Consider the following 111,552-nt stretch of genomic DNA (forward strand, 5'->3'; position numbering starts at 1 on the left):
ACGACCCGTTGTGGCCGGCCCAACTGGCCGCCTGGTCCGCGCAGCTGCCGCGCCCGAAGGCGGTGCTGATCATCTCCGCACACTGGGAGGCGGCTCCGATCGCCCTCGGCGCCACCGAGACCGTGCCGCTCGTCCACGACTTCTGGGGATTCCCGCGCCACTACTACGAGGTCCGGTACCCCGCGCCCGGTGCGCCACAGCTGGCCGAGCGCATACGGAAGACGCTGCGGACCGCAGGCACCCCGGTGGTGGACATCCCCGACCGGGGGCTCGACCACGGCGCGTACGTCCCGCTCGTCGAGATGTACCCGGACGCCGATGTTCCGGTCCTCCAGGTCTCGATGCCCACGCTCGATCCGCGCCTCCTGTACGAGACCGGCCGCCGGCTCGCCCCACTACGCGACGAGGGCGTACTGATCGTGGGCAGCGGGTTCTTCACCCACAACCTGGCGGCGCTGCGGCAGTCCCACGACGGCACGCCCGCCTGGTCGGCGGAGTTCGACGACTGGGGGCGGCAGGCCCTGGAGGCCCAGGACCTCGATGCCCTCTTCGACTTCGTCCACAAGGCGCCGGCCGGGCGGCTGGCGCATCCGCGCACCGAGCACTTCGCGCCGCTGTTCGTGACCCTGGGGGCCGCGGACGCCCAGGGGCAGCTGGACAGCGGGCGGAGTGTGATCGACGGGTTCTGGATGGGGCTGGCGAAGCGGTCGCTGCAGTACGGCTGACGACCGGGCGGACCGGCTCAGGGCTCGTCCGGTCAGTCGTCCACGTCGATCAGCGCCACGGCGTTCAGGGCCGCCGACAGGGCGCGGGTGTCGCCGTCCTCGGAGGCCGCGGCCACGTCCAGCGCGGTGTCGGCGAACTTGATCGCGTGCTCGTTCCCGTTGGCGATCGCCCGCGCGAAGACCTCCTCCGGGGTGAGGGAGCCGGCGTCCGGGGCCCGGCGCGGGGTGTCCGCGGCGTAGATGGCGGTGATCGCCGAGGTGGCCGCCCAGGCCACCGTGAAGGAGGGCGCCCAGAGGTCCTGGGGGAGCGCGGGCAGGATGCGCAGGACCGCGTTCGGCGCGGTGGCGGCGTGGACCAGCATGATGCCGTTCCCGTGGCCGTAATCGCCGTAGTTGAGGGTGGCGGCCCGGACGAGCGCGGTCAGGCCCTCCCGTACGGCCTCCGGGTCCTCGGGGACGTGCAGCGACTCGGTCGTCGCCAACCACCCCTTGGTGTCGGGGAGTTGAGCGTACCCCTGGACCGGCGCCACACGCTGGTCGGCAATACGGGGAACGGCTGCGAGGGCCTCGGCCGGGGTGGCGCGGCCCGTGGGGTGCACGGCGGTGGGGAGCAGCAGGTGCCGGGCGGCCCAGTACCCCAGGGCGTGCGCGAACTCCGCCAATCGCGGGGCATTTTCACCCGGGGCGTTCTCACCCTCCGCCAGGAGGCTGCGGACGGCGTGGCCCAGGCGGATGACCGGGTGGGTGGCGGCGCCCGCGATACCGGGGAGCAGCCGCGGCCACCACTCGGCGAGGACGTCCCGCCAGGGCCGTTCGGCGACCCGCTCGGTGAAGTACGCGGTCCAGTCGGTGACCCGGTCGGTCTCCCCGAGTGCCCGCTGCCAGTTGGCGTCGGTGACGGGCGCTTTGGCGACCGGTACGTCCTCCAGCTTGTGCTCGTAGGCGTCGAGCCAGCGATGGACGGTGCGGGCCTGGCCGTTGCGGACCATCGCTTCGATGGCCATCGGGCCGTGGTTGCTCAGGAATCCCTTGAATTCGGGCCCGGATGCGTGCAGGCGCTGTAACGCCTCGTCGAGTGTGCCGCTCGTCGTTTCCATGGAGCGAGGCTAGGTCGGCCGCGGGCGGGAACGTAACGGGCTTTCGGCTTACGGCGCTGGTCGTAAGGCCATGGGGGCGGGGGGATGGGGGACGGATGCGGGGGACGGATGCACGGGCGCGGGGGTGAGCGACCGCGGTCGGGGGCGATTGTCAGTGGCGGGTGGCACGCTGAGGTCAGTGGCGGATCGGCTGCCAGGAGCGCCGGTCCATCCGGCACGGAAATCCCGACAGGAGGTGTCGGGTATCGGGGGGAGAGTGACGTCATGAGCGACGGCATCAGCGGTATGAGTGGCGGCATGGCGAGGCGAAGTGGCGCGGGGGGCGCCGGGGTCGCCGGGGTCGCCTGGGCAGTGGTCGAGGAGGCGGCGCCCGAGCTGGCCGGGCGGGTGCGAACGCGTTTCGCGGCGTACCGGCACCACGTGCTGGCCACGCTCCGGCGGGATGGCGCTCCGCGACTCAGTGGCCTGGAGGCGGACTTCCGGGACGGGGAGCTGTGGCTGGGGATGATGAACGGCTCGCGCAAGGTCCTGGACCTGCGGCGCGATCCCCGGTTCTCGCTCCATGCCAATCCGGGAGAGCACGCCGAGGTGCCGGAGCCGGGGGACGTACGGGTGTCCGGGCGGGCGGTCGAGGTGACCGACCCCGAGCTGATCGCGCGCTATGCCGCGGAGGTGCATCCGCCCGAGCCGTTCCAGCTGTTCCGGGCGGAGGTGACCGAGGTGGTGCGCACGTATATCGAGAGCCCGTACGTGGTGGTCGAGACCTGGTCGCCGGGGCGGCCGCTGCGCACGATACGGCGGACGTCGGAGGACGCGACGCTGACGTTCGGCTGACGTCGGAGGACGCGCCGCTGACGGCGCGGGTGCGGGTGCGCGTGCGCGTGCGGCCAAGCGTCGGTGCGGTCACGCGCCGGTGCAGGTGGCGGGGTCAGTGCGTGGCGGCGGGCAGGCGGCGGCGCTGGGTGTCCTGCGCCTGGCGCGTGCGGTGCCGGCCGTGTGGTTCGCGGGCGCTGTGGGCGCGGAAGAGGTAGAGAGCGGAGATGAACATGATCCCGCCCATGACGAACCCGAAGATGCACGACTTCAGCAGCGACTCGCCGCCCAGGCTGTACACCCAGCCCATCGACACCCCGAAGAGTCCGCCGTAGGCGAGCGCCCGGGTCTCGGTGAGCATGGACGACTGGTAGTGCGCCACCAGCAGCCCGAGGACGCCGCTGACCACGGCCGCGGCCACTCCGTACAGCAGGGCCGGTCCGCCCTTGATGCCGGCGGTGTGGGTGCGGAAGATCGTGAACAGGCCGAAGGCGAGCGCCGCGATGATCGGCCAGGTGACGGTGGCCGGGACGCGCTCGGCCATGGCCGCCAGGCGTGAGGTCCCCGAGCTGTCGGAGGCCCGTTCCGCGGAGCCGGGGCGGGGGCCGGCGGTGGCTCCGTGTTCGCCCTCGACCGTGCCGTGTGAGCGGGCGGCCCTCGCGCCGTGCCGGCGTGCGTGCTGGTCCATGGCGGGCTCCTCTCGATCGCCCCGCTGGTCCTGGGCCCGCGTTCCCCGGACCCACTCCCGTATGCCTGCGCGCCCAGGCGTCTTCCTGGCTACCGGGCACGCCTTCTGTCCAGGCGACACCCGGGGGGCCGCCGCGTCAACCGGAGCGGCGAAAGGGCCTTACGGCCGGAGCGGCGCAATGGCCTTACGAGGTGTCCTCACGAGGTCCTCGGCCGAGATTTCACCCGAGGTCCTTCTGGTACCAGGCCACGTCCCAGTAGCGGTCGAATTTCCGGCCCACTTCCGTGTACGTGCCGATGTGCCGGAAGCCGAAGCGGGTGTGCAGGCGGGCGGACGCCTCGTTCGGCTGGGTGATTCCCGCGTAGGCGCGGTGCACGTCCTCCTTGGCCAGCGCCTCGAACAGGGCCTCGTAGAGGAGCGTGCCGACGCCGCGGCCCGCGGCCTCCGGCGCGCAGTAGATGGTGACCTCGACGGACGGGGCGTAGGCCGCCTTGGGGCGGAAGGCGCTGCTGGTCGCGTAGCCGAGGAGCGGAGCCACCGGGGGCTCACCTGGCCCGTTGTGGGTGTTTTTTGCCCGTTCTGCGGGTAGCTGCGCAACCAGAAGGCGGTGGGGGCCGTCTTGAGGGTGGGAGAGCAGCCAGGGGCGGCGCTCCTCGGGAGTGAAGGGCTCCAGGTCAAAGGTGACCGGAGTCTCACGGATGTAGTGGTTGTAAAGATCCGTAAGGGCCGGAAGGTCCGCCTCGACGCCCGCTCTGACCTGCACTCCCCCTTGCTCTAACGGCATATGGCCTCCCTCGCTGCGGGCGCAGGGTACTGCATGATCAGAAAAATAGCCGCGCCGTGTGGGAATTCTGTCCGGATTCCAGCCGTTGTTTCCTTCGGACGGGCCACTCGGCAAGCATCGCAGTCGATGCCCTACCGGTATCGGCGCACGTCAGCCGGTGCGACGCGCCATGTCGCCCCGCACACGTCGCAGCACGTCGGTGCACCAACCGGCCCGCCCCACCGTCCCGCGACCGACTCATCGCAAAGGGAGCACACGCATGGCAACCCGTGCCGTCGCCCGTCGTCAGGAAAGCACCAGCGCTTCTGACGGGGCCAACAGTGTTCGCGCTGTAGGCGGGGAGATCGCCGACCGCGACCTGGTCGGCATGTACCTCGACGAGATCGCGCGTACACCCCTGCTCGACGCCGCCAAGGAGGTCGAGCTGTCCCAGACCATCGAGGCGGGTGTCTACGCCCAGCAGATCCTGGACGGCGAGGTCACCGACGGCAATGCCGCAGGTGCCAGCCGTGAGGAGCTGGAGGCGCTGGCCGCGGAGGCCGCCAAGGCCAAGGACGTCTTCATCCGCTCCAACCTGCGGCTGGTCGTCGCGGTGGCGCGCCGCTACCCGCGCGCCGGGCTCCCCCTGCTCGACCTGATCCAGGAGGGCAACGCCGGCCTGGTGCGGGCCGTGGAGAAGTTCGACTACGCCAAGGGCTTCAAGTTCTCGACGTACGCCACGTGGTGGATCCGTCAGGCGATCACCCGCTCCATCGCCGACCAGTCGCGCACCATCCGGCTGCCCGTGCACCTCGTCGAGGAGCTGGGCCGGATTCGCCGGGTGCAGCGCGAGTTCAACCGCGAGAACGGCCGCGACCCGGAGCCCGAGGAGGTCGCCGGCGAGCTGGGCAGCACGCCCGCCCGCGTCACCGACGTACTGGACTGGGCCCGCGACCCGGTCAGCCTCAACATGTCGGTGGACGACGACGGCGACACCCAGTTCGGCGACCTGCTGGAGGACACCTCCGCGGCCTCGCCCGAGCAGTCGGTCCTCACGCTGCTGCGCAGCGAGGAGCTGGAGGACCTCATCGACCGCCTCGACCACCGCACCGCATCGATCATCAAGGCGCGCTACGGCATCGAGGACGGCCGCGAGCGCACGCTGACCGAGGTCGGCAAGCAGCACGGCCTCACCCGCGAGCGGATCCGGCAGATCGAGAAGCACGCACTGCTGGAGCTGAAGCGGATGGCGCACGACACGGGGTTCGACGCGGCCGCGTAACCCCGGTGACCCGGTAACCCCTCCCCGGCAAGCAGGACGAGCCCCGGTGCCCTTCGCGGCGTCGGGGCTCGTCCTTTTGTTGCGGCGCCCGGGCGCGGCCCCTGCCTCCTGCCTCCCGCCCCTGCCCGCCGCCCCCGCCCCTGTCTGCTGAGATACCCCTACCGATGTCTGTTTGAGTCCGACTGACGCCCGAGTCTGTTTACATCGCCCCACATGTGGGCGTAACCTCGGAGTGAAACCACAGGTTCGGGCAGGGAAACGGACACAAACGCGATGTACGCACCGGAACGGCAGCAGGAGATCCTGCGACTGGCACGTGAGAGCGGGCGGGTCGATGTGCTCTCGCTCGCCGAGGAGTTCCAGGTCACCGCCGAGACCGTTCGGCGCGACCTCAAGGCGCTGGACCGGGCCGGCCTGGTGCGCAGGGTGCACGGTGGTGCCATCCCGGCCGGCCGGCTGGACTTCGAGCCGGACCTCGCCGAGCGGGACGCCGTCGCCGCCGACGAGAAGGTGCGCATCGCCCGCGCCGCCCTCGCCGAGCTCCCGGGCAGCGAGAACGGCGAGCACGGCGGCGGGTCCCCCCGCGGCCGCGGTTTCGGCAGCGTGATCCTGGACGCCGGTACCACGGCCGCCCGGCTCGCCGCCGAGATCCCGCTGGAGGCCGAGCTGACCGTCGTCACCCACGGCCTGCCGGTGGCCGCGCGGCTGGCCGACCACCCCGGGCTGACCCTGCACCTCGTAGGCGGCCGGATCCGGCACCGTACCCGGGCCGCGGTCGACGACTGGGCGCTGCGCGCCTACCGCGAGATCAACGCCGACGTGCTGTTCCTGGCGACCAACGGCTTCTCCCTCGACGGCGGGCTGACCACCCCCGACCTGGCGGAGGCCGCGGTCAAGCGGGCGCTGATCCGCGCCGCCCGCCGGGTCGTCCTGCTCGCCGACTCCGGCAAGTTCGAGCAGCGGCACTTCGCCCGCTTCGGCGACCTCTCGGACGTGGACCTGCTCATCACCGACACCGGGTTGAGCCCCGACGACGCCCTCGCCATCGAGCGCGCGGGCACGGAAGTGGTACGCGCATGACCTCCTCCGATACGCCCGCGACGCCCTCCGAGGCGCCCATGGCCGCCTCCGATACGCCTACGCCCCCCTCCGAGACGCCCATGATCCTCACCGTCACGCCCAACCCCAGCCTGGACCGTACGTACGAGATCCCGGCGCTGGACCGCGGGGCCGTGCTCCGGGCCACCGCGGACCGGATCGACCCCGGCGGCAAGGGCGTCAACGTCTCCCGGGCGCTCACCGCCGCCGGACACCGCACCCTCGCCGTACTGCCCCTGGGCGGCCCCGCGGGCGCGGCGCTGGCCGCGCTGCTGAACGGGGAGGGGATCGAGGTGGTGGGCGTACCGGTGGCCGGCCAGACCCGTTCCAACATCTCGGTCGCCGAGCCCGACGGCACCCTCACCAAGATCAACGCGACCGGTCCCGAGCTGTCCGCCGACGAGTCGGAGGCGCTGCTCGCGACGGTCGGCGAACGGTCGGCGGGCGCCGGCTGGATCGCCTGCTGCGGCAGCCTGCCGCGCGGCCTGGCGCCCGAGTGGTACGCGGAGCTGGTCGCCCGGGCGCACGGTGCCGGGGCCCGGATCGCCCTGGACACGTCCGGCCCGTCGCTGACCGCAGCCCTGTGCGAACAGCCGGACGTCGTCAAGCCCAACGCCGAGGAGCTGGCACAGGCCGTCGGCCGCCCGCTCGCGACCGTGGGCGAGGCGGTCAAGGCCGCGGAGGAGCTGCGGGCGCGCGGTGCGCGGGCCGTACTCGCTTCCCTGGGCGCGGACGGCCAACTGCTGGTCGACGAGGGCGGCACCCACTTCGGCAGCGCGCCGGTCGCCGCCGTCCGCAGCAACGTGGGGGCCGGCGATGCGTCACTGGCCGGATTCCTCGCGGCCGGCGGTACGGGGACGGCCGCGCTGGCCGCCGCGGTGGCGCACGGCGCGGCCGCCGTCCAACTGCCCGGCAGCCAGATGCCGACACCGCGGGATCTCGTTCCCTCGGCGGTCATGACCACCGATGACGTGCCGTACGACCGGCCGCTGACGGAGCCGGTGTCATGAACGGGCGGGCGGGTGTCGTGCACGGGCGGGCCGGTGTCATGCCCGGGCGGGCGGGTGTCATCAAGAGCCGGGGGAGTGGGGGCAGGGCGGTGGCAGCCGCGGAGTGTGGGTGCGTGCTGCCGTCCGCCGACGAGTTGTTCGCGAGGGTCGGTCGCCCGGCAGGCGCTCGGACCGGTATGGAAGGGAGCCCGCGATGAGCGAGCTGATCACCGCGGACCTGGTCGATCTCGACCTGTCCGCAGACACCAAGGACGCCGCCGCGCGGTCGCTGGCCGAGCGGATGGTCGCGTCCGGTCGCGTCACCGACCTGGAGGGTTTCCTCGCGGACGTGGCCGCACGTGAGGCCCAGATGCCGACCGGGCTGGACGGCGGCATCGGGATCCCGCACTGCCGCAGCGCGCACGTCACCGAGCCGACGCTGGCCTTCGGGCGGAGTGCGGCCGGAATCGACTTCGGGGCGCCGGACGGCCCGGCCGACCTGATCTTCCTGATCGCGGCCCCGGCGGGCGGCGACGCGGACCACCTGTCGATCCTCTCCACCCTCGCCCGCCACCTCATGGACGAGTCCTTCACCGGCGCCCTGCGCTCCGCCACCGAGCCGGGCCGCACGGCAGCGCTGATACGGGGCGAGACACCGGAGGAGCCGGAGGAGGCCACCGCGGCGGAGGAGCCGGGGCAGGAGACTGGGACGGAGGAGCCGGGGAAGGCCACTGCGGCGGAGGAGCCGACGGCCGCCCCGGAGCCGGTGGCCGCTCCGGAGCCGGTGGCCGCTCCGGAGCCGGAGGCCGCTCCGGAGCCGGAGGCCACCTCAGCCCCCACTCCCCCTCCCACCCCCACCCCCTTCCGCATCATCGCCATCACCTCCTGCCCCACCGGCATCGCGCACACCTACATGGCCGCCGAGTCGCTGGAGAAGGCCGGACGGGCCGCCGGTGTCGAGGTGTTCGTCGAGACGCAGGGCTCGGCCGGGTTCAAGCGGCTCGATCCGCAGCTCGTGGCCGACGCGGACGGCGTGATCTTCGCCCATGACGTCGAGGTACGGGACAGGGAGCGGTTCGCCGGCAAGCCGATCGTCGACGTCGGGGTGAAGGCGGGCATCAACCGCCCCGCCGAACTCATCGCGGAGGTACGGGAGAAGGCCGCCCGGGGCGAGACCGGTGAGATCGGCGGGACCGCCACCGCCGCGCGGCCCGCCGTGCCCATGGACCGAGGTGCCGACGCCGCCGACGGCTACGCCACCCGCCTGCGCAAGTGGCTGATGACCGGCGTCAGTTACATGGTTCCGTTCGTCGCCGCGGGCGGTCTGCTGATCGCGCTCGCCTTCGCGATCGGCGGCTACACGATCAACAAGGCGCCGTCCGTCGCCGACCACTTCCTCTGGACCGAGTCCGCCAGCTGGGCGGCCCTGCTGTTCCAGATAGGCAGCGTCGCCTTCGGCTTCCTCGTCCCCGTGCTGGCCGGCTTCATCGCGTACGGCATGGCCGACCGGCCCGGGCTCGTCCCCGGGTTCGTCGGCGGAGCCATCGCGCTCACCATCAACGCGGGCTTCCTCGGCGGTCTGATCGCCGGTCTCCTCGCGGGCGGGGTGGTGATGACGATCCAGCGCCTGAACGTCCCGGCACCGCTGCGCGGCATCATGCCGGTCGTCGTGATCCCGCTGGTTTCCTCCGCACTCGTCGGCTTCCTGATGTTCCTGGTGGTCGGCAAGCCGATCGCCGCACTGCAGAAGGGATTGACCGACTGGCTCTCCGGGCTGTCCGGAGCCAACGCGATCATCCTCGGCGCGCTGCTCGGCCTCATGATGTGCTTCGACCTCGGCGGGCCGCTGAACAAGGTCGCCTACGCCTTCGCGGTCGGTGGTCTGGCCAATCCCAACGAGGGCAGCCTGAAGGTGATGGCCGCGGTGATGGCCGCCGGTATGGTCCCGCCGCTGGCGATGGCACTGGCGACGACCGTCCGCGGGCGGCTCTTCACCAAGACCGAGCGGGAGAACGGCAAGGCGGCCTGGGTGCTGGGGGCGTCCTTCATCACCGAGGGCGCGATCCCCTTCGCGGCCGCGGATCCGCTGCGCGTCATCCCCTCCGCGATGGTGGGCGGCGCGGTCACCGGCGCCCTGTCGATGGCCTTCGGCTGCACCCTGCGGGCCCCGCACGGCGGCGTCTTCGTCGTCCCGCTGATCGGCCAGCCGCTGCTCTACCTGCTCGCCATCGCCGCCGGTACGTGCGTCAGCACCGCCCTGGTCCTCCTCCTCAAGACCCTCCGCAAGCCCACCCCCACCACCCCGGCCGAGACCCCGTCCCCCGACCACCCCGTCATCCCGACCACCCCGGCCGCCGCCTGACCCTCCGCCCCACCGGGCCCCGGGACCGCCACCACAGGCGTCCCGGGGCCCGGCCTGCTTGCTGCGGACTCTCAGCGCCGGGGACTGTGCCGCGGGGGAGTCGAACTCGCCCGTTGGGAGGCCTCCCGCTCCGTCACGATTTCCTGACGCTGTTCCTCCAGGTAGCCCCTGGCCTCGCGTTCGGCCGCCAGGCGGTCGCTTTCCGACATGGAATCCCAGCGCTGCTGAAAGGTCTCGAACCTTACGAGGAGGGACTCGTCCTGGGGAGCTTCCCGAATGGCCTCCCGGATCCCCTTGCGCCCCGACATCACGTCCCTGGCCATCTCCGTGAGCGGATCGCCCTCGTTGCCCCGTGAAAGATTCCGCATGATCTTCCTGAGCATCCTCGCCTTGGCCTCGTCGCGGGCCAGGCTCATGAACTCCTCGTCACCGACCTCGCGATGCTCATTGCCGTGCTGCACTGCGCTCTCCGCTCTTCACTGACACCCGTCTGCTACGCCACCGGGCTGTCGTACGCCCGCCCCGGCACGGGGAAGTTGATGGTCTTGTTCTCGATCGACGCGCTGATGCCGCTCACGAGGCCCACCGAGCCGTTGATCGACGTCTGCAGGGCGCTGATGGTGGTGGTCAGTTTGGACCACATATTGATCATCGCGATGATTTCTCCGGCCACTGCACCTGCCGCGACGACCGGTCCGAACAGCGTAAAACTGGTCGAGGCCCCGGCCAGCGCCGTCAGCCCGACCAGGGCCGCAGTGTCGAGAATTCCACTGAGCAAATCGCCACACGCCTCGGCGGCATTCCAAACCTCTTCGTACGTTTTCTCGTAGTTCTCCTTCAGGGCGACGAAAGATTCTTTCATCTGGTCGAGGTCTTTGGCCAGGGTCTCGAAATAGATGTACGCGGCGTCTGCGGCGTTTCCGTTCCAGGATGAGTCCATGGCTTTATTTCCGGCCGCGATGTTCTTCGAGAGGTCCTCGCAAAAGTCCCCCATGGCCTTCCACGCCTTGGCGCACTGGGCATATTCGACCCAGTCGCCGGCAATCAATTTCTTGGCCTCGTCGACAGGGTTGAAGTCGAAGGCGAGCTCCAATCCTTTGCTGATCAACCAGGACGGGCTCAATACGTCGCCGAACGACAGCAGATCCTTGACGACCCCGCCCTCCGGCTCCTCCTTGTCCGCGTCGACATGCGGTGCCACCAGGCGACTCGTCGGCTCGGCTACGTCTGCAAATCCCATGCGTGTCCCCTCGTCCGCTGCTTGCTCACCGCTTGGACGCCGGGTATGTGGCGTCCATCTTCCGGGATTGCTCCCGGTCGGTAGTGTCGTAATGCCTCGCAGATTTCAGCAGTTCTTCGGAGGAGTTGGCCAGGATTTTGTGCAGTGCCTTCATGGTGTTCTGGACGCGCCCTACGACGTCTTCGTGACCGCCGCCCCACAGTTGCGCCACCGTTGAAATCGGACCTACGTCCGAAGCGAGCATTTCGCAAGAACGTTTGATGTAGTCCCGCGCCTCGTCCACGTCATCGGCTGCTCGCCGTACTTGTTTGCCGAATGCGTTCAAATCGTCCGGTTCGACCGAAAATTCCACGCGTGCCCTTTTGGTTTACTCTTGACTCGAACATTGCCCGCTGTTAGTTTGCAGCGATGGTAAGGAATTTCGGTGGCAGCGGCAATGACCTACCGCCTTTGGAGCCCGCCAACCCGGCCGACGAATATCTGCAGCGACAAGTGCGTGGTTGGTCGTACCTTCCCCTGGCCTTCGGGGTGCTCATCCCCTGGATGTGGCTGTATTTCGCGTTCGCCTATGAGCTGCGCAAGGACCTTCCCGTGCTCGCGGCAGTGGTGATGCATGCGGGGCTGGGGCTCATCTGGTACGGGCGGCGGACCTCGCGACGGGCACTGGTACTGGTCGGGGCAGGTTGTTATCCGCTCGCCGTGGGGTTGTGTCTGCTGTTGCAGGACGTGCTCTGACGGGGTGAAGGGGCGGGCGCCGGCGCTGGATTTCCTGCCTCACTCACCTGGGAGTAAGTCAGCCACCTTCAGGTAAGTACGCACTGAAAAGTGGGTACTTGTTCCTGCTTTTGCCTGGGCCAAGACTGAGCGGGAGATCGAAAGATCGAGAGCGCGAGAGATCGCGGGTACCCAGGTGGAGGGGGAGTTCTGTCGTGTCGGTGGAGAAGACCGGTGTTGCGGTGCTGGGGCTGGGGAGCATGGGGAGTGCGCTGGCCGGGGCGTTGGTGGCGGGAGGGCATGCGGTGCGGGTGTGGAACCGTACGCCGGGGAGGGCCGGGGAGCTCGTTGCGCGGGGGGCGCGGGAAGCCGGGTCGGTGGCCGAGGCGGTGGACGGCTGTGACGTCGTGATCGTCTGCATCCTGGATTACGGCGATGTCGGGCCGCTGCTGGAACAGGCCGGTGGGCCGGCGGGGTTGCAGGGGCGGGTGGTGGTCAATGTGACCAACGGGTCGCCCGCGGAGGCCCGGGAGATGGCGGAGCGGGTGACCGCGCTCGGGGGCGAGTACCTCGACGGCGGCATCATGGCCGTGCCGGAGATACTGGCGACGCCGCAGGCGTTCGTGCTGTACAGCGGGTCCCGGACGGCCTTCGACACGCACCGGGGGCTGTTGGACTCCTTCGCGCGGAGCGTCTACCTGGGGGAGGAGCCCGGGCTCGCACCGCTCAACGATCTTGCGCTGCTGAGCGGGATGTACGGGATGTTCGGCGGCTTCGCGCACGCCGCGGCGTTGATCCGCTCGGCGGGCGGGTCGGTTGCCGGGTTCACGAGCACGCTGCTGGTGCCCTGGCTCCAGGCGATGGCCGGCGGCTTGCCCGCCATGGCGGAGCAGATCGATTCCGGCGACTACTCGGTCACCGGGTCGCCCCTGGCCATGCAGGTCTCGCACGACGCCCTCGGGGACGTCTCGAGGGCGCAGGGCGTGAGCCCGGAGCTGTGGGCGCCGGTGCTGGCGCTGATGGAGCGGCGGGTGGCGGACGGCCACGGGAGCGAGGGGTTCGCGGGGGTGGTGGAGCTGTTGCTGTAGCCGGGCCTCCGGGGCCTGGTGTGTGGACTGCTGACGCTTTACGCTCCGCTGCGCTCCGCCTTCGCTCTTTATCGAGCCCTCGGAAGCGAAGCCCACACACCCGGCCCCTCCGGCCCGTCCCCTCCCGTTGGGGAGACCTCCCCGTGTGCGGGTGGGTGGGGGCGGGCCTACGCCCTCATGGGGGGACAGACGAAGCGGTGGCCGGCCCCTTTGGGGCCGGCCACCGCTTTGCTTGGCTGGGGTGCGGGTCAGGTCGCGCTGCCCGCCTTCCAGTCGGACCAGGAGAGGTTCCAGCCGTTGAGGCCGTTGTCCGGCTGGACCGTCCTGTCGTGGGAGTTCTTCACGACGACGACGTCACCGACCAGCGACTCGTTGAAGAACCACTTGCCGGGGGTGTCGCCCCCGCCGCCCTTGCTGTCGCGCAGGCCGACGCAGCCGTGGCTGGTGCCGGAGTTGCCGAAGACGGACGGGGAGCCCCAGTAGTTGCCGTGGATGAAGGTGCCGGACGACGACAGCCGCATGGCGTGCGGGACGTCCTTGATGTCGTACTCACCGCCGAAGCCGACCGTCGAGCCGTCCATCCGGGTCTGCTCGAACTTCTCCGAGATCACCATCTTGCCGTTGTAGGTGGGGTGCTCGGGGCTGCCGCCGGAGATCGGGACCCTCTTGAGGACCTTGCCGTCCCGCTTGACCGTCATGGTCTGGGTGTTCATGTCGACCGTGGAGACCTGCGAGCGGCCGATCGTGAAGGACACCGTCTTGGACTGCACGCCGGTGATGCCGTTGCCGCCCTTCACCCCGTCCAGGTCGATCTTCATGGTGACCTTGGAGCCGGCCTTCCAGTAGTCCTCCGGCCGGAAGTCCAGGCGCTGGGCGCCGAACCAGTGGCCGACGACCTCCTGGCCGCTGCTGGAGGTCACCTTGATGTGGGACTGGACGTCCTTCTTGTTGGTGATCACCTTGTCGAAGTTGAAGGACACCGGCATGCCGACGCCGACGGTCTTGCCGTTGTCGGGGGTGTAGGTGCCGATGAAGCTGTTGGCCGACGAGACGGTCGAGAAGGTGGCGTTCTCGGTGGCCGAACGGCCCTTGGCGTCCTTCGCGTTCGCCGTGATCTTGTACTTGGTGCCGCGCTCCAGCTGGACGCCGGGCTTCCAGGACGTGCCGTCGGCCGATATGGCGCCCGCCACGGTGGCGCCCGAGTCGGCGACGGTGAGCTTGACGTCGGTCAACTTGCCGCCGGTGACCTTCACACCGGTGTCGTTGATGCTGGCGTCGGTGGCGCCGTCCTTCGAGGAGACGGTGATCTTGGCGTCCGAGGCGTCCTTCTTGGCCGCGGCGTCCGCGCCCGCCTGGCCGTTCTTCCCGTCGTCGTTGCCCCCGGCCTCGGCGTCGCCGCCACAGGCCGACAGGGCCAGCGCACCCGCTGCGAGCAGGGCGGTCACCGCGAGCGTGCGACGCATCCGGCGGGTGCGGCGCGGGGCGCCGGTCACCTGCTGCTCGGCTGACGGGAACAGCTGGTGCGGGGTGCGGGACCGATCGGGCGCGGGGGTGTCCGGCGATGTCACGAGCTGCTCCATACAGGGGTGTTGTGTATTTCCGTGCTGGTAAACAGCACCTACGGGCAGATTTGGTTGCGGGTCAGGCCATGTTGTGACGAAGGTCACATTCTTGGAGGGAGGGGGTGGTCGGCCGGTCCCGACAGCCAGGTTCGCAGTGCGGTGCCGTGTTCGTCCAGGCGGGGTGGGGCCGTCGGTGGTGTCACCGGCGTGTCCGAGAGCCGGAGCGGGCTGGTGACTTGGGGGATCCGGCCCTCGCCGACGGGGGTGACCGGGTCGAGTCCGAACCGTCCGGCCAACTCCAGGGCCTGCGAGAGGGTGTTGACCGGGCCGCAGGGGACGGAGGCGGCGAGCAGGCGGTCGGTCCAGTTCTCCGGGGTGTCGGAGGCCAGCCGGTCCTCCAGTGCTTTGATGAGGTCTGTACGGTTTTGTACCCGGTCCTGGTTGCGGGCGAAGCGGGGGTCGTCGGCCAGCTCCGGGGCGCCCAGCGCCGTGGCCAGGGCCCGGAATTGGCGGTCGTTGCCCGCCGCGACCGCCAGCGGCCGCCCGTCCCGGCAGGCCAGCGTCTCGTACGGGGCGATGCTCGGATGGCGGTTGCCCATCGGGCCCGGGTCGCGGCCGGTGGCCAGGTGGCCGGACGCCTGGTTGACCAGCGAACCCAACAGGGACGACAGCAGATTGACCTCCACCAGCTGACCCCGGCCGGTGCGGTCGCGGTGGCGCAGCGCGGCGAGGATGCCGGTCGTGGCGTCCTTGGCGGTCAGCACGTCCACCAGCGCGACCCCCGCCTTCAGGGGTGGACCGCCGGGCTCGCCGGTGATGCTCATCAGCCCGCCGACGGCCTGCACGACGAAGTCGTAACCGGGCAGCGAGGCCCCCGCGCCGGAGCCGAAACCGGTGATGCTGCAGTGCACCAGGCCCGGGTTGGCGGCGCGGGTGGCGGTGTGGTCCAGGCCGTATTTGGCGAGGGAGCCGGGCCGGAAGTTCTCGATCAGTACGTCGGCCCGCCGCGCCAGCTCGCGGGCCGCGGCGGCGTCGGCCGGGTCGCCGAGGTCCAGGGCGAGCCCCCGCTTGGAGCGGTTGGCGGCGTCGAAGTACGCGGCCGTGCGGCTCCGCTGCGCTCCGCCCTTGCTCCCTTCCGGCTCCTCGAGGGCGGAGTCCGGGCCGAACGGCGGGCCCCAGGCGCGGGTGTCGTCACCGGTGCCCGGCCGCTCCACCTTGATCACCTCGGCGCCGAGGTCGGCGAGCGTCGCGGCGGCCAGCGGGCCGGCCAGCACCCGGCTGAAGTCCGCGACGAGGATGCCGTCGAGGGCACGGCTGGGCGGGGACGCGGGCGGGCGGGGCGGCTGCGGCACGGCGGTGCTCCTCACGTCGCGGGCGATGTGCCGCCATCGTGGGCGGCGGCCGCGCCGCGGGGAAGCGTCCGGGGTGTCCAAGGACACGGCCCCGACCCTGACGGGTCGGCCTCTTCGGTACGTATATGCAGTCGTACGGACCCGGAGGCGCACCAGAAATGTAGCGAAATGTCATAGGAGATGCGTCACTTCGGGACTTAAGTCCCAAGATCCTCTGTTGTAACCGTGGATGCGTGGTGTCTACTGGCTCTAGCCCAGCGCCTCATACGTCCTGGAGGACCGCATGCTCCCCTCCGTTTCGATTCTGCAGCAGATCGGCCTCGGCGTGCTCCTCGCGGTGGCCGTGCTCTGGGTCGTCGGCATCGTCAGACTGCTGCGGAACGGCCGGTACGAGGCGGCCATGCGGCGCGACCGGCGCGAGATGCGGATGCGGTACGCGACGCCCGGCCCGGAGCGGCTCCCCGAACCGCCGGAGCTGCTCGGCTCGGTGCCCCGGCAGACCGGGCCGGCCGGGCCCCCGGCGGAGTGCGTGGAGCTCAGCGCCGCGGAGCGGGAGGCGTTCGAGGAGCTCGTCCGGCAGCTGACCAGCCGCAGCTGACCGGTGCCGCGGGGGCCGGACCCGGACCGGCCGGCCCCCGAGACGGACGAGGAAGCGCCGGCCCGCTTCAGCGGACCGGGCCCAGCCTGAGCAGGGCCAGTGCGGCCAGCATCTGCACCGTCACCGACAGCGCGGACTTCCCGGTCGGCAGGTGGTGCTGGCCGCGTATCAGCAGCACCGCGAGGACGTAGCCGAAGCCCCAGGTCGTCCAGGTCGCGGCCTGGACGAAGGTGGCGTCGGTCGGCAGCCAGGCGACGATCGCCAGCCGCGGCAGGTCCGTCACCCAGAAGAGCACGATGAACAGGCTCGCGGTCGGCGCGAACCGGCCGCTGCCCCCGAGCGTGCGGGCTATCGCATGGGTCACCGCGCCCAGTGCCAGGCTCGCCACCAGCACCCCGGCCTCGGCCAGCCCGACGAGCTGCAGCGCGGCCGAGCGGTCGGCCGCCCACTGGCCGCGGAACGCGTCCACCGACAGCACCCCGATGCCGCCGCTGATCAACGACAGCAGCACCGCCGCGCTCCACGCGCTGCGGTCCCGCGCCTCGTCCAGGACCTCCACCGGCCGGTACCAGAGCCCGAATATCAGCCGGTGCCACCACAGTCGGCGGCGTGGCGCGGGCGCTGCGGGCGCCTGGGCAGCCGGCTGGACGAGTGTGGGCGGCGGGTGTTGAGGCGGGCGGGAGGGGGGTGGTGCGGACATACGGCCGTTCTACCACCGGCCGAACCGGGGTGCGGCGGGGGCGTCGGGCGGGGCACAAGGGATACGGATGAGAACCTCAGGAGGTGACCTTGCAGACTCCGGAGCACGACGAGGCGCACGGCGGCGGCCTCGGCAGCCGGCTCAACTGGCTTCGGGCGGCGGTGCTCGGCGCCAACGACGGCATCGTGTCCACCGCCGGGCTGGTCGTCGGGGTGGCCGGCGCGACCCAGGACCGCGCGACACTGCTGACGGCCGGTCTGGCCGGGCTGCTGGCCGGCTCGATGTCGATGGCGGCCGGCGAATACGTCTCGGTGTCCACCCAGCGCGACTCGGAGAAGGCGGCGCTGGCCCTGGAGCGGCGGGAGCTGGCGACCGCACCGCAGGCCGAACTGGTCGAGCTGACCGACCTGTTGGAGGGCAAGGGGCTGGAGCGGCAGCTCGCCCGCGAGGTCGCCGAGCAGCTCACCGAACACGACGCGCTGCGCGCACACGCCGAGGTCGAGCTGGGCATCGACCCCGACGAACTCACCAACCCCTGGCACGCGGCCGCGGCCAGCTTCCTCGCCTTCACCGCCGGGGCACTGCTGCCGCTGCTCGCGATCGTGCTGCCGCCCGCCGCGCACCGGCTGTGGATCACGGTGGTGGCGGTGCTGGTCGCGCTGGCGGTCTGCGGCTGGTCCAGCGCCCGGCTGGGTGCCGCACCGCCCGGGCGCGCAGTCCTGCGGAACGCCGGCGGCGGCGCCCTGGCCATGGCGGTCACCTACGCGGCCGGAACCCTGCTGAGCGCCGCCGGCGCCTGACGCGGCCACCCGGAAGGCGCCCTCCTCCGGGGCTGGGGATCCCGTAGGGGAGGGTCGAACAGATCCCGTAGGGGATGCGAGGGCCCCCTGCGGAGCCTCAACTCGACGGGCCGGGCGGGGTATTCCCGGCACAGTCGCCTTCGTAGCCGTACAGGTCCCGGTACGAGGGGAAGCAGCCGCCGGGGCCGTCCACCGTCCGGGCGGTGAGCGCGGCCCGCACCACCGCGCGGGTCAGTACGTCCGCACCGGCGGCCAGGATGTCGTTCAGGGCACCGGCCTCCACATGGACGCCGAAGGCGGGGTCGGTGGCGGCGGTGGCGTCCGGGACCAGCGGGCGGGCCGCGGTGGAGAGCGCGAAGACGGTGTCGCCGTCGGAGAGCAGGTGCACCGGGCGGAGCGCGCGGGCCAGCCCGTCGTGCGCGGTGCCGGCGAGCTTCTGGGCCTGGGCGCGGGTGAGCACGGCGTCGGTGGCGACCACGGCGAGGGTGGTGTTCAGCGGAGGACGGACCGAAGCGGCGAAGCGGGCCGCGGAGGTCTTTCGGGCCTCGGCCAGGCGGCGGAGGGCGGCGGTGTGCACCTCCGGGTCGGGCGGGGCCGCGTCCGGCAGGCCGTAGAGGGCGCCGGTGCGGGGATCGGCGAACGAGCCCGCGGCGTTGACGGCGGCCAGCGCGGCGACCGTCACGCCCGAGGGGAGGACCGCGCTCGCGGTGCCGGTGCCGCCCTTGAAGCCCCCGGCGACGGCGCCGGTGCCGGCGCCCGTGTTGCCCTCGGCGACCGGTGCGCCGGGGCCGGTGGCCGCCGCGGCCTCGGCGGCCGCGCGGCCCAGGGCGGCGTCCGGGCGGGCCCGCCAGTCGCCGCCGCGGCCCAGGTCGAACAGCGCGGCGGCCGGGACGACCGGTACGACCTGGGCGGGGTCGGGACCGACGCGGAAGCCGCGGCCGTGGTCCTCCAGCCAGCCGACGACGCCGGACGCGGCGTCAAGGCCGTAGGCGCTGCCCCCGGTCAGGACGACCGCCTCGATGCGCGGCACGAGATTGCGCGGGTCCAGCGCGTCGGTCTCCCGGGTGCCCGGGCCGCCGCCGCGCACGTCGACGGCCGCGACCATGCCGCCCTCCGGCGCGAGGACGACGGTGGTGCCGGTCAGCGCGCCCCCGCCGGTCCGCCGGGCGTGCCCGACCCGCAGGCCGAGGACGTCGGTCAGCGCGTCCCGCGGCCCGGCGGGGAGCCCGGCGTCCACGGCCCGCTCAGTAATGGGCCGGTCCCATCACGATGACCGGGTGCAGATCGGGGTCGAGGGTGCGCAGCAGCTCCCGCATCACCTTGGGCTTGAGGCTCACACAGCCCTGGGTCGGGCCGTCGTGGTCGACGTGCAGCCAGACGCCGCCGCCCTTGGAGTCGCCCCAGGGACGGTGCGGGTCCAGCGGGGAGGTGCCGGGCTCGCGGTTGTAGTTGATGGCGATGACGTAGTCGAAGGCGCCGGCCAGCGGCTCGCCCTCCACGCCGGTGCCGTCGGCGACGAAGCTGTCGTTGTGGTCGTAGGGGAGCTTGGTGCCGTCCGGGGCGGGCAGCCGGCCGCCGGCGTCGGTGAGCGCGTAGACGCCGATGGGGGAGCGCAGATCGCCGTAGCGGTGGTCGTCGGTCCAGCCGTGGGCGGCGTTGTGCGCGGACCAGGTGGGGCCCGGCTCCCAGGTGTCGGAGTCCTCCGCGCGGGTGTAGAGGACGACCTGGGAGTCGTAGGAGTCCATGCCCTTGCCGGTGACGACGAGCACCTGCCGGGAGTCGGCCGGTATCGCCTTGCGGGCCGCGTCGCTGAGGCCGGGGATCGGCCGGCCGGCCGGGACGCCGGGTGCGGCGTTCGGGGCGGATTTCGCCGCGGCGGCGGGGGTGCGTGGCGTGTCCGGGCCGGAAGCCGTCGTGGACATGGTGCTCTTGGCGTCGGTCCGGGTTTCGTGGTCGTCACCCGATGCCGGCCACGCCCACAGGGCGGTGCCGACGAGCGTGGCGAGGGCGAGACCGCTCACGGCCTTGCTGCGCCGGGACAGTCTCGTCCGCGCGCGGGTCTGGGCGTGGCGGGCCATGTCTGGCGTCTCCTCAGGTACGGACGGTGGGCGGGCCCTCAAGGAGCTTCCCGTAAGGGACTCCCCCTGTCATAAAAAGGGCAATCTGCACCCTACCGCGTCTGTGTCGGGGCGCCTCCGCTGGCCGGGGGGCAGCCGGGGGAACAACAGCGCGAGCTCCTGGGAAGTGGGATCCATCGGAGGGTAATTGACGGGCAATGGGCTGGCGGCGGCGCGGTCCGCGGTGCTGACCCCGGGCCGGGGCACGGCCCGAAGATGGCCGGATCTGATGCGGAATCAGGGTGATGCCCGGACAGGTACGGCCGTTCGGCACGCGTGTGGGGGACGCCCTGCCGGGGGCCCGTAGGGGTGGTCCGGGGCCTATTCCGCCAGAGCGGTGCCCTGACGGGCCGTAAGGGTGACGCCCACCGCGACCGTGGCCGACGCCACCAGCCCGGCCGCGAGCACCGCCCAGCGGCCCGCGAAGGTGCACACCAGCACCAGCACGGACGACAACGGCAGCACCAGCTGCTGCGCCGGCCCGCGCTTCTGGTGACGGGAATGGATCAGCCAGACGGTGAACATGAACAGCGCGGCCGGCACCGTGACGCACCCGGCGGCCGCCGCCGTCGACAGCCGCGTCCTCCCGAACGCCTGCGCCACCGCGATCTCGATGCCCGCCCCGACCGCGGCCGCCGACGCGAACACCAGGTAGTGGCCGTAGCCCCACACGAACGCCTGGCGGTTCGAACGCAGATGGAGGTGGATGGGCACCGCGAAGTAGATCCAGTACGCGCAGAAGACCACCAGCAGCCCGCCGGCCGCGATCGGCAGCAGGCGGCCCAGCTCCTCGTGCTCGTCCAGCGCCGCCTGCACCGCGAGGGTGGCCGCGGCGACCGTCTCGCCCAGCACGATGATGGTGAACAGGCCGTAGCGCTCGGCGATGTGGTGCGGATGCCAGGGCGTCTGCCGCGCCCGCTCCGCCAGCACCGGAACGGCCAGCTCCAGCAGGGCCACGACGAGGAACACCCACGGCACGTCCGCCCGGGGCAGGACCAGCAGGCCCAGCCAGCCGACCTGGCACACCGTCACCCCCAGGGCGTAGCACAGCGCGGTCCGCCGTGCGGCGCCCGCGCTGCCCAGGGCGGCCCGCAGCCACTGGGCGACCATCGCCAGCCGCATCACCAGGAAGCCGAACCAGACGACGCTGAAGTCGCTGCGGACGAACGCCCGCGGCACGCCCGCCGCCAGGATCAGCACGCCCGCCATCTGGACCAGCGTCACCACCCGGTACAGCGGGTCGTCGGTGTCGTACGCCGACGAGAACCAGCTGAAGTTCATCCACGCCCACCAGACGGCGAAGAAGAGCATCAGATAGCCCGACACGCCGTGCCCCCAGTGGCCCTCCGCCAGTGCGTGCGCCAACTGGCGGCCGGCCTGGGCGACCGCCACGACGAAACACAGGTCGAAGAAGAGCTCCAGCGGGGTGGCGGCGCGGTGCGCCTCGTCGCGGTGGCGGGCGCGCATGCGGACCGGCACATCGGCTCCTCTCGTCGGCCGGGCCGGCCGGCCGGGAGGGCAGGTCGGCCGGGGCGGACGTGACCAGTAGAGCGCGGGCGGCGGATGCCGCCCCACAGGGGCGCATCGGCGTGTCGCGCGGCATCCGTGGGCGCGGCGGTCACTCGGCGACGGCCTCCACGATCGACGGGAACGCCGTGGTCGGCAGCACCCGTGTCAGCCGGAAACCGCCCGCCGACAGCAGTGTCGCGAACTCCTCCGCGGTCCGCTCCTGCCCGTCGAGGACCGTCATCATCGCCACGTCGAGGGTCTTGCCGAAGTGCGGGGCGTTGCCCGGCGGCAGCACGCAGTCGACGACCAGCAGCCGGCTGCCGGGCGCCATCGCCGCACGGCAGGCCCCAAGGATCCGCCGGCAGTGCTCGTCCGGCCAGTCGTGCAGCACGTGCTTGAGGACGTACACGTCCCCGCCCTCGGGCACGGCCGCGAAGAAATCGCCCTCCTGGGTGCGCCAGCGCCCCTTCAAGTCGTCGCCGTCCAGCAGGTGGTGGGCCAGCGGCGGTGCCTGGTCGAAGAGCACCCCGGTCAGGTGCGGACGACGGCGCAGCACGGCGCGCAGCAGCCCGCCGCGGCCGCCGCCGACGTCCACGACCGTGCCGGTCTCGGGGAAAGGGTAGGCGCCGGCCACCGCCTCGTCGACCGGCGCGGACAGCGACGCCATCCCGTCGTCGAACAGCTGCCGGGTGTCCGGGTGCGTCCCCAGGTGGTCGAAGAACGGCGCGCCGAAGAGCCGCTCGAAGGACGCGCCGCCGTGCCGTACCGCCTCCGGCATCCCGGCCGAGGTCCGCAGGAACAGCTGGTCGGTGGCCATCAGGACGGCGGTGCGCAGGGAATCGGGAACGTCGGTGCGCAGCGGCCGGGCGGCCGGGGTCAGCCGGTAGGCGCCGGTCGCGTCCTCGTGGAAGATGCCCCGCGCGGCGAGGTAGCGCAGCACCCGGCGCAGGTGCGGGGCGTGGGTGCCGGTGGCGGCGGCGAGCTGCTCGACGGTCCGCGGCCCGGCGGCGAGGTGGTCGGCGAGGCGGTGCTGGGCCGCGGTGCGTAACGCCGCGGAGAAGAGGTGGCCCATGGCGTGGTCCATCAGGTGGGCCGCGAGGTCCTGGGGCGCGCCGGTCGGTCGCTGGGATGAGGTGGCCAACGTCAGCCTCCGGTCGTCGGCTCGGCCTGCGGATCGACGGTCGCAGGCGGGTGATTCACGGTTGCAGCAGCGGGCGGTGGTGTCACGGAGCCGGTGTTGACCAACCGCCAAGTCCGGCCAGCGCAGCGGGCGCACGGCGGGTGGGCCGGTGCTCGATGGCGGGCGGCGGTTCATGGTCGAATGCGCGTATGAGCGACAGCGACAGCGACACGACCGGAAAGACCGATACGGCAGATCGGACCGGCAGCGCGGAAGCGGCCGCGCCCACCGCCGTCCTCGCCGGCCTCGACGACCGCCTCCCGGACCTCGAAGCGCTCTACAAAGACCTCCACCGCCACCCCGAACTCGGCTTCCAGGAGACCCGCACCGCCGCCGAGGTCGCCCGCCGGCTGACCGGCCACGGCTTCGACGTCACCACCGGCATCGCCAGGACCGGCGTTGCCGGCGTGCTGCGCAACGGCCCCGGCCCGGTCGTGCTGCTGCGCGCCGACATGGACGCGCTGCCGGTCACCGAGGACTCCGGCCTGGACTACGCCTCCACCGTCCCCGGCCGGATGCACGCCTGCGGCCACGACATGCACGTCACCTGCCTGCTGGGCGCCGCCGACCTGCTCGCCGCGGGCCGCGCGCACTGGTCCGGCACCCTCGTCGTCCTCTTCCAGCCCGCCGAGGAGGTCGGCAGCGGAGCCCGGGCGATGATCGAGGCCGGCCTCTACAGCGAGGGCCTGGTCCCCACCCCCGACGTGGTGCTGGCCCAGCACGTCGCCCCGCTCGGCGCCGGGCTCATCGCGTACTGCCCCGGCGTCTGCATGGCCGCCGCCGACAGCCTGGAGATCACCTTCCACGGCACCGGCGGCCACGGCTCCCGACCCGAGACCACCGTCGACCCGATCCTGATGGCGGCCTCCTTCGTCCAGCGCGTCCAGACCGTGGTGGCCCGCGAGGTCGCGCCCAAGGACCGGGCCGTGGTCACCGTCGGCTCCTTCCACGCCGGCGACACCGCCAACGTCATCCCCGACCGCGCCGTCGTACGGCTGAGCGTCCGCACCTTCGACGAGGCGGTACGCACCGCCGTCCTGGCCGCCGTCGAACGCATCGCCCGCGCCGAGGCCGCCGCCTCCGGCGCCGACCGCGACCCGCAGATCACGACCCTCGACACCTTCCCGGTCACCGTCAACGACAGCGACGTCCTGACGCAGGTCAACCGGGACTTCACCCAACTCTTCGGCGAGCAGCGGGTGTTCCCCTACGACCCTGCGACCGGCAGCGAGGACGCCGGGCTGCTGGCGACCGCGGCCGGTGCGCCCCTCTACTACTGGTGGCTGGGCGGCTGGGACCCCGACGCCTTCCGGACCGCGCTGGCCGCCGGCCGGCTGGCCCAGGACATCCCCTCCAACCACTCGCCGCACTTCGCCCCGGTCGTCCGGCCCACCCTCACCATGGGCGTCGAGGCACTGACGGCGGCGGCGCTCAACCAGCTGGGAGGCGGGGCGCGGGCGGGCGGTTGACCTTGCCCTTGGGGGAAGCCCCAGCATCGGTGGCGCCGGGCGAGGGGCCCGGCACGAGGAGACGGCGTGGAGAGGGGAGGTGCGGCGTGGAACTGCTGACCATCGGCGCGTTCGCCCGCGCCTCCCGGCTCTCGCCGAAGGCCCTGCGCCTCTACGACGAGCTCGGGCTGCTGCGCCCGGCCCGGGTCGACCCGCACAGCGGCTACCGGCACTACGCGCCGGCCCAGCTGGAACGGGCCCGGCTCGTCGCCTGGCTGCGCCGGCTCGGCATGCCGCTGGCCCGCATCCGTGAGGTGTGCGAGCTGGCACCGGCCGCGGCGGCCGAGGCGGTCGCCGCGTACTGGGCGCAGGTCGAGGCCGACACGGCAGCCCGCCGCGACCTGGCCGCCTTCCTCGTGGACCAGCTCTCCCGGAAGGACCCCACCACCATGACCGCATCGCCCATGCCGCTGACCCTGCGCTCCGCCGCCCGTACCGACCGCGGCCTGGTCCGCCCGGCCAACCAGGACGCCGCCCACGCGGGCCACCGGCTGCTGGCGGTCGCCGACGGCTACGGCCCCGACGGCGCCGCGGCCGCCGCCGCGGCCGTCGACGCCCTCCGGCACCTCGACGCCGACGACCGGCCCGACCTGCCGCCGACGGACCTCCTGGCCGCGCTGGAGGAGGCGGCCGGACGCGCCCACCAGGCCCTCCGGGACGCACCGTCGGCGGCCGGCCCCACGGGCGCCGGCAGTACGCCCGGCACCACCGGTACGACGCTCACCGCCCTCCTCCACCACGGCGGCCGGCTCGGACTGCTGCACATCGGCGACTCCCGCGCCTACGTCCTGCGGGACACCGGCCTGATCCGCCTCACCCAGGACCACAGCTTCGTCCAGTCCCTGATCGACGAGGGCCGCCTCACCCCCGAGGAGGCCCCGGCCCACCCCCAGCGCGCCCTGCTCCTGCGCTCCCTCGACGCGACCACCGACGTCACCCCCGACGTGACGCTCCTGGACGTCCGCCCCGGTGAGCGGTACCTGCTCTGCACCGACGGCCTGACCGGCGTGGTCCCGCCGGAGACCCTCCAGCAGGTGCTCGCCACGGCCGCCGGTCCCGACGAGGCCGTGACGGAACTGATCGCCCTGGCCCGCGAGGCGGGCGCGCCCGACAACGTGGGGTGCGTGGTGGCGGACGTGCGGGCGGAGCGCACGGCGGAGGTGGCGGCGGCCTGACGCACGTCGACGCCGCGGCTACGCAAGGCCCTTGAGCATGCCCTTGAAGTAGAGCTGCGGCAGGCCGTACCGCTTGAGGAACCACATGTCGGTCCGCTCCCGGGTCGTGTCGAGGAAGGGGAACGAGGGGGCGGGCCGCAGGTCGTAGTCGAATTCGGCGAGCAGCATCTTGTGCCGTGCGGTGACCAGCGGGCAGGAGGTGTAGCCGTCGTAGCGTGCCGTGGCCGGGCGGCCGCACAGGCCCGCGAGGAGGTTGGCGACCACGACCGGGGCCTGTTTGCGGACGGCCGCGCCCGTCTTGGAGGTGGGCAGCGCCGCCACGTCCCCCAGAGCGAAAACGGTGGGGAAGTCCGGGTGCTGGAGCGTTTCGCGGTCGGCCTTGACGTACCCCTGGGGCGAATCGGGGTCGGCCAGCGGGCCGTCCGCCAGCCACTCGGGGGCCCGCTGCGGCGGCACCGCGTGCAGCAGGTCGTAGCGGACCGTCTCCGTGGCGCCGGTGGTGTGATCGGTGATCACCGCCTCGCGTGCCGCACCGTCCAGGCGGGTCATCTCGGAACTCAGCCGCACCTCGATGCCGTAACGCCGGGCCGTCTCCGTCAGCGCCCGCGAGAAGACCGGGACCTTGAACATCGCCGGTTCGGGCAGCACCAGGATCGTGCGGATGTTGCCGAGCACGCCGCGCTTGCGCCAGTAATCGGCCGCCAGGTACGCGATCTTCTGCGGTGCGCCGCCGCACTTCACCGGCCCCGACGGCATGGTGAACAGTGCGGTGCCCCGCCGCATCCGGCGGATCAGGTCCCAGGTGAACGGGGCGAGGTCGGGCCGGTAGTTGCTGCTCACCCCGCCGTGGCCCAGGGCGGCGGCCAGCCCCGGCACGCCGTCCCAGTCGAGCTGCAGACCGGGCGCGAGGACCAGCCGCCCGTAGGAGAGCACCCGGCCGGAGGCGGTGGTGACGGTACGGGCCACCGGGTCCACGCCGGTGGCACGCTCCCGCAGCCAGCGCACACCGGGCGGGATCAGCTCCGCCTCGGTACGCAGCGAGGCGCGCAACGGCGCCTGCCCGCCGCCGACGAGGGTCCACAGCGGCTGGTACCAGTGCGTCTCGGACGGCTCCAGCAGGGCGATGTCGGTGACCCCGGCCCGGCGTAACCGGGCGGCGACGGTGATGCCTGCGGTGCCGCCGCCGACGATGAGGACCTGGTGGCGGGCGGGGGCGGTGGACATCTGATTCCTCCTACGGGGGTGGGAAGTTGTTCTTGCTGAGGTTCTTACTGAGGTTCTTGCTGGTGTTGTTGCTGACGGCCCCGGTGCGGGTGTCCGCGTGGGTGTCCGCGGCTACGGGGGCCACAGGCGGGGGACGGCGGCCGCTGCCGTGGTGAGGGCGAGCAGCGTGACGAGGGTGGCGAAGGCGGTGGTCAGGACCTGGGCGGGGAGCCGGGTGGTCAGACGGTTGCCCAGGTGGCTGCCGACCGCCGCACAGGCCGCGAAGCCGGCCAGCAGCGGCCAGTCCAGGGCGCCGGTGCCGGCCCGGGTCGCCAGCGCCGTAAGGGAGTTGAGGAGGATGACGAGCAGCGACGTGCCGATGGCGACTGGCATCTCCAGCCCCAGCACGAGGGTGAGGGCCGGGACGACGACGAAGCCGCCACCGACCCCGAAGAACCCGGTGAGCAGGCCGACGGCGGAGGCGGTCACGACGACCCGACCGGAGCGGAGGACGGGGAGAGCGCGGAGAGCCCGGAGGGCCCGGACGACGCGGTGGGCGCGGAGAGCGGGGCGGGCGGGGTGAGGGGGGTGGGAGCGGTCCTGGGGGCGGGGGTGGTCCGGGTGATTGGGGTGGGTGGGGTGGTTCGGGGAGGTTGGGTGGCCCGGGTGGCCCGGGTGGCCCGGGTGGTTCGGGGAGTCCGGGTGGTTCGGGTGGGGCGTGCGTAATCGGGGGCGGGCCGAGCGGGCCGCGGACCGGTGGGGGAGCGAGGCAGATCGTGCCGCGCGCCGTTCGCTCCGGCTCCGTAACAGCAGCAGCGCCGCGACGACGAGCATCAGCCCGGCGAACGCCGCCATCAGGACGGCGGGCGGCACCGCCGCGCTCCAACGGGAGCCGAGATAGCTGCCGGCCGTACCGAGGGCGCCGAAGGTGACGCCGGCCGCCCATCGGACCCGGCCCGCGCGGGCATGGCAGAGCAGCCCGGTCACCGCGCCGACCGTGACGACGACCAGCGCACCCGCGGTCGCCTCGTGCGGCGACTGCCCCACCACGTACACCAGCACCGGCACGGCGAGCACCGAACCGCCGCCGCCGAGCGCCCCCAGCAACAGCCCGATCAGCAGCCCGCACGGCAGCGCCGCGGCGGCTATGAGGACGGACACGCTAGGCGGACGGACACGAGGAGGGATGCGCGGACGGCTCCGAGGGCGCATGCGCGGACGGCTCCGGGGAGGGGCTCGGGGGCGCCGACGAGGTGCGCGGGGTGGAGGGGCTCGCGGCGTGTCGATGCGGGGCGGCGAGGTCCGAGGCGTGCGGATGTGGGGTGGCGGGAGCCGAGGCGTGCGGATGTGGGGTGGCGGACGGGTTCGCCGCGCGCGGGGCCAGTGCGACGGCTGGGCTGCGGTCCGACCACTCCGCCACGAACGTGAACCGGTCACCGCGGACCACCGTTTCGCGCCACTCCACCGGCCGTTCCCCGGACCGGCCCAGCCGCTCGATCGCGAACGCCGGCTCCCGGTCGGCCAGTCCCAGCAGCCACGCCTGCCGGATGTCCGGCAGGAACGGCTGGATCCGCTCCCGGCCGCCGGTGACCTTCACCGCACAGCGCCGGGACAGCTCGCCGTAGAGGGAGGTGTGCCCGAAGTCCGCGTCCAGCAGGGGCTCGGCGATCTCGGCGGGCAGATACGCGGTGTCGTGGGCGAGCGGTTCACCGTCCGCGAGCCGCAGCCGCTCCAGTACGACCAGCGGTGCGTCCGGCACCAGCCCCAGATGCCCGGCGATCGTGCCGTCCGCGGTCCGTTCGAGACGCAGCACCTCACTGCGCTGCTCCACACCCTGCCCCTCCAGCTCCCGGAAGAGGCTGTAGAGCGAGCCGAGCGGCTGCTGTATGCGGCGGGTGTCCAGGCGGCTGGCGCGCCCGCGTTCGGCGATCACCAGGCCGTCGGCGCGCAGCTTGCGCAGCGCCTCACGGACGGTGTGCCGGCTGACCTCGTACTCGGCGGTGAGCCGGTGCTCGGCGGGGAACTCCTCGGTGAACGCGCCGGCGTCCATCCGGCGGCGCAGATCGGCGAGGAGCTGCGCCCAGAGGGGGAGCGGCGAGCGCCGGTCCAGGGGGCGCGGAGCGTGCGCGCCCGGGGCGGCGTGCGCCTCGTGAGCGCTGTGCGCACCGTGCACTCGGTCCGTACCGCGCTCATGGTTCATGTCGCGCTCATGGTTCGGGTCGTGCTCACGGTTCGTGCCGTGCCCACCGTGCGGGGGGTCTGTCGGCTCGGTCGACATATGCGGGATACCCCTCCGCGGCTTGGGGGACAGATCTGCTGATGTCAGGTCAGTTCGGCGCGCTCGCAACGGAACCCGGCTTGTCGCCCGCCAACCCGGCTCCCTAATGTACGTACATCCGTGCATCCGCACAACGCATCGTCCCGCCCGCCCGAGCGGACCTCAGCCGCCGCCCGGGGCGCACACCCCTGGAGGCCGACCGTGCACTTCGCGCAGTACTACCTCGACTGCCTCTCCCAGGCGTCGTACCTGATCGGTGACGAGACCACCGGACGCGCCGTCCTGGTCGATCCGCGTCGTGACATCGACGACTACCTCCAGGACGCGGCGGCCGCCGGCCTGCGCATCGAGCTCGTCATCGAGACGCATGTGCACGCCGACTTCCTCTCCGGACACCTCGAACTCGCCCGCGCCACCGGCGCCACCATCGCCTTTGGGGAAGCCGCCCGAACCGGCTTCCCCATACGGCGGTTACGGGACGGCGAACGCATCTTCCTCGGGGAGGCGGGCGACGGGGGGAGCGCAGGGGGCCGGGGGAATGGGGGCGGACGCGGGGGCGTCACCCTCACCGTGCTCGCCACCCCTGGCCACACCCTGGAGTCCCTCTGCCTGGTCGTCCACGAAAACCCGGACGACCCCGTGCCGTTCGGCGTGCTCACCGGCGACACCCTCTTCGTCGGCGACGTCGGCCGCCCCGACCTGCTCTCCGCCGCCGGCCACTCCCCGCACGACATGGCCGTACGCCTGCACCACTCCCTGCACACCAAACTCCTGACGCTCCCGGACGCGACCCGGGTCTTTCCCGCACACGGCGCCGGATCGGCCTGCGGCCGGAGCCTGTCCACCGAGACCAGCTCCACCATCGGGGACCAGCGACGCCTCAACTACGCGCTGCAGCCCATGCCGGTGGCCGAATTCGTACGGCTGGTCACCGCGGGACAACCCGCCACCCCCGGTTACTTCGCCCACGACGCCGCCCTCAACCGGGACGGACACCCGCTCCTCGATGCAGACGAACCGCCCGCCCTCACCCTGGAGGAGGCCCTCGCGGCCCGCGACCAGCAGGGTGCGGTGCTGCTGGACTGCCGGCCGCTGGCCGCCTACACCCGGGCGCATCTGAAGGGGTCGCTGCACACGAGCCTGGACACGCGGTTCGCGGAGTACGCGGGCAGCGTGGTCGCCCCGGGCACCCCGATCGTGCTGCTCGCCGACCCGGGTAAGGAACGGGAGGCCCGTCTGCGACTCGCCCGCATCGGCTATGACCACGTCCTCGGCCATCTCCCCGACCCGACCGCCGTATTGGACCGGGAACCTGCGCTGGTCCGCCGCAGCCACCGCGTCGGACCCGATGAACTACCCCAAGTATGCGCAGAGTTGACCGTCGACGCCCCGGGCGCGGATCTGCCTACGGGTTCGGATACGGCTACCGGTACAGCTATGGGTACGGGCCCGGGTACGGGTACGGGCAGGGGCACGGCTATGGGTACGGCCACGGACACGGATACGGGTTGGGGCACGGCTACGGATACGGATACGGCCACCGGTCCCAACACCGGCGGCCGAGTTCCGCGGGCCCAGTTGGTCGATGTCCGCAATCCCGCCGAGTACGCGGCGGGCGCGCTCCCGGGCGCCCGCAGCATCCCGTTGGCGACCCTGCCGGACCGCATCACCGAACTGGACCCGGCCCGCCCGGTCGTCCTCTACTGCCGCAGCGGAAACCGCTCGGTGATCGCGGCGGCCCTCCTGGAGGCGCGGGGGTTCGGGGACGTATGCGATGTGGAAGGGGGCTATGAGGCGATGGCCGGGACCTGAGACAGGACCCGAAGCGGGACCGAGACCGCACCTGAGGCGGGACCCGAGGCCGCACCTGAGGCTGGGCCTGGGGCGGGACCTGAGGCCGGACTTTGAAGCGGGAGGGGCGGGCGCGGGGCCGCGGCCTGGTAGGGATGGGTGCGGGAGGCCGCAGCACGGGACGGGGGCCCACCGTGGGGTGCGGGCCCCTTTCCCCGGCCCGTCGACCGGTCAGTGCCGCCGCCCCGGGCGCCGTACGTGGACGAGTACCAGCGCCCCGCCCGCGACGAGGCAGGCCGCGGCCGGGAGCGCCAAGGACGGGCCTGCACCGCCGCCGGCCGTGAGCCCGAGGCCCGCCGTGGCCGTCATCGCCGCCTTGGTCACGCCGGACGCCTCACCGGCGCACTCGCGGCGTACCACCGCCGGCAAGCGCCGCGCGCATGCCGTACGCGACATCCGGCCGCGCGCCATGCCGTACGCGACGCGCTTCGTGGGACGGCTCCGTGCGACGTGCGACAGGCAATGGCAGATGGCAGACGGCGGATTGCGGACGGCGGGCGGCAGACGGAAAACGGCAGCAGGAAAACGGAAAACGGAAGCGAAGAGGAGGGATGAAGTGCACCGGAAGGGGGCAGGACTTCAGGGCGCGAGCCAGCTGCCTGGGTGCGAGAAGGGGCGGGCGCGAGGCCCCGTACAGCGGACGTTCAGCGATCGTTGATCGGTGATCTCCATGCTGAACCGCATGTTGCGCCGTGTGATCACCAAGCATGCAGACCCCGCCGGGGAAATACAAGAGCCCGATTCCTCGCGGATCGCCCTCACCTGGAGCGGGGAACCGGGCCGCCTGGAAGAGCTCACCCACGGCATGCTCCTGGACCAGGCCGAACGGGCCGCCGACGTGCTCACGCGGCTCGGGGTCGGGGCCGGTGACCGGGTCGCGGTGCACCTGCCGCTGGTGCCGGAATCCGTGATCGCCACGCTCGCCTGCGGTCGGCTGGAGGCGATCCGGACGACCCTGCCGGTCTCCCTGACGGTGCCCGAACTCGTAGCGCGTACAAGGGAGTCGTCGGCGCGGGTGGTGATCACGGCGGACGCGGCGTTCTGGGACGGGGCGGTACGGCCGGTGAAGCCGTTGCTCGACCACGCTCTCGCGCGCGCCGCCGCGTCGGGGGAGACGCCCGTACGGACGGTCCTGGTGGTGAACCGCTGCTCCCGGCCGGTGTCCTGGAAGCCGGGCCGCGACCTGTGGTGGAACGAGGCCCTGGAGGGACGGACGCCCGCCTGCCGGTAGGGGTAGGGGACGCTCTCGAACTCTCCCGCATACGTCACCCACTGAGGCCACAAAAACGGGCGAACCGCCCCGTACCTTCCTAGCGTGGGCCTTGTGCCCCAGCACCCGGACGCCGCCCCACCCGCCCCTGCCGCCACCCCGGCCGGGCCCGAGGCGGACAACGCAACCGGTACACCTGCGGCAACCGACAGAGCGGCAACCGGTAGAGCCAAGCCGACCGACGCCACCGTAACGACCGACGACATCGGGCCGACCTACGGAGTCGGGCCGACCTACGGAGTCGGGCCGACCTACGGAATCGGGGCGACCGGCGGTAGCGAGACGACCGGCGGTAGCGGGGCGACCGGCGGTAGCGAAGCGACCAAAGGTAGCCGGGTGACCGGCCGTAGCGAGGTGACCGGCCGTCCTCAGGCACCCACGCCCACGGGCCCGCCGCGGACCAGATCAACAGCGACCGTCCGCGCCCCCTTCATGCCCTCCGCCGTCGCACTGCTCCTCGCCCTCACCCTCGCCCTAGTTCTCACCCTCGTTCTCGCCATCGCCCTCGCGCTGGGCCGCCGCCTGCTCCGGGACTTCGACTCGACGCTGCTCCTGTACGCCGTGGCCACCGTCTTCCTCGCCATCCGCGTCGCCTACCGCCACACCGTCTGGGTCAGCTGGGTCAGCTGGGTCAGGGAACCACCCGTCGGCCGACTGCTCCGGCAGGGCCGGCACACCCTCTTCTCCCGCGAGAATTTCGATCAAGCGCCCACGGCCCTGCCCCAACTGGCCGCCACCTACCTGGGCTTCCTGAAACTCCTCGGCACCCGTTCCACCACCCGCTGGGGCGCCCACCAACTCGCCTTCCTGGGCTGCCTGATCGCCGCGCTGATCACCTTCCCTCTCGCCTGGGGATGGTTCCCTCTCACCGCGTCGACCGGCGCTGGCCCCGGCCCCGGCCCCGACTACGAAGTGCGGCGCTGGGCCCGAAGACCCGCCGCTTCCCTTCCTCCGACGCCGTCGGCCGGCGATGTTCCACGGCCTCCACCTCGCCGTCGGCCTCGTCATCGCGGGCGTCGGCCATTTCCGGGGCGCCACCTACGCGACCGAACAGCCGGCACGGCCAGCGATTTGCCTACGACCTCGTCCCTCTGCTGCCCCTGCTCGTCAGCTCCGGCTCCGGGCCCCTGCCGACGTTCTCCGCGCTCTTCCCGTTTCCTGGGCGGCGGCGCTTACCCATTCCTCGCCCGGCGGTCCATGGTCTTCACCTACGCCGCCCGCAAGGACGACGAGTTCTTCGCCTGCCGCCACTGCGGCGCCCTCATCGACACCTCCCCCCTACGTCGAGAAGCTCCGCGGCACCATGCGCGACCTCCGCCTCGACTCCGACGCCTGCACCGCATACGGCCCCCGTTGCAAACCCGTACTGGCTGCGCGGCAACGCCCACCTCTCCCAGGCCAACGGGGGTCAAGTGACGTACCTGTTCCAGGCCCATCTGAAAGGTGACCGACCCATGTCCTCCCCTCGTTCATCATCCGCACCCACTCGTCACTCCCTCCCCGGCAGCACAGACCGGACGCGCCCCCACAAACGCAGCCACGCCTCACAGAGCCCGCCGACCCGGCCCAACGGCGGCCAGCGCCCGCGTCCCATACCCACCCACGACAAGGGTCACTAGATCTCGGCGCCGCCCGGGGGGCGCGGGGAAGCGGGGGAGCCGGGGGGGAGTCCTGGAGGCATCCCCAGCCGTTCCGCCATGGAATCGGTCTGCACGCACGCATACTCGGCGGGAGGGTGGGTGGTGGCTGAGCGGAGGGGCCTGCGTCTGTCGGGGCGGCGTACCGCAGAAGGGCGTAAGGAGTGCCGGGGGTCGTTGCCGCTCGGTGGCTTCCTTGGGCTCGCCCGTACTCTGGAGAGGTGAGTACCACCCCTGATTTCGAGCGGGACGCTGAGCCCCAGGCCGGTCCTGCTGCCCCGGACTCCGCCGTCGAGGGAGACGGTGACCGTGGGCAGGCGGATGCTTCCGAGACCGCGTCTGAGCCCGCGACCGTGGCCCCTCGGCGGGCGGCCCCCAAGTCTGCCGCGGCGCTGATCTTCGACGACCCGCTGAACCAGCAGTCCTCGGACGACACCGACAGGGGCTGGGGCGAACGGCCGGCCGGTGGAGACAGCGCCTCCGACCTCGCCCGCTTTCTCGCCGAGAAGCCGCCCCATCACCTCTGAGGGCCCTGAAATCTCGGAGCGCCCTGAAATTCCGGAGACCTGGGAGACCCCGGAGATCCCTGAAGCTCTGGAGGTCTCGAAGACCTTGGAGGTCCGGGAGACTCGGGAGACGACCTCGGAGATCTCGAAGCTCTCGGGGACCCCTGGGGCGGCCGCCCGGCGTGGCCGCTTCTGACCTGCTAGCTCTGCGTCCTCTGGGCGCCGATCGTGCCGGAGGTGGAGGAGGGCACGGGAGCAGCAGAGGTGGCGCGCTGTGCGATGAGAGCGTCGCGGATCTCGGTGAGCAGTTCGACCTCGGTCGGGGCCAGCGGGGTGTTGTCGATCGGCTTCCTGGCCGCCTGGCGCTCCTTCCACTTGGTCATCGGAAGGATCATGAGGAAGTAGACGACCCCGGCGGTGATCAGGAAGGTCAGTGCGGAACTGAGCACCGACCCCCAGAGGACGTAGATCCCGTCGGTGAACGCGCCCGTCTTCTTGTCCGTGTGGCAGGTGGTGAGGCACGCCTTGTAGTTGTCGAGGTTCTGCGAACCCAGAGCGCCGACGATCGGGTTGATCACGCCCTTGACCACGGCGTTGACGATGTTGGTGAACGCCGCACCGACAACGACCGCGACCGCGAGTTCTATGACGTTGCCCCGCATCAGGAATTCCTTGAACCCCTGCAGGACGCCCTTGCTCTCGCTCACCTGACAGCCTCTTTCCACGTTCACGACGCTCACCACGGACGGTGCACGAACAATCAGCACCGCAACTTACGGCAGGGCACGGCAGCGCTGTCCAGTCGGGCAACACGACCCGGCGATTGAACCGGCGGGTGAACCAGTGACCGGCCAGGGCGTTGGTGCTGGTCCGGCGAGTGGGTTTCGTGCGGTGGACCGGCCCGACGGTTCCGGTGCGGGCGGCGCGCCACCGTTGGCGCGACCGGCCCCGGTCCCCCGCGGCAGGTGCCCTGCCACTCGCAGCAGTTTCGCGGGCGGTGTGCGCAGAAGCCACTCGATCTTGCGGCATGGCTAGCGCCCTCCCAGGGCCGCCGTCGACGGGCAGCCCGTCGCGGGTAAGGCTCGTACGGTCCCGTACGAGGCCGCGCCGGCCAGAGCTGCGGCGGCCATCGCGAGCCCGGCGATCAGCATGCGGCGCGGCCCTGCCCTGCCCCATCCACCCCTGCCACCGCCGGCTCGTACCGGTGGAAAGTGGGGCACTTCACACCGCGGGGGAGTGGGGAGAGGCGGCGATGAGAGGTCGGACGAGAGAGCAGACGAGAGATCGGACGAGAGATCGGAGGAAGGGGCGGGATTGCGCGAGGCGAATGGGGCGAGGGAGGTGAGCGGAGGGTACGGCGTCGTGGGCATGGTGGTACCGCCTTGGGTGGTGAGGGGCTCGTCGGCGACTCGTAGGTCGGAGATCCGAGATCGGAGACCGGAGACCGCGAATCGGACGAGCCTCGGTGGAATCGGCGAGCACCACCGTGCCGTATTGCGCCTGTGCCTGCTGTGGCCTGTGGAGAAGCTTCGGGATGTGGATAACTTCGCCACTCGGGTGGGGGACGAGCGGGGCAGGAAAAAGGTGGCGGGCCCGAGCCTGGCCCCCGGCCCAGCTCCGGCCCCCGGCCCAGCCCCGGTCCCCGGCCCGCCAGGCGCCTTACGGCAGTTCGATGCCCAGGTCCCAGCCCGCGTGGGCGTCGGCGCAGGGGCAGGTGCGGTCGGTGGACCGGGGCAGCGCGGCGACCGCGTCGAAGAGGACCTCGCGGAGCCGGCCGACATTCTGGGCGAAGACCTGGAGGACTTCCTCGTGGGAGACGCCGTCGCCGGTCTCGGTGCCCGCGTCCAAGTCGGTGACCAGGGTCAACGAGGTGTAGCAGAGGGTCAGTTCGCGGGCCAGGACCGCCTCGGGGTGACCGGTCATCCCGACCACGGACCAGCCCTGGGCGGCGTGCCAGCGGGATTCGGCGCGGGTCGAGAAGCGCGGGCCCTCGATGACGACGAGCGTGCCGCCGTCGACCGGTTCCCACTCGCGGCCGCGGGCGGCGGCGAGGGCGGCCTGGCGGCCGGCGGGGCAGTAAGGGTCGGCGAACGTCAGGTGGACGACGTTGGGGACGCTCCCGTCGGGCAGCGGCTCGCCGTCGAAGTAGGTCTGGACGCGGGCCTTGGTGCGGTCCACGAGCTGGTCGGGGACCAGCAGCGTGCCGGGGCCGTATTCGGGGCGCAGCCCGCCGACCGCGCACGGGCCGAGGACCTGGCGTACGCCGAGCGAGCGCAGCGCCCACAGGTTGGCGCGGTAGTTGATGCGGTGCGGCGGGAGGCGGTGGTCGCGGCCGTGCCGGGGGAGGAAGGCGACCTGGCGGCCGGCGATCTCGCCGAGGAACACCGAGTCGCTGGGGCGACCGTACGGGGTATCGACCGTGATCTCGGTCACGTCGTCGAGGAAGGAGTAGAAGCCCGAACCGCCTATTACGCCTATTTCCGCGTCAGCCATGGCGGTCACCTTAGCGGGGGCGGCCACCACGAGATCCGCCACCCCGGGGGCGTGCATGCAGCCGATCGAGGCGGCAGCGGACCGGAGACGACAGCGGAACGGAGACAACAGCGGACCGAGGCGGCAGCGAGCCGGAGGCGGCAGCGGACCGGAATGGAGCGGACCCGCATGGAGCGAACCGGAACCCAGCGACCGGAATGCAGCGGACCGGCATGCAGCAGGCCCCGCCGTCCGATGACGGCGGGGCCCGAAGGTGTCTGTGCTGCCGGACTACCGGTCTGCCGGCCCTGCCGGACTGCCGGCGCTGCCGGTCAGGCTCAGGCGGCGGAGCTGGTGCTCGACGCGCTTCCGGAGGACGACGTGGCGGGCGCGGACGGCTTGCTGTCGGAGCCGGAGCTGCTCGACGAGGAGCCGGCGGAGTCCGAGGACGACGTCGTGCTCGACGAGGAGGAGCTCTTCGCGGGGCTGCTGCTGGACGACGAGCCGCGGCTGTCGTTGCGGTAGAAGCCGGAACCCTTGAAGACGATGCCGACCGCGGAGAACACCTTCTTCAGGCGTCCGTTGCAGCTGGGGCACTCCGTCAGCGCGTCGTCGGTGAACTTCTGCACCGCCTCAAGGCCCTCGCCGCACGCGGTGCACTGGTACTGGTAGGTCGGCACTTGACTTCCTCCTGGCACTCTCACTCGATGAGTGCTAACGACGCTCCATATTGCAGTATTCCGGCGCGTCAGTCCACTGCGACCGGGCAGACGGTGACCGACCCCACGTCCGGGGCCGGTCCGTGACGGACGGCGGCGGGCGCTCGCCGGAACCCGGCCAGCCGCCCGCCGGCCCCCACCGGCACCCGTCGCCGCACCCGTCCGCACCCGTCCGCGCTCGCCCCCTCAGGCGTTCGCCAGCTCCCGCCCGCGGTCCTCGGCCGCCGTGCCCGTTCCGGCGCCGGAGTCGGCCCCGGACGCCGTGTCCCGCCGGTCCGCGTCGGCCGCGTCGGACGAGGAGCGCGGCAGCAGGTGGGCGCGCAGGGCCAGCAGCACCACCAGGGCCAGGGCCGTTCCGGCCAGGGGGACCAGGAAGCCGGTGCTGGGGCTGAAGCGGTCGGTGAGCTGGCCGGCGGAGGTGGCGGCGACGGCCTGGCCCAGGGCGACCGCGCCGGTCAGCCAGGTGAACGCCTCCGTGCGTGCCGCGGCCGGGACCAGGGACTCCACCAGGGTGTAGCCGGTGATCAGGGCGGGGGCGATGCAGAGACCGACGACCAGGCCGACGGCGCCCAGCAGCGGTACCGCGGTCACCGCCCACAGCGGGGTGGTGGCCAGCGCCAGCAGCCCGTAGGCGACCAGCAGCCGGCGGCGCGGGCCGACCTTCCAGGCGATGGCGCCGCAGGCGATCCCGGCGAGCATGTTGCCGCCGGCGAAGATTCCGTAGAGCAGGCCGTTGATGCCGGGCTGGCCGATGGCCTGGGTGAACGCGGTCAGCGAGACCTGCATGCCGCCGAAGACGGCGCCGATGCCGAGGAACGCCACGATCAGCACGCGGACGCCGGGGACCGACAGGGCCGAGACGCGCGGCCGGTCGTCGGTCTGCGCCCGGTGGACGGGCGGCTGGGTGCGGCGCTGGGAGGCGAAGAGCAGGCCGCCGGCCAGGGTCAGTACGGCCTCGGCGATCAGGCCGGCGGCCGGGTGGATGCCGGTGCACAGCGCGGTCGCCAGGACCGGGCCGACCACGAAGGTGAACTCGTCGGTCACCGACTCGAAGGCGGCCGCCGTCGGCATCAGCGGGCTGCCGCCGAGCCGGGACGCCCAGCGGGCCCGCACCATCGGGCCGACCTGCGGAGTCGAGGCGCCCGTGGGGACGGCCACGGCGAGCAGCGCCCACAGGGGGGCGTGCGCCAGGGCCAGGACGATCAGCGCCGCGACACCGGCGGTGTGCACGAGGATGCCGGGGATCAGCACCGCGCGCTGACCGAAACGGTCGGCGAGCTTGCCGCTCTGCGGGGCGAACAGTGCCATCGAGACACCGGTGGCGGCCGAGACCGCGCCGGCGGTGCCGTAGGAGCCGGTGGTGGACTGGACGAGCAGCACGATGCCGATGGTCAGCATCGCGAACGGCTGCCGGGCCAGGAAGCCGGGCAGGAGGAAGGTCCACGCACCAGGGGTGCGGAGCAGTTGTCCGTAACCGGGACGGGAGTGCTTGACCGCGGATGCCACGGCCGGGCCTTTCTGCCGCCTGGTAGCGCGTCGCCGCGAGGTCGTCACGGGTACGCGCCGAGAGCTGTCCTCTCGCGCTGGACCGAGTGATACCGCGTGGTCCGCACCCCGAGAGGGTGGCTGCAGGTGGCAGGGGACCGCGGCCGCCGAGCGGTCGCGCCAGCTCTGCATCAGGCAGAGGTGGTTCGTCTGTTGTTCCTTCTTCATTGTACAGGCCCGAGCGGGTGAAGCCCTGGGATTGACCAGTGCTTCACCCGCTTTTCCTTGGGTTGCTTGGAGATGTTGGCCACATTGCGGGGCGGCCCGCCGCCGTGGCCCTGCGGACGTCAGTGGTGGCCGTGACCGCGCCGTCGTGTGGTGGCGCCGGTGCCCAGCCAGCCGGCCAGCTTGCCGCCCCGGGAGACTGCCTGCAGCCGCCGCTCGGCCGCGTCGCGCACCGGGTCCGTGGCGACGACCAGCAGTTCGTCGCCGCGCCGCAGCACGGTCGACGGCGACGGCACGAAACTGGAGCCGTCCCGGACGACGAGGGTGACCGCGGCGCCCGCCGGCATCCGCAGCTCGCCGACCTCGACGCCGTGCATCCGGGAGGCCGGCCCGATGGACGTCGACAGCAGATGGCCGCGCAGCCGCTCCAGCGGGGCGGACTCGATGCCCAGGTCGGCGGGCTCCTCGCCGTCGCCCAGCCGGAGGTGCCGGGCGAGCCAGGGCAGCGTCGGCCCCTGGATCAGGGTGTAGACCACGACCAGGACGAAGACGATGTTGAAGACGCCCTCACTGCCGGGGACGGCGCCCACCATCGGGATGGTGGCCAGCACGATGGGGACCGCGCCGCGCAGGCCGGCCCACGACAGCAGGGTCTTCTCCTGCCAGGACATGTGGAACGGCAGCAGCGAGACGAACACCGAGGTCGGGCGGGCGACGAGGGTGAGGATCATGCCGATGACCAGGGCCGGCACCACGTCGTCGAGGAGGTTGTGCGGGGTGACCAGCAGGCCCAGCAGGACGAACATGCCGATCTGGCCGATCCAGCCGAGCCCCTCGGCGAAGCCGCGGGTGGCCGGGGCGTGCGGCAGCTTGGCGTTGCCGAGGACCATCGCGGCCAGATAGACGGCGAGGAAGCCCGAGCCGTGCGCCAGTGCGCCGGCGGCGTAGGCGGAGACCGCGATGGCCATGACGGCGATGGGGTAGAGACCGGAGGCCGGCAGCGCCACGTGTCGCATGCAGTAGGCGCCGAGCCAGCCGATCGCGAGGCCGAGGGCGGCGCCGATCGCCAGCTCCAGGGCGATCTCACCGAGGAGGACGTACCAATGGTCGACCTCTCGCGGGGTGGAGAAGGCGACGACCAGGATGACCACCGGGGCGTCGTTGAAGCCGGATTCCGCTTCGAGGACACCCGAGAGCCGGGCCGGCAGCGGCACGCTGCGCAGGACGGAGAAGACCGCCGCGGCGTCCGTGGACGAGACCACGGCGCCGATCAGCAGCGCCTGCCGCCAGCCGAGTCCGGCCAGATAGTGTGCTCCGGCCGCGGTGACCCCCACGCTCACCGCGACGCCGACCGTCGACAGCACCGCCGCCTGGGGCAGTGCCGGCCTGATCTCTTTCCACTTGGTGCCCAGACCGCCCTCGGCGAGGATCACGACCAGCGCGGCATAGCCCAGGAGTTGGGTCAGCTGGGCGTCGTCGAAGACGACCCCGCCGAGGCCGTCCTGGCCCATGGCGATGCCTATCCCCAGGTAGATGAGCAGGCTGGGGAGCCCGCTGCGCGAGGAGAGCCGTACCGCGGCGACCGCGATGAGCAGTACGAGCGAGCAGAGCAGCAGGAGTTCGTTGAGGTGGTCGACAGTCAGGAGCTGGTCCTTCCTCGCACGGGTTCCGAAAAGCGACGGTCCGGGGGTGGTCTTCGGGCGCTCTTTCCTTACCGTATCTAGTTACTGAGACTAACAATTTACCATTGCTTGAAGGTTGGGGGTGCTGGCGGTGACTCCGCGTAGGGGTCGCCGAACCCGTGCGCCTATGGTTGCTCCAGCACTCCCACCCTGCCCCTCGAAGGACAGAGATGCCCGCCAACAAGTCCGGCCCAGTCCCCAGGAAGAAGAAGGGGCGGCGCGGCCGCCTCGTCGCCATCACGGTCGTGCTGCTGCTCGTGGCGGGCATCGGCTTCGGCGCGTTCTGGGGAGTCAGCACCGTACGGGCCTCGTTCCCGCAGACCACCGGCTCGCTCAAACTCCCGGGCCTGGCCGACCCGGTGGACGTCGTCCGCGACGCCAACGGCATCCCACAGATCTACGCCGACACCGACGAGGACCTCTTCCGCGCCCAGGGCTACGTCCAGGCCCAGGACCGCTTCTGGGAGATGGACGTCCGGCGCCACATGACCGCCGGCCGGCTGTCCGAGATGTTCGGCAAGAGCCAGGTCAAGACCGATGAGTTCCTGCGCACGCTGGGCTGGCACCGGGTCGCGCAGCAGGAGTACGACACCAAGCTCTCGCCCAGCACCAAGAAGTACCTCCAGGCGTACTCCGCCGGCGTCAACGCCTACCTCAAGGACCACGAGGGCTCGGCGCTCTCCCTGGAGTACGCGGCGCTGGACTTCGAGAACGACTACAAGCCCGAGAAGTGGACGCCGGCCGACTCGGTGGCCTGGCTCAAGGCGATGGCCTGGGACCTGCGCGGCAACATGCAGGAGGAGATCGACCGGTCCCTGATGACCAGCCGCTTCAACCAGCAGCAGATCAACGAGCTCTACCCGGCATACCCGTACAAGCGGAACAAGCCGATCGTGGACGGCGGCGCGGTCGACCCGGCCACCAAGAAGTTCACGCCCAAGGGCTCGGCCAACGCCACCCCGGCCGGCGGCGCCGTCAACGGACTCCGGTCCCAGCTGTCCTCGCTGTCCAAGACGGTGAACGAGGTCCCGGCGCTGCTCGGCCCCAACGGCAACGGCATCGGCTCCAACTCCTGGGTCGTCTCCGGCGCGCACACCACCACCGGCAAGCCGCTGCTCGCCAACGACCCGCACCTGGCACCGCAGATGCCCTCGCTCTGGTACCAGATGGGCCTGCACTGCCGTAACACCGGCCCCAAGTGCGGCTACGACGTCTCCGGCTTCACCTTCGCCGGGATGCCCGGCGTCGTCATCGGCCACAACCAGGACATCTCCTGGGGCATGACCAACCTCGGCGCCGACGTCACCGACCTCTATCTGGAGAAGGTCAACGCCGACGGCTACCTCTACGACGACAAGCAGCGGCCGTTCCGCACGCGCAAGGAGACCATCAAGGTCGCCGGCGGCGAGAGCCACCAGATCACCGTCCGCGCCACCAACAACGGCCCGATCGTCTCCGACCGCGACGACGAACTCGGCAACGTCGGCAAGGACGCCCCCGTCGGCAACGCCGCCCCGGACCGCGGCGACGGCTACGCCGTCTCGCTCCGCTGGACCGCGCTCGACCCCGGCCGCTCCATGGACGCCGTCTTCGAGCTCAACCGCGCCCAGGACTGGACCGGCTTCCGCAAGGCCGCCGCGCACTTCGAGGTGCCCTCGCAGAACCTGGTCTACGCCGACACCAAGGGCAACATCGGCTACCAGGCACCCGGCCGGATCCCGGTCCGCGGCAAGGGCGACGGCCACTTCGACGGCACCTACCCGGCGCCCGGCTGGGACGCGCGCTACCAGTGGAAGAACTACATCCCGCAGGCCGCCCTGCCGTACGAGTACAACCCCGGGCGCGGCTACATCGTCACCGCCAACCAGGCCGTCACCGACGAGAAGTACCCGTACCTGATCACCAAGGACTGGGGCTACGGTTCGCGCAGCCAGCGGATCAACGACCTGATCGAGTCGAAGATCAAGGACGGCGGCAAGGTCTCCACCGACGACATGCAGGCCTTCCAGAAGGACAACAGCAGTGAGATCGCCCGGCTGCTGACGCCCTACCTGACGAAGATCGACATCAAGGACAAGTACGTCCGCGACGCCCAGCAGCTGCTGGAGGGCTGGGACTTCACCCAGGAGCCCGACTCCGCCGCGGCCGCCTACTTCAACGCCGTCTGGCGCAACACCCTCAAGCTCGCCTTCGGCAACAAGATGCCCAAGGAACTGCGTCCCGAGGGCCAGTGCCTCACCGTCCGCCCGGCCGACGAGACCGGCCCCGCCGACGAGAACGACACCTACGTCCGCGAATGCGGCGAGCGGGCCGGCGACACCGCCCAGCCCGACGGCGGCGACCGCTGGTACGAGGTCGTCCGCAACCTCCTCGACGACCCCGGCAACGCCTGGTGGAAGACCGAGGACCGGCCCGGCCGCCCCGGCGACAAGAACCGCGACCAGCTCCTCGCGCACGCCATGAAGGACGCCCGCTACGAGCTGACCTCCAAACTGGGCAAGAACATCGACAACTGGACCTGGGGCCGGCTGCACCAGATGTTCCTGAAGAACCAGACCCTGGGCACCGACGGTCCCGGGATGCTGCAGGGCCTGTTCAACCGCGGCCCGTGGAACCTCGGCGGCGGTGAGGCCGCGGTCGACGCCACCGGCTGGAACGCGGCCGGCGGCTACAAGGTCACCTGGGTCCCGTCCATGCGGATGGTCGTCAACCTCGCCGACCTCGACAAGTCCCGCTGGATCAACCTCACCGGCGCCTCCGGCCACGCCTACGAGGCCCACTATTACGACCAGACCGACAAGTGGGCCAAGGGCGAGCTGCTGCCCTGGGCGTACAGCGAGGACGCCGTCAAGCAGGCCGGCAAGGACACCCTGACGCTGTCGCCGTAAGGCCGCGGCCGTCACGAGCCGACGGGCGGGCCGGAGATCTCCCACGGGACGGTCTCCGGCCCGCCCGTCGGCGTTCGGGCCCCCGGTCCGGCGGGCTCAGTGCCGGAACCGGTGGACCCCCGACGGGGTCACCGCGGCGTGCACCCGCCGGTCGTGCGGCTCGGCCGGCACCTCGTCCCGCACCTCCGCGTCGAAGAGCAGCACCACCAGGTGCGCCGGGGCCCCGGCCCGGTCCAGCCGCTCCAGCACCCGGTCGTACGAGCCGCCGCCGCGGCCCAGCCGCACCCCGTCGCGGTCCACCGCCAGGCCCGGCAGCAGCACCACGTCCGCCTGCGTGACCGCCTGCGGGCCCAGCCGCTCACCGGCCGGTTCGTGCAGCCCCCAGCCCGCCGGCACCAGGCGGTCGGCACCCTCGTACGGCGCCCAGTCGAGATCGTTGTCCGGCATCAGCACCGGCAGCAGCACCCGCACCCCCGCCTCCCGCAGCCGGTCCAGCAGGGCCCCGGTGGGCGGCTCCGAGCCCATCGACACGTACGCCGCCACCGTCGGCCGGCGGGCGGCCCCCTCGTCCGCCGTCGACGGGGCCAGGAACGGGGCCAACTCCTCCAGTTCCAGGGTCCGTCGGGCCAGTGCCTCGCCCGCCGCCGCGAGGACATCCGGCGGCAATGATCTCCTTACCTCCTGGAGATCCCGCCGCAACCTTCGTTTCCTATCGTGCTGCTTGCTCACTGTGTGCCCTTGCTCCCGCTCTCATGCTCTATTCACCGGACCCTCATCATCGTTCCGAAAGGGCCGGTTATGGTGTCGCGCATGACTCCATCGCACACACGGATCAGCAAGGCTGTCATTCCGGCAGCCGGCCTCGGCACCAGGTTTCTCCCCGCCACGAAGGCCACACCCAAGGAGATGCTCCCGGTCGTCGACAAGCCCGCCATCCAGTACGTGGTGGAGGAGGCGGCCGCCGCCGGGCTCTCCGACGTCCTGATGGTCACCGGCCGCAACAAGCGCCCCCTTGAGGACCACTTCGACCGCAACTACGAACTCGAAGAGGCCCTGCACCGCAAGGGCGACGAGTCCCGGCTCGCCAAGGTCCAGGAATCCAGCGACCTGGCGACCATGCACTACGTCCGCCAGGGCGACCCCAAGGGCCTCGGCCACGCGGTGCTGTGCGCCGCGCCCCACGTCGGCGACCAGCCCTTCGCCGTGCTCCTCGGTGACGACCTCATCGACCCCCGCGACCCCCTGCTGGCCCGCATGGTCGAGGTGCAGGAACAGCACGGCGGCTCGGTCATCGCCCTCATGGAGGTCGACCCGGCCCAGATCCACCTCTACGGCTGCGCGGCCGCCGCCCCCACCGGCGACGACGACGTGGTCACCGTCTCCGACCTGGTCGAGAAGCCCGACCCGGCCGAGGCCCCCAGCAACCTCGCGATCATCGGCCGCTACGTCCTCGACCCGGCCGTCTTCGAGGTGCTGCGCAAGACCGACCCCGGCCGCGGCGGCGAGATCCAGCTCACCGACGCCCTCCAGGCGCTCGCCGCCGACCCGTCGCTCGGCGGCCCGGTGCACGGCGTCGTCTTCAAGGGCCGGCGCTATGACACCGGTGACCGTGGCGACTATCTGCGTGCCATTGTCAGACTCGCATGCGAACGTGAAGACCTGGGCCCCGACTTCCGGACCTGGCTTCGCAGTTACGTCACCGAGGAGATGTAGGACGTTGAACCCCGCCACCGGCCAGACCAGCCACCCGGACCGCGTCTGGTCGGTGGCCGAGCACCTCGACGACGTCCTGTCGAAGATCGACCCGCTGGACCCGATCGAGCTGCAGCTCCTCGACGCCCAGGGCTGCGTCCTGGTCGAGGACGTCACCGTCACCGTCCCCCTGCCGCCCTTCGACAACAGCTCCATGGACGGCTACGCGGTCCGCGCCGCCGACGTCGCGCCGGCCACCGAGGCCGCCCCGGTCACCCTGACCGTCATCGGCGACGTCGCGGCCGGCAGCGGCGAGCTCCCCGAGGTCGGCCCCGGCCAGGCCGCCCGCATCATGACCGGCGCCCCCCTCCCGCCCGGCGCCGAGGCCGTCGTCCCCGTCGAATGGACCGACGGCGGCGCCGGAGCAGGCCCGGCCGCCACGATGGAGGCCCACAGCGCCGCCCCCGAGGGCGCCGGCGGCGAGGTCCGCGTCCACCGCCCGGCCCCGGCCGGCGCCCACATCCGCACCCGCGGCAGCGACGTCACCCAAGGAGAGCTCGCACTGCGCGCCGGCACCCTCCTCGGCCCCTCCCAGATCGGCCTGCTCGCCGCCCTCGGCCGCGGCACGGTACGGGTCCGCCCGCGCCCCCGCGTCGTGGTGGTGTCCACCGGCAGCGAACTCGTCCAGCCCGGCGAGGCGTTGGGCCCCGGCCAGATCCACGACTCCAACAGCTTCCAGCTCACCGCCGCGGCCCGCGCCGCCGGCGCCCTCGCCTACCGCGTCGGCGCGGTCGCCGACGACGCCGAGACCCTGCGCGCCACCCTGGAGGACCAGCTCATCCGGGCCGACGTCCTCGTCACCAGCGGCGGCGTCAGCGTCGGCGCGTACGACGTGGTCAAGGAGACCCTGGCCGGCCTCTCCGCGGACGAGGGGAAGGTCGAGTTCCGCAAGCTCGCCATGCAGCCCGGCAAGCCCCAGGGCTTCGGCCTCATCGGCCCCGACGACATCCCGCTGCTGGCCCTGCCCGGCAACCCCGTCAGCAGTTACGTCTCCTTCGAGCTGTTCGTCCGCCCGGTCATCCGCGCCCTGATGGGCCTGCCGGACGTCCACCGCCCGACCACCACGGCCCGCTGCACCACCGCCCTCGCCTCCTCGCCCAAGGGCAAGCGGCAGTTCCTGCGCGGCTCCTACGACGCCGACGCCGGCACCGTCACCCCGGTCGGCGGCGCCGGCTCCCACCTGATCAAGGCCATGGCGCACGCCAACGCGCTGATCGTCGTCCCCGAGGACACCACCGAGGTCCCCGAGGGCGCCGACGTGGACGTCGTCCCGCTCGGATAACCGGCCCCCGAAAACCCGTACCGGGTGCTCCGCGGCCACCGGAGGTACGGTGTCGTCCCACAGGCGGCAGTTTTGACCGGGAGAACGATGAGCAGCGGCCAGCAACACCTCACCCACCTCGACGCGGCGGGCGCGGCCCGCATGGTCGACGTCTCGGCCAAGGACGTCACCGCCCGCACCGCCCGCGCCCGCGGCCGGGTGCTGGTGTCGCCGCAGGTCATCGCGTTGCTGCGGGGTGAGGGCATGCCCAAGGGCGATGCCCTGGCCACCGCCCGGATCGCCGGGATCATGGGCGCCAAGCGCACCCCCGAGCTGATCCCGCTCTGCCACCCGCTGGCCGTCTCCGGGGTGAAGGTGGACCTCTCGGTCACCGACGAGGCCGTGGAGATCACCGCCACCGTCAAGACCACCGACCGCACCGGCGTGGAGATGGAGGCGCTCACCGCCGTCTCCGTGGCCGCCCTCACCGTCGTGGACATGATCAAGGCGGTCGACAAGGCCGCGGTGATCTCCGACATCCGCGTCGAGGAGAAGACCGGCGGCAAGTCCGGCGACTGGACCCGGTCATGACCCCCGCCCGCGCCCTGGTCGTCACCGCCTCCAACCGCGCCGCCGCCGGCGTCTACGAGGACAAGGGCGGACCCCTGCTCGCCGAGGGCCTGACCGCCATGGGCTTCGAGGTCGACGGACCCGAGGTCGTCCCCGACGGCGACCCGGTCGAGGCCGCCCTGCGCCGGGCCGTCGACTCGTCGCGGTACGCCGTCGTCCTCACCACCGGCGGCACCGGCATCTCACCCACCGACCGCACCCCCGAGGCCACCGCCCGGGTGCTGGACTACGAGGTCCCCGGCATCCCCGAGGCGATCCGCGCCGCTGGCCGCGACAAGGTCCCCACCGCGGCGCTCTCCCGCGGTCGCGCCGGCGTCGCCGGCACGACCCTGATCGTCAACCTCCCCGGCTCCTCCGGCGGGGTCCGCGACGGCCTGGCCGTCCTGGCCGAGCTGCTGCCGCACGCCGTCGACCAGATCCGCGGCGGCGACCACCCCAGACCCTCCGGGAGCCCGAGCTGAACGCGCCCTGGCCCGTGGTCCTGACGGACGGTGAGATCACCCTCCGCCCGATAAAGCTGCGCGACCAGCGGGCCTGGCGCGAGGTCAACCGCCGTAACCGTGACTGGCTGCGGCCCTGGGAAGCCACCATTCCGCCGCCCCCGCCCGGTCTCGTCCCGCCGCACCGGCCCACCTACCGCCAGATGGTCCGCCATCTGCGCGCGGAGGCGCACGCCGGCCGGATGCTCCCGTTCGTCGTGGAATTCCAGGGCCGCCTCGTCGGACAACTCACCGTCGCCGGCATCACCTGGGGCTCGATGTGCTCCGGCCATATCGGCTACTGGGTCGACCAGGAAGTCGCCGGCCGCGGTGTCATCCCGACCGCCGTCGCGCTCGCCGTCGACCACTGCTTCCGCAGCGTCGGACTGCACCGCATCGAGGTCTGCATTCGCCCGGAGAACTCCCCGAGCCGGCGGGTGGTGGAAAAGCTCGGTTTTCGCGAGGAAGGTCTCCGCCCGCGCTACCTCCACATCGACGGCGCCTGGCGCGACCACGCGGTTTACGCCCTCACCGCGGAAGAAGTCCCGGAGGGCCTGCTCAGCCGCTGGCGCCGGGAGAATCCCAGCAGGCCCGGCACCGCCCCCGGCATGCCTCATAAATGAAATAAACGTTCGAATGCAATCCCCAATTGGCCGGATTGGGGTGGGTGCGGATCTCTACCATCACAAAAAAGTTCGAGATATCAGCCAGATCGTGCGACACACCGGCCCAATTGGCGGATGGCCCCCTGCAAACCCCTCTACCGTGTGAGTTGTGAGAAGCAGCGGCCTCATCTACGCAGTCATCGTCGGGGCCTGGGCCGCCTACTTGGTGCCGATGTGGCTCCGTAGACAGGATGAGCTCAACGAGGCCCGTCCGACCGAGCGCTTCAGCACCGCCATCCGGCTGCTGTCCGGACGTGCGGCCATGCAGCGCCGCTACGACAAGGCGCGCGGGGAGTACCCCGCCGACGAGGCGGACGACGACGTGGACCCGGACGAACCGGCCGACGAGGCCGCCGCCGGGCCCTTCGCCGACCCCGTTCCCGCCGAGGAGACCGAGGCGCCGCCCACCCGCGTGCAGCCCGCCCCGCCGCGGCCCTCGCTCGCCGAGCGGACCAAGCGCGCCAAGGTCCTCGCCCGCCGCCGGCGCACCATCACCATCCTGTTCCTCACCTTCACCACCGGCGCCATCGTCGCGGCCGTCGGCGGCACCGCCTTCCTCTGGGCGCCCGCCATCCCCGCCCTCCTCCTGACCGCGTACATCATTTACCTGCGCGCCCAGGAGCGCCGCCGCTTCACCTTCACCATGGACCAGCGCCGCGCGGAGGCCGCGGCCCAGCGCCTGCGCGAGGGCCGCCGCCCCCGCCAGACCGGCGACCAGCCGGCCGCCGATGCCCGCACCGAGCACCCGGCCGACGCCCGCGCCGACCACCCGGCCGACGCCGCCCCGGAGATCCGCCCGGCGGCCCCGTCCCGTCCGTCCCCCACCGCCGGCCGCCGCGCCGTCGTCGAGGAGACCGACCACGCCGAGTGGGTCGACCAGCAGCGCGAACGCGAGCGCCCGCGCCCCGCCGCCGGCAGCTGGGACCCCGTCCCGGTCCCGCTCCCCACCTACGTCACGGCCCCGGTCGCCCCGCGTGCCACCAGCCACGTCGACCTCGACGCCGAGGACGCCTGGAGCTCCGCCCGCTCCAGCGCCGCCGCCGAACGCCCGCAGCCCGAAGCCCCCCAGCAGGACCGCCGCACCCCCGGCCGCCGCACCCGCGGCCGCACCCCGCTCTTCGACCAGTACGAGGACGAGGACCGCCCCCGCGCCGCCAACGAGTGACCCGCGCCACACCGGTCGCCGCTTCGCTGACCAGCACCGGAAGCGATTTCCGAGCACCGCGGCCGAGATGCTAGAGTTTCACTCGTCGCAAGGGCCTGTGGCGCAGCTGGTAGCGCACCTCGTTCGCAACGAGGGGGTCAGGGGTTCGAATCCCCTCAGGTCCACCGCAGCGTGGTAGCAAGCGCAGTAAAGCCCCCTCCGGGATGATTCGGTGGGGGCTTTTTCGCGTCGTGGCGCAGCGAAGTGCCGCAGGGGTCAGCGTCGTTTCCCGGTCGCGGGCCGCCTCCCACGACGGGCCAATGTTGTAGGCCTGTTGGCACAGCCGGTCTCCGGACACGTCACGCTGTACGGCGGCGAAGTGTGGCAGCGCACTGCTGCATCCCGCCCGGCCGGTTCGATCGGGCGGGATTCTTGCACGGCGAACTGCGCCTTGCGCAGGGGGCGTTCGTGCGTGCGTGGTCGTGGTGGTCATGGTCGTGGTGCCGGACGTCACATCAGCCGGATGCCGTGGCGGGCCAGGTAGGCGAGGGGGTTGATGTCGGAGCCGTAGTGGCGGCGGGTGCGGACCTCGAAGTGGAGGTGGGGGCCGGTGGCCCGGCCGGTGGCGCCGGCGTAGCCGAGGCGGGTGCGGGCGCGGACGTGCTGGCCGGGGTGGACGGAGATCCGGGAGAGGTGCCCGAAGAGCGTGTAGTGGCCGTCCCGCATCCGGACCGTGACGGCCTTGCCGTACGCGCCCGAGCGCCGGGCGAGGACGACGGTGCCGGGCCCGACGGACCTGACCTTGGCCCCGGAGCGGACCGCGAGGTCGACGCCGGTGTGGTGGCCGGCCTGCCAGGCACCGGGCACGCCGTAGGGCGCGCTGATGCGGTAGTGGGCGGCGACCGGGTGGGTCCAGTTGCCGGCGGGGGCGGCGAGGGCGACCTGGGCCCCCGTCACGGTGACGGCGGGGGCCGCGGCCGCCAGCAGGGCGGCACGGAGGAGCGCTCTGCGAAGCGGGGTGCCTTTGCGGAACGTGGTCATACTTGCGAGCCCACGCCCTCGGGCGGGCGGTCGCATCCCGGGACGGGCCGACGAGCCTCCGATCGGGTGGCAGTCCGCCGCGGTGCGGTGAGTGGTGAGGCGGCGGGCGGTGGTGCCTACCGTCGTTCTGCTCCAGGGGCGACCGCCCGGTGGCTCAAGCCATGAGGCGGTCGACGGTTTCGGCGACCGCGCCGGCGCCGTCCTCCGTGGCGAGGCGGGCGGCCGCGGCCCGGGCGCGGCTGAGGCGTTCGGGGCCGGTGGTGGCCTGGGTGAGGGCGTGGGCCAGGCGGGCGACGCCGGATTCCCCGGTGAGGTCCGCGAAGGGGATCGGGGCGGTGGCGACGCCGGAGGCGGCCAGGCGGGCGGCCCAGAAGGGCTGGTCGGCGGTGACCGGGACGGGGACGGTGGGGACCCCGGCGCGCAGTCCGGCCGCGGTGGTGCCCGCGCCGCAGTGGTGGACGACCGCCGCCATGTGCGGGAAGAGCAGGGCGTGCGGCACCTCGCCGATGGTGAGGACGTCGTCCGCGCCGGGTGCGTGCGCGGCGGAGAGGCCGGCCCAGCCGGACTGGAGGATGCCGCGGACCCCGGCGCGCCGCAGGGCCCGTACCGCCAGCTCGCCCAGGCGTTCGCCCTCGCCCCCCGCCATGCTGCCGAAGCCGAGGAAGACCGGCGGCGGGCCGGCGGCGATGAAGTCCCTTACCGCCAGCGGGAGTTGGGCGTCCGGGGCGTGCCAGGGCCACCAGTTGCCGACCACGTCGAGGCCGGCGCGCCAGTCGGTGGGGCGGGGGAGGAGGGTCTCGCTGAAGCCGTGCAGGACCGGCCAGCCGGCCGCTTCGGCGCGGCGCCGGACCGTGGCGGACGTGCTGGGCGGCAGGCCGAGACGGGCGCGCAGGGTGCGGGAGGCGCCGGCGTAGAGGCGGTCGATGACGCGGAGGGAGAGGCGGCCCAGGGCGCGGTTGCCCCGGCGGCCCAGGCTGCGGCCGCCGCTGACGACGGGGGCGAAGTCGCCGGTGGGGGCCTGCGGGACCAGGAACAGGCCCAGCGACGGGATGCCGTGCGCCTCGGCGAGGTGGTGGCCGAGCGGTGCGGTGGTGGCGGAGAGCAGCAGGAGCTCGGTGCCGTCGTCGGCGGCGTCGGCCATGCCCCCGCCCAGTTCCTCGATGAAGGCGGCGGCCCGGCGCATCAGCGCGCGGCGGCCGGGCGGGGCACCCTCCGGCGGTGCGGTGCCGTCGGCCGGGCGCCGGCCGCGCGGGTCGGCGGGCAGCCGGCGGAACGTAAGGCCCGCGGCGCGGACGAGGGGCTCGTAGGCGTCGTGGGTGGCGAGTGTGACGTCGTGGCCGGCCGCGCGGAGCCGGGCGCCGACGCCGGTGTAGGGGGCGACGTCGCCGTACGACCCGGCGGCGGTGAGGAGGATTTTGGGCATGGGTGGGCAGCCTTCGGGAGGTGTAAGGGGCGAGAGGTACGGGGTGCGAGTGCGGCTCTCGGCGCGCGGCGGGACTCAGCAGCCGCAGCGGCTCACGAGCCGTCGCCGTCCGGGTGGCGTACGGCGTTGGCGTGGACGGCGGTGCGCAGGTAGGCGGCGAGGCCGGGGCGCTGTTCGGTGGGCGGGACGATCAGCGCGAACGCGCGGGGGTCGGCGGCGAAGTCATCGGCGATCCGGCCGTGCATATCGGTGGGGCACGGGGTGAACCAGCGGCTGATGTGCTGCCGCTGTTCCTCCGCGAGGTCCATGGCGCGCTCGCCGTCCGCGGGCTCCTCGGCGTCGAAGGCGGCGAGCAGCCGCCGGCGCCAGTCGGCGGCCTCGGCCATGAGCGTGGCCCAGTCGTCCTTGGAGTGCGCGGCGGCCCGCGCCATGGAGCGCTGGTGGCCCTCGCTGTGCTGCCACTTCAGATGGGCCTGGGTGGCGTAGGTGAGGTCGAAGGCCACCTCGCCGAAGACCTCGAACCGCTCCTGCGGCGTCAGCTCGACCCCGGTCTGCTGCACCTCCATGGCCCGCTCGGCGACCTCGACCAGCCGCCGCAGCTTGCCGATCTGCTCGTTGAGGAGCCGGTGCCGGGCGCGGAGGTGGTCGAGGGCGTTGGCCTGGGGGTCCGCCAGGATGGCGGCGATCTCCTCCAGCGGGAAGCCGAGCTCCCGGTAGAAGAGGATCTGCTGCAGCCGGGCGAGGTCGGCGTCGCTGTATTGGCGGTAGCCGGCGGGGCTGCGGTCGCTGGGGCAGAGCAGACCGGTCTTGTCGTAGTGGTGCAGGGTGCGCACCGTGATCCCGGCGAAGCCGGAGACCTGACCGACCGAGTAGCTCATCGCAGCGCCTTTCGTCCCGTGGGGCCGTACCGCTTCAGGGTGCGGCCTGACGTGACGTGAGGGTCAAGCGGGTGGCCGGCTCTGGGCCCGGTCCGCCGCGGCCGGCCCGGTCCACCGCGGTGGGCCCGGCCCGGCTCAGCCGTTCGGATACCGCTCCTCCAGCAGGGAGTTCATCAGCGCCTGGACGTCCTCCCGGGCCAGCCCCTCGGTACGGGCCCGCTCCATCCAGGCGCGCAGTTCCTCGCGCAGCAGGGCGTCCGCCGCGGTGGTGGGGCGGGCGAGCGTACGGCTGACGAAGGTGCCGAGGCCGGGGCGCGGTTCGACCAGGCCCTCGCGCTCCAGCTCGCGGTAGGCCTTCAGCGTCGTGTTGGGGTTGACCTTGGTCGTCGCGGCGACCTGCGCGGCGGTCGGCAGCCGGTCGCCCTCGACGAGGATGCCCAGCCGCAGCGCCTGCTGGACCTGCTGGACGATCTGGAGGTAGGTGGCGACGCCGCTGCGGCGGTCGATGCGGAATTCCACGGCGCTCACCACCTCTCTGCTGCTTTCCCCCGTGCCGCCGGGACCGCCCCCGCGCGCCTCCCGGGCGGCGCCGGGGCCGTACGGTCCGACCGCTTGATGATCGGCCCGCCCGTGAAGGGTGTCAAAGCGCCACCCGTGGCGCGGCGCCGGGTCGCGCCGTTCAGAGCGGCCGCCTCCGGGTGCGCCAGACCACGAACGCCAGCACCAGGGCGGCCAGCGTCACCAGGAGGGCCGCGCCGAGCCACTGCATCCCGGCCATCTGGTCGTAGTCGAAGTACTGGATCACGCGGTGGACGATGCCCAGCTTGGCCCGGCAGGCGCGGTCGGCCGCGCTGTCGGTGCTGACGCAGGTGCCGAAGCCGTAGAGCTTGCCGTCGGCGGTGGCGACCCAGTCGTCGAACCGGGCGGCGTCGAACGGCATGGTCGGCCCGTCGCCGTCGTAGGGAGAGGTGACGCTGCGGACGGCGCCGAGCTGGCCCCGGAATTTGTCCCACACCACGGAGGTGGCCAGAGCGACGAAGGCGGTGGCGGCCATGGCCGGAACCACCCGCTTGATCAGCATGCCCAGGGCGATACCGCAGGAGGCCAGGAAGAGGGTCCGGGCGGCAGGCACCGGGCCGGTGGCCTCGAAGGCGCCCCCGGTGAGCCAGTCCCCGCTCACGGCCAGGCCGTGGACCGGCGTCCACACCCAGGTGAAGACGGCCGACAGCAGGGCGGAGCAGCCCACGGCGAGGGCCAGCGGCAGGCCGAGCGTGGCGGCGAGCCAGCGGCTGCGGCTGACCGACTGGGTCGTGACCAGCTTGAGGGTGCCGTGTTCCTGCTCGCTCGCGATCAGGGGTGCGCCGAGGAAGACGCCGACGACCAGCGGCACGTACTGCAGGTACTCCATGTCGCGCGCGAAGTCCGCGCCGAAGCGGTTCTGGAAGTCGGTCATCAGCTTCTCGTCGCCGCCCGGCGGGACGCCCTTGCCGTGCAGGAAGTCCATGACGCCCATGCGCTGGTAGACGAAGAGCGCGCAGCCGACGAGGGTGAGCAGCAGGGCGGCACGCAGGAACGTGCGGTGCCGGCGCCAGACCACCCAGGGCAGTCCGCGCAGCGGGCCGCGGCCCGGGGCGGCCGTGGTGGGGGCAGGGGCGGTGGTGGTCGTCATGCCGCCACCTCCCCGGAGGCGTCGGGCCGCGCCTCGCCGGCGATCAGGTCCGGTGCGCCGGGCGACCGCAGATAGGCCAGGAGTACTTCTTCCATGCTGGGCGCCAGGGTCTCCCAGCTGTCGGAGAGCGGGCCGCCGGCCCGGATCAGGGCGCTGAACTGCCGCCCGGTGACCCGTGATTCGACGACGGTGTGCCGCTGCCGCAGCTCCTCGGGGACCCCGTCGTCGCCGGACGCCACCCCGGTCACGAGCAGGTGCGCGGGTACCAGCGCGTCGGTGGGCCCGGCCATCCGCAGCCGGCCCTCGGCGAGCAGCAGGAGGTAGTCACACATCTCCTCCATCTCGGAGACCAGGTGGGAGGACATCACCACGGTCGTGCCGTGCTCGGCGGCCTCGGCCATCAGCAGGCCGGACAGTTCGTGCCGGGCCAGCGGGTCGAGGTCGGCCATCGGCTCGTCGAGCAGCAGCAGATCGGGCCGCTTGCCGAAGGCCAGGGCGAAGGCGACGCGGGTGCGCTGGCCGCCGGAGAGGGAGCCGATCCGGGCGGTGAGCGGCACGTTGCCGGACCGTACGACCCGCTCGGCCAGCGCCTGGTCCCAGCGCGGGTTCAGCTCCCGGCCGAGCCGCAGGGTCTCGGCGACCGTGAAGCGGGCGTAGAGCGGCTTGTCCTGGGCGAGGTACGCCGTCCGTGCCATGACGGCCGGGTCGGTCACCGGGACGCCGAACAGCCGCAGCGTTCCGGTGGTCGGCGTCACCAGGCGGGTCGCGGTGCCGAGGAAGGTGCTCTTGCCGGCGCCGTTCGGACCGACGAGGGCGCAGATGCGGCCGGCGGGAAGCCGGAAGGAGCAGTCCCGCAGCGCCCACCCGCGGCGGTACTTCTTCCCCAGACCTACGGCCTCGATCGCCCACGGGCTCGGGTCGTCGCTCACCCGGATCCCCCCTTTAGCTAGTTGATTAGTGGAATGAGTATGGGGAGCGGCCGCGATCACTGTCAAACAGTGGTCGCAGCGCCGCTCCGGCCCTGCAGCCGGGGGCGGGCCCGAAGGGCAGCGGCTCAGCCGGCCGCCGAGCCCCCCAGCGCCTTCGCCAGACACCGGCTGTCCTCGTACGTCCGGTACAGCCCGAACTTCTCCACCGGCAGATAGCCGCTGGAGGCGTACAGCGCCAGCGCCTCGGGCTGCTTGATGCCGGTCTCCAGCACCATCCGCGCCCGCCCCGCGGCCCGCGCGTCCGCCTCCAGCGCGGCCAGGATCCGCCGCGCCAGGCCCCGCCCGCGCGCCTCCGGCAGCACGAACATCCGCTTGATCTCGGCGTCCCCGACGGCGTACCCCTCGGCGGCGTCCTCCTGCACCCGCCAGCCGCCGGTGGCCAGCGGACGGTCACCCTCGTACGCGACCAGGAACGTCCCGCGCGGCGGCACGAACATCTCCGGGTCCAGCGGAGTCATGTCCCCGTCGCCGTAGCGGCGGACGTACTCCTGCTGCACCAGCGTGTCGAGCGTCACGGCGTCGGGGTGGTCGTAGCGGACCGGGCGTATCTGGACGGGGCCGGTCCGGACGGGGCGGGTCTCCATGCGAGGAAGGGTACGGGGCCGGGCGGCGGTCCCCGCGAGCTGCGGGCGTCCACGCCGCCCGGCCCGAAGACGATCACCGCCCCGGTCTGGGTATCGTGCCCGGATGCTCACCGTGACCTCTGTGAATGTGAACGGGCTGCGCGCCGCGGCCAAGAAGGGCTTCGTCCCGTGGCTGGCGGAGACCGCGGCCGATGTGCTCTGCCTGCAGGAGGTACGGGCCGAGACCGCCCAGCTGCCGGACGAGGTCCGCGAGCCGGCCGGCTGGTTCACCGTGCACGCCCCGGCCGCCGCCAAGGGCCGCGCCGGCGTCTCCCTCTTCACCCGCCGCGAGCCGGACCGGGTCCGGATCGGCTTCGGCTCGTCCGAGTTCGACACCTCCGGCCGTTACGTCGAGGCGGACCTGCCCGGCGTGACCGTCGCCAGCCTCTACCTGCCCTCCGGCGAGGTCGGCACCGAGCGGCAGGACGAGAAGGAACGCTTCATGGCGGAGTTCCTGCCCTACCTCGTCGACCTGCGCAAGCGCGCTGCGGCCGACGGGCGGGAGGTCGTGGTCTGCGGTGACTGGAACATCGCCCATCAGGAGGCCGACCTCAAGAACTGGAAGGCCAACCAGAAGAAGTCCGGCTTCCTCCCCGAGGAACGGGCCTGGCTCACCGACGTCCTCACCGAGACCCGCGGCGGCTACGTCGACGTCGTCCGCGCCCTCCACCCCGACACCGAGGGCCCCTACTCCTGGTGGTCCTACCGCGGCCGCGCCTTCGACAACGACGCCGGCTGGCGCATCGACTACCACCTGGCCACACCGGGCCTGGCCCAGCGCGCGGCGAAGGCATACGTGGAGCGGGCGGCGGCCTACGACCAGCGGTGGAGCGACCATGCGCCGGTGACGGTGGTGTACGGGCAGTAGCCGGCGCAGGTCCGGAGCCACGAGAACGGCCCTCTTCGCCATCTGGCGAAGAGGGCCGTTCCGCTGCGCCCATGGTGTGCTCCTGGGTCAGAACGCGTCGTTCTTGAGGGCCGCGAGGAAGGCCCCGGCGGTCGCGCCTTTCCCGACGGCTCGCTCACCTGGGTTTATGCGAGAACGCGCATAGCAGCGTTCCTGCATGGACGCTGCTCTCGACGCCTCGTATGGTCAGGACCGACCGGCCCAACGCGGGTCACCACAAGGGGGTTTCAGCATGGCGCGCGAGGAACTTACCCGGCTCACCGGCAACGGCAACGGCACCTGCGGTGGGGAGGACTGCCCGAACGTCTACCGGACGACAAGCGGTTCGCTCGTCGTCCAGGGAAGCGTGTCCGAGGCGTTCACGCCCCCGTTCGGTGAGGCTCTGGTGGAGATCCCGGAAGAAGTACTCAGGGAGGCCGTACGTGCTCTTGGATGGTGACGAGTGGCGTCGTCGGTTCGCGGACATCAAGCGCGAGGCATGGCGGCTTGAGACGCTGCCGCAGTACCTCGTACCGCAGGAGGATCAAGACTTCGCGGCCTTCCGCGAGGGACGGCCCATGACCCCGTACGGGGCCTCTTCCTACACAGAGCGAGTCTCGCGTCAGCGCGCCGAGGGTAAGCGCAATGGCCGAGTGCACATCGTGACTCAGCCCCTCTCGGAGTATCTTCGATTCGAGTTCAGCCGGTACTACGAGACGCACGCTCGGGCCGGAGATGACATTCGAATCCTCGACGTGACCCACCGGACCAACCCCCTTGAGGGGGTGCAAGACTTCTGGATGTTCGACCGAACCGAGGTAGTCCTCATGAACTATGAGGATGACGGCCGGCAGATCAGCCGCGAGATTTTCGAAGGGGATGTTTCTCCGTTCATCGAATACCAGCGGATCGCGGTGTCTGAGTCGGTCCCCTTTCAGGAGTACGTGAACGGTGGCCATCGAGCCTGATCAGCTGGACCAGACTGGTCTGGAGCTGGCGGCCATGCTCAAGCGCCTTCGTAAGCAAGCCGGTCTCTCCGGAGTCCGGCTTGCTGTGCGTTGCCAAATGTCCCAGTCCAAGATCAGTCGGATCGAAGGCAACAAGATTCGCCCGTCCTTGGTGGACGTTGAGCAGATCCTGAGAGGAGTGGGAGCCTCTCCTGGGCTCGCCGCGGAAGTGATGGCCGTGGCGCGAATAGCGCAGACAGAATGGCAGGACCGCAAGTCCCTACATCGAAAGGGACTCGACAAGAAGCAACTGGAACTGGCTCGATTGGAGGCAGTTACCACAGACTTCCGTTACTTCTTGCTGTCCATGGCCACGGGGCTCTTGGCAACGCCGGAGTACATCAGGGAAAGCATTGCGTACGCTCCGCCGGCACAACAGGCCAAGGCGGTAGGCATGAAGCTCGAACGGCAGGCTGTTCTCCTCGATCGTTCCAAGAGCTTCACCTTCCTGCTCACCGAGCAAGCCGTCAGATATCCCTTGGTTCCGCCCGATGCCATGGCCATGCAGATCGACCGGTTGGCATCGCTTGCCCGGCAGGCGAATATTCGAGTGGGTGTGCTGCCGATGAGTGTGAAATTCAGCACCACTCCGTTGAGTACATTCACTGTCTACGACGACCGTATGGCCACCATTGAGACGGACCTTGGGGCGGCAGTCTTCCGGGACCCGAAAGACGTTCAGTCCCTCCTGGAGCGTTTCGCCAGCTACGAGCGGTGCGCCGCTTTCGGGGACAAGGCGCACGAGCTGTTGCATGAGTGGGCGTGGTCGTTCCGTCAATGATCTTTAGTCGAGAACGTGAATAAGGTCAGGGTGGTGCCCAACTCCCGTCCATTATGGGTAACGAGCAATTCGGCCCGGGAGGTAGCGCAAACCATGAGTGATCCCGTCAGGTACTCACAGAAACCTGTTGAACTACCGCTGGACCCGTGGCTTCTGGAGGGTGTGCCGGCCCCCGGATGCAAGCAATGCGCTGCCTCGCGTGGCAAGCGGAGCCGGGCATTGACGCAGAACGACTGGCGGGCGGCCTGCGCTGCCGCTCGGGACATCCGCAGCCACCACACAAACCACTGACATCGAACTCCCGCCCCGGCGGCGGAAACCTGGACAGTCGAGCAGCCGGGGCGGGTGACCCCACCGCAGGAATCCTGCGGACCTTCGGGACGTGCCTTCGACGGTACGGCGGCGCGGCCCCTCACGGAAGAGGAGGTTGAGGGATGAGCGCTGTAGCGGTTGAGACGTTCGAGACGCGCGCCCCTGATGCGGAAGGCTGGCGCGGTGTCCCGTTCCGGCACCCTGCCGATATGGAGGCGGACGGCGGAAAGCACGACGGCGGCCCGATGCCCCCGGAGGCGCCCCGCGAGCCCGCCCCGCAGCCCAGCGGCGGAGACGAGTAAGCGCCCCGACAGCCTCGGCAACCCCCGTGCTGCGCGGTTCAGGCCGGCGGGGTCACCAGCGAGACCGTCACCACCACCGGTAGCGCCCGTCCCGCCGAGCGCAGCGCGTCGGCGACCATCTCCAGCAGCCAGACCGCGAGGTCCGGCGACCACTCCCGGGTGGTGCAGCCGAACCGGAACGCCTCGCGCATGCCCTCGGTGTGCACCGCGCGGCCGAGGTCGACGTCCAGGCCGGGCGGGCCGGCCGGGGGCGGGGCCGGCGTGGAGACCGGGGACGGCCCGGGCGCCGTGGGGTGCGCGCCGGGCCGGGAGACCACCACCGCGTCCTGCGCCATCTCCCGTACCGCCGCGCACACCGCCGCGGCATCGGCCCCGGACACCGCGGCCTCCCCCGGGTGGCAGGAGACCGTCACCACGACCTCGTGCCGGGCGTCCGGGTCCGCCAGGGCGAACCACGGCGCCAGCTCGGTCTGGAAGAAGGCGGTGTTGCGCGCGGCGGCCTGTAGCGGCAGCAGGGCGTGCAGGCCGGTGAAGGTCACCGTGCCCACCCGGGCCAGCGCTTCGGACAGCACCAGGACGACCGGCCGGACGGGCAGGCCGGGGCGTGGCGGGTCGGTGAGCACCCCGGCCTGAAGCCAGGCCAGCTCGTGCACCCTGCCGTCCGGGGTCCAGTCGCCGCCGACCTCCTCGTGCGCCCATGCGGTGGGCTCGTGGCGGGCGGTGACCTCGCCGTTCTCGGTCAGCCAGCGGCTCACCGTCCGCCAGCCGTAGGCACCGGCCCGGTCGACGGCGAGGGCGAGCAGGTCCTCCTCGAGCGCGTACTCGTCCCCGGCCTGGTCCCCGTCCTCGTCCTCACCGGGCTTCCCCCGGTACTGCGCGACGGCCCGGTCGAACCACGGGGAACGCCGGAGGATGCCGTGCAGGCCGATGATCACGGTGGGCGGAAACACAGGCACTCCCGGAGAGCGGACGGCCGGAAAGCGGACGGCAGGAAAGCGGACGGCGCTGGAAGGCTACCTTCCAGCGCCGCCGTCAGCCGTTGCTCAGTTACCGCGGAACGGTGAGTTGCTCAGATACCGCAGAACAGCGACTGGGTGTCGGTGATCTTCTTGTGGTTGTCGTCGGGGTAGCCCACGATGTCCACGTCGATGACGCTGCGGAAGGAGTACTTCGCGACCAGGTTCGTGCACTTCCAGGCGGCCGAGGCGCGCTTGCCGCTGCCGCCGCCGGAGTAGACGGTCTTGACGCCCTTGTTGAGGGTGTACCAGTGGCCGTTGTTCTTGACCTGGAGCCAGACGGTGACCTTGGCCTTCTTCGCCGGGCCGTTGATCCGCTTCCACCAGCCGTGGGCGTTGATGTTCCCGCGCACCGTGTGCGAGAAGTGCACCTTGTCGCCGTCGGTGAGGAAGGCCCCGACGCCGCCGCCGGCGCGGGCGGAGGGCGCGCTGTAGCTGCTGGGCTGGCGCGGGCCGTGGTCGTCGGCCAGTGCCGGGGCGCTTGCGGTGACGGCCAGCAGGCCGGCCAGAGTGGCGGACGCCACCCCCGTACGGATGCGCACGTGGATTCCCCCTTGATATGCGGTCATGACGTAGGGACATGCGGTCGTGTCCTACTGACGCGCACCCAACCACGCGGGCGATCTTGGCGCCATTGTCCTTGGGGACAGGTGGGACGGCGGCCGGTCCCGCCCCGCGGTGCCGCGACGTCAGGCGGGCGGCCGGTCCTGCTCCAGGCCCCGGCCCTGCTCCCCGCCCCGGCCCTCCTCCCGGCCCCGTTCCTGTTCCCGGCCCCGTGCCGGCCGCCGGTTCGGGTCCCGGTCCGCCGCGCCGTCCTGGCCCTGTGCCTTCAGCCACTGTTCCAGTTCGGCCTGGATGCGGCGGTCCATGGCCATGGAGAGTTCGGCCTCGACGACGCCCTTGGAGAGCGGGCGGAGGGCCTCGATGATGCCAGCCATCTGCTCGACCTCCTGTGCGGTGGGCGGGTTGGCCGCCGTGGTGCGTTCGAGGAGGTCGGCGAGGACGTGGGTGCGGATGAGGGTGGTGAAGATGTCGGCGAGGGCGTCGGCGTGGGCGCGCACCTTGCGGCCGGCTTCCAGGACGGCGGCCAGCGGGACGCCCTTGCCGACGAGCTCGGTGGAGGCGTCCAGGAGGCGGCGGCTGATGTGCACGAACTCGTCGCCGTCGACGGCCAGATAGCCGATGTCGAGGGAGGCGGAGAGGTTCGCCGCGGTGATGTCCTCGCTGAAGTGGTCGGCGAGCTGCTCCGGGCGGAGGCGGACCGGGGTCTCCTCGGACCACGGGGGGAGCAACGGGGGTCGCAGGCCGAGGAGTTCGCCGACGTCGCGGCCGGACTCGAAGGCGGCGAGGAGCTCGGCTATCCCGCCGAGGGTGTGACCGCGTTCCAGGAGGGCGCCGATGGTGTGCAGGCGGGCGAGGTGGTGTTCGTTGTACCAGGCGATGCGGCCCTCGCGGCGGGGCGGCGGGATGAGCTTGCGTTCGCGGTAGAAGCGCAGCGTGCGGACCGTGATGCCGGCCTCCTCGGCCAGCTCGGTCATGCGGAATTCGCGCGCGGGGCGGCGGTCGTCCGCGGGCTCCGCGCGGTCGTCCTTCGGCTTCTCGTTCGCTGCCACGGGGGTCAGCCTATGCCGGGAATGTGACGGCGGTCCGGGGTGCAACTGCCGGTAACTTCCTGCCGTCCGACCCCTACCGCTCGGTACGTGGCTGCCCTACGCTCCCCCTGTGCCCGATCGTGCCAGTGATTGCTGGCGCGATTGACGGGGGGTGTGCGGAACGCCCCGTGGCCGCGGCAAGTGTGAGCCGCGGGCGGGCAGGTGGAGCGTCGGACTCGGGAGGCGGCGGATGGCCGGGCGCGAAGAGCAGCACGTGCGGGTGGCGGTGATCGGATCGGGATTCGGTGGTCTGGGGGCGGCGGTACGGCTGCGCCGTCAGGGGATCACCGACTTCGTGGTCCTGGAGCGGGCCGACGCGGTGGGCGGGACATGGCGGGACAACAGCTATCCGGGGTGCGCGTGCGACGTGCCCTCGCACCTGTACTCGTTCTCCTTCGCGCCCCATCCGGAATGGCCGCGGAATTTCTCCGGACAGCCCCATATCCGGGCGTATCTGGAGCGGGTGACCGACCTCTTCGGACTGCGGCCGCATATCCGCTTCCGCTCCGAGGTACGGCACCTGCGGTGGAACGGGGACGCGCTGCACTGGGAGATCGAGACGGCGAACGGAGGACTCACCGCCGATGTGGTGGTCTCCGCCACCGGCCCGCTGTCCGACCCCAAGGTCCCCGACATTCCGGGGCTGGACTCCTTTCCGGGGAAGGTCTTCCACTCCTCGCGCTGGGACCATGAATACGAGCTGCGCGGAAAGCGCGTCGCCATGATCGGCACCGGTGCCTCGGCGATCCAGATCGTGCCCGCCATCCAGCCGGAGGTGCAGCGGCTGACGCTCTTCCAGCGCACCGCGCCGTGGGTGCTGCCGCGTGCCGACCGCCGGATCAGCGCCGCCGAGAAATGGCTGCACACCAAGGTCCCGGCGACCCGGGCCGCCCGCCGCCAACTGCTCTGGGGCATCCGCGAGTTGCAGGTCAGCGCGTTCACCAAACGCCCCGACCGGCTGGGCCTGGTCGAGTTCCTGGCCCGCAACCACATGAAGAAGGCGATCAAGGACCCGGCGCTGCGGGCCGCGCTGACGCCCGACTACCGCATCGGCTGCAAGCGGATCCTGCTCTCCAACACGTACTATCCGGCGCTCGCCCGGCCGAATGTGGACCTGGTGACCTCCGGGCTCAAGGAAGTGCGCGGAAACACCCTCATCGGCGCCGACGGCAGTGAGGTCGAGGCCGACGCCATCATTTTCGGCACCGGATTCCATGTGACGGACATGCCTATCGCGCAGCGGGTGACCGGCGCCAAGGGCACCACGCTCGCCGAGGAATGGAAGGACGGCATGGCCTCGCTGCGCGGCGCCAGCGCGGCCGGATTCCCGAATTTCCTCACCCTCATCGGGCCCAACACAGGACTCGGGAACAGCTCGATGATCCTCATGATCGAGGCCCAGCTGAATTACCTGGCCGACTACCTCCGGCAGCTGGACCTGCTCGGCGAGAAGACCGCGCTGAGCGCCCGCCCGGAGGCCGTGGAGGACTGGAACCGCATGATCCAGGAGAGGATGAAGCGCACCGTGTGGAACACCGGCGGCTGCGACAGCTGGTACCTCGACGCGAACGGGCGGAACACCACCGCCTGGCCCGGGACCACCGGCGAGTTCAAGCGGCTGACCCGTCAGGTCGACCTCGCCGAGTACGAGGTGCTGCGTCCGAAGGCCGGTACCGCGGCCGGGCCCGTGGGTGCCTCCGCCGACGCCCGGGCGGAGGTGGCCGCATGAGCCGCCGCCCCGGCCACGTCACCGGCGGCCCCTACGCCCCGCCGGTCCCGCGCACGACCACCGAGGTCACCTCGGCCGACGGCGCCCGGATCCACGCCGAGATCCACGGCCCCGAGGACGCCCCCGCCGTGGTGCTGGCCCACGGCTGGACCTGCTCCACCGCCTTCTGGGCCCCGGTCGTCCGCGACCTGGCCGCCGGCCACAAGGTCGTCGTCTACGACCAGCGGGGCCACGGCCGCAGCCCGGCCACCGGCCCGGCGGGCTACGGCACGACGGCGCTCGCCGACGACCTGGTGGCCGTACTGGAGGCGACCCTCGGCCCGGACGAACGCGCCGTGGTCGGCGGGCACTCCATGGGCGGCATGACGATCATGGCCGCCGCCGAGCGCCCCGAACTGCGCGCCCGGGCCGCCGCCGCGCTGCTGTGCAGTACGGGCTGCGCCGGACTGCCCGCCGCGTCACAGGTGTTCCCGTTCCGCAGCGAGGGCGCCCGGCGTCTCGCCCACCGGCTGCTGTTGGGCTCCCGGTCCCCGCTCGGCCCGGTCTCGCCCCTCACCCGGCGCGCGCTCAAGTACGCCACCATGGGCCCCGACGCCACCCCCGAGCAGGTCGAGGCGTGCGCCCGCATCGTGCACGCCTGCCCGTCGGCCGTACGGGCCCGCTGGGGCAACGTGCTGTCCGTCCTCGAACTGACCGGTGGGGTCAGCCGGCTGGAGGTGCCGACGGTGGTGCTCGCGGGGTCCGCCGACCGTCTGACCCCGCCGGTGCAGTCCCGCCGGCTGGCCTCCGTACTCCCGGACTTCCGGGGGCTGACCGAGCTGCCGGGCAAGGGCCACATGACGCCCATCGAGGACCCCGGCGCGGTCGCCGGCCTGCTGCGGGAACTCGTCCGGGACCACCTCCGGGCCACCGGCGACCGGTCCACGCCGGCGCCCGCCGTCCCCGCCCAGAAGACCGCCCGGACCACCGCGCAACAGGCCGCACAAAAGGCCGCGGAAGAGACCGGGCGGACCGCCCAGCAGACCCCGCAGAAGAAGGAGAAGACCGCATGAGCGGGAACCGGAGCCTGGACGGGCAGGTCGTCGTCGTGACCGGCGCGGCGCGCGGGGTCGGTGCGCTGCTGGCCCGCAAGCTGTCGGCGCGCGGCGCCACGCTGGCGCTGGTCGGCCTGGAACCGGACGAGCTGGCGAAGGTGGCCGCGGGCCTGCACGGGCCGGCGCACCACTGGCACGCCGACGTCACCGACCACGAGGCGATGGCCCGGGTCGCGGCCGGGGTCAAGGAACGCTTCGGCAAGGTCGACGTGGTCGTCGCCAACGCCGGGGTGGCGTCCGGCGGCCCGTTCGTCGACTCCGACCCGGTCGCCTGGAAGCGGGTCATCGAGGTCAACCTCATAGGCGGTGCGGTCACCGGCCGGGCCTTCCTGCCCGTGCTGATGGAGTCCCGCGGCTACTTCCTGCAGATCGCCTCGCTCGCCGCGATCGCTCCGGCGCCGATGATGACCGCGTACTGCGCCTCCAAGTCCGGCGTCGAGGCGTTCGCGCACAGCCTGCGCGCCGAGGTCGGCCACAAGGGCGTACGGGTCGGGGTCGGCTACCTGAGCTGGACCGACACCGACATGGTGCGCGGCGCCGACCAGAACGACCTGATGCGCGAACTGCGCGCCCGGATGCCCTGGCCGGCGAACAAGACCTATCCGCTGGGGCCGGCCGTGGACCGGATCGTGGCGGGCGTCGAACGCCGTTCCGCGCACGTCTACGGGCAGTGGTGGCTGCGCGGGATGCAGTCGCTGCGCGGGTACCTTCCGGCGGTCATCGGGTCGGCGGGCCAGCGGGAGATGCGGCGGTTCGGGGACCGGCTGGAGGGTATGCGGGTCGGTCTGGTCGGCGCGGGCGGCGAGGCGGACGAGAAGGCCCGGGCCGACCGCTGACCGACCCGCTCCCTTCCTGGCGTTTGTGACGCTGGGTAGTCGAACGTGATCGAAATGCGAGCAATGTCCGGGCGTGTCACTCTTGTCCGGGGCCCTTCCCCTACGCCCCACTAGGAGTGAACAGCATGGGCATCAAGGACCAGTTCCAGGACAAGGCCAACGAGCTCAAGGACCAGGCTCAGAAGGCCATGGGCAGCGCTCGCGACGAGGCGGACGAGCGCGGCCGGCAGGGCCAGGACCGGGCCCGTCAGCGCGGCCAGCAGGGTCGTGAGCGCGGTCAGCAGGAGCGCGGTCAGCAGGGCCGTCGTCCTGCCCCCGACCCGATGGACGAGCTGCACGACGAGCGGGACCGCTTCCAGAGCTGATCCGCAGTCCTGAAGGTCACGCGTGGCGGCGTACGCGCCATGCGTGCGGGGCGCACCCGGTCGACCGGGTGCGCCCCAACTGCATTCCCCCGTTGTTCCCCCGTGGCCCCGTGGCCCCCGTGGTTCGCTACAAGGTCAGTTGACGACCTTGAGCCTCGTCGGCCAGCCGTAGTGCGCGGCCTTGGCGAAGAGGTTCTTGATGTGCGCCGGGGTCAGCTTGATGCAGCCCAGCGAGTAGTAGTCGCGGACGCCGTCCCAGCGGTAGGGGCTGTCCTGGCCGGGCTTCCGGGGGCCCTGGGTGCCGTCGACGTTCATCTCGCTGTGCACGAACAGGGCGGTGCGCTTGGTCCGGTGGTTCTTGCAGACCTTGTCCTGCACCTGGATCGCGTAGCCGTTGATGCCGTTGCGGCCGCCGTTGTGGCGCTTGGTGTGGTTCAGCACCCGGTAGCTGCCGGTGGGCAGCCAGCCCTGCAGGCTGGCGCACTCGTTCGTGCCGTTGCGGCCGCCGTTGCCGGAGCCCGCGCGGTACTTGGCGAGCACCTGGTCCTTGGCGTGCGGGATGCTCTTCATCAGGTAGAGCCGGGAGTTGCTGGGGTTGCTCCAGTTCTTGTTGAAGTACAGGTACGTACCGCCGGCCGCGGCAGTCGCGGCCTTCCCGGGCGCCGGGTGGGCGGCCAGCGCGGGGGCGGCCTCGGTGGCCGCGAGGCCGCCGGTGAGGGCGACTGCGACTGCGAGCGGAACGATCCGGTGACGGATGCGCATCGGACATCTCCCGTTGGGTGAGCGGTAGTCGGTGGCTGTTGCGGTGTGCCCGGCCGGGGCAGGACACGACCTTGCTGGGCCGGCCGGTGTCCGGCAAGACCCCTCGGCCATCCCGGACGGACCGCACGCTGTCCGGGCAGGTCGGACGGGGGGTGCGGGAGTTGTCCGGATGGGTGACGGGCGCTGTCCGGGACTGACCGGAGAGGGTGTTGTGGCGGTGGCCGGGCGGCGGTTCAATGACCGGCATGACACGCACGGGGGGAACCGGCGGTACGGGGCCCGAGACGGCCCACGACCCCGCCGCGCTCGTCGCACTGATGCAACGCCTCAAGGAAGACAGCGGCCTGACCTACCGTCAGCTGGAACAGCGGGCGGCGGAGCGCGGCGAGGTGCTCGCCCGCAGCACCCTCGCGGACGTGCTGGGCCGGAAGTCCCTGCCGCGGGCCGAGGTGCTCGGCGCGTTCCTGCGGGCGTGCGGCCGCCCGGAGGACGAGGTCGAGGAGTGGCTCACGGCCCGGCGGCGCATCGAGGAGGGCACGACGGGCCCGCCCGCTCGCACCGACCCTCCGCCCGGGGGCCGGCGGCGGCTGCTGACCGGCGCCGCGCTGCTGGGCGTCGCACTGCTCGCCGTCGGTGTCCCCCTGCTGGCCGGGGACGGCGACGCGGAGCCCGGCACCCCGCTGCCCACCGGCGAGGTGCGGATCCGTCCGCTGGGGGCGCCCGGACTGTGCCTGACGGACGGGCGGGTGCTGCGGGCGCACGCGTACCGCACGGTCGCGGTGGTGCGGCCCTGCGCGCAGGCGGTGCCCCCGCACACCCGGCTGACGGCGGCCGGCGGCGGCCGCCACCTCGTCCAGTGGTCACACCCGGACGAGGGCACCGGCTGCCTGGTCCTGCTGCGCGCACCGGGCCTGGCCGGGCTGCTGGAGCCGCAGAACGACTGCTCGGCGGGCGGGCCCGCACAGCGGTTCCGGATCGAGCCGGTCGACGGGCGGTCCGACGGCGGACGGCCCGCGTACCGGATGCGGCTGGCCGACGGCGACCGGTGCGTCGGCCTCAGCGGCCGGACGGCGGGCGCCACGGCCGTCGGCGTCCCGTGCCGCACCGGCGCGGACGACCAGACCTTCGCGATCGGCCCAGGGTGACGGGGCCGCCACACCACGCCGGCCGGGGGCGACGGGACGCGCGGCAACCGGCCGGCGAGACCCGGCCCCGCGCCGCCCGCTCAGGCCCCCGCCGCCTCCTCGGCGTCGCCGGCCGCCTCCCGCGGCGGCAGGGCCGGACGCCGCCGGTCCGGTACGTCCGAGAGGTCCGGAGGCGTCGCCGCCGGATGCCGCTCCAGCAGCTCCAGCGCGGTCCGCACCGCCACACCCAGCGTCGGATGCCGGCCCTCGGCCCAGTGCAGCGGCGAGCGCAGCGCCTCGATGTCCACCTCGACGCCGTGGTTCTCCACGCCCCAGCCGTAGAGCCGGAACCACGCCGCGTTCATCGGCACGGTGATCGTGGTGCCGTCACCGAGCCGGTGCCGGCCGGTCATCCCGACCACCCCGCCCCAGGTGCGCATGCCCACCACCGGGCCGATGCCCTGCAGCTTGAAGGCCGCGGTGATCATGTCGCCGTCGGACGAGGTCATCTCGTCGGCGACCGCCACGACCGGACCGCGCGGGGCGTTGCTGGTGTACGACACCGGCTCGGCGTCCCGGGTCAGGTCCCAGCCCATGATGGTGCGGGTCAGCTTCTCGATCACCAGCTCCGAGATGTTGCCGCCGGCGTTGCCCCGTACGTCCACGATCAGCGCGGGCATCGACATCTCCATCCGCACGTCCCGGTTGAACTGCGCCCAGCCGGAGCCGCCCATGTCGGGGATGTGCAGATAGCCGCACCGGCCGCCGCTCAGCTCCCGCACCACCGCACGGCGCTTGGCGACCCAGTCCTGGTAGCGCAGCGGCCGCTCGTCGACCAGCGGCACCACGGCGACCCGGCGGGCGTGCCCGTTGCCCTCCGTGGGGCAGAAGGTCAGCTCGACGGTCGTGCCGCCGGCCGCGGCCAGCAGCGGGCCCGGCCCGGCGACCGGGTCCACCGGCCGCCCGTCGACGTGGGTGAGCGCCGCGCCCTCCCGGATGCCCGTACCGGCCAGCGGGGAGCGCGCCTTGGGGTCGGAGGACTCGCCGGGCAGGATCCGCTGCACCACCCACCGCCCGTCCCGGCAGACGAAGTTGGCGCCGAGCAGGCCGATCGCGCGCTGGTAGTGCGGCGGCCCCTCGTTGCGCCGGGCACCGGTGACGTACGCGTGCGAGGTGCCCAGCTCGCCCAGCACCTCGCGCAGCAGATCGGCGAACTCGTCGGGGGAGGCGACCCGTTCGACCAGCGGCCGGTACTGCGCGAGCACCCCGTCCCAGTCGATGCCGCACATCCGCGGCTCCCAGAAGTACGCCCGGATGATCCGGCCCGCCTCGTCGTACGCCTGCCGCCACTCCGCGCCCGGATCGACGTCGTGCAGGATGCGCCGCAGGTCCAGATAGACCATCGAATCGCTGTCCGCCGGCTCGGTCGCCGGGACCGCCCGCAGCTCGCCGTCGTCGTTGACGACCAGCCGGGAGCCGTCGCCGCTGAGCGCGAACTCGTCGATGGCGCTGGTCAGTTCGGTGCGCCGGGCCTTGGTCAGGTCGAAGTGCTCCAGGGTGGGCTTGCCGGAGGTGTTGTCCGGGCTGGCGAAGGTCTCGCCCAGCGCGCCGGAGATCGGCCAGCGCAGCCAGACCAGCCCACCGCCGCTGACCGGCTCCAGGGAGGAGTACTTGGACGCCGCGACCGGGAACGGCGTGACGCGGTTCTCCAGGCCCTCTATCTCCACGATGACGGTGCCCTCGCCGGTCGTCGGCGGATTCTCGTCCGGGTCCAGCCCGCCCGCCGCGGGCCGCCCCTCCGGAGACAACGCGAACGGCGACGGCGTCGCCGACGACAGCGGCACCAGGTGCGGACGGCAGCCCAGCGGGAACGACAGGTCCCCGGTGTGCACGTCGTAGACCGGGTCGAAGCCGCGCCAGGACAGGAACGCCAGATAGCGGCCGTCGCGCGTGAACACCGGCTGCTCGTCCTCGAAACGGCCGTTGGTGACGTCCACGACGAGCCGGTCGGAGAGCCGGGCCATCTTGATCATCCGCAGCGAACGGCCGATGCCGGGGTGCGACCAGGTCAGCCAGCGCGAGTCGGGGGAGAAGGCCAGGTCGCGGACCGGGCCGTTGGTGGACCGGATCAGCTCGGTGACCCCGCCCGGACCGGCGGCCTCCTCCTCCGCCGAGCGGTCCTCCTCGGTCGTCTCCTCGTCCGGCCGGGTCACGTCCACCAGCAGCAGCCGGCCGTCGTGGGAGGCCACCGCCAGCCGCTCACCGTCCGGCGACGAGGTCATCTCGTGGACCCGGCCCAGCTCACCGGCGGCCAGCCGGCGCGGCCGCCCCGGATCACTGGCCCGCGGCAGATTGGCGATCTCGACGGCGTCCGGGCCCTCGGCGTCGGTGACGTAGGCGATCCGGCCGGTGGAGCCCAGCATCTCGGGCAGCCGCACGCGGACCCCCGGAGTGTCATGGATCGCCCGGGCCGGGCCGTCGCGGTGGGTGAGCCAGTACAGGCTGCCGCGGACCCCGATCGCGCTGGCCCGCCCGGTGGCGTCCACCGCGAGCGAGGTGACGTGCGAGGCGGCCGGGACCTGGTAGCTGCGCCGGCCGGCCCGCGGCCCGCCCAGCCGCACCGCCAGCTTCCGCGGTACGGCGTCCGGGCTCAGATCCTCGACCAGCCAGAGGTCGCCCGCGCACTGGTAGACGATCCGCTCCCCGTCGGTCGAGGCGTGCCGGGCGTAGAAATCGGTGTGATCACTGTGCCGCCGCAGATCCGTCCCGTCCGCCAGGCACGAATAGACGTTGCCGACACCCTCATGATCCGACAGGAACGCGATCCGCCCGCCCACGAACATCACCGAGTCCAGATGCCCGTACAGATCCGGCAGCAGCCGGGTCCCGTGCAGCCACATCCGGCCCATCGCCCCGCCCCGGTAGCGCTTCCACGAGGCGGGCTCGTGCGGCGGCTTGCCGGTGAGCAGCAGCGTGCGCCGCTCACCCTCCACATCGGCGACCGCGATGTCGGACACCGGCCCCCACGGCAGCTTGCCGCCCGGACTGCCGTCGGTGGGCAGGCTGTAGGCCCACGAGTAGTACGAGAACGGCTGCCCGTGCGAGGACACCGCGAGGACGTGCGCCTGCCCCTCATGATCCGGCGGCGTCCACCCGCACACCCGCGCATCGGTACTGCCCCAGTACGTCAGCCGCCGCGCCGGACCGCCCTCCACCGGCGCGAGATGCACCTCCGGGTCGAGGCTCCGCCACGTCGTGAACGCGATGTGCCGCCCGTCCGGCGAGAACCGCGGATGCCCCACCCGCGTCCGGTCCACGGTCAGCCGCCACGCCCGCCCCGGCTCGTCCCCCTCCGCCGCGATCGGGGCCACCCACACATCGTCCTCGGCGGCGAAGCAGAGCAGATCCCCGTGCAGATGCGGAAACCGCAGGTACGCCCCGGGCGGCGCCCCCGGCCCGGCCGGCATCCGACGCAGCCGCCCCTCGGTCTCGACGACATCCGTCCCCTGGCGAGGCCCGACGGCCTCGGGTTCATCGCTCACGCCCCCATGGTTTCGGGCGGGCGAGTGGGTGGCAACTCGGCCGGTCGGGGGATGGGGGACTGGGCCGGTTGGGGGACGGGGCTGCGCCGGGCGGGGGAGCGGGCACCCGGCCGGGCGGGGAGCGGGCGACTCGGCCGGGGGTACGTGCGGCGTCGCGGCCCGGGGAGTACGAGTACGGGAACGGGTGTGGGTACGGGCCGAGGGCGACCGGAGCCGCGGGCGCGGAGCGAGCAGGCTCCCCGCCCACCACCCCCGCCCGCCGAAGACTGGATCGTGGCCGACGCGAAGAGCTCCCTGGCCCGCTCCAGAATGCTCAGGCGGCCCTGTCAAGCCGGCGGGACGTCGACGGTGCCGGGACATGAGAAAGCCCCGTCCGCAGTGTCGCGAACGGGGCGGGTGCTGCCGGGTCTAACCAGCCGGCTCGTCGCCGGCGTCTGGGAGGACGAAACCGCGGACCGGGAAGCCCGCACCGTCCTGCGCCTCTTCCTCTTGAGCGTCGCGCCACGCCTGCACGAGAGCGGCGTACCGGGAGTTGGTCCACTCAGCCATCGGGCCTCCTATCGACGCTCCGAGTGTGGCAGACGTCGACTACGGCTTGTCCCGACATGGCGGGCGGGGAGTCGGCATCGGCTTGATGGGGCCTTCGCCTGGCGAGTGCTGGCACTTCGCTGCGACCGTCACGAGTTCTTCGTCAGCCGGTGTGCCCCAGAGCTCCTCGTCCACGTCGCATCCCAGGGCACGAATGGCTTCCTGCGTCCGGACGATGATCGCCGGATCGTAGTTGTCCGGGTTGAACCCCGGGTAGTGGTGGACGAAGTCGCCGAGACCTGCGCAGAGGTCTGCGTAGACCTTCGTGTGCAGAATCAGGGCGTGCCACCCCTCGTCGACGACGCGCGAAGGCGCCAGGGCAGCGTCAGGCGTGGACGCGCACGCGGCGACGAACTTCAGTCCCTCGTCCGTGATGCGCTGTGCCATGGCGGCGTCCATGCCGGGATTGTTGTCCTTCACCGTGCTGACGACGCTTAGATACGCCGCCGGGCTGATCAGACCGCTTACGGTTAACAACGTACGACCTCTTTCGAGTTGAGTCGTGCGGACGCCGTCTCTGGTCGAACGCCTGGCCAAGGACACGGCCAGAGACGGCTTTCCCTTGCAGACCCGCCCGGCCGGTGCCTCACCGATCGATCTCAAGGGGGGCCGGGGCGGGGGCTCATGCGGGCCGCCGTGCTCGAAGGGGGCTGAGCACAGGCGGCCCCTTCCACACACACCCGCGACTGCCGCCGGCGGTGTGGGGGTTCCCAGCTCCAGGCCGCTGCACGGGGGTCTCGCGGCCGAGCTGGGCGTATGACGTATCTGGTGGTCCGGGCTACGGCGCAGCGCGGGCGGCTGTCCTCACTGGCGCCCCTTCTCCACACAGCGGGTGCAGCGATACGGACAGGGGGGAACGGGCTCTTCAGCGGGGATGAATGTCACGCCGTGGGACACGTAAGCGTGCTGGAGCGGTGGCTCGCTGATCCGCTCTTCCCGCTCGCTGACGGCGGGACGGGGTGGCTGCTGGTCAGGCACGGTGGCCCTGCTCGTGGTGCCGGATCTGCTGGCTTGCGACGACGGCCACGGCGAACTCTCGGCGTTTGCGTGCCTCGTACCGCGTGGCGTCCAGTTCGGCGCACTGGGGGCAGCCGGGGACGGGGTCAGGGATGAGGTCGTCGTACGGACACGGGAGTTCCACGGGGTTCCCCTGGAAGCCGCTCACTGCCGCGCCCCCTGCACGATCTTCTTCACCAGCTGCTCGGTCTGACCGAACGACAGCCATGGCGGGATGATCCGATTGCCCGCCGTACCCCGCACGGCACGCGACGGAGGCGCGAGGATGCCTGCCGCGCGGAGTGCGGCATCCAGCGACCTGGCTACCTCGTACGTATCGGCCCAGAACACTCGGCCGCCCAGTACCTCGGTCAGCCCGATCCCCTGGGCGGTCGCCAGTGCGGCGGGACGGATGCGGTGGCTCTTGACGCCGGCAATCTCGTCACGAGCCGCGAGGGACGGGGCGGGATCAAGCCTGGCCAGGCGCAGCGCGTCGTCCAGGCGCCGACTCAGCTCCAAGGCGGCCTGGTGCGGCGTTCTGAATGTGGGGGCAGACATGGTCACACGCTCCTCTCCGTAGTCATTCCGCTACTGGGGAGGTTCAGCGTGGCCCACGCCTGGGAAGCGTTCAACGTGTCAGCAGGGGATGGAAGGTCGGGGAACGGACTGTGAACAAGAACGAGTTGAACCCGGACAGTAGCCCCCAGGCGGCCTTCGGAGCGCGTTTACGCAGCCGGCGGGAAGCACGCGGCTGGACTCAAGAGGACCTTGCTGGCCGCACGGAGTATTCCAGCGTGCACATTTCCGCTGTGGAAAATGGTCGGAAGCCTCCAACTCTCCGATTTTCGCGCAGTATTGACCGGGCCTTCGGGGTCGAGGGCACCGCAGACGCGTTCGAGCACGAGTACCGCGAAATCAAGCATGGCGCGTTGCTGGAGGGCTTCCCGGAGTACGTCAAGTACGAGGGTCGGGCCGTAGAGATCCGGCTGTACGAAGTGGGTGTCATCCCTGGCCTGCTCCAGACCCCTGAGTACGCGGCAACGCTGGAAGCTGATGCCGTGCGCCGCGAAGCCATCACGCCTGAACAAGCCGAAGAGCGGGTTGAGCTGGTGTCGCGAAGGCAAGCCACGCTCGCTCGCACCCCATCGCCTTTGATCATTGCGGTACTTGACGAGAGTTGCCTCCGCCGCCCGATGGGCGATCCCACCCTCATGGAAGCCCAGTTCCAGCGTTTGCTGAAGTTCGCCGAGCGACCGAACACCGTGCTACAGGTGGCGCCGTTCTCCATGGGCGCGCGGCGACCGTTCAGCCTTCCGGTCACGGTGCTCACCATGCCGGACCGCTCGATCATGTCCTACGCCGAATCTGCCCAGCGGGGTCATCTTGAACGGGATAACGCCTCCGTGGTGCCCATACTCACGGCCTACCATCAGTTGCAAGCCGAAGCACTGTCCCCAGCGGCATCAGTGGCCTTGATCGAACAGCTTCGAAAGGGTTCCTCGTGACGACCGAATCCCCCCATTGGTTCAAGTCCTCCTACAGCGGCAACGGCGGCCAATGCATCGAGGTCGCCACCAACCTCATCGACTCGCGCGGCGTGGTCCCCGTCCGTGACTCCAAGGCCCCGCAGGGTCCAGTGCTCGCCATCGAGACTGCCGCCTGGTCCTCGTTCGTGGCGGCCGTTCAGGCGGACCGCTTCGACAACGCCTGACAACCACCGAGGCCCCGCCACTCCATCACCTTCGGAGCGGCGGGGCTTTCGCTGCTGATCACTTCAGCGATTTCTCGATCGCTTCAAAAATGTCCGCGTCGGTCTTCCTCTGCCACTCCGGCAGATCGCTCCAGTCCGCCACGTACCCGGGCTTCGGCTCCTCGAAGTGCTTGAACATTTGGGCCGTCCAGCACGTCGCGACGAACCGGCTCTTCTGCTCGGGGGTCAGTCGCGACGCGTGGCCGGCGCTCACATCCAGCAGCTGGCGCACTTGCTCGTAGACGGCACCCGCGGCCTGGCGCTCCCAGTCCGGGGTGTCCTCCCAAGGAGTCACGTAGCCGGGCTTCGGCTCGCCGGGGAAGTGCTCTCGCACACCGGCGATCCATGCCTCACGGAACAGGCGCGCGCCCTCAACCTGTGACATACCTACCCTCTCGTCACGTGTGCTCACTGCTCTGATGAGCCTTGCACTCCGTCGACTCATTTCCCGCTGGGTACCAGCTCGACGCCTTCGCTACGGCGGCTGCGGCCACGGTGGCGCCTCCCTCCGGGCGCGCACGCCCCTCCCGCATTCAAGGCGCTCTTGCGACTTTGTTGCAGTAAGCCTCACCATTGGCTGGTTGCAGACCCTGAAGCGGAGACCCTGAGATGCACGTACCCGATGGATTCATCAATGCGCCGGTGTCGGCGGCGGCCGGTGCGGTTGCCGCGGTGGCCGTTGCGGTCAGCCTGCGCGGCGCGCGGCGGGAGCTGGCGGGTGCGGGGCAGGGCGTCGGGGCGGGGGCGGAGCGGACCGCGCCGCTGGCCGGGCTGGTGGCGGCGTTCATCTTTGCCGTGCAGATGCTGAACTTCCCCGTGGCGGCCGGCACCAGTGGGCATCTGCTCGGCGGGGCGCTCGCGGCGATACTCGTCGGGCCGTACACCGGGGTGCTGTGCGTCTCGGTCGTGCTGCTCATGCAGGGTGTGCTCTTCGCGGACGGCGGGCTGACCGCGCTGGGTGTCAACATCAGCGATATGGCGATCGTGACGACCGTGGTCGCCTACGCGGTGTTCCGACTGCTGGTGAAGGTGCTGCCGCGGCGGCGCAGTTCGGTGACCGTCGCTTCGTTCGTCGGGGCGCTGGTTTCCGTTCCGGCCGCGGCGGTGGCGTTCACCGGGATCTACGCCCTGGGCGGGACCGCCGATGTGCCGATCGGGAAGGTGTTCGCGGCCATGGTCGGGGTGCACGTCTTGATCGGGATCGGCGAGGCGGTCATCACCGCGCTGACGGTCGGTGCGGTGATCGCCGTGCGGCCCGACCTGGTGTACGGGGCGCGGGGGCTCGCCAAGCCGCTGGAGCTGCGGATCTCGCCGCTGGCCGGGGCCGGCAGTGACCCCGTTCCGGCCACTGCTCCCCACGAGCCGGTCGCGGCCGCCGCCCCGCGCCGTTCCGCCCGCCGTGTCTGGCTGGCCGGGATCGCCGCCGCGCTGGTGTGCGCGGGCGGCCTCAGCTACTACGCCTCCGCGAGCCCCGACGGCCTGGAGAAGGTCGCCCACGACCAGGGCATCGACGCCAAGGCCAAGGACCACGCCACCAAGGACTCGCCGCTCGCCGACTACAGCGTCAAGGACATCGCCGACCCGCGGCTGGCCGGCGGGCTCGCCGGGGTCATCGGGGTCGGCGCCACCCTGGCCGTCGGCACCGGCGTCTTCGTGGCCGTACGCCGCCGCAGGAACGCCGGGCCGGCCGACCTCGCACCCGCCGAGAGCCCCGTACCGGCCGCCGAGGCAACCGGGAACCCCGTACCGGCCGCCGACCGCTCCGGGAACGCCTGACATGGGCGCCGGCCACGCACACAAGCTCTACCGGCACGGGCACTCACCGGTGCACGCGCTGCCCGCGCACTGCAAGATCGCCGCGGTGTTCGGCTTCGTCCTGATCGTCGTCTCCACCCCGCGCGAGGCGGTCTGGGCCTTCGGGCTCTACGCACTGCTGATCGCGGCCGCCGCCGTCGCGGCCCGGGTCCCGGCCGGCTTCCTCCTCAAGCGGCTGCTGATCGAGGTGCCGTTCGTCGCCTTCGCCGTGCTGATGCCGTTCGTGGCCGAGGGGCCGCGCCTGCACGCCCTCGGGATGAGCCTGAGCGAGTCCGGTCTCTGGGGCGCCTGGAACGTCCTGGCCAAGGGGACGCTGGGCGTCGCCGCGTCCGTGCTGCTCGCGGCCACCACGGAACTGCGCGCACTCCTCCTCGGCCTGCAGCGCCTGCGGATGCCGCCGCTGCTCGTCCAGATCGCCTCCTTCATGATCCGCTACGGCGACGTGATCACCGACGAGATGCGGCGGATGCGGATCGCCCGCCTCTCCCGCGGCTTCGAGGCCCGCGGCGTGCGCCACTGGGGCGTGCTCGCCAAGTCCGCCGGAGCGCTGTTCATCCGCTCCTACGAGCGCGGGGAACGGGTCCACCTCGCCATGGTCAGCCGCGGCTACACCGGCACCATGCCCGTCATCGACGCCACCACCGCCACCCGCACACAATGGACCCGCGCGGCCGCCCTCCCCCTGGCCGCGCTCGCCGTCTGCCTCCTGGGATGGACCCTTTGAGCTCCGCAACACCCGCCGCCGCGCCCGCCCCCTCCCTCGCCGTCGCCGGCCTCGCCTACGCCTACCCCGACGGCCACCAGGCACTGTTCGGCGTCGACCTGACCGTCGCCCGCGGCGAACGCGTCGCCCTGCTCGGCCCCAACGGCGCCGGCAAGACCACCCTCGTCCTGCACCTCAACGGCATCCTCGAAGCCGGCGCCGGCAGCGTCGCGGTGGCCGGGCTGCCGGTCGCCAAGCAGCACCTCGCGGAGATCCGCCGCCGGGTCGGCATCGTCTTCCAGGACCCCGACGACCAGCTGTTCATGCCCACCGTCCGCGAGGACGTCGCCTTCGGCCCGGCCGCCGCGGGCCTGCGCGGCGCCGCACTCGACGCCCGGGTCACCGAGGCGCTCGACCGCGTCGGCATGGCCGGCTTCGCCGACCGCCCGCCGCACCACCTCTCCTTCGGCCAGCGCCGCCGGGTGGCCGTCGCCACCGTCCTGGCCATGCGCCCGGAGATCCTCGTCCTGGACGAGCCGTCCTCCAACCTCGACCCGGCCTCCCGCCGCGAACTCGCCGACATCCTGCGGTCGTTGGACGTCACCGTGCTGATGGTCACCCACGACCTGCCGTACGCGCTGGAGCTGTGCCCGCGGTCCGTCGTGCTCTCCGGTGGCGTGCTGGTCGCCGACGGCACCACCCAGGAGCTGTTGTGCGACGACGAGCTGATGCGCACCCACCGCCTGGAGCTCCCGTTCGGCTTCGACCCCCGCTCGGTCACCGTCCCGCAGTGAGGACGCCCCGTTCCGCAGTGCGGACCCGGCCCACCGCCCGCCCCGCCGCTCCCGTGTGACGAACGCCACGGGCCGAGGCCCTGGTCATCAGCACCGATCCGCGCGTTGCACCATTGATGGGTCACGAAAGCGACGGATGAGTGGGAAGCGGGAATCAGTGGTGGACGTCCAGGGCACGGTCGAGGACGGCTTCGAGCCGGTCCGGGACGCCTTCATGGCCAACTTCGCGCGACGCGGAGAGCGGGGGGCGGCGGTCGCCGTCTACCGGCACGGTCGGAAGGTCGTCGACCTGTGGGGCGGTACGAAGGACGGTGACGGCGCGCCGGACGGCACGGCCGCACCCTGGGAGGCCGGCACCGCCCAGGTGATCCGCTCCGCGACCAAGGGCATCGCCGCCGTCGTCCCGCTGCTGCTGCACCAGCGCGGCCAGCTCGACCTGGACGCGCCCGTCGGTACGTACTGGCCCGAGTTCAAGGCCGCCGGCAAGGAACGCGTCCTCGTCCGCCACCTCCTCTCGCACCGCGCCGGACTGCCCGTCCTCGACACCCCGCTCACCCCTGCCCAGGCCCTCGACGGCACCAGCGGCCCGACCGCGGTCGCCGCCCAGGCACCCGCCTGGGAGCCGGGCACGGACCACGGCTACCACGCCCAGACCTACAGCTGGCTGCTCGGCGAACTGGTGCTGCGGGTCACCGGCCGCACCCTCGGCACCTGGGTCGCCGAGGAGATATCCGGGCCGCTCGGCCTGGACCTGTGGATCGGCCTGCCGGACGCCGAACAGTCCCGGGTCGGCCGGCTGGCCCCCGTCACGCCCCCCGCGCCGCCCGCCGCCCACGGCCTCCGCGTCCGCCCCAAGCGGACCGTCGCCGCGGCCTACGAGGACCCGACCTCCCTCACGAGCCGTGCCTTCGCGGCGATCTCGCCGGGCCCCGACGAGAACGACCCCGCCTACCGCGCCGCCGAACTGCCCGCCTCGGCGGGCGTCGCCACCGCCCGCGCGCTGGCCCGCTGCTACGCCGCGCTGATCGGCACGGTCGACGGGCACCCGCGGCTCTTCGCCCCCGCGACCCTCACCCTCGCCCGCACCGAGGAATCCGCGGGCCTCGACCGCACGCTCCTGGTCTCCACCCGCTTCGGCCTCGGCTTCATGCTCCACGGCCCGGCCTCGCCGCTGCTCTCGCCCGGCTCCTTCGGCCACCCCGGCCGCGGCGGCGCCCTCGCCTGCGCGGACCCCGAGACCGGCATCGCCTTCGGCTACGTGACGAACGGGATGCAGCGGAATGTCACGGCGGATCCCCGTGCGCAGGCGCTGCTGCGGGCTGTGTCCCACGTGGTCGGGTGACCCCGCCGTAGCTCTTCTGTTTTTCGCCTTCGGCGGGGGTGGGGTTTAGGGCCGGGGGCGCCTGGTGGGTGGGTGGTAGCGGGTTCGGCCCTCCGGCGCCTGTGTTGTGGACTGCTTCGCTTTACGTCCACAACACAGGCGCCTCCGGTCCGCCCCCTCCCGCCGGTGGGGCGCCCCCGCCCGGGGAGGGCATGGGACTGGGGCTCTGCCGCGCCAAAGGCGCGGCAGAGCCCCAGTCCTTTTTCCCCACGCCCGCCGAAGGCGGAAGAACAGCAACCACCACGGCGGGAAAGCCGAAAACGTGGGAGGCGGCCCAAGCGGCTCAGCCCGCGTACAACATCAGGCCGATGCCCACCACCATCAGCCCCGCGGCAGCAATCCGTGGGGTGCCGAACCGTTCCTTGAAGAACAGGGCGCCGATCGCCGCGCCGACGATGATGGAGGACTCGCGGAGGGCGGCGATGGGGGCGAGGGGGGCGCGTGTCTGGGCCCACAGGACCAGGCCGTAGGCGAGGACGGAGAGGATCCCGCCGGTCAGGCCGCGGACCGCGAACGGGCGGAGGGCGGTGAGGAGTTGGCGCCGGTGGACGGCGAGGGCCCAGAGCGGGATCACGAGCCCTTCGAGGATCATCAGCCAGGCGATGTAGCCCAGCGGCGTACCGGAGGCGCGGACGCCGAGGCCGTCGACGGTGGTGTAGGAGGCGATGGACAGGCCGGTGGCGAGGGCCGCGATGATGGCCGGCCAGTGCGGCCGGGTGCCGGCGGCGCGGACGCCCCAGAGGGCCACGCCGACCAGCCCCGTGGAGGCGAGGGCGACGCCCGCGAGGGCCCAGGGGCCGGGGGTCTCGTGGACGAAGACGGCCGCCAGGACGGTGACGACGAGCGGGGCGCTGCCGCGGGCGATGGGGTACATCTGCCCGAAGTCGCCCAGCTTGAACGACCGCATGAGCAGGGCCTGGTAGACGATGTGCAGGACGGCGGAGCCCAGGAGGTACGGCCAGGCGCCGGCGGCCGGCAGCGGGGTGGCGAAGGCCAGGACCGCGCCGCAGAGCGCGCCACCGCCGCCGACCAGGGTGAAGGCGAGGAGCTGGTCGCGTATGCCGTGGGCGATCGCGTTCCAGCTGGCGTGCGTCACGGCGGCCGCGAGGACGGCCGCGACGACCAGCGGCGTCACGAGGAACGCTCGCGCAGGTCCACGACCTGGCCGTGGACGGGGGCGGGGGAGGGGGAAGGGGCGTCGGATGGGGAAAGCGGCATGGCCCGCACGCTAGCGAAAGCTGTACGGGCCATGCGACCGGGTTCCGGTGGCTGGGAGGGGCGCCCGCGGGGGCGCCCCTGTCGGCTCAGCCGGCGGTGAGGATCGAGCGGACCACCGGGCCCGCGTTGGAGCCGCCGTGGCCGCTGGCCGGGACGACGGCCGCCGCGGCCAGGTCGTCGCGGTACGCGGTGAACCAGGCGTTCGGCTTCTTCTGGTTGTCGACCTCGGCGGAACCGGTCTTGGCGCCGATGTCACCGCCGACCCCGGACATCGCCTCGGCGGCCGTACCGGAGGTCGCGGTCAGCTTCATCAGCGACTTCAGGCCGGACTGGGTGGACGGCTTCAGGGCGCGGGCGGCCTTGGCGAAGGTCCGGTTGTCCAGCGACGGCGCGACGATGTACGGCTGGTGGAAGGAGCCGGCGTGGACCGTGGCGGCGAACGTGGCGACATTGAGCGGGTTCATCCGCACGCCGCCCTGCCCGATCAGCGAGGCCGCCATCTGCGCGTCGTGCTGCACCGGCACCGCGCCGTCGAAGGTGGGGATGCCGGTCTGCCAGTTCAGGCCGATGCCGAAGACGTCCCGCGCCTCGTTCGTCAGGTCGTCGTCCTTGAGCTTGGGCGCCAGCGAGATGAAGGCGTTGTTGCAGGACGCGGCGAAGCTCTGCGCGAAGGTGCCGTTCTTGATCTCGGACTTGCCGTCGTTCTGGAACTTCCAGCCGCCGACCGTGAAGTACTTGGGGCACGGGTGCTTCTTGCCGGGCGAGGTCAGGCCCTTGTCCAGGAACAACGCCGACGTGATGATCTTCATCGTCGAGCCGGGGGCCAGCGACCCCTGGGTAGCCAGGTTGAAGCCCTTCGCCGGGGAGTTGGCGAGCGCCAGGATCTCACCGGTGCTGGGCTTGACCGCGGCCGCCGAGGCGGACTTCTTGCCGCTGATCGCCTTCTCGGCCGCCGCCTGGAGCTTGGCGTCCAGGGTGGTCTTCAACGTGCCGGGGGTGCCCTTGGAGAGCACCTTCAGGGTCTTGTCGGGCTGCTGCTCGGCCGGCTTGGCGGCCTTGGCGCGCTTGATGTACAGCTCCACGCCGGGCTTGCCGCCGGTCTTGGCGCCGTACTTGTCGCGCAGGCTCGCCAGGATCCCGGTCAGCGTGGGGTGCGCCTCGGGGGTCAGCTCGACCCCGTGGCGGTCCACGGCCTTGATCGGCGGCGCCTCGGCCTCGCCGGTCCGCAGCTGGTCGCCCTTGGCCAGGCCCGGGTACAGCACGGCCGGCTGCCAGGCGATCACCGGCTTGCCGGTGGCCTTGTCCCGGTGGAGGGTCGCCGAGCCGCGGTACGAGTACGGCGCCTTGGTGCCCTTGTAGTCGATCTGCGCGGCGACGGTGTACGGGATCTTGTCGCCGGCGGGGGTGCCGGGCGTCACCGTCACCTTGGAGAACCCGGCCCGCTTGGCGAAGGTCGCGAGCGCCGGCCGGGCGGTGTCCGGGCTGTCGGTCAGCTGCGCGGCCTTGGCGGCGTCGCCGGACTGCCAGGCGGTCAGGAACTGCTGGCCGGCCGTCTGCACCTCCTTGGCGGAGAGCGGGCCGGTCGGCACCTTGGGCGCGTTGTCACCGGCCGCGGCGTCCGCGGAGCGGACCTCCTGCGGCGTCGCGTCGTCCGATCCGCCGAACAGCGTGAAGCCGCCCACGACTCCCGCCACCAGGGCCACCGATCCGCCGATCAGCCCGTACTTCACCTCACGGCGCATGCCACCGATTCCCTCCCAGGAGCGTCGTCCCTGAATACGCACACAAGAACGTGCCTCGCACTCTAAGGGACACGGGGAGGGCACCGAGTTTCGATCCGGGCACGGTCCGGTGACGCGCTGTTGTAACTCTGTGACGGAACTGTCGAACTCCGGCGGCCGCTCACACCCAGCTGTCGAACCACATCCGGTGGTGCCAGGCGCTCTTCGGGATCGGCAGACCGGTATAGAGGGGATAGAAGTAGACGAAGTTCCAGATGATGAGCAGGACCAGGACGCCGGCCCCTACGGCGCCGATGGTCCGGCGGCGCTCGGTCGCCCCCGGCGGGCCGATGATCGCGCCGATCATCATGGCCAGCGCCAGGCACAGGAACGGCACGAAGACGACGGCGTAGAAGAGGAAGATCGTGCGTTCCTGGTACAGGAACCAGGGGAGGTAGCCGGCGGCGACCCCGCAGGCGATCGCGCCGGCCCGCCAGTCCCGCCTGAACAGCCAGCGGTACAGGACGTACAGCAGCGCGAAGCAGGACGCCCACCACAGCAGCGGGGTGCCCAGCGCCAGGACCTCGCGGGCGCAGCCCTCGGCCGCGGTGCAGCCGGCCTGGCCGAATTTGGGGTCCTCGTAGAAGTACGACACCGGGCGGCCCAGGACCAGCCAGCTCCAGGGGTTGGACTGGTAGGTGTGCGGCGTGGTCAGTCCGGTGTGGAAGGCGTAGACCTCGGTCTGGTAGTGCCACAGGCTGCGCAGCCAGTCCGGCAGCCAGGTCCAGCCGGCCGCCCGGCCGTCCGGGGTGGTGGCCCAGTCGCGGTAGTAGCCGCCCTTGGTGGCGATCCAGCCGGTCCAGGACGCGAGGTAGGTGGCCAGGGCGACGACGACGGTGGAGCCGAAGGCGGCCAGCACGTCCCGGCGCAGCGCCGAGCGGAACGGGCGCCGGGCACCGGCCGTGCGGCGGGCCGCGACGTCCCAGAGGAACGACATCAGGGCGAACGCCGCGAGGAAGTACAGACCGTTCCATTTGGTGGCCGAGGCCAGACCCAGGCAGAGACCGGCCGCGATCCGCCACGGCCGCCACCCCAGGCGGAGCCGGTCGCCGACGTCCGCGTCCGGGCGGGCCACGCTGTCCGGGCTGACGGGGAGCGCCGCCGCGAGCCGGGCGCGGGTGCGGTCCCGGTCCACCAGCAGGCAGCCGAACGCGGCCACCACCCAGAACATCACGATCAGGTCGAGCAGCGCGGTACGGCTCATCACGAAGTGCAGACCGTCCACCGCCAGCAGCGTCCCGGCCAGGCAGCCCAGCGCCGTCGACCGCATCAGCCGCCGCCCGATCCGGCAGACCAGCAGCACCGACAGGGTGCCGAGCAGCGCCACCATGAACCGCCAGCCGAAGGGGTTCATCCCCAGCGCCCACTCGCCGACCGCGATCAGCCACTTGCCCGCCGGGGGGTGGACCACGTACGAGTGCTCCGGCGAGAGCAGGATCTGCGGCGGATGGGCCACCAGCGCGTCATTGGCGTTCTTGGCCCAGGTGCCCTCGTAGCCGTACTGGAGCAGCGACCAGGCGTCCTTGGGGTAGTACGTCTCGTCGAATATCACCTTCCGCGGGCTGCCGAGGTTCCAGAACCGCAGGACCCCCGCGAACAGCGCCACCAGCAGCGGGCCGCCCCAGGCCGACCACCGGGCCAGCCGGGCCGCCGCGTCCGGTCCGGCGCCGAACACCGCCCACAGCCGGCCGCCCGGCCGCGGGTACGCGGGCACCAGCCGGGTCCGGACGTCGGCCGGCGGCCCGGCCGGATAGCCGAATCGGCGCAGCCGCCGCTGCCAGACGGGGGGCTGCCGGGCCGGCTCCGGAGCGGCGTGCGCGGCGGCGTCGGTCGCGGTGGTGTCACTCGTCACCCGGCCCATCGTAGGGAAGCGGCCTGTGGACCGGTGGGGAGCGCCACCGGCGGATGCCCGGCGGGCCGGTGCGGGCCGGTGCGGGCCGGGGCGGGTCGGCGGGCCGGCGGTGTGCTGGGAGGATGGGCGGGTGACTGGAGTGCTGGTACTTGCAGGGACGCCCATCGGCGACATCGCGGACGCGCCGCCGCGGCTCGCCGCCGAACTCGCCGCCGCCGAGGTGATCGCCGCCGAGGACACCCGGCGGCTGCGCCGGCTGACCCAGGCGCTGGACGTGACGCCCACCGGCCGGATCGTGTCGTACTTCGAGGGCAACGAGGCGGCCCGCACGCCCGAGCTCGCCGACGCGCTGGCCGGGGGCGCCCGGGTGCTGCTGGTCACCGATGCCGGGATGCCGTCGGTCTCCGACCCGGGCTACCGGCTGGTGGCCGCGGCCGTCGAGCGCGGCGTCAAGGTCACCGCCGTACCGGGCCCGAGCGCGGTGCTCACCGCGCTGGCCGTCTCCGGTCTGCCGGTGGACCGCTTCTGCTTCGAGGGTTTCCCGCCGCGCAAGGCCGGCGAACGGCGCTCCCGGCTGCGCGAGGTCGCCGACGAGCGGCGCACCCTGGTGTATTTCGAGGCGCCGCACCGGCTCGACGACACCCTCGCCGCGATGGCCGAGGTCTTCGGCCCGGACCGCCGGGCCGCGGTCTGCCGCGAGCTGACCAAGACGTACGAGGAGGTCAAGCGCGGGACGCTGGGCGAGCTGGCGACCTGGGCGGCCGAGGGCGTACGGGGCGAGATCACGATCGTCGTCGAGGGCGCCCCGGAAAGCGGTCCGCAGGAGCTGGCGCCCGAGGAGCTGGTGCGCCGGGTGCGGGTCCGCGAGGAGGCGGGGGAGCGGCGCAAGGAGGCCATCGCGGCGGTCGCGGCGGAGGCGGGGCTGCCCAAGCGGGAGGTCTTCGACGCGGTGGTCGCGGCGAAGAACGCGGAGAAGGCGGGCTGAGCAGCCCGTCCCGGGCGGGCGTCCCGGGGTTTTCCGCGCCACCCGGAAACCGGCCGCCGAAGAATAATGCGCAGGCCACGGAGAAAACCGACTCATCAGAAGGTAAATGACTGGCCGGAAAGGTAAAGCGCAGGCCGAGGCGTTGGGGTGATTTTCCTACCGTCGGCCAAATCTGGGCCAATACCGTCGGAGAGCTGCTGCATTGCGCCACGGAAAGGCGTCCACTGGGGGAGGGACGAACCGTTCCCGAAGACCTTGTCCAGCGGACAAGAGGAGCGCACATGAGCGAGATCGCTAAGACCACCGCGGCGAACGCCACCGGCGTCCACCCCATCCCCCAGCCCGAGCCCGCCGCCCACGAGGCGTACTCCTTCGCCTGCATGAAGTGCGGATACGGCTGGGAGCAGGCGTACGACATAGTCCATCAGCTCGACGGCAAGGGCCGGGAGCGGGTCGTCTACTACACGGACGGCGAGCGGGTACCGTCCCCGCTGACCTGCCCCACCTGCCTGAGCTGCGGCAGCAACGTCGTCCGCATCATGCGCTCCGGACAGGTCTCGATGGTCTCCCACGCGATCGCGAACATGCACCAGCGCCAGCACGGCAGCGAGAAGACCCCCAAGGGCGAGAAGAACGACAGGAACGAGAAGAAGGGGACCCCCGCCGCGGAGCGCACCGGCAGCACCGCCGAGGAGCCCCCGGAGGACGCCAAGCACCACTGGCACCTCTCCGACCTGCTGCACCCCTTCCAGCACCACCGCAGGTGAGCGCCGGCCGCGGCCCTCGTAGGATCGCGGCCATGGCACCGCAGGACAAGAACACCCCGCCGCCGCTGCCCGAACCCCTTCGGGTGGCGGTCGCGGACTCCCACACCCACCTGGACATGCAGGAGGGAACAGTCGAGGAGGCCCTCACCAAGGCCGCCTCCGTCGGCGTGACCACCGTCGTCCAGGTCGGCTGCGACCTCAAGGGCTCACAGTGGGCCGCCGACACGGCCGCCGCGTACGAGAGCGTGCACGCCACCGTCGCCCTGCACCCCAACGAGGCCCCGCGCATCGTCCTCGGGGACCCCGACGGCTGGTCGCGGCAGGGCGCGCGCGAGCCGGGCGGCGACGCCGCGCTGGACGAGGCCCTCGCCGAGATCGACCGGCTCGCCGCCCTGCCCCAGGTCCGCGGCGTCGGCGAGACCGGCCTCGACTACTTCCGCACCGGGCCCGACGGCATGGCCGCCCAGGAGCGGTCGTTCCGCGCCCACATCGAGATCGCCAAGCGGCACGGCAAGGCCCTGGTCATCCACGACCGCGAGGCCCACGAGGACGTGCTGCGGATCCTGCGCGAGGAGGGCGCACCCGAGCGGACCGTCTTCCACTGCTACTCCGGCGACGCCGAAATGGCCAAGACCTGCGCCGCGGCCGGCTACTTCATGTCCTTCGCCGGCAACGTCACCTTCAAGAACGCCCAGCCGCTGCGCGACGCCCTAGCCGTCGCCCCGCCGGAACTCGTCCTGGTCGAGACCGACGCCCCCTTCCTGACCCCCGCCCCGTACCGCGGACGGGCCAACGCCCCCTACCTCATTCCGGTCACCCTGCGCGCGATGGCCGACGTCAAGGGGATGACCGAGGACACCCTGGCGACGGCCGTCGCGGCCAATACGGCACGCGCCTTCGGGTACTGACCACCGCGCCCACCGCCGTCACCACGGCGAGCCGGGCATCCCCCGAAGTGACCACTTACCGTACCGATCCGACTTTGGAGAGTGACCGCGGCTCGGCTAGCCTCCGCCCGTCAACCGCATCCGTGCATGTGGAGCGCGCCGTGAGTCTTCCGCAGAGCAGCAGCCACCGCGCCGCGCGCGGCCGTCGCAGACGCCGTGCCGAACGCCCCGAAACCCTGCGGCGGCTGCTGCCCCGGGCCGCGGTCGTCGCCTTCCTCGCCGGCGGCACCACCGCCTTCATCGCCCACGACAAAGCCGTCCGGCTCAGCGTCGACGGCACCCCCCGCACCCTGCACACCTTCGCCGACGACGTCGAGGACCTGCTCGCCGACGAAGAGCTCGGCATCGGCGACCACGACATCGTCGCCCCCGCCCCTGGCACCGACCTGCACAGCGGCGACGAGATCGTGGTCCGGCACGGCCGGCCGGTCGTGCTCACCATCGACGGGCAGCGCCACCAGGTGTGGACCACCGCCCACACCGTCGCCGGCGCCCTCCACCAACTCGGGGTGCGCGCCGAGGGCGCCTACCTCTCCACCTCCCGCTCCCGCCGCATCGAACGGCACGGCATGGAACTGGCCGTCCGCACCGAACGCACCGTCGTCTTCGTCGCCGACGGCCGTGAACACCGCGTCCGCACCAACGCCGCCACCGTCCGCGAGGCCCTCGCGGACGCCGGACTGGCCCTGCGCGACCAGGACACCACCTCCGTACCGCCGGACAGCTTCCCGCGCGAGGGCCAGACCGTCTCGGTGCTGCGGATCACCGGCGGCAAGGAGGTCCGCGAGGAGCCCGTCCCGTTCCGCACGGTCAAACGGACCGACCCGCAGCTGGCCCGCGGCACCGAGGTCGTCGTCCAGCAGGGCCGGCCCGGCGTCCGGCGGGTCACCTACCGGCTGCGCACCGTCAACGGCGTCAAACAAAAACCGAAGCGGCTGCACACCGAGCTCGTCCGGCCGCCCCGCCCGCAGATCGTGCACCTCGGCACCAAGGAACTGCCGCACTCGGTACGCGGCGCCGACCACCTCGCCTGGGGCGCACTGGCCCGGTGCGAGGCCGGCGGCCGGCCCGACGCCGTCGACTCCTCCGGTACCTACGGCGGTCTCTACCAGTTCGACGTCGCCACCTGGCACCGCCTCGGCGGCCGCGGCCGCCCCCAGGACGCCCCCGCCGAGGAACAGACCTACCGCGCCAAGAAGCTCTACATCACCCGGGGGGCGAGCCCGTGGCCGGTGTGCGGCCGTAAGCTTCACGGGTGAGCAAGAGTACGACCGACGAGTCCGGCCCGCTTCTGGGTCCCGCCGACATCCGCGAACTGGCCGCGACGCTGGGCGTACGCCCCACCAAGCAGCGCGGCCAGAACTTCGTCATCGACGCCAACACCGTCCGCCGCATCGTGCGGACCGCCGATGTCCGGCCCGACGACGTCGTCGTCGAGATCGGCCCCGGGCTCGGGTCCCTGACCCTGGCCCTGCTGGACGCCGCCGACCGGGTCACCGCCGTCGAGATCGACGACGTCCTGGCGGCCGCGCTGCCGGCCACCGTCGCCGCCCGGCTGCCCGGGCGCGCCGACCGCTTCGCGCTGGTCCACAGCGACGCGATGCACGTCACCGAACTCCCCGGCCCCGCGCCCACCGCCCTGGTCGCCAACCTGCCCTACAACGTCGCGGTGCCGGTGCTCCTCCACATGCTCGCCACGTTCCCGTCCATCGACCGCACCCTGGTCATGGTCCAGTCCGAGGTCGCCGACCGGCTCGCCGCCCGCCCCGGCAACAAGGTCTACGGCGTGCCGTCGGTCAAGGCCAACTGGTACGCCGAGGTCAAGCGGGCCGGCGCCATCGGCCGCAATGTCTTCTGGCCCGCGCCCAACGTCGACTCCGGCCTGGTCTCCCTGGTCCGCCGCGAGCGGCCGGTGGACACCACGGCCGCCCGCGAGGAGGTCTTCGCCGTCGTCGACGCCGCGTTCGCCCAGCGCCGCAAGACGCTCCGGGCCGCACTGTCCGGCTGGGCCGGCTCGGCCGCCGCCGCCGAGGCCGCGCTGGTCGCCGCCGGCATCTCGCCGCAGGCCCGCGGCGAGGCACTGACGGTCGAGGAATTCGCACGGATCGCGGAGAACCGGCAGATCGCGGGGAAGCGGGAGACCGAGGAGAACCGGGAGGCGGGAAAGTGACGGCTACGGCGACGGTGACGGTACGGGTCCCGGCGAAGGTCAACGTCCAGCTGGCGGTCGGCGCCGCCCGCCCCGACGGCTTCCACGACCTCGCGAACGTCTTCCTCGCGGTCGGCCTGTACGACGAGGTCACCGCCACCCCCGCGGACACCCTGCGGATCACCGCCGAGGGCCACGACGTCGACCGGATCCCGCTGGACCGGACGAACCTGGCGGCCCGCGCCGCCGAACTCCTCGCCGCCCGCTACGGCCGCAGCCCCGACGTCCACCTCCACATCACCAAGGACATCCCGGTCGCCGGCGGCATGGCCGGCGGCAGCGCCGACGCCGCCGGCGCCCTGCTGGCCTGCGACACCCTCTGGTCCACCGGCGCCTCCCGCTCCGAACTCCTCGACATCTGCGCCGAGTTGGGCAGCGACGTACCCTTCAGCCTGGTCGGCGGCGCGGCACTCGGCCGCGGCCGCGGCGAGCTGCTGACCCCCCTCCCCGTCGGCGGCACCTTCCACTGGGTCTTCGCGGTCGCCGACGGCGGCCTGTCCACCCCGGCCGTCTACGGCGAGTTCGACCGCCTGACGGAGGGGACGGACGTACCCGCGCCCGAGGCGTCCCCCGAACTGCTCGCCGCCCTCGCGACCGGCGACCCCACCGCCCTCGCCGCCGCCCTGACCAACGACCTCCAGCCCGCGGCGCTCTCCCTGCGCCCGTCCCTGGCCGCCACCCTGACCGCCGGCACCACGGCCGGCGCCCTGGCCTCCCTGGTCTCCGGCTCCGGCCCGACCACGGCGTTCCTGGTCAAGGACGCGGAGTCGGCTCAGGCTGTGGCGGCGGCACTGCTGGCGTCGGGAACGTGCCGGGCGGTACGGGTGGCGGACGCGCCGGCGGCGGGGGCTACGGTCCTCTAGGGGTGTGCCCGTGGAGGTCCCGTAGGGGGCGTTCGAACGGATCCCGTAGGGGACGCGAGGCCCCCCTGCGGGGCCACAACGAGGCGGGGGCGGGCGATATTCCCGCAGCCGCCCTCGCCCCGGTGTCTCAACTTCCCGGCAGCGCCGCATCCTTGACGGCACAGACGAAGGACGACCAGGCGGCGGCGGGGAAGATTATCGCCGGACCGCCCGGATCCTTGGAGTCACGGACGGGGACGACGCCGGGGAGGCCGTCGACCACCTCGACGCAGTTCCCGCCCTCACCGCTGGTGTAGCTGCTCTTGCGCCAGACGGCGGTACTCAAGTCAATCTGGTTGCTTGCCATTTCGGTATCCCTCTGCGGCCGTCTCGATCATGGACAGGGACGCCTTCGGCGGTAGTGCGGCAGCCCGGAGCCGATCGTATGCCTTGCGGTACTTCTTCACGAGAGCCGGATCGTCGAGGGTGTGAGCGCTGTACTCGGATTCCACGTAGGCCAGCGGCGGAGCATCAGAGAAGGTCGTGATCTGCAGCAAGCCAACCAGCATGAGGGGGTGTGGTCCGCAATTCCAGGGAAGGATCTGTGGAACGATCCGGTGCCTCTGTGTCAGCGCCGCGATGTGTTCGACCTGATCGGCCATCTCGTCCAGAGGGAGGATCGGGCAGCGCAGCACGTACTCGGGCATGATCACCCAGTACTCGGGGGTCTTGTGGTCGTCCTCGAACAGGTGAGTCCGCGCAGCGCGGGCGGTGACCTTCTCCTTCACCTCCTCGTCGGTCGCCAGCGGAAGCGTTGCCCGTACCACCGCCGTGGCGTACGCCGTTGTCTGCAACAGACCAGGGATAAGGGTGGGGGACCACTCCTCGATGGTTTCCGCGCGTTTCTCGGCCTCCAGCGCATCCTCGAACCAGCCGACATGGCCCTTCCTCTTCGCGTTCCGCACGTCCTCGCAGCGCCGCTTGAAGAAGCCGTCCGTCTTGAGCACCCTGTCCACGTGCTCGGCCAGCTCGGGCGGCATGCGTCGTTCGCCGCGTTCGATCTCGCTGAGGTGGCTCTGCCCGAAGAAGCTGCCCTCGACCAGTTGCTGGAGCGTGAGCCCGGCCAGCTCCCGCTGGTAGCGCAATTCTTTGCCGTAGAAGGTGGGGACTCCTGTCGAGCCGTCAATGTCCTTGCGTCGCGCCACGTTCACCGCCGTACGGATAGCTGATTCCCAGTCTTTCCGGACGGGCCCCGGCGGTTCCCCGCATTTCCACAGCTCAACGCCGCGAATTCCCTACATCGGGACCGGGAGCCCAACCCCCTTTCACGCTACGCCGCGTGACGTCACTGTGTGAGCGGTTCGTCGCAATGCGTACAGGAAGGCGCAAGCTCTATGCCCATCCACCACTCCACCCCGGAAGACGTGCACGCCAGCGCCGAGGAGCTGCGTACCGCGCTCAAGGACAACGGGATCACGCTGCCGTCGCTCGGTGTCGATCTGCCTGGCTTCGCGGGCAGTTACGCCGTCCCGCTCGTTGCCCTCGGTAACTGCAACGCGGTCACCGCGCGCAAGCTCGCCGAGGTTCTCCGCAAGGCGGCCGCGCGGTGAACGGCATGGTGGGATGGCTCCGAACGCGCCTTGACGCGCTGCTGAGTTGGTTACTTCCGGGGCGGGGCGGTCATCGGGGGAGCAGCGGTACCGGCGTCCTTTGCGTCACGGCCGCCGCTACCGCTGCCTCGCAGGCGGCTCCGGTGGGGCGCCGACTGCTGCATGTCCGCCGGGTGCCGCCCGGCCTGCTCCTGTTGTGTGGGGAGGACAGCCGCCTCGTCCGGCCGTACGTGGGCACGCAGGAGCCGTGGCAGAGCCCGCCGGTCCACGATGTCAGGCGCCGGGAGCTGGCGGAGCGGGTGCGGATGCTCAACGCATGGTCGTCCCGTGGGTGCGGGCGGGGGTGACCCGGGGACGTGCCCGGGGGCGTTAAGAGTGTTCCGCGCCCGCCGCGCCCCCCGCCGCTGCCAGGACCCCCGCCACCAGCCGTCCCGCCGCCACCGCGTGACCGTCGCTGGTCGGGACGCAGCGGTCCGTCGTCGGGTCGTAGGCAGTCATGATCACGCCCGCGTGGTCGGTGTCCGGCTCCTGGAGCGTCACCGGGTGTCCCGCGGCGCGCAGCGCGTCCGCCAGATCGCGGGAGTACCCGGACGCCACGATCGGGTCGCGGGCGCCGTGGACCAGGTGCACCGGCACGGCCGGGTCGCGGCCCTCGGCGAGATCGGCGAGCGGGGCGGTGCCGGTGGTGCGTGCCGGCAGGTCGTAGCGGCCGGCGATCCCCGCCACCGCGGTCGGTCGCCACCCGTCCGCCGTCAGCTCGGGCCGCAGGGCCACGCCCAGTGCCGCCCCGGCCCCCGCGGACCAGCCGGCCAGCACCAGCGACTCCCCGTCGCCGCCCAGCCCGGCCGCCTCCTTACGCGCGTACGCCAGCGACGCGAGCAGCTGCGACCGGCCGCCGTCCGCCGCGTCCGAGCGCCAGTCCGGGACCAGGACCAGCAGCCCGCGGGCCGCGGCGGTGCGGGCCAGCGGGGCGAGGACGTCCCGCTCGTCCGGGCCGATGCCGTGCCACAGCAGGACGGTCGGCAGCGGTCCGGCCGCCCCCGCCGGACGGTAGAGGTCCAGCCGCTTGCCGTCCGGGTCGTAGACCAGGCCGCTTTCGGTCTCCACTGTCGTGCCCGTGTCGGTTGTCGGGTCCGTGTCGGATTTCTCGGAGTTGCCGGAAGTCATGATGATCACGCTATCCAACCCGGCCGCGGCCCCTCAGCCGCTTTCCCCGTCGGGGTGCTTCCGGAGGCCGACTACGCTGGGAAGGTCGATCGACCCGAAGCGCAGGAGTGAGATGGCCGTCAACCTCGTCAATCTGGAAGCCGTCGGCAAGGTCTACGGGACCCGTGCCCTGCTCGACGGTGTTTCCCTCGGCGTCAACGAGGGGGACCGGATCGGCGTCGTCGGGCGCAACGGCGACGGCAAGACGACCCTGATCCGGATCCTGGCCAAGCTGGAGGGTGCCGACGACGGCCGGGTGACGCACGCCGGCGGGCTGCGGCTCGGCGTACTGTCCCAGCACGACTCGCTGGACCCGGCCGCCACCATCCGGCACGAGGTCATCGGCGACCTCGCCGACCACGAGTGGGCCGGCAACGCCAAGATCCGCGATGTGCTGACCGGCCTCTTCGGTGATCTGCACCTGCCCGGCTTCACCCATGGTCTGGACACCGTCATCGGGCCGCTGTCGGGTGGCGAGCGGCGGCGGATCGCGCTCGCCAAGCTGCTGATCGCCGAGCAGGACCTGATCGTCCTCGACGAGCCCACCAACCACCTCGACGTCGAGGGCATCTCCTGGCTGGCCCGGCACCTCCAGGTCCGGCGCTCGGCGCTGGTCGTCGTCACCCACGACCGCTGGTTCCTCGACCAGGTCTGCACCCGCATGTGGGACGTGCAGCGCGGCGATGTGCACGAGTACGAGGGCGGCTACAGCGACTACGTCTTCGCCCGCGCCGAGCGGGAGCGGATCGCGGCCAGCGAAGAGGCCAAGCGGCAGAACCTGATGCGCAAGGAGCTGGCGTGGCTGCGCCGCGGCGCCCCGGCCCGTACCAGCAAGCCCCGCTTCCGCATCGAGGCCGCCAACGAGCTGATCGCGGACGTGCCGCCGCCGCGGGACAGCGCCGAGCTGATGAAGTTCGCCAACTCCCGGCTGGGCAAGACCGTCTTCGACCTGGAGGACGTGACCGTCCAGGCCGGCCCGAAGGTGCTGCTCAAGCACCTGACCTGGCAGCTGGGCCCCGGCGACCGGATCGGCCTGGTCGGCGTCAACGGCGCGGGCAAGACCTCGCTGCTGCGGGCGCTGGCGGAGGCGGCCCGTACGGAGGGGGAGGTGCAGCCGGCCGGCGGCCGGATCGCCGTCGGCAAGACCGTGAAACTGGCCTACCTCTCGCAGGAGGTCGCCGAACTCGACCCGGCCTGGCGGGTGCTGGAGGCCGTCCAGCGGGTCCGGGAACGCGTCGACCTGGGCAAGGGCCGGGAGATGACCGCCGGCCAGCTCTGCGAGAAGTTCGGCTTCACGAAGGAGAAGCAGTGGACGCCGGTCGGTGACCTGTCCGGCGGTGAGCGCCGCCGGCTGCAGATCCTGCGGCTGCTGATGGACGAGCCCAACGTCCTCTTCCTCGACGAGCCCACCAACGACCTGGACATCGAGACGCTGACGCAGCTGGAGGACCTGCTCGACGGCTGGCCCGGCTCGCTGATCGTCATCAGCCACGACCGCTACTTCATCGAGCGCACCACCGACCGGGTCCTCGCGCTGCTCGGCGACGCCACGCTGCGGATGCTGCCGCGCGGCCTGGACGAGTACCTGGAGCGCCGCCAGAAGGTCATCGAGGCCGCCACCCCGGCCCCCGCGCAGCCGGCCGAGGCGCCGAAGAAGACCGCCGCGATCAACCGCGCGGCCCAGAAGGAGCTCCAGAAGATCGAGCGCCAGCTGGACAAGATCGGCGACAAGGAGGCGAAGCTGCACGCCCAGATCGCCGAGCACGCCACCGACTTCGAAAAGGTCGCCGGCCTCGACGCCCAGCTCCGCGAACTGGCCGCCGAACGCGACGAGTTGGAGATGCGCTGGCTGGAGCTGGCGGAGGACGCGTAGGGGCGGGCCGGTGCGGTGGGCCGTCGGCCCACCGCACCGGGCAACTCAGCTCAACGGCTTGCGGACCTCGTTGCGGATCTTGCCCGCCTTGTCCGCGAACGCCTGGAGGTCGACGGACTGCGGGTCCTTGGACAGCTCCGCGGCGTCGGTCTCGGCGACGTTCATGGACGTGCTGGAGTCGGCCCCTATGCAGAACGTCAGCGTGATCTTCTGCCCCATCTCCGTGCGCACGTCCACGCCACAGGTCAGCGGGTCCCCGCCGCCGCTCGGCGTGAACTTCTTCTCCGGCACCGCGACGACCGTCTTCCCGTCGCGCGTCATCCCCTGGATGGCGTGCTCGACGGTCGTCTCCGGGTCGTCTATGGAGCCGTACATCCCCAGCATCACCAGGGACTTGGTCCCGCTGGCGTACTGCCCGGCGACCGTCTTCATGCCGTGTTCGTTGGCCCCGTCGTTCGGCACCGAGCCGTCGGCCTGCTGGGAGATGTCCTTGGCGAGCTTGTACTCCCCGCCCGCCAGCGTCTGCGGCACTGTGAGCCGGTACTTCGGCCCGCCGGAACCGCCCGATCCGCCCCCGCGGAGCGCCACGGCCGACGCGATGCTCCCGATCACCAGCACACCGACGATCGCGCCGATGATCCCCCACACCTTTCCGCTCTTGCTGCGGGGCGGGACCGGCGGCGGCACCATGCCGGGCCCGCCGTAACCGGGGTAACCCTGCGGCGGCGCCCCGTAAGGCGGCTGGGGCGGCGCTCCGTAGGGCGCCTGCAGGGGCGCGTCGTAGGGCCCCTGCGGCGCGAACGGCCCCGGGGACGGCGGTACCTGACCGCCCGGTATCTGACCGCCCGGTACCTGCTGCGGATATCCGCCGGGCGGGCCGGCCGGCGGCGTCCCGTAACCCGGCGCGCCCCCGAAGCCGTTGTGCGGCTGCTGCGGTGTACTCATGGCCTTCCTTCGCTCACGTCTCGCCCCACCCCGGCAGCGAACCGCGCCGAGTGCACCGCCTGGAGCCGGTTTCCCCGTTCCCCCGCCTGCTGAGTCAACTGTGGCACACGGCACCGACACCGGCCCCGGGACGTTCCTCGCGCAGGCCGGGCCCCGGCGGAGCGTCTCGTTCCGGCGGCAATCGGCCCCGAATGGCCGGGATTCCAGCATTCCGGGGGGCTTCTGCCCGGTAGGGGGCGCGCGTCGGCAGTCGAGCGTGTAGCTTCCCGGGGACGAACGGCCCGGCCGGGGCGCGCCGGGGCCGCGCGGAGGGAGGGGGTTGCTCTATGGGCGTGCGGCTCATGGTGGTCGACGATCACCGGCTGCTCGCGGAGGCGCTCGCCTCGGCGCTGAAACTGCGCGGGCACCGGGTGCTGGCGGCCGCCGCGCCGAGTGCGGGGGCCGCGGAGCTGGTGGTGAGCCGGGCGCCCGAGGTGTGCCTGCTGGGGACCGCGGCGCCCGCCCAGCCGGGCACCTTCGACCCGATCGTACGGATCAAGAAGGAGCGGCCGCAGGTGGCGGTGGTGGTGCTGGGGCCGGTGCCCAGCCCGCGCGGGATCGCCGCCGCGTTCGCGGCCGGGGCGTCCGGGTACGTCCGCAACGACGAGCGGATCGAGGGCGTCGAACGGGCCATGATGAAGGCCCGGGCGGGGGAGTCGGCGGTCTCGCCGCAGCTGCTCCAGCAGGCGTTCGAGGAGCTGCTGCACCCGGCCGCGCAGCCGGACGACGAGGGCGCGCGGCTGCTGGAACTGCTCACCCCGCGCGAGGTCGAGGTCCTGATGCGGGTCGCGGACGGCGAGGACACCCGGCTGATCGCGGCCGGGATGGACATCGCGCCCAGCACCGCGCGCACGCATGTGCAGCGGGTGCTGATGAAGCTGGAGGTCGGCTCCCGGCTGGAGGCGGCCGCGCTGGCGGCGCGCACCGGGCTGCTGGACCGGGCGGGCCGCGGGCGGACGGCACGGACGACGACGGCGGCGGGGACAGGGACAGCGGCGGAGACGGACGAGCCGTCCCCGCCGCAGGGATAGGAGCCGAGGGGCCGGCGACGGTCAGCCCTCGGCGGGCCCGTCGTCGGCCGCGGCCCGGAGTTCCTCGGCCGTGGGCGGCACGGTCGGCCGCAGCTTCAGCCAGACCAGGAAGAACAGGCCGAGGGCGAGCATGCCGAGGCCCGTCCAGAGGTTGATGTTGATGTCCTGGGCCTTCTTGAGGTCCGCGTCGGAGGCGGTTATTCCGGCGATCGTGACGATCACGCCGTAGACGACGAACAGGCCGCCGATGATGCGCCGTACGTCGAAGAGCCGCGCGGCGGTCGCCGATGCGCGCTCCAGCTCCTCGACCTCGTGCTGGTGGTCACTCATGGTGGGTCAACTCCGCTGTTCGGGGCCGGGGTTCAGAAGGAGAACGGGACGTAGCAGACGGCGGCCAGGACGACCGCGCCCCAGCCCAGCAGGGCCGGGCGGCGGTACCAGGCGTCGTCGCCCTCGGCGGGCAGTTCCGCCATGCCGGGGGACGTCGTGCCGTAGACCAGTCCGGCCAGGGACTCGGCGGACCTGGGCTTGGTGACCCACGTGACCACGACCATCACCAGCGCGCCGACGACGAACGCGACGATCGACGAGATGAAGTTGGCGCCCTGGTCGGAGGGGATGGTGATGATGCCCTGCTTGTAGAGGCCGAAGTAGTTGACCATGGCGGCGACGGTGCCGGACAGCAGCCCCCAGAAGCCGGCCGCGGCGCTGGTCCGCTTCCAGAACATGCCGATGATGAACACCACGAACAGCGGGACGTTGAAGAACGAGAACAGCGTCTGCAGGTAGTTCATGATGTTGCTGAAGGACGAGGCGATGAAGGCGGTGCCCATGCCGATCAGCACGCCGACCGCGGTGACCACCCGGCCCGTCCTGAGGTAGTACGCGTCCTCGCGGCCCTTCTTGAGGTACGCGGCCCAGATGTCGTTGGTGAAGACCGTGTTGAAGGACGACACGTTGGCGGCCATACCGGCCATGAAGGCGGCGAGCAGGCCGGTGACGGCGATGCCGAGGACGCCGTTGGGGAGCAGGTCGCGCATCAGGACCGGGATCGCGTCGTTGTACTGCAGCCCGTCCTTGCTCTTGCCCAGCGTCGGCTCCATGACCAGCGCGATCAGGCCGGGCACGACCACGACCATGGGTATGAAGATCTTCGGGAAGGCGGCGATCAGCGGGGTGCGCTTGGCGGCCGAGAGGTTCTTCGCGGACAGCGCGCGCTGCACCTCGGCGAAGTTGGTGGTCCAGTAGCCGAAGCTCATCACGAAGCCGAGGCCGAGGACGATGGTCAGCCAGTTGGCGCCCAGCGGGTTGCCCTCGCCGATGCCGGTGCCCTTCCAGGCGGTCAGGAACGCGTCGCCGTGCGAGGAGGTCAGTGAGTCGGTCAGGCCGTGCCAGCCGCCGACGCGCTTGAGGCCGACCACGGTCAGCGGGATCAGCGCGGCGAGGATGACGAAGAACTGCAGCACCTCGTTGTAGATCGCCGAGGACAGGCCGCCGATGGTGATGTACGCGAGCACGAAGAAGCCGGCGACGACGATCGCCACCCACTGCGGCCAGCCGAGCAGCGCCTGCAGCACGATCGCCATCGCGTAGAGGTTGACGCCGGCGATGAGCACGGACGAGACGGCGAAGATGACCGACGACAGCAGGTGCGAGGACGGGCCGAAGCGGTGCAGCAGGAATTCCGGCACCGAGCGGACCTTGGAGCCGTAGTAGAACGGCATCATCACCAGGCCGAGGAAGACCATCGCCGGGATGGCGCCGATCCAGTACCAGTGGACGGTGTAGGCGCCGTACTGCGCGCCGTTGGCGGCCATCCCGAGGATCTCGGTGGCGCCCAGGTTGGCGGCGACGAACGCCAGGCCGGTGACCCAGGCGGGCAGGGACCGCCCGGAGAGGAAGAAGTCCAGGCTCGTCCTCACGCTGCGCCTGGCCGCGAAGCCGATGCCGAGGACGACGACGAAGTAGAGGGCCAGGATCGTGTAGTCCAGCCCGTTGGTGGGCAGCCGTAGCCCTTCGGCCAAATTGATCATGTCGTAGCTCGCTTCTTTGCGTGCGGGCGGTGCCGGCGGTCGGAACGCACAGAAAGCTACGCGCGGGCGGTCAGAAACTGAACACTTTTGTTCGTTTCAGTTGTTGGATCGTGATGCGGAAGGGGCATATGCCCGGTCGGGCACTGCGCTGCCCCTGTGGCCGCGGCGGCCCGGTCCGGCGTTGACGCAACTGTTTAGTTGTGCTTCATTGTGTTTGTTTGTGTTTGGTCGGTGAGGTGAGGAGCCCCGGGTGAAGAAGACGACGACGCGGCTCGCGGACGGCCGGGAGCTGATCTACTACGACTCGCGCGACGACGTCGTACGCGACGACGCCGACCGGCGCCCCCTCGACCCGGTCGCCACCGCCGCCGAGATCCGCACCGACCGCCTCCTCGGCGACCACGTCGCCATCGCCTCGCACCGCCAGGCCCGCACCTACCACCCGCCGGCCGACGAATGCCCGCTGTGCCCCTCCCGCCAGGGCCGGCACTCCGAGATCCCCGCCGCCGACTACGACGTCGCCGTCTTCGAGAACCGCTTCCCCTCCCTCGCCGGGGACCGCGGCCGCTGCGAGGTCGTCTGCTTCACCCCCGACCACGACGCCTCGTTCGCCGACCTCACCGAGGACCAGGCCGCCCTGGTCCTCGCCGCCTGGACCGACCGCACCGCCGAACTCTCCCAACTCTCCGGCGTCGAGCAGGTCTTCTGCTTCGAGAACCGCGGCGCGGAGATCGGCGTCACCCTCGGCCACCCGCACGGCCAGATCTACGCCTACCCCTTCGTCACCCCGCGCACCGAACGCATGCTGGCCTCGCTCGCCGCCCACCGCCGGGCCACCGGACGCAACCTCTTCGACGACGTCGTCGCCGACGAACGGGCCGACGGCCGCCGCATCGTCCTCGACGGCGACCACTGGACGGCCTTCGTCCCGTACGCCGCCCACTGGCCCTACGAGGTGCACCTCTACCCCAAGCGCCGGGCCCCCGACCTGCTCGCCCTCGACGACGCCGCCCGCGCCGAATTCCCGCGGCTCTACCTGGAGCTCCTCCGGCGCTTCGACCGGATCTTCGACACCGGCGCCGGCGCCCCGCCGACCCCCTACATCGCCGCCTGGCACCAGGCACCGCACCACACCGCACAGCGCGCGGACTTCGCCCTCCACCTTGAGCTTTTCACCATTCGCCGGACTTCCGGCAAGCTGAAGTTCCTCGCGGGTTCCGAATCCGGCATGAACGTGTTCATCAACGACGTGCCGCCGGAAGCCGCGGCCGAACGACTGCGAGAGGTAGCGAGCAAGCCATGAGCAAGTACCTGGTGACGGGCGGGGCGGGTTATGTCGGAAGTGTGGTGGCCCAGCACCTGCTGGAGGCCGGCCACACCGTGACCGTGCTCGACAACCTCTCCACCGGTTTCCGGGCCGGCGTCCCCGCCGGCGCCGACTTCATCGAGGGCGACATCCGCGACGCCGCGAAGTGGCTGGACGCCTCCTACGACGCGGTCCTGCACTTCGCCGCGTTCTCCCAGGTCGGCGAGTCCGTCGTCAAGCCCGAGAAGTACTGGGACAACAACGTCGGCGGCACCATGGCACTGCTGGCCGCGATGCGCACCGCGGGCGTCCGCAAGCTGGTCTTCTCCTCCACCGCCGCCACCTACGGCGAGCCGGTGAACACCCCCATCACCGAGACCGACCCGACCGCCCCCACCTCCCCCTACGGCGCCAGCAAACTCGCCGTCGACCACATGATCAGCGGCGAGGCCACCGCCCACGGCCTGGCCGCGGTCTCGCTGCGCTACTTCAACGTCGCCGGCGCCTACGGCAGCTGCGGCGAGCGCCACGACCCCGAATCGCACCTCATCCCGCTCGTCCTCCAGGTCGCCCAGGGCCGGCGCGAGGCGATCTCCGTCTTCGGCGACGACTACCCCACCCCCGACGGCACCTGCGTCCGCGACTACATCCACGTCGCCGACCTGGCCGAGGCCCACCTGCTGGCCCTGGGCGCGGCCACCGCCGGCGAGCACCTGATCTGCAACCTCGGCAACGGCAACGGCTTCTCCGTCCGCGAGGTCATCGAAACCGTCCGCAAGGTCACCGGCCACCCCATCCCCGAGGTCACCGCCCCGCGCCGCGGCGGCGACCCGGCCGTCCTGGTGGCCTCCGCCCAGACCGCCGCCGACCGCCTCGGCTGGCAGCCCCGCCGCGCCGACCTCGCGGGCATCGTCGCCGACGCCTGGGCGTTCGCGCAGAGCCTCGACCACACCAGCTAGCCGCACCGCACGAAGGAGCCCTGATGGCAGGTCACCGAGCCGCCACCCCGACCACCGGGCGCCCGCACGGCGCCCGGCACACCGCGGACCGCTTCACCGCGGTGTACGGCGCCGCCCCCACGGGCATCTGGGCGGCGCCCGGCCGGGTCAACCTGATCGGTGAACACACCGACTACAACGACGGCTTCGTGCTGCCGCTGGCACTCCCGCACACCACCCTCGCCGCCGCCGCACCTCGCACCGACGGGGTGCTGCGGCTGCACTCCGGCGGCGCCGACGGCGGCATCGTCGAACTCCGCATCGACACCCTGCGCCCCACCGCCCAAGGAGGCTGGGCCGCCTACCCGGCGGGCATCGTGTGGGCGATGCGGGAGGCCGGACTGCCCGTCGGCGGCGCCGACCTGCACTACGACAGCACGGTGCCCACCGGCGCCGGACTGTCCTCCTCCGCCGCCCTGGAGGTCGCCACCGCCCTCGCCCTCAACGACCTCTACGCCCTCGGCCTGGAGCCCCAGCGGCTGGCCCGGATCGCCCAGCGGGCCGAGAACGCCTTCGTCGGCGTGCCCTGCGGGATCATGGACCAGACCGCCGCGGCCTGCTGCACCGAAGGCCATGCGCTGTTCCTGGACACCCGCGACCTGACCCACCGTCAGGTGCCGTTCGACCTCGCGGGGGAGGGGCTGCGGCTGCTGGTCGTCGACACCCGCGTGAAGCACGAGCTGGGCGACGGCGCGTACGCGGAGCGGCGCGCCGGATGCGAGCGCGGCGCGCGGGCGCTCGGGGTGCGGGCCCTGCGCGACGTGCCCTCCGCACACCTCCCCGAGGCCCTCGCGAAACTCACCGACGACCCCGGCACACAGTCCCTCGTCCGCCACATCGTCACCGAGAACCAACGGGTCGAAGAGGTCATCGCCTGCCTGGACGCCGGCCGCACCCGCGCCATCGGCCCGCTGCTGACCGCCGGCCACGCCTCGCTCCGCGACGACTTCACGATCTCCTGCCCCGAACTCGACCTCGCCGTCGACACCGCCCTCGCCGCGGGCGCCCTCGGCGCCCGGATGACCGGCGGCGGCTTCGGCGGCTCGGCGATCGTCCTCGTCGAGGAACCGGCCGCCACCGACGTCGGCACGGCGATCACCGCGGCCTTCGCGACCGCCGGCCATCTCGAACCGCGGATCTTCGAAGCCGTGCCCAGCGCCGGAGCACACCGGCTCCAGTAGGGCGCGACCGGCGGCGTGCGGCCATCAGGACGTCGCCAAATGGACGGGCTGGGGCAGCAGTTTGGCCATTCACCTTCCCTCGCCGCGACCCGTCCGTACTCTGAGATCCTGCACCGGTGGGGGCCGGTGCTGATCAGGGGGCGAGACCGTTCGGGTACGGTGCCCGGGGTGGGGTAGCCATGTCGGCACGGCGGCGGCCGTGCGACCGAGGCGATCTTCAATCCGGGCGTCGTGCCCGCTATGGTCCGTTCACCGAGACAGGGGGTCTCTGTGCAACGCATCCGGGTTCTGGTGGTCGACGACCACCGCATCTTCGCCGAATCCCTGGCAGCCGCGCTCGCCGCGGAGCAGGACGTGGACGTCGCGGCCGCGGGCAGCGCCCCGGCCGCCCTGCGCAACCTCGACCGGGCGGTCACCGACGGCCGCCGCTTCGACGTGCTGCTCGCCGACGCCGACCTGGCCGCGCCGCTGCTCGCGGTGCCGGCACAGGGCGCGGCCCGCGAGCCGGTCGTCCCGCGCAGCTGCCCGCGGGACGGCATCGCGCTGGTCTCCGGCCTGCGCACCAGCCACCCGTACCTGCGTACGGTCGTCGTCGCCGACCGCGACGACCCGCGCCGGGCGGCCGCCGCCCTGCAGGCCGGCGCGTCCGGCTGGGTCGCCAAGGACTGCTCGCTGTCCCGGCTGCTCGCCGTGATCCGCGGCGTGCTGCGTGACGAAACGCATCTGCCGCCGGCGCTGCTGACCGGTGTGCTGCGCGAGCTGACGGCCGCCCGCAAACACCGCTCGGAGAGCGAGCGGCTGGTCGAGTCGCTCACCCCGCGCGAACGCGAGGTGCTCCGCTGCATGGTGGCCGGCCTGGGCCGCAAGGCCGTCGCCGAGCGGCTGTTCCTCTCACCGCACACGGTCCGCACACACATGCAGAACGTCCTCGGCAAACTGGGCGTCCACTCCACCCTCGCCGCGGTGGCACTGGCACGCCGGGCGGGCGTGGGCCCGGTGGAACTCGAGGCGGTCACGGTGTTGCCGTAGGCCGCCTCCCACGTACCTGGCTGTCCCGCCGTGGGGGTTGCTCGCCGTTGCGCTTTGCGGCGCCTCGCACGTACCCGTCTCTCCCGCCGTCGGGGTTGCTCGCCGTTGCGCTTTGCGGCGCCTCCCACGTAGCTCGCCGTCCCGCCGCGGGTCGTCTCGCCGTTGCGCCTGCGGCGGGCTGGGTTGTTGTTGGGTGCGGTGACGGGCCTCCGGGGCCTTGTTCGTGGACTGCTGTCGCTTTACGTCCACGAACAAGGCCCCTCCGGCCCGTCCCCTCCCGTTGGGGAGTATGCGGGTGTGTGGGGGCGCGCGTTGTTCGGCGAGCATCTGGTGTCGTGGGGTTTTGGGAATGCCTTGCCCGGCCCGGTTGGTTGTGACCCCGCAGGGGGCCCTCGTAACCCTTACGGGTTCTGTTCGAGCATCCCGTAGGGGTTCCCAGGTCCCCTTGCATGCCTCAACGTCAGCCCCCACGCACCGCATTCCCCTCCCTCAACGGGAGGGGACGGGCCGGAGGGGCCGGTTGTGTGGACGTAAAGCGTCAGCAGTCCACACAACCGGCCCCGGAGGTCCGTCACCGCACCCGACACTCACCCAGCCCGCCGCAGGCGCAACGGCGAGACGACCCGCGGCGGGACGGCCAGGTACGTGCGGGGCGCCGCAAAGCGCGCAACGGCGAGACGCCCCGCGGCGGGACGGCCAGCTACGTGGGAGACACCAGCACCGCGACGGACCGCGGTGCCAGCGTGACTCGGGTGACGGGAGGGCCGTCGGCGGCCAGCGCGTCCCTGAGTGGCCGCGGAAGGGCAACTTCCGCGGCCCCCGCACCGTGGTTGAGGAGGAAGACGTACCGCGCGTCGGCGCCTTCGCGGACGGTGGCCTGGACGCCGGGCGGGAGGTTCGGGAGGACGGGGGCCACGCCTGCCTCCGAGCGTACGTCGTCGAGGAGGGCCCGCAGCAGCGTCGGGGCGAGGCGGGTGCCGACGTACCAGGCGGTGCCCCGGCCGTAGGTGTGGCGGGTGACGGCGGGGCGCCCGGTGAGGTCGCCGTCGGTGAACCGGGCCAGTGCCTCGGCCCCTTCGAGGTCGATGGCTTCCGACCACAGGTCTGCCCGCCCGGTGTACGCGCCGTCGCCGACACCTACGGAGCGGTCCGCGGGCAGTGGCCAGAATTCCTCCACGTGCAGGCCCAGCAGCTCGCGGAGGGGGCCCGGGTATCCGCCGGGGTGGACGCGGTCGTGTGCGTCGACGATGCCGGAGAAGAAGGAGACCAGGAGGCGGCCGCCGGCGCGTACGTAGTCGGCCAGCCGCTCCGCGTCCTGTTCGGTCAGCAGGTAGAGGTTGGGCACGACCACCAGCCGGTAGCCGGTCAGGTCGCGCTGGGGCGGGAGGACGTCGCAGGCCACGCCGGCCTCGAACAACGGCCGGTAGTGTTCCAGCGCGATCCGGGAGTGGTCCAGCGCGGTGGACGGTTTGGAGTCCAGTTCCAGTGCCCACCAGCTGTGCCAGTCCGCCAGCAGTGCCACTTCCGCCCGGGAGCGGGTGCCCTCGATGCCGGGGACGGCCGCCAGCTCCCGGCCGAGTTCGGTGATCTCACGGAAGATCCGGGTGCCGGTGCCGCCGTGCGGGACCATCGCGGAGTGGAACTTCTCGGCGCCGCCCAGCGACTGCCGCCACTGGAAGAACAGCACCGCGTCCGCGCCCTGCGCGACGGCCTGCCAGCTCCACAGCCGCATCGCACCGGGCGGCTTCGGGCCGTTGCGGGGCCGCCAGTTGACCGCGCTCGGTGCCTGTTCCAGCAGCAGCCAGGGCTGCCCGGACCGCGCGGACCGCATCAGGTCGAAGACGTAGCCGGCCCGTACGTGGTCGTCGGCGGCGTACGGGTCCTGATAGAAGTCCAGTGCCATCGCGTCCATATGGGGAGCCCAGGCGAACGCGTCCACCGGTTTGTGCTGCGGCATCAGGTTGGTGGTGACCGGAACGTCGGGGGTCAGCCGGTTCAGGACCGCCTTTTCGGCCAGGTAGCAGGCGCGGAGCGCCTCGTCGCCGAAACGCAGGTAGTCCAGCTGCTGGGCGGGGTTGGGGAAGGTGGGTGCGGTGCGCGGCGGCAGCACCTCGTCGAAGTCGCCGTAGCCCTGCGACCAGAAGGCCGTCGACCAGGCCGCGTTGAGCGCGTCGATGCTGCCGTAGCGGGTGCGCAGCCAGTGCCGGAAGTCCGCGGCCGACACGTCGCAGAAGCACTGCGGGGTGTGGCAGCCGTACTCGTTGCCGACGTGCCACATGGCCAGCGCCGGATGGCCCGCGTAACGGGTGGCGAGCTGCTCGACGAGGCGTACGGCGTGGGTGCGGTAGACGGGGCTGGAGGGGCAGTAGTGCTGCCGGCCACCGGGCCAGCGGCGCTGCCCGTCCGGGCCTTCGGGCAGGATCTCGGGGTGCGCGCGGGACAGCCAGGGTGGTGGCGAGGCGGTCATCGTCGCCAGACAGACGGCGATGCCGGCGCCGGCCAGCCCGTCCATGACCCGGTCGAACCATCCGAAGTCCCATTCCCCGGGCCGGGGTTCGACCTTCGCCCAGGAGAAGATCCCGGCGGTGACCATGGTGACGTGGGCCGCCTTCATCAGCTCCAGGTCCTCGGCCCACACCTCCTCGGGCCACTGCTCGGGGTTGTAGTCGCCGCCGAAATGGATGCCCATCGGTCCCCCCAGGGGTCGAAGCTCGGGCGGGCCGGTCCGCGGCCCGCGGGCGCCCGGGACCCGCGTCCCGGTCAGGACGAGTTCTTGTACACGCTCCAACCGCCGTCCACGACGAGGCTCGCGCCGGTGATGAAGGACGCCTCGGGGGAGAGCAGGAAGGCGATCGCGGCGGCGACCTCCTCGGGCCGTCCCAGCCGCCGGGCGGCGGTCTCCGCGGCGGCGGCCTGCCGTTCCTCCTCGCCGATGCCGTCCCAGGCGGCGGTCAGTACGGGGCCCGGCAGCACGCTGTTGACCCGTACCTGCGGGCCGTATTCGACGGCCAGCTGGCGGCCCAGCCCGGTCAGCCCGGCCTTCGCCGCCGCGTAGGCGGGCCGGCCGGGCAGCCCCACCAGGGCGTGCACGGACGAGGTCAGCACCACCGCGCCCTGCCGCTCGCGCAGGTCCGCGAGGGCGGCGCGCACGCCGAGGAACGAGCCGGTCAGGTTCACCGCGAGCTGCCGGTCCCAGTCGGCGAGCGGGGTGCGGTCGGCCGGCGCGACGTACGGCAGGTAGGCGTTGCTCACCAGCCCGTCCACCGGGCCGTAGCGCCGCCGCGCGGCCTCGACGGCCCGCTGCCAGTCCGCCTCGGCCGCCACGTCGCCGTGCTCGAACGAGGCCCGGCCGCCGGCCGCGCGGATCCGCCGGGCGAGGTGCTCGCCGCGGTCGTCGTCGATGTCCAGCAGCAGCACGCCGGCACCCTCGGCGGCCAGCCGGTCTGCGGTGGCCGCCCCGATGCCGGCGGCGGCCCCGGACACCACGACGGTATGGTCCTCGAACCGCCTGCCGTACGGGCCGCGGGGCCGGTGCGGTGCGCGCTGCTGGCTCATGGCGCGATCCAAGTGCACAACGGGAGCCACGGGCAAGGGGACGGGGTGCGCAGGGGGCGCGCGTCGAATCAGGGGGCGCACAAGGTGGGCTTACGCGCCCCCAATTGCGGTGTGCGGCACGGTGTCGTGCGCGGGCTGACGAGGTGTTCCCGCGGTGGTGCCTTCGCCCCTGCGACCTCCGGCGACCGCGCCCGCGCCGCCGGCCCGGGAGTGCGCGCCCTTCTTCCGCCCCGAAAAGTCGCACGCGGGCGGGGCGGTGGCCACCGTCGGGGGCCGGGCGGCCTCACCGGGGCGCGACCGGCTACCCCGGGATGTTGTCGAACGGCCCGGTCAGCTTCCTTAGCAGCCCGGCGAGTTCGCCGCGCTGCTGACGGGAGAGTTCGGCCAGGATGGCGCGTTCCTGTACCAGCAGACCGGCCAGCGACTGGTCGGCCTTGTCGCGGCCCTCCGGAGTCAGCCTGACCAGCACTCCCCGCCGGTCACTGGGGTCGGGCAGCCGCTCGACGAGGTTCTTCTTGGCGAGCCGGTCGATGCGGTTGGTCATCGTCCCCGAGGTGACCAGCGTCTGCGTCAGCAGCGCTCCGGGGGAGAGCTGATACGGCGCCCCGGCCCGGCGCAGCGCCGTCAGGACGTCGAACTCCCAGGGTTCCAGGCCCACCTCGGCGAACGCGATGCGCCGGGCCCGGTCGAGATGTCTGGCCAGCCTGGAGACGCGGCTGAGGACCTCAAGTGGTTCCACGTCGAGGTCCGGGCGCTCCCGGCGCCATGCTGCGACCAGTCGGTCGACCTCGTCCTCCATGACGATCAGTGTAGAGGGTCTGTCGACATGAAGTCTCTTGACGTCGAGATATATTTGGCTGGACTATGGGGCATCGTCGGCGGAGGCTCGGTTTCCGGCCGCCACGGCCCGAACCGGAACTGCCCATCCGACCGCGCCAGCCTTGTGCCAGCCCTGCACGACGAAAGGGTTTTGAACATGCACGACGCACCAACCTGGGATCCGCAGCAGTACCTCCGCCACTCCGGGCACCGCACCCGCCCCTTCCTCGACCTGCTCGCCCGGATACCGGAACTGCCCCGCCGGGACCGACCCGCCCGCATCGCCGACCTCGGCTGCGGCCCAGGCAACGTCACCGCCCAGCTCCTCCTCCGCTGGCCCGACGCGCACATCACCGGATACGACAACTCGCCCGAGATGCTCAAGGAGGCCGAGGCCCACGCCGGCCCCACCCCGGGCGGCGGCCACCTCGACTTCGCGCCCGCCGACGCCACCGACTGGACCCCCGACGAGCCCTTCGACCTGATCGTCTCCAACGCGGCGCTGCAGTGGGTCCCCAACCATCCGGAATCGCTGCCGCGCTGGATCGACGCCCTCACACCCGGCGGCACCCTCGCCTTCCAGGTCCCCGGCAACTTCACCTCGCCCAGCCACGCCCTCCTGGGCGAGCTGTGCGACGCCCCCCAGTGGCGTGAACGCCTCACCACCCACGGCAGGCGCTTCATCCACATCCTCGAACCCGCCGCCTACCTCGAACGCCTCACCGACCTCGGCTGCGACGCCGACGTCTGGGAAACCACCTACGTCCAGCTCCTGCAGGGCGACGACCCGGTCCTCGACTGGGTCAAGGGCACCGCACTGCGCCCCGTCCTGACCGCCCTGGAGGACGACCCCGCGGCCCGCGAGGCATTCCTCGCCGAATACCGCGACGCCCTGCGCAAGGCCTACCCCACCGGCCCCCACGGCACCGTCTTCCCCTTCCGCCGCATCTTCGCCATCGCCCGGAAACCGGCGGCCTGACCCCGGCCCGTGCACACCGGCCTCGGACACACCAGCTCGCCCGCCTGCCTGGGGAGGCACGGCAAGCCCGCTGGTTCGAGGCCGGCACGGTTTACGGGGTGCGGCCCAGGTTCGTGACCAGGACGCGGATCACGCTGTCGTCGATCACGTAGAGGACGCGGTAGTCGCCGACGCGCAGGCGGCGGATTTCGAGCCCGTAGGGCACGGATCCCGCCGGGCGGGGGTCATGGGCCAGTTTGTCGATGGTGTCCAGGACCACGGCCAGGCCGCTCGGGTCCTCTTTCAAGAACCGGGCTGCGGAGTCGAGGGCCTGCGGTTCAAAAATGATCTCGTAGGTCACCGCTGTTCGAGCCCCAGCCGCTTGCGCACCTCGGCCATGGGGATGCCCTCTCCGAGCGTGCCCTCCGCCTTCCGCCGCTGATAGTCGGCAACGGCCAAAGCGTCTTCAAGATCCTCTATCACCTGAGGCGAGACGAGCAGCGCCGCCACGTGCCCGTGGTCGGTCAGGGCGATCGTCTCGCGGCCGTGGGCCGCGCGGCGGACCAGATCGCCGAGCTGGGAGCGGGCGGAGCTGATGGTGATCTCAGTCATGTGCAGAGGGTTTCACAAGATGCACCTTGTGCACAACAACTCAGTTCTTCCGGTGCCCTATCAACCGCGGCTTCTGCTCCAGCCCGTCCAGGCCGTGCCAGGCCAGGTTGACCAGATGGGCGGCGACCTCGGCCTTCTTCGGCTTGCGGACGTCGAGCCACCACTGCCCGGTCAGGGCGACCATGCCGACCAGGGCCTGGGCGTAGAGCGGGGCCAGCTTCTGGTCGAAGCCGCGGTTCTTGAACTCCATGCCGAGGATGTCCTCGACCTGGGTGGCGATATCGCTGATCAGCGAGGCGAACGTGCCCGTCGACTGGGCGACCGGCGAATCGCGGACCAGGATGCGGAAACCGTCGGTGTACGTCTCGATGTAGTCGAGCAGCGCGAACGCGGCCTGTTCGAGGAGCTCGCGGGGATGGCCGGCGGTCAGCGCGCCGGTCACCATGTCCAGCAGCTGGCGCATCTCGCGGTCCACCACGACCGCGTACAGCCCCTCCTTGCCGCCGAAGTGCTCGTAGACCACCGGCTTGGAGACCCCGGCCTTCGCGGCGATCTCCTCCACCGACGTGCCCTCGAAGCCGCGCTCGGCGAAGAGCGTGCGACCGATGTCCAGCAGCTGCTCACGGCGCTCCGCGCCGGTCATCCGGACCCTGCGCGCCCGCCGCGTGCCCGCGGCGGTGGAAGACTTGCTCTTACTGCTGCTCGTACTACTGTCGTCGATCGCCACTCGTCAATCATGCCTTCCCCCGTCACCGCCGCGGGCTACCCCACAGCGGCGGTCTCCTTGCGCCGGGCCTCGACGCGCGACGCGTTCGGCCAGCGGACGTCGTACGCCCAGCCCGCCTTCTCGAACCAGCGGATCAGCCGGGCACTGGAATCCACCTGCCCCTTCAGCACGCCGTGCCGGGCGGACGTCGGATCCGCGTGGTGCAGGTTGTGCCAGGACTCCCCGCAGGACAGCACCGCCAGCCACCACACGTTGCCCGAGCGGTCGCGGGACTTGAACGGGCGCTTGCCCACCGCGTGGCAGATGGAGTTGATCGACCACGTGACGTGATGCAGCAACGCCACCCGGACCAGCGAACCCCAGAAGAACGCGGTGGCCGCACCCTGCCACGACCACGTCACCAGCCCGCCCACGACCGGCGGGATCAGCAGCGAGACCGTCGTCCACAGCACGAACTGGCGCGAGATCGTCCGGATCGTCTCATCCTTGATCAGATCCGGCGCGTACTTGTGCTGCGGCGTCTGCTCCTCGTCGAACATCCAGCCGATGTGCGCCCACCAGAGGCCCTTCATCAGGGCCGGCACCGTCTCACCGAACCGCCACGGAGAGTGCGGATCACCCTCCGCATCGGAGAACTTGTGGTGCTTGCGGTGATCCGCCACCCAGCGGACCAGCGGACCCTCCACCGCCAGCGACCCCATGATCGCCAGCGCGATCCGCAGCGGACGCTTCGCCTTGAACGACCCATGGGTGAAATAACGGTGGAAACCGATCGTGATGCCATGGCAGCCGATGAAATACATCGCCGTCATCAGCGCGAGGTCCAGCCAGCTCACCCCCCAGCCCCAGGCCAACGGCACCGACGCCACCAGCGCCACGAACGGAACGGTGATGAACAGCAGCAGCGTGATCTGTTCGACCGACCGGCGCTGCTCACCCCCCAGCGTCGCGGACGGCTGCGGAGCACCGGTCCGCCCGGACGCATCGGAAGAAAGCAAAGGATCTTCTACGGCTTCAGGACCTGCGGTCATGATGTCCCTCGTCGGGGGCTCGGGGGCACGGCTACGGCCTACGGAACCGTAACCTACGGTCTCGTAAGTATGGCAGTGCCACCGCCACGGGCAAGGCCGTGACAGGCCCCACACCACCACCTCCCGGTACGGATGCCCACCCATCGGACGGTGTGATCCGCCGACAGTGGGCAGTCCTATCCTGGGGACGTCGGACAGCGCGGTCCGCAACCCGCCCGCATCAGACCTGCCCACGCGTCGCCCCCCACCACCCCTCCCAGCGAGCCGCGGAGCGACGCCCCTGATCGCCGCAAGGAGCACCAGTGAGCAGTGCCGACAACACCCCCGTCGAGACCGCGACCAGCGAGCCCGCCGAGGCCGCCGGCGTCGCCCTGCGCGCCGACATCCGCCGCCTCGGCGACCTCCTCGGCGAGACCCTCGTCCGACAGGAAGG

General features: G+C 72.0%; 109 protein-coding genes, 1 tRNA gene and 1 pseudogene (2 of these 111 running past the window's edge). 55 read left to right on the forward strand and 56 right to left on the reverse strand.

From position 1 onward, the window contains the following. Positions 1-725 carry the 3' portion of a dioxygenase family protein gene (locus tag ACZ7MX_RS15495; RefSeq protein ID WP_472132541.1) on the forward strand. 43 nt of this gene lie to the left of the window's left edge, so 725 of the gene's 768 nt are visible here — the last part of the coding sequence; its start codon lies beyond the left edge, outside the window; its stop codon occupies positions 723-725. Between the two features lie 32 nt (positions 726-757). On the opposite strand, the gene ACZ7MX_RS15500 is transcribed toward ACZ7MX_RS15495, so the two are convergent. After that, the gene (locus ACZ7MX_RS15500; protein WP_472132251.1) at positions 758-1,822 is read right to left on the reverse strand and encodes a questin oxidase family protein; all 1,065 of its coding nucleotides are present in this window, start codon (positions 1,820-1,822) and stop codon (positions 758-760) included. Positions 1,823-2,119: 297 nt separating this feature from the next. Here ACZ7MX_RS15500 and ACZ7MX_RS15505 point away from each other — a divergent pair, with 297 nt between their 5' ends. Further along, positions 2,120-2,656: a pyridoxamine 5'-phosphate oxidase family protein gene (locus ACZ7MX_RS15505; RefSeq protein WP_472132543.1), complete on the forward strand. Its 537-nt coding sequence runs from the start codon at positions 2,120-2,122 to the stop codon at positions 2,654-2,656. 94 nt (positions 2,657-2,750) lie between these two features. Here the strand turns inward: ACZ7MX_RS15505 and ACZ7MX_RS15510 are convergent, their stop codons facing one another. Continuing rightward, positions 2,751-3,323 carry a hypothetical protein gene (locus tag ACZ7MX_RS15510; RefSeq protein WP_472132253.1) on the reverse strand — a complete coding sequence of 191 codons (573 nt, stop codon included), beginning with the start codon at positions 3,321-3,323 and terminating at the stop codon, positions 2,751-2,753. A gap of 220 nt (positions 3,324-3,543) precedes the next feature. Beyond that, positions 3,544-4,107: a GNAT family N-acetyltransferase gene (locus tag ACZ7MX_RS15515; protein WP_472132255.1), complete on the reverse strand. Its 564-nt coding sequence runs from the start codon at positions 4,105-4,107 to the stop codon at positions 3,544-3,546. A 259-nt stretch (positions 4,108-4,366) separates the two neighbouring features. Here ACZ7MX_RS15515 and ACZ7MX_RS15520 point away from each other — a divergent pair, with 259 nt between their 5' ends. The 4 genes from ACZ7MX_RS15520 to ACZ7MX_RS15535 all read left to right on the forward strand — a co-directional run bounded on the left by ACZ7MX_RS15520 (position 4,367) and on the right by ACZ7MX_RS15535 (position 9,817). After that, positions 4,367-5,368: a sigma-70 family RNA polymerase sigma factor gene (locus tag ACZ7MX_RS15520; RefSeq protein WP_472132257.1), complete on the forward strand. Its 1,002-nt coding sequence runs from the start codon at positions 4,367-4,369 to the stop codon at positions 5,366-5,368. 273 nt (positions 5,369-5,641) lie between these two features. Then, positions 5,642-6,448 carry a DeoR/GlpR family DNA-binding transcription regulator gene (locus tag ACZ7MX_RS15525; RefSeq protein WP_472132259.1) on the forward strand — a complete coding sequence of 269 codons (807 nt, stop codon included), beginning with the start codon at positions 5,642-5,644 and terminating at the stop codon, positions 6,446-6,448. Between the two features lie 80 nt (positions 6,449-6,528). Beyond that, positions 6,529-7,476 carry a 1-phosphofructokinase gene (gene pfkB, locus ACZ7MX_RS15530; protein WP_472132545.1) on the forward strand — a complete coding sequence of 316 codons (948 nt, stop codon included), beginning with the start codon at positions 6,529-6,531 and terminating at the stop codon, positions 7,474-7,476. Between the two features lie 193 nt (positions 7,477-7,669). Beyond that, on the forward strand, positions 7,670-9,817 hold the full coding sequence (locus ACZ7MX_RS15535; protein ID WP_472132261.1) for a PTS fructose transporter subunit IIABC: 2,148 nt from the start codon (positions 7,670-7,672) through the stop codon (positions 9,815-9,817). Positions 9,818-9,888: 71 nt separating this feature from the next. Here the strand turns inward: ACZ7MX_RS15535 and ACZ7MX_RS15540 are convergent, their stop codons facing one another. The 3 genes from ACZ7MX_RS15540 to ACZ7MX_RS15550 are packed head-to-tail and all read right to left on the reverse strand — an operon-like array spanning position 9,889 to position 11,409. Beyond that, the gene (locus ACZ7MX_RS15540) at positions 9,889-10,278 is read right to left on the reverse strand and encodes a hypothetical protein (RefSeq protein WP_472132263.1); all 390 of its coding nucleotides are present in this window, start codon (positions 10,276-10,278) and stop codon (positions 9,889-9,891) included. Positions 10,279-10,310: 32 nt separating this feature from the next. Continuing rightward, positions 10,311-11,057 carry a hypothetical protein gene (locus ACZ7MX_RS15545; protein ID WP_472132265.1) on the reverse strand — a complete coding sequence of 249 codons (747 nt, stop codon included), beginning with the start codon at positions 11,055-11,057 and terminating at the stop codon, positions 10,311-10,313. A 25-nt stretch (positions 11,058-11,082) separates the two neighbouring features. Then, positions 11,083-11,409 (reverse strand): type VII secretion target, encoded by a 327-nt coding sequence (locus ACZ7MX_RS15550; RefSeq protein ID WP_472132267.1) that lies wholly within the window; start codon positions 11,407-11,409, stop codon positions 11,083-11,085. Positions 11,410-11,507: 98 nt separating this feature from the next. On the opposite strand from ACZ7MX_RS15550, the gene ACZ7MX_RS15555 reads away from it, so the two are divergent. Beyond that, positions 11,508-11,792, forward strand: coding sequence for a hypothetical protein (locus ACZ7MX_RS15555; protein ID WP_472132269.1), 285 nt, complete (start codon positions 11,508-11,510; stop codon positions 11,790-11,792). Positions 11,793-11,986: 194 nt separating this feature from the next. Next, complete coding sequence (locus tag ACZ7MX_RS15560; RefSeq protein WP_472132271.1) at positions 11,987-12,859, forward strand: NAD(P)-dependent oxidoreductase; 873 nt, start codon at positions 11,987-11,989, stop codon at positions 12,857-12,859. A gap of 248 nt (positions 12,860-13,107) precedes the next feature. Here ACZ7MX_RS15560 and ACZ7MX_RS15565 read toward each other — a convergent pair whose 3' ends face one another. Further along, positions 13,108-14,439: a L,D-transpeptidase gene (locus tag ACZ7MX_RS15565; RefSeq protein WP_472132273.1), complete on the reverse strand. Its 1,332-nt coding sequence runs from the start codon at positions 14,437-14,439 to the stop codon at positions 13,108-13,110. Positions 14,440-14,522: 83 nt separating this feature from the next. Next, entirely contained in the window at positions 14,523-15,773 is a 1,251-nt protein-coding gene (locus ACZ7MX_RS15570) for a CaiB/BaiF CoA transferase family protein (protein ID WP_472132274.1), read from the reverse strand. A 283-nt stretch (positions 15,774-16,056) separates the two neighbouring features. Here ACZ7MX_RS15570 and ACZ7MX_RS15575 point away from each other — a divergent pair, with 283 nt between their 5' ends. Beyond that, positions 16,057-16,371, forward strand: a complete 315-nt coding sequence (locus tag ACZ7MX_RS15575; RefSeq protein WP_030417271.1) for a hypothetical protein — start codon at positions 16,057-16,059, stop codon at positions 16,369-16,371. Positions 16,372-16,438: 67 nt separating this feature from the next. Here ACZ7MX_RS15575 and ACZ7MX_RS15580 read toward each other — a convergent pair whose 3' ends face one another. Beyond that, positions 16,439-17,071, reverse strand: coding sequence for a YIP1 family protein (locus ACZ7MX_RS15580; RefSeq protein ID WP_472132275.1), 633 nt, complete (start codon positions 17,069-17,071; stop codon positions 16,439-16,441). A gap of 83 nt (positions 17,072-17,154) precedes the next feature. Between ACZ7MX_RS15580 and ACZ7MX_RS15585 the strand changes: the two genes are divergently transcribed. Then, positions 17,155-17,871, forward strand: coding sequence for a VIT1/CCC1 transporter family protein (locus ACZ7MX_RS15585; RefSeq protein WP_472132276.1), 717 nt, complete (start codon positions 17,155-17,157; stop codon positions 17,869-17,871). A 97-nt stretch (positions 17,872-17,968) separates the two neighbouring features. On the opposite strand, the gene ACZ7MX_RS15590 is transcribed toward ACZ7MX_RS15585, so the two are convergent. From ACZ7MX_RS15590 to ACZ7MX_RS15605, 4 genes are all read right to left on the reverse strand, one after another. After that, complete coding sequence (locus tag ACZ7MX_RS15590) at positions 17,969-19,108, reverse strand: P1 family peptidase (protein WP_472132277.1); 1,140 nt, start codon at positions 19,106-19,108, stop codon at positions 17,969-17,971. 7 nt (positions 19,109-19,115) lie between these two features. Continuing rightward, entirely contained in the window at positions 19,116-19,949 is an 834-nt protein-coding gene (locus ACZ7MX_RS15595; protein WP_472132279.1) for a L,D-transpeptidase family protein, read from the reverse strand. 360 nt (positions 19,950-20,309) lie between these two features. Then, positions 20,310-21,467, reverse strand: coding sequence for a low temperature requirement protein A (locus ACZ7MX_RS15600; RefSeq protein ID WP_472132281.1), 1,158 nt, complete (start codon positions 21,465-21,467; stop codon positions 20,310-20,312). Between the two features lie 139 nt (positions 21,468-21,606). Continuing rightward, positions 21,607-22,638 (reverse strand): methyltransferase, encoded by a 1,032-nt coding sequence (locus ACZ7MX_RS15605; RefSeq protein WP_472132283.1) that lies wholly within the window; start codon positions 22,636-22,638, stop codon positions 21,607-21,609. Positions 22,639-22,826: 188 nt separating this feature from the next. Between ACZ7MX_RS15605 and ACZ7MX_RS15610 the strand changes: the two genes are divergently transcribed. Beyond that, positions 22,827-24,146, forward strand: coding sequence for an amidohydrolase (locus ACZ7MX_RS15610; RefSeq protein ID WP_472132285.1), 1,320 nt, complete (start codon positions 22,827-22,829; stop codon positions 24,144-24,146). An 86-nt stretch (positions 24,147-24,232) separates the two neighbouring features. Beyond that, the gene (locus ACZ7MX_RS15615) at positions 24,233-25,360 is read left to right on the forward strand and encodes a MerR family transcriptional regulator (RefSeq protein WP_472132287.1); all 1,128 of its coding nucleotides are present in this window, start codon (positions 24,233-24,235) and stop codon (positions 25,358-25,360) included. An 18-nt stretch (positions 25,361-25,378) separates the two neighbouring features. Here ACZ7MX_RS15615 and ACZ7MX_RS15620 read toward each other — a convergent pair whose 3' ends face one another. The 3 genes from ACZ7MX_RS15620 to ACZ7MX_RS15630 all read right to left on the reverse strand — a co-directional run bounded on the left by ACZ7MX_RS15620 (position 25,379) and on the right by ACZ7MX_RS15630 (position 28,763). Continuing rightward, positions 25,379-26,584, reverse strand: a complete 1,206-nt coding sequence (locus ACZ7MX_RS15620) for an NAD(P)/FAD-dependent oxidoreductase (protein WP_472132289.1) — start codon at positions 26,582-26,584, stop codon at positions 25,379-25,381. Between the two features lie 111 nt (positions 26,585-26,695). Beyond that, positions 26,696-27,724 (reverse strand): sulfite exporter TauE/SafE family protein, encoded by a 1,029-nt coding sequence (locus tag ACZ7MX_RS15625; protein ID WP_472132291.1) that lies wholly within the window; start codon positions 27,722-27,724, stop codon positions 26,696-26,698. A gap of 1 nt (position 27,725) precedes the next feature. Next, complete coding sequence (locus ACZ7MX_RS15630) at positions 27,726-28,763, reverse strand: GntR family transcriptional regulator (RefSeq protein ID WP_472132293.1); 1,038 nt, start codon at positions 28,761-28,763, stop codon at positions 27,726-27,728. Between the two features lie 279 nt (positions 28,764-29,042). Between ACZ7MX_RS15630 and ACZ7MX_RS15635 the strand changes: the two genes are divergently transcribed. Next, positions 29,043-30,653 (forward strand): MBL fold metallo-hydrolase, encoded by a 1,611-nt coding sequence (locus tag ACZ7MX_RS15635; RefSeq protein ID WP_472132295.1) that lies wholly within the window; start codon positions 29,043-29,045, stop codon positions 30,651-30,653. A gap of 210 nt (positions 30,654-30,863) precedes the next feature. Here the strand turns inward: ACZ7MX_RS15635 and ACZ7MX_RS15640 are convergent, their stop codons facing one another. Further along, positions 30,864-31,016 carry a hypothetical protein gene (locus ACZ7MX_RS15640; RefSeq protein ID WP_472132297.1) on the reverse strand — a complete coding sequence of 51 codons (153 nt, stop codon included), beginning with the start codon at positions 31,014-31,016 and terminating at the stop codon, positions 30,864-30,866. Positions 31,017-31,374: 358 nt separating this feature from the next. Here ACZ7MX_RS15640 and ACZ7MX_RS15645 point away from each other — a divergent pair, with 358 nt between their 5' ends. The 3 genes and pseudogenes from ACZ7MX_RS15645 to ACZ7MX_RS15655 all read left to right on the forward strand — a co-directional run bounded on the left by ACZ7MX_RS15645 (position 31,375) and on the right by ACZ7MX_RS15655 (position 34,126). Beyond that, positions 31,375-31,923, forward strand: coding sequence for an AMP-binding protein (locus ACZ7MX_RS15645; protein WP_472132299.1), 549 nt, complete (start codon positions 31,375-31,377; stop codon positions 31,921-31,923). A gap of 375 nt (positions 31,924-32,298) precedes the next feature. Then, a pseudogene (locus ACZ7MX_RS15650) lies at positions 32,299-33,331 on the forward strand (MFS transporter); the annotation flags it as partial. Between the two features lie 489 nt (positions 33,332-33,820). After that, positions 33,821-34,126 (forward strand): hypothetical protein, encoded by a 306-nt coding sequence (locus ACZ7MX_RS15655; protein ID WP_472132301.1) that lies wholly within the window; start codon positions 33,821-33,823, stop codon positions 34,124-34,126. 179 nt (positions 34,127-34,305) lie between these two features. Here the strand turns inward: ACZ7MX_RS15655 and mscL are convergent, their stop codons facing one another. The 5 genes from mscL to ACZ7MX_RS15680 all read right to left on the reverse strand — a co-directional run bounded on the left by mscL (position 34,306) and on the right by ACZ7MX_RS15680 (position 40,649). Next, a complete protein-coding gene (mscL, locus tag ACZ7MX_RS15660) occupies positions 34,306-34,812 on the reverse strand; it encodes a large conductance mechanosensitive channel protein MscL (protein WP_472132303.1) in 507 nt (168 codons plus the stop codon). A gap of 952 nt (positions 34,813-35,764) precedes the next feature. Further along, positions 35,765-36,598 carry an S-methyl-5'-thioadenosine phosphorylase gene (locus ACZ7MX_RS15665; RefSeq protein ID WP_472132305.1) on the reverse strand — a complete coding sequence of 278 codons (834 nt, stop codon included), beginning with the start codon at positions 36,596-36,598 and terminating at the stop codon, positions 35,765-35,767. A 317-nt stretch (positions 36,599-36,915) separates the two neighbouring features. Beyond that, entirely contained in the window at positions 36,916-37,257 is a 342-nt protein-coding gene (locus tag ACZ7MX_RS15670; RefSeq protein WP_472132307.1) for an FmdB family zinc ribbon protein, read from the reverse strand. A 225-nt stretch (positions 37,258-37,482) separates the two neighbouring features. Then, positions 37,483-38,802 carry an MFS transporter gene (locus ACZ7MX_RS15675; RefSeq protein ID WP_472132309.1) on the reverse strand — a complete coding sequence of 440 codons (1,320 nt, stop codon included), beginning with the start codon at positions 38,800-38,802 and terminating at the stop codon, positions 37,483-37,485. A gap of 326 nt (positions 38,803-39,128) precedes the next feature. Next, positions 39,129-40,649 (reverse strand): potassium/proton antiporter, encoded by a 1,521-nt coding sequence (locus tag ACZ7MX_RS15680; RefSeq protein WP_472132547.1) that lies wholly within the window; start codon positions 40,647-40,649, stop codon positions 39,129-39,131. Positions 40,650-40,858: 209 nt separating this feature from the next. Between ACZ7MX_RS15680 and ACZ7MX_RS15685 the strand changes: the two genes are divergently transcribed. Next, entirely contained in the window at positions 40,859-43,576 is a 2,718-nt protein-coding gene (locus ACZ7MX_RS15685; protein WP_472132311.1) for a penicillin acylase family protein, read from the forward strand. 96 nt (positions 43,577-43,672) lie between these two features. Here ACZ7MX_RS15685 and ACZ7MX_RS15690 read toward each other — a convergent pair whose 3' ends face one another. After that, a complete protein-coding gene (locus tag ACZ7MX_RS15690; RefSeq protein WP_472132313.1) occupies positions 43,673-44,275 on the reverse strand; it encodes a 5-formyltetrahydrofolate cyclo-ligase in 603 nt (200 codons plus the stop codon). Positions 44,276-44,386: 111 nt separating this feature from the next. On the opposite strand from ACZ7MX_RS15690, the gene galU reads away from it, so the two are divergent. From galU to ACZ7MX_RS15725, 7 genes are all read left to right on the forward strand, one after another. Then, the gene (gene galU, locus ACZ7MX_RS15695; RefSeq protein WP_030413383.1) at positions 44,387-45,289 is read left to right on the forward strand and encodes a UTP--glucose-1-phosphate uridylyltransferase GalU; all 903 of its coding nucleotides are present in this window, start codon (positions 44,387-44,389) and stop codon (positions 45,287-45,289) included. Positions 45,290-45,293: 4 nt separating this feature from the next. Beyond that, positions 45,294-46,610: a molybdotransferase-like divisome protein Glp gene (gene glp, locus ACZ7MX_RS15700; protein WP_472132315.1), complete on the forward strand. Its 1,317-nt coding sequence runs from the start codon at positions 45,294-45,296 to the stop codon at positions 46,608-46,610. An 87-nt stretch (positions 46,611-46,697) separates the two neighbouring features. Next, entirely contained in the window at positions 46,698-47,180 is a 483-nt protein-coding gene (gene moaC, locus ACZ7MX_RS15705) for a cyclic pyranopterin monophosphate synthase MoaC (protein WP_472132317.1), read from the forward strand. Continuing rightward, a complete protein-coding gene (locus tag ACZ7MX_RS15710) occupies positions 47,177-47,680 on the forward strand; it encodes a MogA/MoaB family molybdenum cofactor biosynthesis protein (protein WP_472132319.1) in 504 nt (167 codons plus the stop codon). The genes moaC and ACZ7MX_RS15710 overlap by 4 nt, the downstream gene beginning before the upstream one ends. A gap of 14 nt (positions 47,681-47,694) precedes the next feature. Next, positions 47,695-48,321 carry a GNAT family N-acetyltransferase gene (locus ACZ7MX_RS15715; RefSeq protein WP_472132321.1) on the forward strand — a complete coding sequence of 209 codons (627 nt, stop codon included), beginning with the start codon at positions 47,695-47,697 and terminating at the stop codon, positions 48,319-48,321. 151 nt (positions 48,322-48,472) lie between these two features. Further along, entirely contained in the window at positions 48,473-49,528 is a 1,056-nt protein-coding gene (sepX, locus tag ACZ7MX_RS15720) for a divisome protein SepX/GlpR (protein WP_472132323.1), read from the forward strand. 91 nt (positions 49,529-49,619) lie between these two features. Beyond that, positions 49,620-49,692, forward strand: a tRNA-Ala gene (locus ACZ7MX_RS15725). Between the two features lie 325 nt (positions 49,693-50,017). On the opposite strand, the gene ACZ7MX_RS15730 is transcribed toward ACZ7MX_RS15725, so the two are convergent. The 7 genes from ACZ7MX_RS15730 to ACZ7MX_RS15760 form a co-directional block, all read right to left on the reverse strand. Beyond that, positions 50,018-50,548 (reverse strand): murein hydrolase activator EnvC family protein, encoded by a 531-nt coding sequence (locus ACZ7MX_RS15730; RefSeq protein ID WP_472132325.1) that lies wholly within the window; start codon positions 50,546-50,548, stop codon positions 50,018-50,020. A 154-nt stretch (positions 50,549-50,702) separates the two neighbouring features. Next, the gene (locus ACZ7MX_RS15735) at positions 50,703-51,971 is read right to left on the reverse strand and encodes a glycosyltransferase (RefSeq protein ID WP_472132327.1); all 1,269 of its coding nucleotides are present in this window, start codon (positions 51,969-51,971) and stop codon (positions 50,703-50,705) included. A gap of 92 nt (positions 51,972-52,063) precedes the next feature. Beyond that, a complete protein-coding gene (locus ACZ7MX_RS15740; RefSeq protein ID WP_472132329.1) occupies positions 52,064-52,849 on the reverse strand; it encodes a MerR family transcriptional regulator in 786 nt (261 codons plus the stop codon). Positions 52,850-52,984: 135 nt separating this feature from the next. Continuing rightward, the gene (locus ACZ7MX_RS15745; RefSeq protein ID WP_362139942.1) at positions 52,985-53,380 is read right to left on the reverse strand and encodes a GntR family transcriptional regulator; all 396 of its coding nucleotides are present in this window, start codon (positions 53,378-53,380) and stop codon (positions 52,985-52,987) included. Between the two features lie 148 nt (positions 53,381-53,528). After that, positions 53,529-54,518, reverse strand: a complete 990-nt coding sequence (locus tag ACZ7MX_RS15750) for an ABC-2 transporter permease (protein WP_472132331.1) — start codon at positions 54,516-54,518, stop codon at positions 53,529-53,531. Next, positions 54,515-55,447, reverse strand: a complete 933-nt coding sequence (locus ACZ7MX_RS15755) for an ABC transporter ATP-binding protein (protein ID WP_472132333.1) — start codon at positions 55,445-55,447, stop codon at positions 54,515-54,517. Before ACZ7MX_RS15755 ends, ACZ7MX_RS15750 begins: the two co-directional genes overlap by 4 nt. Positions 55,448-55,572: 125 nt before the next feature. Next, the gene (locus tag ACZ7MX_RS15760; protein ID WP_472132335.1) at positions 55,573-56,091 is read right to left on the reverse strand and encodes a GNAT family N-acetyltransferase; all 519 of its coding nucleotides are present in this window, start codon (positions 56,089-56,091) and stop codon (positions 55,573-55,575) included. A 103-nt stretch (positions 56,092-56,194) separates the two neighbouring features. Between ACZ7MX_RS15760 and ACZ7MX_RS15765 the strand changes: the two genes are divergently transcribed. From ACZ7MX_RS15765 to ACZ7MX_RS15785, 5 genes are all read left to right on the forward strand, one after another. Continuing rightward, positions 56,195-56,998, forward strand: a complete 804-nt coding sequence (locus tag ACZ7MX_RS15765; protein WP_472132337.1) for an exodeoxyribonuclease III — start codon at positions 56,195-56,197, stop codon at positions 56,996-56,998. Positions 56,999-57,269: 271 nt separating this feature from the next. After that, the gene (locus ACZ7MX_RS15770) at positions 57,270-57,476 is read left to right on the forward strand and encodes a hypothetical protein (RefSeq protein WP_078866138.1); all 207 of its coding nucleotides are present in this window, start codon (positions 57,270-57,272) and stop codon (positions 57,474-57,476) included. Beyond that, entirely contained in the window at positions 57,460-57,984 is a 525-nt protein-coding gene (locus tag ACZ7MX_RS15775) for a DUF6879 family protein (RefSeq protein WP_472132339.1), read from the forward strand. The genes ACZ7MX_RS15770 and ACZ7MX_RS15775 overlap by 17 nt, the downstream gene beginning before the upstream one ends. Then, positions 57,968-58,804, forward strand: coding sequence for a Scr1 family TA system antitoxin-like transcriptional regulator (locus ACZ7MX_RS15780; RefSeq protein WP_472132341.1), 837 nt, complete (start codon positions 57,968-57,970; stop codon positions 58,802-58,804). Before ACZ7MX_RS15775 ends, ACZ7MX_RS15780 begins: the two co-directional genes overlap by 17 nt. Positions 58,805-59,238: 434 nt before the next feature. Further along, complete coding sequence (locus ACZ7MX_RS15785; RefSeq protein ID WP_472132343.1) at positions 59,239-59,418, forward strand: hypothetical protein; 180 nt, start codon at positions 59,239-59,241, stop codon at positions 59,416-59,418. A 38-nt stretch (positions 59,419-59,456) separates the two neighbouring features. On the opposite strand, the gene ACZ7MX_RS15790 is transcribed toward ACZ7MX_RS15785, so the two are convergent. From ACZ7MX_RS15790 to ACZ7MX_RS15800, 3 genes are all read right to left on the reverse strand, one after another. Then, the gene (locus ACZ7MX_RS15790) at positions 59,457-60,368 is read right to left on the reverse strand and encodes a hypothetical protein (RefSeq protein ID WP_472132344.1); all 912 of its coding nucleotides are present in this window, start codon (positions 60,366-60,368) and stop codon (positions 59,457-59,459) included. Positions 60,369-60,487: 119 nt separating this feature from the next. Then, positions 60,488-60,976, reverse strand: a complete 489-nt coding sequence (locus ACZ7MX_RS15795; RefSeq protein ID WP_472132346.1) for a hypothetical protein — start codon at positions 60,974-60,976, stop codon at positions 60,488-60,490. Positions 60,977-61,123: 147 nt separating this feature from the next. After that, positions 61,124-62,047 carry a MerR family transcriptional regulator gene (locus tag ACZ7MX_RS15800; RefSeq protein ID WP_472132348.1) on the reverse strand — a complete coding sequence of 308 codons (924 nt, stop codon included), beginning with the start codon at positions 62,045-62,047 and terminating at the stop codon, positions 61,124-61,126. Between the two features lie 229 nt (positions 62,048-62,276). Between ACZ7MX_RS15800 and ACZ7MX_RS15805 the strand changes: the two genes are divergently transcribed. The 4 genes from ACZ7MX_RS15805 to ACZ7MX_RS15820 all read left to right on the forward strand — a co-directional run bounded on the left by ACZ7MX_RS15805 (position 62,277) and on the right by ACZ7MX_RS15820 (position 66,110). After that, positions 62,277-63,815: a flavin-containing monooxygenase gene (locus ACZ7MX_RS15805; protein ID WP_472132350.1), complete on the forward strand. Its 1,539-nt coding sequence runs from the start codon at positions 62,277-62,279 to the stop codon at positions 63,813-63,815. Beyond that, positions 63,812-64,867, forward strand: coding sequence for an alpha/beta fold hydrolase (locus tag ACZ7MX_RS15810; protein WP_472132352.1), 1,056 nt, complete (start codon positions 63,812-63,814; stop codon positions 64,865-64,867). Before ACZ7MX_RS15805 ends, ACZ7MX_RS15810 begins: the two co-directional genes overlap by 4 nt. Further along, the gene (locus tag ACZ7MX_RS15815) at positions 64,864-65,745 is read left to right on the forward strand and encodes an SDR family oxidoreductase (protein ID WP_472132354.1); all 882 of its coding nucleotides are present in this window, start codon (positions 64,864-64,866) and stop codon (positions 65,743-65,745) included. The genes ACZ7MX_RS15810 and ACZ7MX_RS15815 overlap by 4 nt, the downstream gene beginning before the upstream one ends. Positions 65,746-65,870: 125 nt before the next feature. Beyond that, the gene (locus ACZ7MX_RS15820) at positions 65,871-66,110 is read left to right on the forward strand and encodes a hypothetical protein (protein ID WP_030413406.1); all 240 of its coding nucleotides are present in this window, start codon (positions 65,871-65,873) and stop codon (positions 66,108-66,110) included. 135 nt (positions 66,111-66,245) lie between these two features. Here the strand turns inward: ACZ7MX_RS15820 and ACZ7MX_RS15825 are convergent, their stop codons facing one another. Next, positions 66,246-66,872 (reverse strand): hypothetical protein, encoded by a 627-nt coding sequence (locus ACZ7MX_RS15825; RefSeq protein ID WP_472132356.1) that lies wholly within the window; start codon positions 66,870-66,872, stop codon positions 66,246-66,248. 245 nt (positions 66,873-67,117) lie between these two features. Here ACZ7MX_RS15825 and ACZ7MX_RS15830 point away from each other — a divergent pair, with 245 nt between their 5' ends. After that, positions 67,118-68,017, forward strand: coding sequence for a helix-turn-helix domain-containing protein (locus tag ACZ7MX_RS15830; protein WP_472132358.1), 900 nt, complete (start codon positions 67,118-67,120; stop codon positions 68,015-68,017). Between the two features lie 80 nt (positions 68,018-68,097). Here the strand turns inward: ACZ7MX_RS15830 and ACZ7MX_RS15835 are convergent, their stop codons facing one another. The 5 genes from ACZ7MX_RS15835 to ACZ7MX_RS15855 all read right to left on the reverse strand — a co-directional run bounded on the left by ACZ7MX_RS15835 (position 68,098) and on the right by ACZ7MX_RS15855 (position 73,680). After that, positions 68,098-71,463 (reverse strand): S41 family peptidase, encoded by a 3,366-nt coding sequence (locus tag ACZ7MX_RS15835; protein WP_472132549.1) that lies wholly within the window; start codon positions 71,461-71,463, stop codon positions 68,098-68,100. A gap of 483 nt (positions 71,464-71,946) precedes the next feature. Continuing rightward, positions 71,947-72,087, reverse strand: a complete 141-nt coding sequence (locus ACZ7MX_RS15840; protein WP_472132360.1) for a hypothetical protein — start codon at positions 72,085-72,087, stop codon at positions 71,947-71,949. Between the two features lie 39 nt (positions 72,088-72,126). Then, on the reverse strand, positions 72,127-72,525 hold the full coding sequence (locus ACZ7MX_RS15845) for a glycine-rich domain-containing protein (protein ID WP_472132362.1): 399 nt from the start codon (positions 72,523-72,525) through the stop codon (positions 72,127-72,129). A gap of 571 nt (positions 72,526-73,096) precedes the next feature. Continuing rightward, positions 73,097-73,267 carry a hypothetical protein gene (locus tag ACZ7MX_RS15850; RefSeq protein ID WP_472132363.1) on the reverse strand — a complete coding sequence of 57 codons (171 nt, stop codon included), beginning with the start codon at positions 73,265-73,267 and terminating at the stop codon, positions 73,097-73,099. Positions 73,268-73,287: 20 nt separating this feature from the next. Continuing rightward, positions 73,288-73,680 (reverse strand): hypothetical protein, encoded by a 393-nt coding sequence (locus ACZ7MX_RS15855; RefSeq protein ID WP_472132365.1) that lies wholly within the window; start codon positions 73,678-73,680, stop codon positions 73,288-73,290. A 110-nt stretch (positions 73,681-73,790) separates the two neighbouring features. Between ACZ7MX_RS15855 and ACZ7MX_RS15860 the strand changes: the two genes are divergently transcribed. Together ACZ7MX_RS15860 and ACZ7MX_RS15865 are read left to right on the forward strand one after the other, a co-directional pair. Further along, positions 73,791-74,627, forward strand: coding sequence for a helix-turn-helix domain-containing protein (locus ACZ7MX_RS15860; RefSeq protein WP_472132367.1), 837 nt, complete (start codon positions 73,791-73,793; stop codon positions 74,625-74,627). Continuing rightward, complete coding sequence (locus tag ACZ7MX_RS15865) at positions 74,624-74,833, forward strand: DUF397 domain-containing protein (RefSeq protein ID WP_472132369.1); 210 nt, start codon at positions 74,624-74,626, stop codon at positions 74,831-74,833. Before ACZ7MX_RS15860 ends, ACZ7MX_RS15865 begins: the two co-directional genes overlap by 4 nt. 58 nt (positions 74,834-74,891) lie before the next feature. Here the strand turns inward: ACZ7MX_RS15865 and ACZ7MX_RS15870 are convergent, their stop codons facing one another. Continuing rightward, complete coding sequence (locus ACZ7MX_RS15870; RefSeq protein WP_472132371.1) at positions 74,892-75,257, reverse strand: hypothetical protein; 366 nt, start codon at positions 75,255-75,257, stop codon at positions 74,892-74,894. Between the two features lie 224 nt (positions 75,258-75,481). On the opposite strand from ACZ7MX_RS15870, the gene ACZ7MX_RS15875 reads away from it, so the two are divergent. From ACZ7MX_RS15875 to ACZ7MX_RS15890, 4 genes are all read left to right on the forward strand, one after another. Beyond that, a complete protein-coding gene (locus ACZ7MX_RS15875) occupies positions 75,482-76,648 on the forward strand; it encodes an energy-coupling factor ABC transporter permease (RefSeq protein ID WP_472132373.1) in 1,167 nt (388 codons plus the stop codon). Between the two features lies 1 nt (position 76,649). Continuing rightward, positions 76,650-77,411, forward strand: coding sequence for a cobalt ECF transporter T component CbiQ (cbiQ, locus tag ACZ7MX_RS15880; protein ID WP_472132375.1), 762 nt, complete (start codon positions 76,650-76,652; stop codon positions 77,409-77,411). Next, the gene (locus ACZ7MX_RS15885; RefSeq protein WP_472132377.1) at positions 77,399-78,184 is read left to right on the forward strand and encodes an energy-coupling factor ABC transporter ATP-binding protein; all 786 of its coding nucleotides are present in this window, start codon (positions 77,399-77,401) and stop codon (positions 78,182-78,184) included. Before cbiQ ends, ACZ7MX_RS15885 begins: the two co-directional genes overlap by 13 nt. Before the next feature lie 136 nt (positions 78,185-78,320). Further along, positions 78,321-79,526, forward strand: coding sequence for a serine hydrolase domain-containing protein (locus ACZ7MX_RS15890; RefSeq protein WP_472132379.1), 1,206 nt, complete (start codon positions 78,321-78,323; stop codon positions 79,524-79,526). Positions 79,527-79,848: 322 nt separating this feature from the next. On the opposite strand, the gene ACZ7MX_RS15895 is transcribed toward ACZ7MX_RS15890, so the two are convergent. The 3 genes from ACZ7MX_RS15895 to ACZ7MX_RS15905 all read right to left on the reverse strand — a co-directional run bounded on the left by ACZ7MX_RS15895 (position 79,849) and on the right by ACZ7MX_RS15905 (position 84,425). Next, the gene (locus tag ACZ7MX_RS15895) at positions 79,849-80,700 is read right to left on the reverse strand and encodes an EamA family transporter (RefSeq protein WP_472132380.1); all 852 of its coding nucleotides are present in this window, start codon (positions 80,698-80,700) and stop codon (positions 79,849-79,851) included. Positions 80,701-80,869: 169 nt separating this feature from the next. After that, positions 80,870-82,525 carry a penicillin-binding transpeptidase domain-containing protein gene (locus ACZ7MX_RS15900; protein WP_472132382.1) on the reverse strand — a complete coding sequence of 552 codons (1,656 nt, stop codon included), beginning with the start codon at positions 82,523-82,525 and terminating at the stop codon, positions 80,870-80,872. Positions 82,526-82,685: 160 nt separating this feature from the next. Further along, complete coding sequence (locus ACZ7MX_RS15905; protein ID WP_472132384.1) at positions 82,686-84,425, reverse strand: dolichyl-phosphate-mannose--protein mannosyltransferase; 1,740 nt, start codon at positions 84,423-84,425, stop codon at positions 82,686-82,688. Positions 84,426-84,546: 121 nt separating this feature from the next. On the opposite strand from ACZ7MX_RS15905, the gene rsmI reads away from it, so the two are divergent. The 6 genes from rsmI to ACZ7MX_RS15935 all read left to right on the forward strand — a co-directional run bounded on the left by rsmI (position 84,547) and on the right by ACZ7MX_RS15935 (position 90,187). Further along, positions 84,547-85,401 carry a 16S rRNA (cytidine(1402)-2'-O)-methyltransferase gene (gene rsmI, locus ACZ7MX_RS15910; RefSeq protein ID WP_472132386.1) on the forward strand — a complete coding sequence of 285 codons (855 nt, stop codon included), beginning with the start codon at positions 84,547-84,549 and terminating at the stop codon, positions 85,399-85,401. 281 nt (positions 85,402-85,682) lie between these two features. Beyond that, on the forward strand, positions 85,683-86,168 hold the full coding sequence (locus tag ACZ7MX_RS15915) for a hypothetical protein (protein WP_472132388.1): 486 nt from the start codon (positions 85,683-85,685) through the stop codon (positions 86,166-86,168). A gap of 32 nt (positions 86,169-86,200) precedes the next feature. After that, complete coding sequence (locus ACZ7MX_RS15920; protein ID WP_472132390.1) at positions 86,201-87,076, forward strand: TatD family hydrolase; 876 nt, start codon at positions 86,201-86,203, stop codon at positions 87,074-87,076. 140 nt (positions 87,077-87,216) lie between these two features. After that, on the forward strand, positions 87,217-88,374 hold the full coding sequence (locus tag ACZ7MX_RS15925; protein WP_472132392.1) for a ubiquitin-like domain-containing protein: 1,158 nt from the start codon (positions 87,217-87,219) through the stop codon (positions 88,372-88,374). Continuing rightward, positions 88,371-89,285, forward strand: a complete 915-nt coding sequence (gene rsmA / locus ACZ7MX_RS15930) for a 16S rRNA (adenine(1518)-N(6)/adenine(1519)-N(6))-dimethyltransferase RsmA (RefSeq protein ID WP_472132394.1) — start codon at positions 88,371-88,373, stop codon at positions 89,283-89,285. The genes ACZ7MX_RS15925 and rsmA overlap by 4 nt, the downstream gene beginning before the upstream one ends. After that, positions 89,282-90,187, forward strand: coding sequence for a 4-(cytidine 5'-diphospho)-2-C-methyl-D-erythritol kinase (locus ACZ7MX_RS15935; RefSeq protein WP_472132396.1), 906 nt, complete (start codon positions 89,282-89,284; stop codon positions 90,185-90,187). The genes rsmA and ACZ7MX_RS15935 overlap by 4 nt, the downstream gene beginning before the upstream one ends. Before the next feature lie 127 nt (positions 90,188-90,314). Here the strand turns inward: ACZ7MX_RS15935 and ACZ7MX_RS15940 are convergent, their stop codons facing one another. Continuing rightward, the gene (locus ACZ7MX_RS15940) at positions 90,315-90,533 is read right to left on the reverse strand and encodes a DUF397 domain-containing protein (protein WP_472132398.1); all 219 of its coding nucleotides are present in this window, start codon (positions 90,531-90,533) and stop codon (positions 90,315-90,317) included. Continuing rightward, the gene (locus ACZ7MX_RS15945) at positions 90,514-91,371 is read right to left on the reverse strand and encodes a helix-turn-helix domain-containing protein (protein ID WP_472132400.1); all 858 of its coding nucleotides are present in this window, start codon (positions 91,369-91,371) and stop codon (positions 90,514-90,516) included. Before ACZ7MX_RS15945 ends, ACZ7MX_RS15940 begins: the two co-directional genes overlap by 20 nt. A gap of 189 nt (positions 91,372-91,560) precedes the next feature. Between ACZ7MX_RS15945 and ACZ7MX_RS15950 the strand changes: the two genes are divergently transcribed. Next, on the forward strand, positions 91,561-91,776 hold the full coding sequence (locus ACZ7MX_RS15950; RefSeq protein ID WP_030413432.1) for a hypothetical protein: 216 nt from the start codon (positions 91,561-91,563) through the stop codon (positions 91,774-91,776). Between the two features lie 369 nt (positions 91,777-92,145). Here the strand turns inward: ACZ7MX_RS15950 and ACZ7MX_RS15955 are convergent, their stop codons facing one another. Next, entirely contained in the window at positions 92,146-92,943 is a 798-nt protein-coding gene (locus tag ACZ7MX_RS15955) for an alpha/beta hydrolase (RefSeq protein WP_472132402.1), read from the reverse strand. 112 nt (positions 92,944-93,055) lie between these two features. Here ACZ7MX_RS15955 and ACZ7MX_RS15960 point away from each other — a divergent pair, with 112 nt between their 5' ends. After that, positions 93,056-94,855: an ABC-F family ATP-binding cassette domain-containing protein gene (locus ACZ7MX_RS15960; protein WP_472132404.1), complete on the forward strand. Its 1,800-nt coding sequence runs from the start codon at positions 93,056-93,058 to the stop codon at positions 94,853-94,855. A 45-nt stretch (positions 94,856-94,900) separates the two neighbouring features. On the opposite strand, the gene ACZ7MX_RS15965 is transcribed toward ACZ7MX_RS15960, so the two are convergent. Then, entirely contained in the window at positions 94,901-95,800 is a 900-nt protein-coding gene (locus ACZ7MX_RS15965) for a hypothetical protein (RefSeq protein ID WP_472132406.1), read from the reverse strand. Between the two features lie 326 nt (positions 95,801-96,126). Here ACZ7MX_RS15965 and ACZ7MX_RS15970 point away from each other — a divergent pair, with 326 nt between their 5' ends. Beyond that, the gene (locus ACZ7MX_RS15970) at positions 96,127-96,870 is read left to right on the forward strand and encodes a response regulator transcription factor (RefSeq protein WP_472132408.1); all 744 of its coding nucleotides are present in this window, start codon (positions 96,127-96,129) and stop codon (positions 96,868-96,870) included. A gap of 21 nt (positions 96,871-96,891) precedes the next feature. Here the strand turns inward: ACZ7MX_RS15970 and ACZ7MX_RS15975 are convergent, their stop codons facing one another. Then, the gene (locus ACZ7MX_RS15975) at positions 96,892-97,200 is read right to left on the reverse strand and encodes a hypothetical protein (protein WP_472132409.1); all 309 of its coding nucleotides are present in this window, start codon (positions 97,198-97,200) and stop codon (positions 96,892-96,894) included. A 32-nt stretch (positions 97,201-97,232) separates the two neighbouring features. Beyond that, positions 97,233-98,903, reverse strand: a complete 1,671-nt coding sequence (locus tag ACZ7MX_RS15980; protein ID WP_472132411.1) for a sodium:solute symporter family protein — start codon at positions 98,901-98,903, stop codon at positions 97,233-97,235. 250 nt (positions 98,904-99,153) lie between these two features. On the opposite strand from ACZ7MX_RS15980, the gene galT reads away from it, so the two are divergent. The 4 genes from galT to ACZ7MX_RS16000 all read left to right on the forward strand — a co-directional run bounded on the left by galT (position 99,154) and on the right by ACZ7MX_RS16000 (position 103,417). Then, positions 99,154-100,206 (forward strand): galactose-1-phosphate uridylyltransferase, encoded by a 1,053-nt coding sequence (galT, locus tag ACZ7MX_RS15985; protein WP_472132413.1) that lies wholly within the window; start codon positions 99,154-99,156, stop codon positions 100,204-100,206. Next, positions 100,203-101,168 carry a UDP-glucose 4-epimerase GalE gene (gene galE, locus ACZ7MX_RS15990; RefSeq protein WP_472132415.1) on the forward strand — a complete coding sequence of 322 codons (966 nt, stop codon included), beginning with the start codon at positions 100,203-100,205 and terminating at the stop codon, positions 101,166-101,168. The genes galT and galE overlap by 4 nt, the downstream gene beginning before the upstream one ends. 23 nt (positions 101,169-101,191) lie before the next feature. Next, positions 101,192-102,388: a galactokinase gene (gene galK / locus ACZ7MX_RS15995; RefSeq protein ID WP_472132416.1), complete on the forward strand. Its 1,197-nt coding sequence runs from the start codon at positions 101,192-101,194 to the stop codon at positions 102,386-102,388. A gap of 270 nt (positions 102,389-102,658) precedes the next feature. Next, positions 102,659-103,417, forward strand: a complete 759-nt coding sequence (locus ACZ7MX_RS16000; RefSeq protein WP_472132418.1) for a LuxR C-terminal-related transcriptional regulator — start codon at positions 102,659-102,661, stop codon at positions 103,415-103,417. A 700-nt stretch (positions 103,418-104,117) separates the two neighbouring features. Here the strand turns inward: ACZ7MX_RS16000 and ACZ7MX_RS16005 are convergent. From ACZ7MX_RS16005 to ACZ7MX_RS16015, 3 genes are all read right to left on the reverse strand, one after another. Then, positions 104,118-106,106, reverse strand: coding sequence for a beta-galactosidase (locus ACZ7MX_RS16005; protein ID WP_472132421.1), 1,989 nt, complete (start codon positions 106,104-106,106; stop codon positions 104,118-104,120). Between the two features lie 71 nt (positions 106,107-106,177). After that, a complete protein-coding gene (locus ACZ7MX_RS16010) occupies positions 106,178-106,972 on the reverse strand; it encodes an SDR family NAD(P)-dependent oxidoreductase (RefSeq protein WP_472132423.1) in 795 nt (264 codons plus the stop codon). A 301-nt stretch (positions 106,973-107,273) separates the two neighbouring features. Next, on the reverse strand, positions 107,274-107,771 hold the full coding sequence (locus ACZ7MX_RS16015) for a MarR family winged helix-turn-helix transcriptional regulator (protein WP_030413445.1): 498 nt from the start codon (positions 107,769-107,771) through the stop codon (positions 107,274-107,276). A gap of 177 nt (positions 107,772-107,948) precedes the next feature. On the opposite strand from ACZ7MX_RS16015, the gene ACZ7MX_RS16020 reads away from it, so the two are divergent. Beyond that, entirely contained in the window at positions 107,949-108,770 is an 822-nt protein-coding gene (locus ACZ7MX_RS16020) for a trans-aconitate 2-methyltransferase (RefSeq protein WP_472132425.1), read from the forward strand. Between the two features lie 91 nt (positions 108,771-108,861). On the opposite strand, the gene ACZ7MX_RS16025 is transcribed toward ACZ7MX_RS16020, so the two are convergent. The 4 genes from ACZ7MX_RS16025 to ACZ7MX_RS16040 are packed head-to-tail and all read right to left on the reverse strand — an operon-like array spanning position 108,862 to position 111,119. Next, positions 108,862-109,110 carry a type II toxin-antitoxin system RelE family toxin gene (locus ACZ7MX_RS16025; protein ID WP_472132427.1) on the reverse strand — a complete coding sequence of 83 codons (249 nt, stop codon included), beginning with the start codon at positions 109,108-109,110 and terminating at the stop codon, positions 108,862-108,864. Next, the gene (locus ACZ7MX_RS16030) at positions 109,107-109,361 is read right to left on the reverse strand and encodes a type II toxin-antitoxin system Phd/YefM family antitoxin (protein WP_472132429.1); all 255 of its coding nucleotides are present in this window, start codon (positions 109,359-109,361) and stop codon (positions 109,107-109,109) included. Before ACZ7MX_RS16030 ends, ACZ7MX_RS16025 begins: the two co-directional genes overlap by 4 nt. 40 nt (positions 109,362-109,401) lie before the next feature. Continuing rightward, positions 109,402-110,088: a TetR family transcriptional regulator gene (locus tag ACZ7MX_RS16035; protein ID WP_472132430.1), complete on the reverse strand. Its 687-nt coding sequence runs from the start codon at positions 110,086-110,088 to the stop codon at positions 109,402-109,404. A 35-nt stretch (positions 110,089-110,123) separates the two neighbouring features. Next, positions 110,124-111,119 (reverse strand): acyl-CoA desaturase, encoded by a 996-nt coding sequence (locus tag ACZ7MX_RS16040; RefSeq protein ID WP_472132551.1) that lies wholly within the window; start codon positions 111,117-111,119, stop codon positions 110,124-110,126. A 302-nt stretch (positions 111,120-111,421) separates the two neighbouring features. Between ACZ7MX_RS16040 and ppc the strand changes: the two genes are divergently transcribed. Further along, positions 111,422-111,552, forward strand: the 5' portion of a protein-coding gene (ppc, locus tag ACZ7MX_RS16045) for a phosphoenolpyruvate carboxylase (RefSeq protein WP_472132432.1). Its footprint extends 2,626 nt past the window's final position; only the first 131 of its 2,757 coding nucleotides appear in the window; the start codon lies at positions 111,422-111,424; its stop codon lies off the right edge, out of view.

The organism is Streptomyces sp. NPDC107765 (genome assembly GCF_055657085.1).

Bases quoted from the DNA above. Each gene is read 5' to 3' on its own strand.
- ACZ7MX_RS15810 (WP_472132352.1), top strand. From the start codon at position 63,812: ATGAGCCGCCGCCCCGGCCACGTCACCGGCGGCCCCTACGCCCCGCCG.
- ACZ7MX_RS15870 (WP_472132371.1), bottom strand. From the start codon at position 75,257: ATGTCACAGGTTGAGGGCGCGCGCCTGTTCCGTGAGGCATGGATCGCC.
- ACZ7MX_RS15630 (WP_472132293.1), bottom strand. From the start codon at position 28,763: ATGAACCATGAGCGCGGTACGGACCGAGTGCACGGTGCGCACAGCGCT.
- ACZ7MX_RS15595 (WP_472132279.1), bottom strand. From the start codon at position 19,949: ATGGCCCGCCACGCCCAGACCCGCGCGCGGACGAGACTGTCCCGGCGC.
- ACZ7MX_RS15915 (WP_472132388.1), top strand. From the start codon at position 85,683: ATGAGCGAGATCGCTAAGACCACCGCGGCGAACGCCACCGGCGTCCAC.
- ACZ7MX_RS15575 (WP_030417271.1), top strand. From the start codon at position 16,057: ATGCTCCCCTCCGTTTCGATTCTGCAGCAGATCGGCCTCGGCGTGCTC.
- ACZ7MX_RS15760 (WP_472132335.1), bottom strand. From the start codon at position 56,091: ATGGAGACCCGCCCCGTCCGGACCGGCCCCGTCCAGATACGCCCGGTC.
- ACZ7MX_RS15500 (WP_472132251.1), bottom strand. From the start codon at position 1,822: ATGGAAACGACGAGCGGCACACTCGACGAGGCGTTACAGCGCCTGCAC.
- ACZ7MX_RS16030 (WP_472132429.1), bottom strand. From the start codon at position 109,361: ATGACTGAGATCACCATCAGCTCCGCCCGCTCCCAGCTCGGCGATCTG.
- ACZ7MX_RS15835 (WP_472132549.1), bottom strand. From the start codon at position 71,463: ATGCCGGCCGGGCCGGGGGCGCCGCCCGGGGCGTACCTGCGGTTTCCG.
- ACZ7MX_RS15515 (WP_472132255.1), bottom strand. From the start codon at position 4,107: ATGCCGTTAGAGCAAGGGGGAGTGCAGGTCAGAGCGGGCGTCGAGGCG.
- ACZ7MX_RS15820 (WP_030413406.1), top strand. From the start codon at position 65,871: ATGGGCATCAAGGACCAGTTCCAGGACAAGGCCAACGAGCTCAAGGAC.
- moaC (WP_472132317.1), top strand. From the start codon at position 46,698: ATGAGCAGCGGCCAGCAACACCTCACCCACCTCGACGCGGCGGGCGCG.
- ACZ7MX_RS15785 (WP_472132343.1), top strand. From the start codon at position 59,239: ATGAGCGCTGTAGCGGTTGAGACGTTCGAGACGCGCGCCCCTGATGCG.
- ACZ7MX_RS15815 (WP_472132354.1), top strand. From the start codon at position 64,864: ATGAGCGGGAACCGGAGCCTGGACGGGCAGGTCGTCGTCGTGACCGGC.
- ACZ7MX_RS15805 (WP_472132350.1), top strand. From the start codon at position 62,277: ATGGCCGGGCGCGAAGAGCAGCACGTGCGGGTGGCGGTGATCGGATCG.
- ACZ7MX_RS15730 (WP_472132325.1), bottom strand. From the start codon at position 50,548: ATGACCACGTTCCGCAAAGGCACCCCGCTTCGCAGAGCGCTCCTCCGT.
- ACZ7MX_RS15920 (WP_472132390.1), top strand. From the start codon at position 86,201: ATGGCACCGCAGGACAAGAACACCCCGCCGCCGCTGCCCGAACCCCTT.
- ACZ7MX_RS16020 (WP_472132425.1), top strand. From the start codon at position 107,949: ATGCACGACGCACCAACCTGGGATCCGCAGCAGTACCTCCGCCACTCC.
- ACZ7MX_RS15825 (WP_472132356.1), bottom strand. From the start codon at position 66,872: ATGCGCATCCGTCACCGGATCGTTCCGCTCGCAGTCGCAGTCGCCCTC.
- ACZ7MX_RS15665 (WP_472132305.1), bottom strand. From the start codon at position 36,598: ATGGCTGACGCGGAAATAGGCGTAATAGGCGGTTCGGGCTTCTACTCC.
- ACZ7MX_RS15955 (WP_472132402.1), bottom strand. From the start codon at position 92,943: ATGACTTCCGGCAACTCCGAGAAATCCGACACGGACCCGACAACCGAC.
- ACZ7MX_RS15940 (WP_472132398.1), bottom strand. From the start codon at position 90,533: ATGGCAAGCAACCAGATTGACTTGAGTACCGCCGTCTGGCGCAAGAGC.
- ACZ7MX_RS15770 (WP_078866138.1), top strand. From the start codon at position 57,270: ATGGCGCGCGAGGAACTTACCCGGCTCACCGGCAACGGCAACGGCACC.
- ACZ7MX_RS15845 (WP_472132362.1), bottom strand. From the start codon at position 72,525: ATGGACGCCGCCATGGCACAGCGCATCACGGACGAGGGACTGAAGTTC.
- ACZ7MX_RS15685 (WP_472132311.1), top strand. From the start codon at position 40,859: ATGCCCGCCAACAAGTCCGGCCCAGTCCCCAGGAAGAAGAAGGGGCGG.
- ACZ7MX_RS16015 (WP_030413445.1), bottom strand. From the start codon at position 107,771: ATGGAGGACGAGGTCGACCGACTGGTCGCAGCATGGCGCCGGGAGCGC.
- ACZ7MX_RS15610 (WP_472132285.1), top strand. From the start codon at position 22,827: ATGAGCGACAGCGACAGCGACACGACCGGAAAGACCGATACGGCAGAT.
- ACZ7MX_RS15750 (WP_472132331.1), bottom strand. From the start codon at position 54,518: ATGACGACCACCACCGCCCCTGCCCCCACCACGGCCGCCCCGGGCCGC.
- ACZ7MX_RS15565 (WP_472132273.1), bottom strand. From the start codon at position 14,439: ATGGAGCAGCTCGTGACATCGCCGGACACCCCCGCGCCCGATCGGTCC.
- ACZ7MX_RS15875 (WP_472132373.1), top strand. From the start codon at position 75,482: ATGCACGTACCCGATGGATTCATCAATGCGCCGGTGTCGGCGGCGGCC.
- ACZ7MX_RS15885 (WP_472132377.1), top strand. From the start codon at position 77,399: ATGGACCCTTTGAGCTCCGCAACACCCGCCGCCGCGCCCGCCCCCTCC.
- ACZ7MX_RS15510 (WP_472132253.1), bottom strand. From the start codon at position 3,323: ATGGACCAGCACGCACGCCGGCACGGCGCGAGGGCCGCCCGCTCACAC.
- ACZ7MX_RS15975 (WP_472132409.1), bottom strand. From the start codon at position 97,200: ATGAGTGACCACCAGCACGAGGTCGAGGAGCTGGAGCGCGCATCGGCG.
- ACZ7MX_RS15740 (WP_472132329.1), bottom strand. From the start codon at position 52,849: ATGAGCTACTCGGTCGGTCAGGTCTCCGGCTTCGCCGGGATCACGGTG.
- ACZ7MX_RS15855 (WP_472132365.1), bottom strand. From the start codon at position 73,680: ATGTCTGCCCCCACATTCAGAACGCCGCACCAGGCCGCCTTGGAGCTG.
- ACZ7MX_RS16010 (WP_472132423.1), bottom strand. From the start codon at position 106,972: ATGAGCCAGCAGCGCGCACCGCACCGGCCCCGCGGCCCGTACGGCAGG.
- ACZ7MX_RS15950 (WP_030413432.1), top strand. From the start codon at position 91,561: ATGCCCATCCACCACTCCACCCCGGAAGACGTGCACGCCAGCGCCGAG.
- ACZ7MX_RS15840 (WP_472132360.1), bottom strand. From the start codon at position 72,087: ATGGCTGAGTGGACCAACTCCCGGTACGCCGCTCTCGTGCAGGCGTGG.
- galE (WP_472132415.1), top strand. From the start codon at position 100,203: ATGAGCAAGTACCTGGTGACGGGCGGGGCGGGTTATGTCGGAAGTGTG.
- ACZ7MX_RS15970 (WP_472132408.1), top strand. From the start codon at position 96,127: ATGGGCGTGCGGCTCATGGTGGTCGACGATCACCGGCTGCTCGCGGAG.
- ACZ7MX_RS15765 (WP_472132337.1), top strand. From the start codon at position 56,195: ATGCTCACCGTGACCTCTGTGAATGTGAACGGGCTGCGCGCCGCGGCC.
- ACZ7MX_RS15965 (WP_472132406.1), bottom strand. From the start codon at position 95,800: ATGAGTACACCGCAGCAGCCGCACAACGGCTTCGGGGGCGCGCCGGGT.
- ACZ7MX_RS15960 (WP_472132404.1), top strand. From the start codon at position 93,056: ATGGCCGTCAACCTCGTCAATCTGGAAGCCGTCGGCAAGGTCTACGGG.
- ACZ7MX_RS15735 (WP_472132327.1), bottom strand. From the start codon at position 51,971: ATGCCCAAAATCCTCCTCACCGCCGCCGGGTCGTACGGCGACGTCGCC.
- ACZ7MX_RS15900 (WP_472132382.1), bottom strand. From the start codon at position 82,525: ATGCGCCGTGAGGTGAAGTACGGGCTGATCGGCGGATCGGTGGCCCTG.
- ACZ7MX_RS15505 (WP_472132543.1), top strand. From the start codon at position 2,120: ATGGCGAGGCGAAGTGGCGCGGGGGGCGCCGGGGTCGCCGGGGTCGCC.
- ACZ7MX_RS16040 (WP_472132551.1), bottom strand. From the start codon at position 111,119: ATGACCGCAGGTCCTGAAGCCGTAGAAGATCCTTTGCTTTCTTCCGAT.
- ACZ7MX_RS15580 (WP_472132275.1), bottom strand. From the start codon at position 17,071: ATGTCCGCACCACCCCCCTCCCGCCCGCCTCAACACCCGCCGCCCACA.
- galK (WP_472132416.1), top strand. From the start codon at position 101,192: ATGGCAGGTCACCGAGCCGCCACCCCGACCACCGGGCGCCCGCACGGC.
- pfkB (WP_472132545.1), top strand. From the start codon at position 6,529: ATGATCCTCACCGTCACGCCCAACCCCAGCCTGGACCGTACGTACGAG.
- ACZ7MX_RS15545 (WP_472132265.1), bottom strand. From the start codon at position 11,057: ATGGGATTTGCAGACGTAGCCGAGCCGACGAGTCGCCTGGTGGCACCG.
- ACZ7MX_RS15520 (WP_472132257.1), top strand. From the start codon at position 4,367: ATGGCAACCCGTGCCGTCGCCCGTCGTCAGGAAAGCACCAGCGCTTCT.
- ACZ7MX_RS15645 (WP_472132299.1), top strand. From the start codon at position 31,375: ATGTTGCGCCGTGTGATCACCAAGCATGCAGACCCCGCCGGGGAAATA.
- galU (WP_030413383.1), top strand. From the start codon at position 44,387: ATGACTCCATCGCACACACGGATCAGCAAGGCTGTCATTCCGGCAGCC.
- ACZ7MX_RS15830 (WP_472132358.1), top strand. From the start codon at position 67,118: ATGACACGCACGGGGGGAACCGGCGGTACGGGGCCCGAGACGGCCCAC.
- ACZ7MX_RS16005 (WP_472132421.1), bottom strand. From the start codon at position 106,106: ATGGGCATCCATTTCGGCGGCGACTACAACCCCGAGCAGTGGCCCGAG.
- ACZ7MX_RS15535 (WP_472132261.1), top strand. From the start codon at position 7,670: ATGAGCGAGCTGATCACCGCGGACCTGGTCGATCTCGACCTGTCCGCA.
- cbiQ (WP_472132375.1), top strand. From the start codon at position 76,650: ATGGGCGCCGGCCACGCACACAAGCTCTACCGGCACGGGCACTCACCG.
- ACZ7MX_RS15710 (WP_472132319.1), top strand. From the start codon at position 47,177: ATGACCCCCGCCCGCGCCCTGGTCGTCACCGCCTCCAACCGCGCCGCC.
- ACZ7MX_RS15905 (WP_472132384.1), bottom strand. From the start codon at position 84,425: ATGGGCCGGGTGACGAGTGACACCACCGCGACCGACGCCGCCGCGCAC.
- ACZ7MX_RS15620 (WP_472132289.1), bottom strand. From the start codon at position 26,584: ATGTCCACCGCCCCCGCCCGCCACCAGGTCCTCATCGTCGGCGGCGGC.
- ACZ7MX_RS15890 (WP_472132379.1), top strand. From the start codon at position 78,321: ATGAGTGGGAAGCGGGAATCAGTGGTGGACGTCCAGGGCACGGTCGAG.
- ACZ7MX_RS15980 (WP_472132411.1), bottom strand. From the start codon at position 98,903: ATGATCAATTTGGCCGAAGGGCTACGGCTGCCCACCAACGGGCTGGAC.
- ACZ7MX_RS15525 (WP_472132259.1), top strand. From the start codon at position 5,642: ATGTACGCACCGGAACGGCAGCAGGAGATCCTGCGACTGGCACGTGAG.